Annotated in this window: 95 protein-coding genes, 2 tRNA genes, 1 other RNA gene and 1 other annotated feature (2 of these 99 running past the window's edge); of the genes, 30 read left to right on the forward strand and 68 right to left on the reverse strand. The window is 39.3% G+C overall.

Going from position 1 to position 115343, the window contains the following annotated elements; genetic code table 11:
• The 25 genes from ACSVI6_RS05765 to ACSVI6_RS05885 all read right to left on the reverse strand — a co-directional run.
• Positions 1 to 777, reverse strand: the 5' portion of a protein-coding gene (locus tag ACSVI6_RS05765) for an ATP-binding cassette domain-containing protein (RefSeq protein ID WP_491720621.1). 102 nt of this gene lie to the left of the window's left edge; the window shows 777 of its 879 coding nt (coding positions 1–777); its start codon is at positions 775 to 777; its stop codon lies off the left edge, out of view.
• Positions 764 to 1141, reverse strand: coding sequence for a GntR family transcriptional regulator (locus tag ACSVI6_RS05770; RefSeq protein WP_491716501.1), 378 nt, complete (start codon positions 1139 to 1141; stop codon positions 764 to 766). Before ACSVI6_RS05770 ends, ACSVI6_RS05765 begins: the two co-directional genes overlap by 14 nt.
• 128 nt (positions 1142 to 1269) lie before the next feature.
• Positions 1270 to 2094, reverse strand: a complete 825-nt coding sequence (locus tag ACSVI6_RS05775; protein WP_491720622.1) for a MetQ/NlpA family ABC transporter substrate-binding protein — start codon at positions 2092 to 2094, stop codon at positions 1270 to 1272.
• A 16-nt stretch (positions 2095 to 2110) separates the two neighbouring features.
• Positions 2111 to 2803 (reverse strand): methionine ABC transporter permease, encoded by a 693-nt coding sequence (locus tag ACSVI6_RS05780; RefSeq protein ID WP_491716503.1) that lies wholly within the window; start codon positions 2801 to 2803, stop codon positions 2111 to 2113.
• A complete protein-coding gene (locus ACSVI6_RS05785; protein WP_491720623.1) occupies positions 2796 to 3830 on the reverse strand; it encodes a methionine ABC transporter ATP-binding protein in 1035 nt (344 codons plus the stop codon). The genes ACSVI6_RS05780 and ACSVI6_RS05785 overlap by 8 nt, the downstream gene beginning before the upstream one ends.
• Before the next feature lie 313 nt (positions 3831 to 4143).
• Positions 4144 to 5277, reverse strand: a complete 1134-nt coding sequence (locus ACSVI6_RS05790) for an FtsW/RodA/SpoVE family cell cycle protein (RefSeq protein ID WP_491720951.1) — start codon at positions 5275 to 5277, stop codon at positions 4144 to 4146.
• Positions 5278 to 5392: 115 nt separating this feature from the next.
• Positions 5393 to 5614, reverse strand: a complete 222-nt coding sequence (locus ACSVI6_RS05795) for a DUF2969 family protein (protein WP_491716505.1) — start codon at positions 5612 to 5614, stop codon at positions 5393 to 5395.
• Positions 5615 to 5657: 43 nt separating this feature from the next.
• A complete protein-coding gene (gene yidD / locus ACSVI6_RS05800) occupies positions 5658 to 5933 on the reverse strand; it encodes a membrane protein insertion efficiency factor YidD (protein WP_491719639.1) in 276 nt (91 codons plus the stop codon).
• Between the two features lie 24 nt (positions 5934 to 5957).
• On the reverse strand, positions 5958 to 6953 hold the full coding sequence (locus ACSVI6_RS05805) for a rod shape-determining protein (RefSeq protein WP_491716507.1): 996 nt from the start codon (positions 6951 to 6953) through the stop codon (positions 5958 to 5960).
• Between the two features lie 119 nt (positions 6954 to 7072).
• Positions 7073 to 8386: a UDP-N-acetylglucosamine 1-carboxyvinyltransferase gene (murA, locus tag ACSVI6_RS05810; RefSeq protein WP_491720624.1), complete on the reverse strand. Its 1314-nt coding sequence runs from the start codon at positions 8384 to 8386 to the stop codon at positions 7073 to 7075.
• A gap of 14 nt (positions 8387 to 8400) precedes the next feature.
• Positions 8401 to 8640 (reverse strand): DUF1146 family protein, encoded by a 240-nt coding sequence (locus tag ACSVI6_RS05815; RefSeq protein WP_491716509.1) that lies wholly within the window; start codon positions 8638 to 8640, stop codon positions 8401 to 8403.
• A gap of 134 nt (positions 8641 to 8774) precedes the next feature.
• The gene (locus tag ACSVI6_RS05820) at positions 8775 to 9197 is read right to left on the reverse strand and encodes a F0F1 ATP synthase subunit epsilon (RefSeq protein ID WP_491716510.1); all 423 of its coding nucleotides are present in this window, start codon (positions 9195 to 9197) and stop codon (positions 8775 to 8777) included.
• Positions 9198 to 9209: 12 nt separating this feature from the next.
• Positions 9210 to 10625: a F0F1 ATP synthase subunit beta gene (gene atpD, locus ACSVI6_RS05825; protein WP_491716511.1), complete on the reverse strand. Its 1416-nt coding sequence runs from the start codon at positions 10623 to 10625 to the stop codon at positions 9210 to 9212.
• Between the two features lie 21 nt (positions 10626 to 10646).
• A complete protein-coding gene (locus ACSVI6_RS05830; RefSeq protein WP_491716512.1) occupies positions 10647 to 11537 on the reverse strand; it encodes a F0F1 ATP synthase subunit gamma in 891 nt (296 codons plus the stop codon).
• 20 nt (positions 11538 to 11557) lie between these two features.
• Positions 11558 to 13093, reverse strand: coding sequence for a F0F1 ATP synthase subunit alpha (atpA, locus tag ACSVI6_RS05835; protein ID WP_491716513.1), 1536 nt, complete (start codon positions 13091 to 13093; stop codon positions 11558 to 11560).
• 32 nt (positions 13094 to 13125) lie between these two features.
• The gene (atpH, locus tag ACSVI6_RS05840) at positions 13126 to 13671 is read right to left on the reverse strand and encodes an ATP synthase F1 subunit delta (RefSeq protein ID WP_491716514.1); all 546 of its coding nucleotides are present in this window, start codon (positions 13669 to 13671) and stop codon (positions 13126 to 13128) included.
• Entirely contained in the window at positions 13658 to 14176 is a 519-nt protein-coding gene (atpF, locus tag ACSVI6_RS05845; protein WP_491716515.1) for a F0F1 ATP synthase subunit B, read from the reverse strand. Before atpF ends, atpH begins: the two co-directional genes overlap by 14 nt.
• 43 nt (positions 14177 to 14219) lie before the next feature.
• Positions 14220 to 14432, reverse strand: a complete 213-nt coding sequence (gene atpE / locus ACSVI6_RS05850) for a F0F1 ATP synthase subunit C (RefSeq protein WP_491716516.1) — start codon at positions 14430 to 14432, stop codon at positions 14220 to 14222.
• A 40-nt stretch (positions 14433 to 14472) separates the two neighbouring features.
• Positions 14473 to 15189 (reverse strand): F0F1 ATP synthase subunit A, encoded by a 717-nt coding sequence (atpB, locus tag ACSVI6_RS05855; protein ID WP_491716517.1) that lies wholly within the window; start codon positions 15187 to 15189, stop codon positions 14473 to 14475.
• A 252-nt stretch (positions 15190 to 15441) separates the two neighbouring features.
• On the reverse strand, positions 15442 to 16074 hold the full coding sequence (upp, locus tag ACSVI6_RS05860) for a uracil phosphoribosyltransferase (protein ID WP_491716518.1): 633 nt from the start codon (positions 16072 to 16074) through the stop codon (positions 15442 to 15444).
• 17 nt (positions 16075 to 16091) lie between these two features.
• Entirely contained in the window at positions 16092 to 17336 is a 1245-nt protein-coding gene (gene glyA / locus ACSVI6_RS05865; protein WP_491716519.1) for a serine hydroxymethyltransferase, read from the reverse strand.
• 53 nt (positions 17337 to 17389) lie between these two features.
• Positions 17390 to 18412, reverse strand: coding sequence for an L-threonylcarbamoyladenylate synthase (locus ACSVI6_RS05870; RefSeq protein WP_491716520.1), 1023 nt, complete (start codon positions 18410 to 18412; stop codon positions 17390 to 17392).
• Between the two features lie 14 nt (positions 18413 to 18426).
• Positions 18427 to 19269, reverse strand: coding sequence for a peptide chain release factor N(5)-glutamine methyltransferase (prmC, locus tag ACSVI6_RS05875; protein WP_491719641.1), 843 nt, complete (start codon positions 19267 to 19269; stop codon positions 18427 to 18429).
• A complete protein-coding gene (prfA, locus tag ACSVI6_RS05880; RefSeq protein WP_491716522.1) occupies positions 19262 to 20356 on the reverse strand; it encodes a peptide chain release factor 1 in 1095 nt (364 codons plus the stop codon). The genes prmC and prfA overlap by 8 nt, the downstream gene beginning before the upstream one ends.
• A gap of 19 nt (positions 20357 to 20375) precedes the next feature.
• A complete protein-coding gene (locus ACSVI6_RS05885; protein WP_491716523.1) occupies positions 20376 to 20954 on the reverse strand; it encodes a thymidine kinase in 579 nt (192 codons plus the stop codon).
• 175 nt (positions 20955 to 21129) lie between these two features.
• Here ACSVI6_RS05885 and ACSVI6_RS05890 point away from each other — a divergent pair, with 175 nt between their 5' ends.
• The gene (locus ACSVI6_RS05890; RefSeq protein ID WP_491716524.1) at positions 21130 to 22485 is read left to right on the forward strand and encodes a MurT ligase domain-containing protein; all 1356 of its coding nucleotides are present in this window, start codon (positions 21130 to 21132) and stop codon (positions 22483 to 22485) included.
• On the forward strand, positions 22485 to 23192 hold the full coding sequence (locus tag ACSVI6_RS05895; RefSeq protein ID WP_491716525.1) for a type 1 glutamine amidotransferase: 708 nt from the start codon (positions 22485 to 22487) through the stop codon (positions 23190 to 23192). Before ACSVI6_RS05890 ends, ACSVI6_RS05895 begins: the two co-directional genes overlap by 1 nt.
• Before the next feature lie 34 nt (positions 23193 to 23226).
• Here ACSVI6_RS05895 and ACSVI6_RS05900 read toward each other — a convergent pair whose 3' ends face one another.
• The 5 genes from ACSVI6_RS05900 to ACSVI6_RS05920 form a co-directional block, all read right to left on the reverse strand.
• On the reverse strand, positions 23227 to 24219 hold the full coding sequence (locus ACSVI6_RS05900) for a serine hydrolase domain-containing protein (RefSeq protein WP_491720625.1): 993 nt from the start codon (positions 24217 to 24219) through the stop codon (positions 23227 to 23229).
• 12 nt (positions 24220 to 24231) lie between these two features.
• Positions 24232 to 25089: a VOC family protein gene (locus ACSVI6_RS05905; RefSeq protein WP_491719646.1), complete on the reverse strand. Its 858-nt coding sequence runs from the start codon at positions 25087 to 25089 to the stop codon at positions 24232 to 24234.
• 90 nt (positions 25090 to 25179) lie between these two features.
• A complete protein-coding gene (locus tag ACSVI6_RS05910) occupies positions 25180 to 27003 on the reverse strand; it encodes an ABC transporter ATP-binding protein (protein WP_491719647.1) in 1824 nt (607 codons plus the stop codon).
• Positions 26990 to 28732 (reverse strand): ABC transporter ATP-binding protein, encoded by a 1743-nt coding sequence (locus ACSVI6_RS05915; protein WP_491719648.1) that lies wholly within the window; start codon positions 28730 to 28732, stop codon positions 26990 to 26992. Before ACSVI6_RS05915 ends, ACSVI6_RS05910 begins: the two co-directional genes overlap by 14 nt.
• 195 nt (positions 28733 to 28927) lie before the next feature.
• Positions 28928 to 28999, reverse strand: a tRNA-Gln gene (locus ACSVI6_RS05920).
• A gap of 119 nt (positions 29000 to 29118) precedes the next feature.
• On the opposite strand from ACSVI6_RS05920, the gene ACSVI6_RS05925 reads away from it, so the two are divergent.
• The 5 genes from ACSVI6_RS05925 to ACSVI6_RS05945 all read left to right on the forward strand — a co-directional run bounded on the left by ACSVI6_RS05925 (position 29119) and on the right by ACSVI6_RS05945 (position 33221).
• Positions 29119 to 29192, forward strand: a tRNA-Glu gene (locus tag ACSVI6_RS05925).
• A gap of 151 nt (positions 29193 to 29343) precedes the next feature.
• A complete protein-coding gene (locus tag ACSVI6_RS05930) occupies positions 29344 to 29811 on the forward strand; it encodes a hypothetical protein (protein WP_491719649.1) in 468 nt (155 codons plus the stop codon).
• Between the two features lie 224 nt (positions 29812 to 30035).
• Positions 30036 to 30875 (forward strand): CAP domain-containing protein, encoded by an 840-nt coding sequence (locus ACSVI6_RS05935; RefSeq protein ID WP_491720626.1) that lies wholly within the window; start codon positions 30036 to 30038, stop codon positions 30873 to 30875.
• 286 nt (positions 30876 to 31161) lie between these two features.
• Positions 31162 to 31806 (forward strand): YoaK family protein, encoded by a 645-nt coding sequence (locus tag ACSVI6_RS05940; protein ID WP_491720627.1) that lies wholly within the window; start codon positions 31162 to 31164, stop codon positions 31804 to 31806.
• An 83-nt stretch (positions 31807 to 31889) separates the two neighbouring features.
• On the forward strand, positions 31890 to 33221 hold the full coding sequence (locus tag ACSVI6_RS05945; protein ID WP_491720628.1) for an MFS transporter: 1332 nt from the start codon (positions 31890 to 31892) through the stop codon (positions 33219 to 33221).
• Between the two features lie 77 nt (positions 33222 to 33298).
• Here the strand turns inward: ACSVI6_RS05945 and ACSVI6_RS05950 are convergent, their stop codons facing one another.
• Positions 33299 to 33991, reverse strand: coding sequence for a C39 family peptidase (locus tag ACSVI6_RS05950; RefSeq protein ID WP_491716534.1), 693 nt, complete (start codon positions 33989 to 33991; stop codon positions 33299 to 33301).
• A gap of 147 nt (positions 33992 to 34138) precedes the next feature.
• Between ACSVI6_RS05950 and ssrA the strand changes: the two genes are divergently transcribed.
• Positions 34139 to 34513: a transfer-messenger RNA gene (gene ssrA, locus ACSVI6_RS05955) on the forward strand.
• A 307-nt stretch (positions 34514 to 34820) separates the two neighbouring features.
• Here ssrA and ACSVI6_RS05960 read toward each other — a convergent pair.
• Positions 34821 to 35963 carry a restriction endonuclease subunit S gene (locus ACSVI6_RS05960; protein ID WP_491720629.1) on the reverse strand — a complete coding sequence of 381 codons (1143 nt, stop codon included), beginning with the start codon at positions 35961 to 35963 and terminating at the stop codon, positions 34821 to 34823.
• A 778-nt stretch (positions 35964 to 36741) separates the two neighbouring features.
• Between ACSVI6_RS05960 and ACSVI6_RS05965 the strand changes: the two genes are divergently transcribed.
• Positions 36742 to 37188, forward strand: coding sequence for a hypothetical protein (locus ACSVI6_RS05965; protein WP_491719653.1), 447 nt, complete (start codon positions 36742 to 36744; stop codon positions 37186 to 37188).
• 185 nt (positions 37189 to 37373) lie between these two features.
• Here the strand turns inward: ACSVI6_RS05965 and ACSVI6_RS05970 are convergent, their stop codons facing one another.
• Positions 37374 to 37949, reverse strand: a complete 576-nt coding sequence (locus tag ACSVI6_RS05970) for a hypothetical protein (protein ID WP_491719654.1) — start codon at positions 37947 to 37949, stop codon at positions 37374 to 37376.
• A 335-nt stretch (positions 37950 to 38284) separates the two neighbouring features.
• Here ACSVI6_RS05970 and ACSVI6_RS05975 point away from each other — a divergent pair, with 335 nt between their 5' ends.
• Positions 38285 to 38425, forward strand: coding sequence for a hypothetical protein (locus tag ACSVI6_RS05975; protein WP_491716537.1), 141 nt, complete (start codon positions 38285 to 38287; stop codon positions 38423 to 38425).
• A gap of 56 nt (positions 38426 to 38481) precedes the next feature.
• Here ACSVI6_RS05975 and ACSVI6_RS05980 read toward each other — a convergent pair whose 3' ends face one another.
• On the reverse strand, positions 38482 to 39453 hold the full coding sequence (locus tag ACSVI6_RS05980) for an Abi family protein (RefSeq protein ID WP_491719655.1): 972 nt from the start codon (positions 39451 to 39453) through the stop codon (positions 38482 to 38484).
• Between the two features lie 298 nt (positions 39454 to 39751).
• Here ACSVI6_RS05980 and ACSVI6_RS05985 point away from each other — a divergent pair, with 298 nt between their 5' ends.
• Both ACSVI6_RS05985 and ACSVI6_RS05990 read left to right on the forward strand, forming a co-directional pair.
• Complete coding sequence (locus ACSVI6_RS05985) at positions 39752 to 40324, forward strand: hypothetical protein (RefSeq protein ID WP_491720630.1); 573 nt, start codon at positions 39752 to 39754, stop codon at positions 40322 to 40324.
• A gap of 388 nt (positions 40325 to 40712) precedes the next feature.
• Entirely contained in the window at positions 40713 to 42200 is a 1488-nt protein-coding gene (locus tag ACSVI6_RS05990) for a reverse transcriptase/maturase family protein (protein ID WP_491720631.1), read from the forward strand.
• Between the two features lie 81 nt (positions 42201 to 42281).
• Here ACSVI6_RS05990 and ACSVI6_RS05995 read toward each other — a convergent pair whose 3' ends face one another.
• The 13 genes from ACSVI6_RS05995 to eno form a co-directional block, all read right to left on the reverse strand.
• Positions 42282 to 43922 carry a UvrD-helicase domain-containing protein gene (locus tag ACSVI6_RS05995; protein WP_491716541.1) on the reverse strand — a complete coding sequence of 547 codons (1641 nt, stop codon included), beginning with the start codon at positions 43920 to 43922 and terminating at the stop codon, positions 42282 to 42284.
• A 108-nt stretch (positions 43923 to 44030) separates the two neighbouring features.
• Positions 44031 to 45689 (reverse strand): hypothetical protein, encoded by a 1659-nt coding sequence (locus tag ACSVI6_RS06000; protein WP_491716542.1) that lies wholly within the window; start codon positions 45687 to 45689, stop codon positions 44031 to 44033.
• A complete protein-coding gene (locus ACSVI6_RS06005; protein ID WP_491720632.1) occupies positions 45679 to 47556 on the reverse strand; it encodes an McrB family protein in 1878 nt (625 codons plus the stop codon). Before ACSVI6_RS06005 ends, ACSVI6_RS06000 begins: the two co-directional genes overlap by 11 nt.
• 168 nt (positions 47557 to 47724) lie before the next feature.
• Positions 47725 to 48267 carry a hypothetical protein gene (locus ACSVI6_RS06010; protein ID WP_491716544.1) on the reverse strand — a complete coding sequence of 181 codons (543 nt, stop codon included), beginning with the start codon at positions 48265 to 48267 and terminating at the stop codon, positions 47725 to 47727.
• Between the two features lie 120 nt (positions 48268 to 48387).
• Positions 48388 to 48750 (reverse strand): hypothetical protein, encoded by a 363-nt coding sequence (locus tag ACSVI6_RS06015; RefSeq protein ID WP_491720633.1) that lies wholly within the window; start codon positions 48748 to 48750, stop codon positions 48388 to 48390.
• Positions 48751 to 48882: 132 nt separating this feature from the next.
• Positions 48883 to 49956, reverse strand: a complete 1074-nt coding sequence (locus tag ACSVI6_RS06020) for an ABC transporter ATP-binding protein (RefSeq protein WP_491720634.1) — start codon at positions 49954 to 49956, stop codon at positions 48883 to 48885.
• A 14-nt stretch (positions 49957 to 49970) separates the two neighbouring features.
• Complete coding sequence (locus ACSVI6_RS06025; RefSeq protein WP_491716547.1) at positions 49971 to 50789, reverse strand: carbohydrate ABC transporter permease; 819 nt, start codon at positions 50787 to 50789, stop codon at positions 49971 to 49973.
• Entirely contained in the window at positions 50779 to 51372 is a 594-nt protein-coding gene (locus ACSVI6_RS06030; protein WP_491716548.1) for a carbohydrate ABC transporter permease, read from the reverse strand. The genes ACSVI6_RS06025 and ACSVI6_RS06030 overlap by 11 nt, the downstream gene beginning before the upstream one ends.
• Before the next feature lie 376 nt (positions 51373 to 51748).
• A complete protein-coding gene (locus ACSVI6_RS06035; protein WP_491720635.1) occupies positions 51749 to 52594 on the reverse strand; it encodes a metallophosphoesterase family protein in 846 nt (281 codons plus the stop codon).
• A 22-nt stretch (positions 52595 to 52616) separates the two neighbouring features.
• Positions 52617 to 53909: an ABC transporter substrate-binding protein gene (locus ACSVI6_RS06040; protein ID WP_491716550.1), complete on the reverse strand. Its 1293-nt coding sequence runs from the start codon at positions 53907 to 53909 to the stop codon at positions 52617 to 52619.
• Between the two features lie 307 nt (positions 53910 to 54216).
• On the reverse strand, positions 54217 to 54507 hold the full coding sequence (locus ACSVI6_RS06045; protein ID WP_491716551.1) for a hypothetical protein: 291 nt from the start codon (positions 54505 to 54507) through the stop codon (positions 54217 to 54219).
• A 40-nt stretch (positions 54508 to 54547) separates the two neighbouring features.
• Entirely contained in the window at positions 54548 to 55840 is a 1293-nt protein-coding gene (locus ACSVI6_RS06050; RefSeq protein WP_491716552.1) for an MFS transporter, read from the reverse strand.
• A gap of 129 nt (positions 55841 to 55969) precedes the next feature.
• Positions 55970 to 57256, reverse strand: a complete 1287-nt coding sequence (gene eno, locus ACSVI6_RS06055) for a phosphopyruvate hydratase (RefSeq protein ID WP_491717307.1) — start codon at positions 57254 to 57256, stop codon at positions 55970 to 55972.
• 168 nt (positions 57257 to 57424) lie between these two features.
• On the opposite strand from eno, the gene ACSVI6_RS06060 reads away from it, so the two are divergent.
• Complete coding sequence (locus tag ACSVI6_RS06060) at positions 57425 to 58339, forward strand: DMT family transporter (RefSeq protein WP_491720636.1); 915 nt, start codon at positions 57425 to 57427, stop codon at positions 58337 to 58339.
• 2 nt (positions 58340 to 58341) lie between these two features.
• Here the strand turns inward: ACSVI6_RS06060 and ACSVI6_RS06065 are convergent, their stop codons facing one another.
• Positions 58342 to 58938, reverse strand: coding sequence for an NADPH-dependent FMN reductase (locus ACSVI6_RS06065; protein WP_491720637.1), 597 nt, complete (start codon positions 58936 to 58938; stop codon positions 58342 to 58344).
• A gap of 114 nt (positions 58939 to 59052) precedes the next feature.
• Between ACSVI6_RS06065 and ACSVI6_RS06070 the strand changes: the two genes are divergently transcribed.
• The 11 genes from ACSVI6_RS06070 to ACSVI6_RS06120 all read left to right on the forward strand — a co-directional run bounded on the left by ACSVI6_RS06070 (position 59053) and on the right by ACSVI6_RS06120 (position 65264).
• Positions 59053 to 59526: a MarR family winged helix-turn-helix transcriptional regulator gene (locus ACSVI6_RS06070; protein WP_491716555.1), complete on the forward strand. Its 474-nt coding sequence runs from the start codon at positions 59053 to 59055 to the stop codon at positions 59524 to 59526.
• 85 nt (positions 59527 to 59611) lie between these two features.
• Positions 59612 to 60571 carry an NAD(P)H-quinone oxidoreductase gene (locus ACSVI6_RS06075; protein ID WP_491716556.1) on the forward strand — a complete coding sequence of 320 codons (960 nt, stop codon included), beginning with the start codon at positions 59612 to 59614 and terminating at the stop codon, positions 60569 to 60571.
• An 88-nt stretch (positions 60572 to 60659) separates the two neighbouring features.
• Positions 60660 to 61004: a hypothetical protein gene (locus tag ACSVI6_RS06080; RefSeq protein WP_491720638.1), complete on the forward strand. Its 345-nt coding sequence runs from the start codon at positions 60660 to 60662 to the stop codon at positions 61002 to 61004.
• Between the two features lie 26 nt (positions 61005 to 61030).
• Positions 61031 to 61453 carry a hypothetical protein gene (locus tag ACSVI6_RS06085; protein WP_491716558.1) on the forward strand — a complete coding sequence of 141 codons (423 nt, stop codon included), beginning with the start codon at positions 61031 to 61033 and terminating at the stop codon, positions 61451 to 61453.
• Between the two features lie 176 nt (positions 61454 to 61629).
• Positions 61630 to 61881, forward strand: coding sequence for a hypothetical protein (locus ACSVI6_RS06090; RefSeq protein ID WP_491720639.1), 252 nt, complete (start codon positions 61630 to 61632; stop codon positions 61879 to 61881).
• Positions 61882 to 62166: 285 nt separating this feature from the next.
• Positions 62167 to 62637 carry a hypothetical protein gene (locus tag ACSVI6_RS06095; RefSeq protein WP_491720640.1) on the forward strand — a complete coding sequence of 157 codons (471 nt, stop codon included), beginning with the start codon at positions 62167 to 62169 and terminating at the stop codon, positions 62635 to 62637.
• Between the two features lie 20 nt (positions 62638 to 62657).
• Positions 62658 to 63164 carry a hypothetical protein gene (locus ACSVI6_RS06100; RefSeq protein WP_491720641.1) on the forward strand — a complete coding sequence of 169 codons (507 nt, stop codon included), beginning with the start codon at positions 62658 to 62660 and terminating at the stop codon, positions 63162 to 63164.
• A 33-nt stretch (positions 63165 to 63197) separates the two neighbouring features.
• Positions 63198 to 63695 carry a hypothetical protein gene (locus ACSVI6_RS06105; RefSeq protein WP_491720642.1) on the forward strand — a complete coding sequence of 166 codons (498 nt, stop codon included), beginning with the start codon at positions 63198 to 63200 and terminating at the stop codon, positions 63693 to 63695.
• A 14-nt stretch (positions 63696 to 63709) separates the two neighbouring features.
• Positions 63710 to 64213 carry a hypothetical protein gene (locus tag ACSVI6_RS06110; protein ID WP_491716563.1) on the forward strand — a complete coding sequence of 168 codons (504 nt, stop codon included), beginning with the start codon at positions 63710 to 63712 and terminating at the stop codon, positions 64211 to 64213.
• A 37-nt stretch (positions 64214 to 64250) separates the two neighbouring features.
• Complete coding sequence (locus tag ACSVI6_RS06115) at positions 64251 to 64754, forward strand: hypothetical protein (RefSeq protein ID WP_491720643.1); 504 nt, start codon at positions 64251 to 64253, stop codon at positions 64752 to 64754.
• Positions 64755 to 64760: 6 nt separating this feature from the next.
• Positions 64761 to 65264 (forward strand): hypothetical protein, encoded by a 504-nt coding sequence (locus ACSVI6_RS06120; RefSeq protein ID WP_491719676.1) that lies wholly within the window; start codon positions 64761 to 64763, stop codon positions 65262 to 65264.
• Positions 65265 to 65314: 50 nt separating this feature from the next.
• On the opposite strand, the gene ACSVI6_RS06125 is transcribed toward ACSVI6_RS06120, so the two are convergent.
• The 3 genes from ACSVI6_RS06125 to ACSVI6_RS06135 form a co-directional block, all read right to left on the reverse strand.
• The gene (locus tag ACSVI6_RS06125; RefSeq protein ID WP_491720644.1) at positions 65315 to 65755 is read right to left on the reverse strand and encodes a restriction endonuclease subunit S; all 441 of its coding nucleotides are present in this window, start codon (positions 65753 to 65755) and stop codon (positions 65315 to 65317) included.
• Positions 65756 to 65960: 205 nt separating this feature from the next.
• Entirely contained in the window at positions 65961 to 67574 is a 1614-nt protein-coding gene (locus ACSVI6_RS06130) for a type I restriction-modification system subunit M (RefSeq protein WP_491720645.1), read from the reverse strand.
• Between the two features lie 11 nt (positions 67575 to 67585).
• On the reverse strand, positions 67586 to 70699 hold the full coding sequence (locus ACSVI6_RS06135; protein WP_491720646.1) for a type I restriction endonuclease subunit R: 3114 nt from the start codon (positions 70697 to 70699) through the stop codon (positions 67586 to 67588).
• Between the two features lie 200 nt (positions 70700 to 70899).
• Here ACSVI6_RS06135 and pnuC point away from each other — a divergent pair, with 200 nt between their 5' ends.
• Positions 70900 to 71703, forward strand: a complete 804-nt coding sequence (gene pnuC / locus ACSVI6_RS06140; RefSeq protein WP_491720647.1) for a nicotinamide riboside transporter PnuC — start codon at positions 70900 to 70902, stop codon at positions 71701 to 71703.
• Between the two features lie 42 nt (positions 71704 to 71745).
• On the opposite strand, the gene ACSVI6_RS06145 is transcribed toward pnuC, so the two are convergent.
• The 10 genes from ACSVI6_RS06145 to ACSVI6_RS06190 form a co-directional block, all read right to left on the reverse strand.
• Positions 71746 to 72606 (reverse strand): metallophosphoesterase family protein, encoded by an 861-nt coding sequence (locus ACSVI6_RS06145; protein WP_491716571.1) that lies wholly within the window; start codon positions 72604 to 72606, stop codon positions 71746 to 71748.
• A 140-nt stretch (positions 72607 to 72746) separates the two neighbouring features.
• Entirely contained in the window at positions 72747 to 73925 is a 1179-nt protein-coding gene (locus ACSVI6_RS06150; protein WP_491720648.1) for a DUF3290 family protein, read from the reverse strand.
• 90 nt (positions 73926 to 74015) lie between these two features.
• Positions 74016 to 76949, reverse strand: coding sequence for a mucin-binding protein (locus ACSVI6_RS06155; RefSeq protein ID WP_491720649.1), 2934 nt, complete (start codon positions 76947 to 76949; stop codon positions 74016 to 74018).
• A gap of 176 nt (positions 76950 to 77125) precedes the next feature.
• On the reverse strand, positions 77126 to 81703 hold the full coding sequence (locus ACSVI6_RS06160; RefSeq protein WP_491720650.1) for a beta strand repeat-containing protein: 4578 nt from the start codon (positions 81701 to 81703) through the stop codon (positions 77126 to 77128).
• A gap of 150 nt (positions 81704 to 81853) precedes the next feature.
• The gene (locus ACSVI6_RS06165; protein ID WP_491720651.1) at positions 81854 to 83815 is read right to left on the reverse strand and encodes a collagen binding domain-containing protein; all 1962 of its coding nucleotides are present in this window, start codon (positions 83813 to 83815) and stop codon (positions 81854 to 81856) included.
• A 64-nt stretch (positions 83816 to 83879) separates the two neighbouring features.
• Entirely contained in the window at positions 83880 to 84728 is an 849-nt protein-coding gene (locus ACSVI6_RS06170; protein WP_491719685.1) for an aldo/keto reductase, read from the reverse strand.
• Positions 84729 to 84799: 71 nt separating this feature from the next.
• A complete protein-coding gene (locus ACSVI6_RS06175; RefSeq protein ID WP_491716577.1) occupies positions 84800 to 85159 on the reverse strand; it encodes a hypothetical protein in 360 nt (119 codons plus the stop codon).
• Between the two features lie 124 nt (positions 85160 to 85283).
• Positions 85284 to 85820 (reverse strand): 6-phospho-3-hexuloisomerase, encoded by a 537-nt coding sequence (gene hxlB, locus ACSVI6_RS06180; protein WP_491720652.1) that lies wholly within the window; start codon positions 85818 to 85820, stop codon positions 85284 to 85286.
• 1 nt (position 85821) lies between these two features.
• Positions 85822 to 86457, reverse strand: a complete 636-nt coding sequence (hxlA, locus tag ACSVI6_RS06185) for a 3-hexulose-6-phosphate synthase (protein ID WP_491720653.1) — start codon at positions 86455 to 86457, stop codon at positions 85822 to 85824.
• A gap of 86 nt (positions 86458 to 86543) precedes the next feature.
• Positions 86544 to 87005 (reverse strand): winged helix-turn-helix transcriptional regulator, encoded by a 462-nt coding sequence (locus tag ACSVI6_RS06190; RefSeq protein ID WP_491720654.1) that lies wholly within the window; start codon positions 87003 to 87005, stop codon positions 86544 to 86546.
• Between the two features lie 65 nt (positions 87006 to 87070).
• On the opposite strand from ACSVI6_RS06190, the gene ACSVI6_RS06195 reads away from it, so the two are divergent.
• The 3 genes from ACSVI6_RS06195 to brnQ all read left to right on the forward strand — a co-directional run bounded on the left by ACSVI6_RS06195 (position 87071) and on the right by brnQ (position 92090).
• Positions 87071 to 89335: an ATP-binding cassette domain-containing protein gene (locus ACSVI6_RS06195; protein WP_491720655.1), complete on the forward strand. Its 2265-nt coding sequence runs from the start codon at positions 87071 to 87073 to the stop codon at positions 89333 to 89335.
• A gap of 25 nt (positions 89336 to 89360) precedes the next feature.
• Positions 89361 to 90242, forward strand: a complete 882-nt coding sequence (locus tag ACSVI6_RS06200) for a GRP family sugar transporter (protein ID WP_491716582.1) — start codon at positions 89361 to 89363, stop codon at positions 90240 to 90242.
• 111 nt (positions 90243 to 90353) lie between these two features.
• Positions 90354 to 90582, forward strand: a binding site (T-box leader).
• Between the two features lie 128 nt (positions 90583 to 90710).
• Positions 90711 to 92090, forward strand: coding sequence for a branched-chain amino acid transport system II carrier protein (brnQ, locus tag ACSVI6_RS06205; RefSeq protein WP_491716583.1), 1380 nt, complete (start codon positions 90711 to 90713; stop codon positions 92088 to 92090).
• A gap of 312 nt (positions 92091 to 92402) precedes the next feature.
• On the opposite strand, the gene ACSVI6_RS06210 is transcribed toward brnQ, so the two are convergent.
• From ACSVI6_RS06210 to ACSVI6_RS06225, 4 genes are all read right to left on the reverse strand, one after another.
• The gene (locus tag ACSVI6_RS06210) at positions 92403 to 108476 is read right to left on the reverse strand and encodes a beta strand repeat-containing protein (RefSeq protein ID WP_491720656.1); all 16074 of its coding nucleotides are present in this window, start codon (positions 108474 to 108476) and stop codon (positions 92403 to 92405) included.
• 319 nt (positions 108477 to 108795) lie between these two features.
• On the reverse strand, positions 108796 to 109317 hold the full coding sequence (locus tag ACSVI6_RS06215) for an HdeD family acid-resistance protein (RefSeq protein ID WP_491719454.1): 522 nt from the start codon (positions 109315 to 109317) through the stop codon (positions 108796 to 108798).
• Between the two features lie 104 nt (positions 109318 to 109421).
• Entirely contained in the window at positions 109422 to 109655 is a 234-nt protein-coding gene (locus ACSVI6_RS06220; RefSeq protein ID WP_491716586.1) for a hypothetical protein, read from the reverse strand.
• Between the two features lie 44 nt (positions 109656 to 109699).
• Positions 109700 to 110416 carry a DUF1328 domain-containing protein gene (locus ACSVI6_RS06225; RefSeq protein WP_491720657.1) on the reverse strand — a complete coding sequence of 239 codons (717 nt, stop codon included), beginning with the start codon at positions 110414 to 110416 and terminating at the stop codon, positions 109700 to 109702.
• Positions 110417 to 110580: 164 nt separating this feature from the next.
• Between ACSVI6_RS06225 and ACSVI6_RS06230 the strand changes: the two genes are divergently transcribed.
• On the forward strand, positions 110581 to 111912 hold the full coding sequence (locus tag ACSVI6_RS06230; protein WP_491720658.1) for an MFS transporter: 1332 nt from the start codon (positions 110581 to 110583) through the stop codon (positions 111910 to 111912).
• Positions 111913 to 111947: 35 nt separating this feature from the next.
• On the opposite strand, the gene ACSVI6_RS06235 is transcribed toward ACSVI6_RS06230, so the two are convergent.
• The 3 genes from ACSVI6_RS06235 to ACSVI6_RS06245 form a co-directional block, all read right to left on the reverse strand.
• A complete protein-coding gene (locus tag ACSVI6_RS06235) occupies positions 111948 to 112589 on the reverse strand; it encodes an HAD family hydrolase (protein WP_491716589.1) in 642 nt (213 codons plus the stop codon).
• Between the two features lie 133 nt (positions 112590 to 112722).
• Entirely contained in the window at positions 112723 to 113508 is a 786-nt protein-coding gene (locus tag ACSVI6_RS06240; protein WP_491717308.1) for a glucose-1-dehydrogenase, read from the reverse strand.
• A gap of 66 nt (positions 113509 to 113574) precedes the next feature.
• Positions 113575 to 114678 (reverse strand): SLC13 family permease, encoded by a 1104-nt coding sequence (locus ACSVI6_RS06245; RefSeq protein ID WP_491720659.1) that lies wholly within the window; start codon positions 114676 to 114678, stop codon positions 113575 to 113577.
• 134 nt (positions 114679 to 114812) lie between these two features.
• Here ACSVI6_RS06245 and ACSVI6_RS06250 point away from each other — a divergent pair, with 134 nt between their 5' ends.
• On the forward strand, positions 114813 to 115343 hold the 5' portion of the coding sequence (locus ACSVI6_RS06250; RefSeq protein ID WP_491716591.1) for a KUP/HAK/KT family potassium transporter. 1515 nt of this gene lie beyond the right edge of the window; only the first 531 of its 2046 coding nucleotides appear in the window; its start codon is at positions 114813 to 114815; the stop codon falls past the right edge of the window.

Below are 115343 nucleotides of genomic sequence, written 5' to 3' on the forward strand. Positions count from 1 at the left end.
ATCATTGAGTGGTCCGTAAACGTAGTTCGTCTTTAAGTTCGCCAATTGCTTAGTACCGATAACGTTCAACCCGGCACAGTACTCGTCGAGCTCTTTTTCCGGTCCCGTGATCGTATGGGCGTTCTTTAAAACCGATTCGTTGTCCCCACTCACGATTACATCACCATGGTCAATAATGGCAACGTCACTAACGATGTTGGCCACTTCGTCGATCAAATGTGTCGAGATGATGAACGTCCGTGGATGGTCACTGTAGGATTGAATCAATTCGGAATAGAACAACTCACGGTGGTTAGCATCAAGGCCTAATGTCGGTTCATCGAGGATCACCACTTCGGCTGGCACACATAGTGCAATAATCAGCTTCACGATTGAATGGTACCCGGTCGATAACTTGCCGAACTTAGTCTTAACGTTCACATCGAACTTATGGATCAACTCGTCAGCTAAGCGTTGGTCAAAGCCGTCGTAAACCGCAGCAGTCGTCTTGATGATGGTTTTGACCTTCGTTGATTCTTGGTACAAATTATCCTGACTCATCATAAAGACCTTGGACAACGCATCGCCGTTATCGTGCATCACGGCCCCATCCAGCTTCACCTGCCCGGAATTAGCAAAGATACGGTCGGTAACGATGTTCAACAAGGTACTCTTCCCTGCTCCATTCCGCCCCAATAAGCCGTAAATTTGATTGGATTCAAACGTTAAGTTAATATCATTCAATACGCTTTGTTTGTGAAAATGCTTGTTTAAATGCTCAATTTTAATCGTGCTCATTTTGATACCCCCGTTGAATTAATTTCAAAACATCATCTTGATTTAGCTTTAATTTATCGGCCTCATTAATTAGGTCTAAGATAAAATCGTCATAGAACTTAGCCCGCCGTTTTTCAACCACCTTTTTTTGACCGTCAATGGTAACGAACGTCCCCATTCCACGCCGTTTTTCTAATAGTCCTTCACTCACCAATATGTTCATCCCCTTTAATACCGTCGCTGGATTAATATGAAACTGTTTTGATATTTCAGTCGTCGATGGAATCTGTTCATTCTCGGGAAACGCTCCCGTAAAGATAGCATCTTCAATCTGGTTAGCCACTTGTAAATAAATCGGCTCTGCACTATCAAAGTCAAACTGCATTGATTCTCACATCCTTCAAAACTTCACTGTTAATAATCAGTTAATTACTTATGTAACTAACTATACATATAGATATTAAAAAAGTCAAACAAAAAAGGACTGGAAAAAATTTCCAATCCTTTTGCGTATTAATACTTATGAGCAGGAACAACCCCACCCTTATAGTGATCATAAATCCATTTTTGAACTGGTTTGGATTCCAGCACCTTCATTAATTTCTTAATTTGTGGTTTATTCCGATCTTCTTTTCTGACTACGACGATGTTATTGTATGGCGAATGTGGATCACTCTTTTGAAGCGCGATCGCTTGTTTCTTAGGATTCAAACCACTTTGCACCGCGTAGTTAGCGTTGATTGCGACCGCATCACCTTCACCGTTTTCATAGATCTCGGGAAGTAGCTTTGGTTCATATCCAGTCTTGAAATTCAAGTGCTTGGGATTGCTTACGATATCTGAGAAGTTCGCTTGTTCGATGCTAACGCCAGGTTTGATTTTGATTAATCCCGCCTGTTGGAACAATTGTAAAATTCTTCCATAATCAGGAGCGTTATTACTTACCAAGATGGTAGCGTTATCCTTTAAGCCCTTCAGACTTTTGACCTTCTTAGAATAAATTCCCATTGGTTCCAAATGAACGGCCCCCACATCAACTAAGTCGCCATTATTTTGCTTATTCCATTGATCCAAAAATGGAATCGTTTGGAAGTAATTGGCATCTAGTTCACCAGAAGCAAGTGCCTTATTTGGCAATACGTAGTCTTGGAAAACTCGGATGTTCAAATGAATCCCCTCTTTTTCCAATTCTGGTTTAATGTGATTCAAAATTTGGGCGTGGGGCACATTTGAAGCCCCAATGGTCAATGAATTTTTAGAATGTGTTTCACCGGGTCCAATCACTAGCAACGCAATAAACGCAATAATTAAGGAAAGAAAGAAACCGACTTTTTTCATTGTTGTACCCCCTTAATTATAGTCCTCGTTTATCAGTGCCCTTAACGAATGCATCCCCAACGTATTGCACAATAAAGACAAAAATCAAAATAATGACAGTTGCCACTAAGGTAATACTATTATTGTTCGATTGGAATCCATCAAGGTAGGCTAGGTTTCCTAAACCACCAGCACCGATGGCTCCGGCCATGGCAGTGTATGAAATCAATGAAATCGTAGTCACGGTCGCACCGGCAATCAATGCAGGAGTACTTTCTGGAATCAATACCTTCCAGATAATTTCCCAGTTCGTGGCTCCCATTGACTTCACTGCTTCGATCACGCCATTGTCAATTTCACGGAAGTTAGATTCAACGATTCGCGCATAAAATGGTGCTGCTGAAATGACCAATGAAGGAATTGCAGCGGTGGGGCCAATAATCGTTCCCACGATGTTCTTTGTAATTGGTAATAACAACACGATCAAAATAATGTATGGAATCGATCTAAAGATATTGACCAATACTGAAACTACGATATTCAATACTCGATACCAAAATCCCTTTTTATCGCGTGTTTCAAACAAGATGAGCCCCAATACGATTCCGATTACCGCAACTAAAATCATTGCCACTAAAGTCATCCAAATCGTTTCCCAGGTTGCTGCCCACATATTTGGCCAATTAACGTTTTTAAATTGAAAATAAGAACTTAACCCTTGATTACCCACGGCTAATGACCTCCGTTTCTACTTTTAATTCTTTAAAGTCTTGTAATGCTTTTCTTTGTTCTTCTGAATCACCAAGTAATTGAATGACTAATACCCCAATCGTTCCATTTTGAGTTGGGTGTAAAGCCCCCTCAATAATGTTAATTTCTAGGTTTGGCCGTTGTTTAGCAACTTGTGATACCACTGGTGATTGCGAACGTTCACCACTGAAGATCAACTTAATGATCGATCCATTTGGATAACGGCTCACTAACTCATCCAATGCCATCATCGTGTCGCTACCATCAGGAGTATCATTCTCACTAACGAAGCGCTTGGTAATTGCTTGCTTGGGATGATTAAAGATTTCACTCACCGTCCCGCGTTCTACGATCTCACCATTTTCCATTACGGCCACGATTTTAGCAACCTTTCTAATCGCATGCATTTCATGCGTAATTAGAACAATTGAGATGCCGAGATCCTTATTGATCTTAATCAATAGGTCTAAGATTTCATCGGTGGTTTGGGGATCCAAAGCACTAGTTGCTTCATCAGAAATTAAAATCTTAGGATCGTTGGCCAACGCCCTAGCAATCCCAACTCTTTGCTTTTGACCACCTGATAATTCTGAAGGATAGTCTGATTCACGACCCTTTAAGCCCACTAATGCTAGTAGCTTTTTGGCCTTTTGTTCACGCGTTGCCTTATCCACATGGGCGAGTTCTAGGGGTAACGTCACGTTTTCAATGATCGTCCGTGACCATAGTAGGTTAAAGTGTTGGAAAATCATCCCAATTTGCTTTTGTTGTTCTCGCAAATCACGCCCACTTAGCTTGGCAATATCATGACCATTGATTTCAACAGACCCTGTGGTTGGAGTTTCCAAACCATTTAACATTCTCACTAACGTACTCTTCCCAGCTCCAGAATAACCAATAATTCCAAAGATATCACCGTCGTCAATCGTTAAATTAACGTCGTTGACCGCCATTAATTGGTTGTTCTTAAGCTGAAAGACCTTTGATACATCTTTAAACTTAATCAACTTAATTTCCTCCTCAAATAAAAAAACTCTTCATCCTAGGGAAAGGACGAAGAGTTTTCGTGGTACCACCTTTTATTTACCACTACTTCGCAGTAGCAGTCTTAACAAGTAATTTTACTTAACGATATAATGGTCGTTAATCATTGACGGCTAATCGATCGACTCACCGTAAACTATTTTGTAAAGACCATCTTCAATGAATGCAACGCTTTCTCACATCGACCGAAAGCTTTCTGACTGTTTGCTAACCATTTACTCATCTTTAACTTACTAATTTATAGTATACAAATTAACTAATCTAATGTCAATCTAGTTATGAAAAATTCTTAGGCCGTCGACTGAACATATAGCTTCTATTATGGTATTGCATCGACATTATCAATCCAATTCCCATCATGTTACCAATCAACGAAGATCCACCCTGACTAATGAACGGAAGTGGAATCCCAGTCAATGGTAATAGTCCGATACTCATTCCAATATTTTCGAAAACGTGGAATAAGATCATCATGATAACCCCAGTCGAAATATATGCATAAAAAACGTTTCTAGTATCGAAAGTAACTCGAATCATTTGATAAATTAAGAGGAAGTAAATAAAAATTAAAATACAACCCCCAATAAAACCAAAGTTCTCTCCGATGACTGAAAAGATCATATCTGATTCACGAACTGGAACGTATACCTTAGAAACATTAAATCCAGTTCCAGTAATCCCCCCTGAACCAACGGCTTTAATACTTTGCCATAGTTGATAACCTTGGTTAGTGGTATCAGCAGAAGGGTTCAACCAACTATCAATTCGTTGGAATTGATAGAGTTGAAAACCAAAATGGGTCAATAAATTACGTCCTGGAGTGGAGGTCACTAACCACAATGTAGCCAATCCGACAAGTGCTCCCGCCCCAAATAGTGGCGCTAAAAGCTTCCAAGTAATTTCAGAAACAACCATAAACCCAACAAAGATGGCAACGAACACCAAAATAGTCCCAAAGTCATTTTGTAACTTCATTAAAATAACAATTGGTAAGGTCCAAAGAACCATCCGCCATAATAAAAGTAAATCGTTTTTGGGGGTATGGGTGTATTTATCATTATGTTCAACGGTTACCTTTGCCAGCATCAGAATATATGCTGGCTTCATTACTTCCGATGGTTGAAAAGTAAAGGGCCCAATTGCAAACCAGTTTTTCGCCCCCGTCTGTGCAGCGTACGCTCGACTATAGAAGAAGAGCACTAACACCAATAACGCAATTCCGAACCAATAAGCTAATGGTGCTAATTTCCAAAGTTGTTCAGAATCAAATTGCATGATCACGACTACAGCTACCGCTCCAATTGCATACCACAGAACTTGCGGAATCAACTTACTAACTACACTCGAAGAATTATTATCGTGTGACACGGCAACATAAATCGAAGCGATCCCAATTACCGCTAGAAGCATTACACTTAAAATGATTCCCCAATCAATTCGATTATCTCTATCGTTTTTGCTATTTTCATCATCAGTCCGATCCAATGAAATCAAGCCTCCTCGACTATCATATTGACGTTAATTATTAATGGTGTAAATTATACTCACTAATTAACTTTTCAATTCCTTCATCAACTGATTTTACAGGAAAGGTTTTTTTATGACGATAATCAGCTACAATTCCAGTATCTGAGGTTGTAATCTCACCAATAACGTCTGAATTAATTTTTAACGTTTGAATTAAAAATCCCTTCGAATTAGTTTTTTCAGTAATATTAACTTCAATATTTTGTTTCTTTTTACTCATGATATCCCCCCTAAAAAGAAAAGTAGTCGGATCACATGAGCGACTACTTTAAATTCATTGAACGCCGATATTCATCACGTGCGCGCTTATTTCTAAAAATTGTAAAGTACTTTGGAACGGGATCGTAACCACCCTTAACAAAGGGATTGCACCTTAAAATACGTGCCATCCCCATGATGATTCCCTTAAGTGCCCCGTGTTCCTTAATTGCAGTAATCGTATATGCAGAGCATGTTGGTGAGTAGCGGCAACTAGGCGGCAATAACGGTGAAATAATTTTTTGATACCCGCGCACCATCATAATTAAAAGCCTACGCAAATAAACACCTACTCTCTAATATAATTATTTGCTTTCAGTTTTATCAATATGTTCAAGCAGTGCTCCAGCACCCCTTGCAACGTTATCAAGTGGTTTTTCAGAAATAACCACAGGTACCGTTAAAGCATCTGATATTCTTTGATCAATTTTACGTAATAATGCACCACCACCGGTGAGCATTACTCCACGATCAACAATATCCGAAGCCAATTCTGGTGGGATCACCTCTAAGACGTCCTTTGCACCACTTACAATGGTATCAACGGCATCTGAAAGTGCATCACAGATTTCATTACTATCAATTGTAATCGAGCGTGGCATTCCAGAGAGTGCATCCCGTCCCCGCACTTCCATAGTGCGAATTTCATCTTTTTTATCCTTAACAGCAGTCCCGATCTCGATCTTGATGCGTTCTGAAGTATGATCACCAATAATCAAACCATGATTATCCTTAATGTAGCTAACGATCATATTGTTCATCTTATCACCAGCAATCCGAATCGAATTACTTGCAACGATATCACCAAGTGAAATGACTGCGATATCACTAGTTCCACCACCCATATCGATTACCATGTTTCCAAATGGTTGGAAAATATCCATTCCAGCACCGATTGCAGCAACCTTTGGTTCTTCTTCTAGATAGACCTTACCGCCACCAGATTTTTCAGCGGCTTGGATGATTGCCTTTCTTTCAATGTTAGTGATATTAGTAGGCGCACAAATCATAATTTTTGGTTTGGACATAACGCCCTTTACGTTCAATTTATTAATAAAATAAGAAAGCATTTTTTCAGTAACGTCAAAGTCAGAAATAACCCCATCTTTTAGAGGTCTGATGGCCCGGATGTTACTAGGTGTCCGCCCCACCATCCGATAAGCTTCGCTTCCTACTGATAATACTTTTTCAGTTTTAACGTCCACAGCTACAACTGAGGGTTCGTTTAAAACAATTCCCTTACCAACAACATATATCAAAACGTTGGCAGTCCCTAAATCAATGCCGATGTCTTTTGCCATCTTGCAATTTCCTCCTGAAAAAAACTTTTAATGCAACTAATTAATTATAGCATAGTTTATATTAGTTAACATATACAAAAAGGAGTTCTAAAGAACTCCTTTACAATTCAAAACAATTATTATCTATTTTCCTTAGTCCCTTGTTTTAAAATGATTTTACCATCTTCACTAACATTAATTCGCTTAATCTTAGCACCAAGAGCAGCTAATTTACCATGGAAGTTATAGTATCCACGGTCCAAGTACTGTAGATGACCAACAGTTGTAATTCCTTTAGCAGCCAATCCAGCAATTACCAATGCCGCACCAGCTCTTAAATCAGTTGCAGAAACTTCAGCTCCGTTAAAATCAGTTGGACCCTGCATTACGACGGTCCGACCATTAATTGTATAATGAGCATTCATCCGCCGTAGTTCCTCTAAATGCATGAAACGATTTTCAAAAACCGTTTCAGTCATCGTACTGGTCCCATTGGCTAACAATTGCAAAATTGTCATTTGCGGTTGCATATCAGTCGGAAAACCAGGATAAGGCATCGTTTTAACATCGGTCGGCTTTAGCTGCTTAGGACCAATTACCTCAATTCCTTCATCTCTTTCGATGATCGTAACGCCCATTTCACGCATTTTAACGATCAATGGCTTATTGTGTTCAGCAATCGCATCCAGAACCAAAACGTCACCTTGGGTGGCTGCAGCCGCCACCATAAAAGTCCCAGCTTCAATCCGATCCTGTACAACACTGTGTTCAGCACCGTGCAACTCTTTAACACCTTCAATTTTAAGTGTTTCAGTCCCAGCACCAACCACTTTTGCACCCATTAAATTAAGGAGCATTGCCAGATCAACAATTTCTGGCTCACGGGCAACATTGCGAATGGTGGTCTTCCCCTTAGCAAGGGTAGCAGCCATCATAATGTTTTGAGTAGCACCAACACTTGGAAAATCAAGGTAAATATCACTACCGACAAGGCCGTCCTCAGCAAAAGCTTCGACATACCCGTCATGTTGTTCAATCCGAGCCCCTAATTTTTCAAACCCCTTTAAATGTAAATCAATTGGTCGCGATCCAATCGCACAACCACCTGGTAGGGCAATCTTTGCATGACCCAAGCGGGCTAATAATGGACCCATCACAACAATTGAAGCTCTCATTTTTGATACATATTCAAAAGGTGCTTCTGATGAAATATTCTTAGAAGCATCCAAAATAATTTGATTTTTATTTTTATTGAATTCAATTTTAATGTTTAAAAAACGAAGGACTTCGTTCATTGTATATACATCTGATAACAATGGAACGTTATCGAGGGTTACTCTATCTTTACTAGCGAGGATCGAAGCAGCTAACAAAGGCAAAACAGCATTTTTAGCACCTTCGATATGTACTTCACCAGTTAAACGATTGCCACCCTGCACAACAATCTTATCCAAAACAACAAAACCTCCTAGAGCAATTTAGTGAAAGCGGACAAGCCTAAAATCGCATTAATAATGTCGATAAAAAATGAACTACAGATGAATCCAACAACTACGGATAACATCACGATCATCATTTTTGCTTGTGGTTCATGCATCCTAATGTATCGCTCAATGTGAATATCTTGAATCCACCAAAAAGCAATTGAAATAAAAAACAAATGACTAACAATTGTTACAATTGAAATAATCAAACTAGAATGTACCATAAATCCGACCTTCCCTATTTCACTACTATATCACATTTTATACTAAATATCTTTTATATTCCTTAATTGTAACATAGCAAAAAAAGAGACCACAAAAGTTATTACTCTTTTGCGATCTCTTTTATTAAAATTTATTAATGACGAGCAACGTGAATCCGGTTGACGGCACGTTGTAAGGCAATTTGACTACGGGTAATAGTCTGATTGTCATGTTTACTTTGTGCTTCTTCCAGTCTTTGTTTAGCCCGATCACGTGCCCGTTCAGCACGTTCAACATCAATATCGCCTTGCTTTTCAGCACTATCGGCAATAATGGTTAAAACGTTATTGGAGAATTCAACAAAACCACCATTAACGGCAATTTCATCTTCTTTACCATTATCGTATTTAACTCGCGCTTCGTCTACTTCTAGAGAAGCGATAACAGGAAGATGGTCATGCATAATCCCAAGTTCACCAGTTTTGGTTTTAACAATTACTAGATAAGCTTGGTCATTTTGATAGACCATTCCATCAGGAGTAACGATACTAATGGTTAATACTGAGTTATCAGCCAATTAGAACCCTCCTTAGTTGTTAGCGTTTGCCTTCATCTTTTTAGCGTTTTCTTCAACGTCTTCGATTGGACCACAGTTTCTAAATGCATCTTCTGGGATGTCATCGTATTTACCATCTAAGATGGCTTTGAAACTGTCAACAGTCTTTTCGACAGGAACGTACTTACCAGGAAGACCAGTAAATTGTTCAGCAACACTAAAGCTTTGTGATAAGAAGAATTGAATCCGACGAGCACGGTTAACGATCGTCTTTTCTTCATCTGACAATTCATCCATCCCTAAGATAGAGATAATGTCTTGTAGTTCACGGTATCTTTGAAGTACTTGTTGAACTTCATTGGCAACTTCATAGTGCTTTTGACCAATAATAGCAGGGTCAAGTGCAGAAGAAGTAGATGCCAATGGATCCACGGCTGGATAAATCCCTTGTTGAGTTAATGAACGCGTCAAGTTAGTAGTGGCATCCAAGTGAGCAAAAGTAGTTGCTGGAGCAGGGTCGGTATAATCATCGGCAGGAACATAAACAGCTTGGATGGATGTAATGGCACCCTTCTTAGTTGATGTGATCCGTTCTTGTAATTGACCCATTTCAGTAGCTAACGTTGGTTGATAACCAACGGCTGATGGAATCCGTCCTAGCAAGGCAGAAACTTCCATTCCGGCTTGGGTAAATCTGAAGATGTTATCGATGAACAATAGCACGTCAGAACCCTTAGCATCACGGAAGTATTCAGCAATTGTTAAACCAGTCAAGGCAACCCGCATACGGGCACCAGGTGGCTCGTTCATTTGTCCATACACCATGGCAGTTTGCTTAAGAACACCCGAACCCTTCATTTCGAAGTACATATCGTTACCTTCACGAGTCCGTTCACCAACACCGGTGAAAACAGAAATTCCGTTGTGTCCTTGAGCAATATTATGGATTAATTCTTGAATTAAAACAGTCTTACCAACACCGGCACCACCGAAAAGTCCAACTTTACCACCACGAATGTATGGTGCTAATAAGTCGATAACCTTAATTCCGGTTTCAAGCACTTCAGTTGAAGTACTTAATTCGTCGTATGCTGGTGCGTCTCTATGAATTGGCCAACGTTCAGCGTCTGGACCGAATTCAGGGCCGTTATCGATTGTATCACCGAGAACGTTAAAGACCCGACCTAAAGTATCGTCACCAACAGGTACTGAAATTGGGGCTTCAGTATCTTCGACTTCCATTCCACGACGTAAACCATCGGTTCCGTCCATGGCAATGGTCCGAACAACACCGTTACCTAATTCCAACATAACTTCAGTAACTAAATCTTTATCATCATTACCACTCTTAATCTTAAGGGCAGTATTGATATCAGGTAATTTAACATCCGCAGGGAATTCAACGTCAATAACTGGTCCGATTACTTGGATAACTTTTCCAGTACTCATTATTCGTTAATTCCTCCCATATTAATGCTTCAAGGCTTCTTGACCACCTGTAATTTCAGTAATTTCAGTGGTAATTGCAGCTTGACGAGCTCTATTATATTGTAATTGTAACTTTCCAATTAAATCTTCCGCATTATCAGATGCAGCACTCATGGCAGTTGAACTAGAAGCATGTTCAGAAGTTTTGGCATCTAGGATCGCTCCAAAGATCAACCCTTCAGTGTATTGGGGAATTACAACCCGCAATACGGAACCTTCATCTGGTTCAACGTCATAAGTAGGACCGATTTCGGATGCTTTCACATCCCCACTCTTTCCAGTATTAATTGTTTCGTCATCCAATGGCAACATTTTTTCAGCCCGAAAGTTTGAAGTCATTCGGTTCACAAAATGACTATAACAAACGTAAAGTTCGCTAAAGACACCATCATTATACATCGAAGTTACCGTATCAACAATTTCCTTTACTTCTCTAAAAGTAGGAATATCAGAAACGCCCCGGTATTCATAAGCAACGTTTGCACCACGCTTCTTATAAAAATCAGCACCGTTTCCACCAACTGCTAATAATAGGTAATCGTCGTTGTTTGGTGTGTGCTCTTGAATAAATTCATTCGCACCGCGAATCACATTACTATTATAACTTCCAACCATTCCACGATCAGACGTAATAACTAGATAGGCAGTCTTACCCTTGGAGTTTGACTTACTTGAGGAATTAAAGTTATCTAATAAATGAGTCTTAGCTAAATGCAATACAACCGCTTTAACACGTGAAACATATTGTTCATAACTAACCGCATGCTTTTGGATTTGGGTCAACTTTGCAGTTTGCACCATTTCCATCGCAGTGGTAATTTGATGTGTTTTTTTAGTTGATTGAATGCGATGTTTAACATCATTCAAAGACATTGTTTCACCATCCCTTCAAGCTAGTTAGTTTGTTTATCGTCTTCTTGAGATTGACTTGGTTGGAAATTTTGAGCAAATTCCTTAACAGCACTACTAAATGTATCTTCATCTGGTAAGTTACCAGTTTTAACAATACTGTCTAAGATATCTTGATGGTTAGACTTGAAGAAGTCGATTACTTCTTCTTGATAACGTTGGATATCACCTAATTGAACCTTGTCCAAGAATCCACGAGTTAAACAGAAAAGTACAAGGACTTGTTGTTCAACTGGCATTGGATCATGAAGTGGTTGCTTAAGAACTTCAACGGTTCTAGCACCACGGTTCAACTTAGCTTGGGTTGCAGAATCCAAATCAGAACCAAATTGAGCAAATGATTCCAATTCACGATATGATGCAAGATCCAAACGAAGGGTCCCACCAACCTTCTTCATCGCTTTGATTTGGGCATCCCCACCAACACGGGAAACAGAAGTTCCGGCATCGATGGCTGGACGAATTCCAGAGTAGAATGAATCAGCGTTCAAGAAGATTTGACCATCAGTGATGGAAATAACGTTGGTTGGGATATATGCTGAAACGTCCCCTGCTTGAGTTTCAACGATTGGAAGTCCGGTAATTGAACCGCCACCTAACTTATCGTTCAACTTAGCACAACGTTCTAGTAAACGGGAGTGGGTGTAGAAGATATCACCAGGATAAGCTTCACGACCTGGAGGACGACGCAAGATCAATGAAAGTTCACGATAAGCATTAGCTTGCTTAGTAAGATCATCGTAGATAATCAAAACATGCTTACCCTTATTCATGAAGTATTCACCCATTGCAGTCCCAGCATAAGGTGCGATGTAAAGTAATGGAGCTGGTTCTGATGGACCAGCAGAAACAACGATCGTGTAATCCATTGCCCCAAACTTTTCAAGCGTATTCACTTGACTCCGCACAGTTGAATCCTTTTGTCCAATGGCAACGTAGATACAGATCATGTCTTGATCCTTTTGGTTCAAGATCGTATCAATTGCGATTGAAGTCTTACCAGTCTTACGGTCACCGATAATTAATTCACGTTGACCACGACCAATTGGAACTAATGCATCAATGGCTTTAATCCCAGTTTGTAATGGTTCTTCAACACTTTGACGGTCCATGATTCCAGGAGCTTTACGTTCAATTGGTAGGGTTCCATCGCTTTTAATGTCGCCTTTACCATCGATTGGTTGACCAAGGGCGTTAACGACCCGTCCAACCATTGATTCACCTACTGGAACTTCCATGATTCGGCCAGTCCGCTTAACGGAATCGCCTTCACGAATACCATCAAAATCACCTAAAACAACGATACCAACATCATTGCTTTCGAGGTTTTGAACCATTCCATAAACGCCATCTGAGAATTCAAGTAATTCACCAGATAGTGCATTATTTAGACCGTGAGCACGAGCAATCCCGTCACCAACGTAGGTAACGACACCAGTTTCTTCAACTGAGAGCTCGTCCTTGTATCCGGCTAATTGTTGCTTGATTAAAGCACTAATTTCCTCAGCCTTAATGCTCATAAAAGTTTTCACCTCTTCGATTTAGATATCGTTTACTTTAATAGGAGTTGCTTTACGCGATTAAGTTTTGACTTAACGCTCCCATCAAAGGTAACATCTGCTGATTTAATAATTAAACCACCAATAATACTTGGATCGACCTTGCTATCCAAAACAACCTTCTTGGCACCAGTGCGCTTAGCAAAGGCGTCCTTTAATTTAGATTGTTGTTCAGCGTCAAGAGCAACGGCACTGATTAGTTCAGCGTGAACAATATGGTTATATTCATCATAAATGTCAGTAAAGGCATCAATGGTCGCAACCATTTTATCCATATTATCACTACCAGCTAAAACCTGAATTAAGTTTTGAATGTATTTTGAACTAGCACTATCAATCATTGACTTAACTAATTTAGCTTTATCAGCTTCTGGAAAGCTAACGTTGCTCAATACCGGAGCAAAACTAGGGTTATCTTCAAAGACCGCCTTAATTGACTGTAAGTCTTCATAACCAGAATCTAGTTCATTATCAGCCTTTAGTAAGTCGAATAACGCTTTCGCGTAGCGTTTTGAAAATGTAACTTTATCTAGACTCATTTTGCTTCCCCAACCCTTCGATGTAAGAATCAATTAGCGCCTTCTGGTCGTTTGCGTTTAATTCTTTTTGAATGATCTTAGAAGCGATTTCAATAGATAAGTTTGCCACATCATTTTTGGTATTTGCTAAGACGTCTTGACGTTCTTGTTCAATACTCTTGTGAGCATTGTCCTTGATGGTTTGAGCATCGTTTTGTGCGTCAGAGACGATTTGTTCTTGTTGCTTTTGACCTGATTGCTTAGCGTTACTAATAATCGTACTTGCTTCATCATGTGACTTGTCAAGTTCTGCTTGACGTTGCTTAGCTAAACTATCGGCTTCTTGATTTTTTTGCTTTGCAGAATCAATATCGCTAACGATTTGTTGAGTCCGTTCGTTCAACATTTTGTTGATCGGTTTCCAAGCAAAAATTTTAATCAAGAATACTAGAACTAAGAACAAGATTAAGTAGTAAAGCATTGTTCCGTAAGCTAATTCAGCTCCGAATACCAACTGTGAAAGCATCTATTGACACCTCCTTACGTCAATGTAATGTTTGAGTTTTAAATTACTTACCCATAAGAATGAAACCAACAACGACAGCTAAGATAGGCATAGCTTCAACCAAACCAACACCAATAAACATGTTAGTAAATAACTTACCTTGCATTTCTGGTTGACGAACCATTCCTTCTAGTAACTTAGAAGCAACGATACCATCACCGATACCACCACCGATGGCAGCACCTGCTAAAGCAATACCAGCTCCGATTAATCCCATAACTATAGTCCTCCTTATTTATAGACAATTTAAAAAAATATTATTCAGCAGATATTTTTCCATTAATATATACTGAAGTTAAGGTTACAAACACGTAGGCTTGGATCGCACCTAGGAAAATTGAGAACGCTTGCCAGATTAGCTCAATTGGTGCTAACCCGATAATGGTGACAATTCCATCTGAGAATGCCAAACCACCGACAAGTTTCAAAAGAATTTCACCGGCATAAATAACCCCGAATAAACGAAGTCCTAAGGTTAGGAAATTCGAAAATTCTTCAAACAATGCGAGTGGGAACCAGAATACGAATGGTTCTAGATACGTATTCTTAAAGTACCCCCCAAACCCAAGCTTCTTAACACCTACGTAGTGAGATAGCGTAATTGTGAACAATGCTAATGTCATCGTAAACATTGGATCCGCAGTTGGACTCTTAATGTAAGTGACACCATTTACATCTACTTGAAGCATTAAACCTAATTGGTTTGACACAAAAATTAAGACAAATAAAACAAATCCATAGAGTTTAAAACTAGCAGCATCGTTATCGCTCATTGAACCACGCGTAGTCGTATTAGAAAAATCAATTAATGATTCTAACACCGCTTGTTTCTTACTAGTGGGACGCACTTGCAAATTACGCGACAACCAAACTACGATCACTAATACGATTGCTGCAGCAACTGTTGCCGCAACCATATTACCAATATTAAATGTTAATCCACCAAGGTGGAAAGTTGAAATTTTATCATTCAAGAATTTCACCTCTTTTCATGTAACCTATCCAACTATGATACACCTATTACAATTCAAATGTAATAAATATACAAGATTATTTATTCAAAAGTGAATTTGTATTTATCTTAATAAATACACTAGAAATATTACCACTGTTTTAAAATTATTTCAAAGCAAAAAGTAAATTTGCGTTAATTTACATTACAAACATCTTAAAGAATATCAAATAAAAAAGTATCGCCTAAAACTAGGCGATACTTTCCTTTATTTCTATTTCGTGCCAAATAAGCGGTCCCCTGCATCACCAAGTCCAGGAAAAATATACCCGTCTTCGAGGTGATCATCGAGGGCTGCTGCAATGATGTCGACATCTGGATGGGCATCTTGAAGCGCTTTGACTCCCTCTGGAGCAGCAACTAAGCAAATAAATTTAATGTTTTCGGGTTTAGCACCACGCTTTTTAAGCGCATCGATTGCCATATTTGCGGAACCACCAGTTGCAAGCATTGGATCCACAACAAAAATTTGCCGTTGGTCAATATCGGAAGGTAATTTCACAAAATATTCATGTGGTTCGAAAGTTTCTTCATCCCGATACATCCCAATATGGCCAACTTTAGCGGCTGGAATCAAATCAAGCATTCCATCGACCATTCCAATGCCGGCCCGTAAAATGGGCACCACGGCCAATTTTTTACCCGCTAATTGCTTTGAGGTCGTCTTCCCCATTGGGGTTTCAATCTCGACATTTTCAACGGGTAAATCACGCGATGCTTCAAAGGCTAGGAGCCGTGCAATCTCATTCGTCACCTCACGAAATTCACGCGTTCCACAATTTTTGTCCCTAATAATCGTTAATTTATGTTGAATCAATGGATGATTCATCACTTCAAGTTTACCCATTATAAATCTCCTTTAGCTTACCATTCGATTGGGTGAGCGTCAGTCAATCCTTGAACTCCAGCGCGAACTTCCTTCATTACTTGGTCATCGTCATGTCCATTAATCACGTCCAAGATTAATTCAGCAACCCGAGTGGCATCGGCTTCTTTAAATCCACGGGTCGTGATGGCAGGAGTCCCAATTCTAATTCCACTGGTTTCTGTTGGCTTGCGCTTATCATTTGGAAGCATTTCTTTATTGGTAGTAATCATAACTGATTCTAACATTTCTTGTAGTTGACGACCAGAAATATCAGTCTTACTTAAGTCTAAGTTTAACAAGTGGTTATCAGTTCCACCGGATACAACACTTACGTTATCGGAATCGTTGAATACCTTTGCCATTGCCTTGGCATTCTTGATGATTTGTTCACAATAAGTCTTGTATTCTGGTTGTAAGTCTTCGTAGAAGGTTTCAGCCTTAGCGGCGATCACGTGTTCTAGTGGACCCCCTTGAGTTCCTGGGAAGACTGCGGAATTGATCTTTTTAGCATACTTTTCTTGGGATAGAATTAAACCACCACGAGGTCCACGAAGAGTTTTATGGGTAGTAGTGGTAACAACATCGGCAATGCCAACTGGACTTGGGTGTAAACCAGTGGCAACTAATCCAGCGATGTGAGCCATATCTACCATTAAATATGCACCGACAGCATCAGCAATTTCTCTGAACTTCTTCCAGTCAATGATTCGGCTGTAAGCAGAAGCTCCGGCAACGATCATCTTAGGTTGAACTTCCTTAGCGGCTTCCATAATGGCGTCATAGTCCAATTCTTCACTGTTAGGGTCCAAACCGTAAGTGAAAGTGTCATAAATCTTTCCTGAGAAGTTAAACTTCGCACCGTGGCTCAAATGACCACCGGCGTTTAGGTCCATTCCTAAAATTCTGTCACCAGGCTTTAAGAAAGCAGCGTAAGCAGCTTGGTTGGCTTGGGAACCAGAATGGGGTTGAACATTGGCAAATTCGGCACCAAAAAGCTTCTTGGCACGATCAATGGCAAGTTGTTCAACAACGTCGATAAATTCACAACCACCGTAGTAACGCTTTTCAGGAAGCCCTTCTGCGTACTTGTTGGTCAAAACAGTCCCTTGGGCTGCCATAACGGCATCGGAAGTGATGTTTTCGGATGCGATCAATTCAATGTTATCTTGTTGGCGATTCTTTTCATTGTCAATTGCTGCCCATAGTTCTGGATCTGCTGCACGATAATCATATTTAATCATTATTAAAACCCCTCATGTTTTATATTCCAAAAATGATACTTGTAAACAACCAGTTATTTTTTAATCTCAAAATGCATTTGACCAGCTGATTTGTTCAACCGATTCATGTATGCTTCACCTAATCCATCCGCTTTGAACCCCTCAGTTAAAATCGCTTTAACGTCGGGTTCGTCATCAAAGTGCCGTAAACCCTTGAACAACAAGTGGCTGGCTGACTTTACATCAGCTCCTAAGCTAAATAGTTCAACGTTTGCGGGCCACTTTGCACTGTTCATTACTGCATCGGTAGTCATTACGCCGACCTTAGTAGGTTGAGCAGCGGCCCATTGACTAGCTTGTTGCCAATCAGCATCGTGATCAACGATGTAGACCTGTGCATTTGGTGCATAGTGTTTATACTTCATGCCCGGCGCTTTAGGCGCTTCGCTGCCAGACACACTATGTTTTTCGTCGTCAACGGTGCCCAGGACCGCACGTAGCTGTTCTGCAGTCACGCCCCCTGGCCTTAAAATGGCTGGCACGTCAGTTGACATGTCTAAAACGGTTGATTCGACCCCAATGTCAGTGGGGCCATCGTCAATGACCCCCGCAATCTTACCATTTAAATCATGATAAACATGCATTGCAGTGGTTGGACTAGGCTTGCCTGAAGTATTCGCAGATGGACCAACTAATGGTACGCCAGCGGTTTTAATCAAATCAATCGTAACTTGATTTTTAGGATTTCTAAACGCTGCAGTATCTAGACCACCAGTGACCGCTTTCGAAAGACTATCAGGCTTTAATTTAAAGATTATTGTTAAAGGGCCAGGCCAAAATGTCTTAATCAATTGCTTAGCAGGTTCGGAAAGTGGTTCTGCGTATTTTTCAACCGCCTCAATTCCAGAAACATGCACGATCAATGGATTATCACTTGGTCGTCCCTTTGCCGCATAAACTTTTTTTACCGCCGCTTCATTAGTTGCATCAGCGCCAAGTCCATAAACCGTCTCAGTCGGAAAGGCAACTAAATCACCGCGCTTAATATCTTCAGCAGCCTGTTTAATTTCATTAGGCTGATAAATGTGAGTTTCCAAACTCCAATCCCTCCTTAATATTTGATTCTAACCATTCTTTGATTACCATTAAAATCCCTTCTGGTCTCAATTTTAGCATCGGGAACTGCATGTTCAAAAATTGCAACTACTGCGGACTCCTGATGAAAACCAATTTCCAAAAAGATTTCACCATGCGGCTTGGCGACGGATCTAAAATGATCAGCAATACCTTGATAAAGCGCAAGACCGTTATTTTTAGCAAACAAAGCTAAATGTGGTTCAAAATTAATAACGCTCTCATCCATATATTTTACCTCATTTTCCGAAATATATGGGGGATTACTGACAATTAAATCGTATTTTTTATAAAAAATTGAAGAAAAAAGGTCGCTTTGCACGAATTTTATTGGTAATTTACGAACGTTCGCGTTTTGTTCAGCTACTTTTAAAGCTGATTCCGAAATATCTGATCCAGTAATCGACCATTTTTTTCGTTCCGCTTGCAAGGCGATTGCAATCGCACCGCTCCCAGTGCCAACATCTAAAACTGATATAGGTTCATCATCGTGCGTTTCTAAAATCCAGTCAACTAGCTCTTCAGTTTCTGGACGGGGAATCAAAACAGCTGGGTCAACATTGAGCGTGTGCCCATAAAAATCAGCAGTTCCAATAATGTATTGAGGGGGTTGTCCGTCTAGATAACGGTTAATATCTTCTTGATACTGGGCTAATTGACTTTCAGACATGAAATCACGATAGTGTAATAATAAATCCGTGTCAGACCACTTCAATCGATGAATCAATAGGTAGTTAGCTACCGATTCATCCATGTTATGGTCCTTAATACACAAAGAAGCCCTTTTCTGGGCTTCAAAAAAAGTAATTGAATTAACCATTGCTCAATTGCTCCAACTTATGGGCTTGATCAGAAATAATCAAAGCATCGATAATTTCTTCCAAATCACCGTTCATGATCTTATCCAACTTATTTAGTGTCAGACCAATCCGATGATCAGTGACCCGATTTTGTGGGTAGTTATAGGTCCTAATCCGTTCGGAACGATCACCAGTTCCGACAGCGTTTTTTCTTTGTTCATCATACGCTGCGGTTTCTTTTTGTTGGTAATAATCATAAACCCGCGCCCGTAGGATTTGCATTGCTTTAGCACGGTTTTGTTGTTGGGAACGTTGATCTTGCATCGTTACCACGATTCCAGTGGGCAAATGCGTCATCCGCACAGCCGATGAAGTCTTATTAATATGTTGACCACCAGCTCCAGAAGAACGGTAAACATCCACTCTGATATCCTTTGGATCAATATCGATATCGACGTCTTCTGCTTCAGGCATGACCCCAACTGTAGCAGTGGAGGTATGAATTCGACCAGCTGATTCGGTTGAAGGAATTCTTTGCACCCGATGGGCTCCGTTTTCAAACTTCAGTTTAGAATAGACCTTACTTCCTGTGATCATCAGGGTGATTTCCTTAAATCCACCAACTTCAGTTTCATTTTTATCAATCACTTCAGTGGTCCATCCCTGCTTTTCAGCATACTTGGAATACATATTGAATAAATCAGCAGCAAAAAGGCTTCCTTCGTCACCACCAGCGGCTCCGTGAATTTCCATAATGATATTTTTATCATCATTCGGATCTTGTGGTAGTAACATGATCTTGATCTTTTCTTCGATCTCTTCATCCTGTTGGGTCAGATCATTTAATTCATCCTTGACCATTTCGGTCATATCATCATCTAAATTATCATTTAACATTGCCTTATCTTCAGCAATCGCATCCGTGATCTGTTTGTACTTATTATATGCAGCAACTAGATCACGCAAACTCCCCTCTTCCTTAGAGAGCTTCATAAACCGTGGTGTGTCAGCAATCACTTCTGGGTCACTGATTAATTCGTTCAACTCGTCATAACGGTCAACTGCGGCTTGCAGTTTATCAAAAATCTTCTCAAAATCGCTACTCATTAATGGTGCGCCTCACTTTCTATATTTTATCTAACGGTGGATTAAAGTAATGCTTACGGCAAACTGGATAGTATGATTCATTACCACCTACTTGAATTTGTTCACCCTCATAAACTGGATGATGATCTTGAAAGCGCAATGGCATCGTGGCCTTGCGATCGCAGAACCAACAAACGGTTTTCATCTCTTCGATCTTATCAGCAAAGATCAACAATGCCTCAGAACCCTCGAACAAATGGTTCTGAAAGTCATTTTTGAGGCCGAATGCCATTACCGGAATCCCTAATTCATCAACGATCCGCGTTAGTTGTAAAACATGGTCCCGTTTTAAGAACTGGGCTTCATCAACTAATACACAGTTAGCATCTGGATTCGTTTGCTTAACGTATTCAAACACGTTCGTATCGTCCATGATTGGCACGGCCTTGCGTTTCAACCCGATCCGCGATGCCACCATGCCAAAACCATCCCGTGTGTCTAAGCCGCTCGTCATAATTATGACCGATTTACCCTCTTCTTCATAATTATGGGCCACCTTAATAATTTCAATTGTTTTACCACTATTCATTGCACCATAGCGGAAATAAAGCTGGGCCATTTAAAAATCCCTCTCTCATATAAATAAACTACTATCCTATTATAGCTGATTTATAAATGAATTTCGATAGCTATGTATTTTTGATTTTCCGTAAAATTAGTCCCTTTTTAGTGGGTTTCAATTTAAAATATGTTAAAATTATCATTTGATTAAATCAATTGGAGGAATGGCGCAGATGTCATTAAGAAGTGAAATTGCTACTTTAGTCGGTAAATCTTCATACTGGTTCTTACACACCTTTTTAAAGGGTGGAAGTTCACTCCCAGGTAAGATTACCACCAAGATCGACCCCGAAGTGTTAAAATCAATGGGTCAAAATTACGATGTAATCATCATTACTGGTACGAACGGTAAGACTTTGACAACCGCTCTAACGGTGCAGGTCCTTAAACAAAAGTATCAAAATGTATTAACAAACCCATCTGGTTCTAACATGGAACAGGGAATCGTGACGACGTTCTTAAGAGCCAAGAATACTAAGGATGCTAAACCAGTCGCCGTCTTAGAAGTCGATGAAGCCAATGTAATCAAGGTTACTAAGTATATCAAACCAAAGGCCATGGTCTTTACCAATATTTTCCGTGACCAAATGGATCGCTACGGTGAAATTTATACTACCTATCAAAAGATTTTAGATGGTGCTAAGTTAGCTCCTGACGCTACAATCATCGCTAATGGCGATGCGCCAATCTTTAATTCTGATGATTTACCAAATAAGCGGCTGTTCTATGGATTCAACGATCACCCAGAACTAGCTGAAAATGATATTAAAGCCAAACCCAATACCGATGGAGTGCTCTGCCCTAAGTGCGAGAACATCCTCCACTACCATTCAATTACTTACAGTAATTTAGGCAATTACTTTTGTCCTAATTGTGGTTATAAGCGCCCCCACCTTGATTTTCAACTAACCAAGATCAATGAATTATTACCGACATCATCTCAATTTGACATTGAAGGTGACCATTTCCAAATTGATATTGGTGGAATCTATAATATTTATAACGCCCTTGCTGCTTACTCAGTCGGACGCATCATGGGGGTTAAACCAGAAAAAATTGCAAAAGCCTTCCATAATAATGAACACATTTTTGGTCGCCAAGAAATCATTAAAGTTGGTGATAAGGAAGTTACGTTAATTTTAGTGAAAAACCCAGTTGGGCTTAATCAAGTCATTGATATGATTTCTACCGATCGAGATCCATTCTCATTCATTGGGTTATTGAACGCTAACTATGCGGATGGGATTGACACCAGTTGGATCTGGGACGGTGATTTTGAACGGTTGCCTCACATGAACATCAAAAAATTTATTACTGGTGGAGAACGGTATAAAGACATTACCTTCCGACTTAAAATTGCTGGGGTGCCAGATGACAAACACGAAGTCCAACCCAACCTAGAAAAAATCGTTGCTGAAATTCCTAACCTCCCGACTAAGAAGGTCTACATCCTTGCTACCTACACTGCAATGATTCAGATTCGCAATGATTTTGCAACCAAGGGTTACATCAAAAGGGGGATTGAATAATGGCTAAATACGAATTAAGAATCGCCCACCTTTATGGTGATTTAATGAATACCTATGGTGATTATGGCAATATTTTAGCGCTCAAATACTATGGTAAACAAATGGGCGTCCAAGTCGACTCAGATGTCGTGAGTTTAGACACCAATTTTAAGGCTGATGATTACGATCTTGCTGTCTTTGGTGGTGGCCAGGATTTTGAACAATCAATCGTCTCCAAGGACCTTCAAAAGAAAAAGGCAGAATTGATCAAATACATCGAAGCAGGCAAGCCAATGGTCGCAATTTGCGGTGGTTTCCAAATGCTTGGTAAATACTACGTTAATGCTAACGGTGATAAAATCCCTGGAATCGGGGCATTAAACCACCACACTGAACAACAACATGATAATCGCTTCATTGGTAACATCTCGATCCATAATGGTGAAAATGGTGATACCTACAAGGGCTTTGAAAATCACCAAGGAGTTACCTATTTAGGTGCGGGTGAAAAACCACTTGGTAAGATCATCAAAGGGTATGGTAATAATGGAAAGGACCAATCAGAAGGTGCCATTTATAAGAATGTTTATTGCACTTACTTTCATGGACCGATCCTAGCTCGAAATGGTCAATTAGCAAAGCGGATGCTGCTAACGGCCCTGCATAATAAATATCCAGACCAAGATTTCAGTAAACAAGCTGCAATTGAAGTTCCAGAATCATACTAATAAAAGACCGTTCGGCAATTGTCGAACGGTCTTTTTAGTTAAGGTTTAAAAATGAATCAATAATCTGATTGCGCTTAGCAATAAATGGTTCATTCGGCGCATTGGGATGAATGCGGTTGGTTAATAAGATCAATGCTTGATCGTTCACCGCATCAATAACCATGGCGGTGCCAGTATAGCCAGTTTGCCAAATATAATCAGTCTTAAAATGATCAACAGCCCAACCATATGAACGACCCAATTTTCCATTAATCGTATGGTCACTATACAGACTATTAATCGTTGTTGGGCTTAAAATGCGGCCAGTCGGATGTAGCATCTCATCAGTAAATTTAATCAAATCCCCCATCGTAGTGAACAATCCTGCTGAACCACAATCAGCCCCTAACACGCTTGCCTTAGGATCATCGACTCGTCCTTGCAGCACCACATCGTTAGCTAGCACTTCGGTTGCAACGCATTCAGACGGTGTGGGGGTAAACGTAGAATGTTTCATCGCTAATGGTTTAAAAACCCGATCGACAGCTAATTGCTGAATTGGCGCTCCTAGGATTCGACTTGCAATCCAACCTAAAAAGATAAAGTTAACATCAGCATAGACCATTTTATGATTTAAATTAGGTCCAACGTGTAACTGACTTAACAATGCATTAGTCAATTCCGCTTTATTTAATTGATTGCGATTTGGAATATAACCCTCAATTCCAGAAGTATGCGTCAATAAATTAAAAATCTTAACTTCAGGAAATTGCCACTCGGGCAAATAGGCGCTAACTGAATCTTGTAGTCCCAAGCGATCTTCTTCTATCAACTGTAAAATTACGGGAAGCGTTGCTACCACCTTGGTTAATGAAGCAACATCATATGTTAACCCCCGCTTTAGTTGAATCGACTTAGGAATCCATTGACGATCGCCATAGACAGCATCGCACCATTTATGACCATCATAAAATGCGTATGCTGCCCCTGGAACCGTACGATCATCGACTAATTTATGGATAAGGGCAACCGTTGAATCAAATTTCATCAACGTCACCTTCTACCAAACAGAAAAAGTTAAATTAATTTGGTTTGGATCGTTAATAAATAGTAGATGATCAACTTGGTCATAGTGAACCCCACCATCAATCGACTCGATCTGGTGGTAGAGGCCATCAACATCATTGCTACGAATCATCTTAAAGCTAATGTAGTCGATTCCTAAACCTTCGTAATCATGGTCAGCAACATCAGGTTTTTCAGTTAAAACGATTTGTTGAGAATGATCATTGGGGAGGACCAACGTCTTAGTATCCTTTCGATCGGTAGGTAAGATATCCATTCCGACCGATGCTTGATAAAAAGCTAGCGCCTTTTCAATACTACTAATCCCTAGCTCAATCCAAGATAGTTCGGCATCATCTGGAATGCGTTTGAGACGGGTATCTTCATCACGCAAAAAGCGATTCACTGGAATCGTATCTTCTTCTTCATGATGCCATTGAATCGAATGGTCATCAACCAAGGTCACCCCATTAATTTCAGCGTATAAAATAATGTGATTTCCTTCTGGGTCTGTTAATTCAATCCATTCAAAGTTATGGTTATATTGAATTGGCGATAACTTCACTCCCAAGTTTTTAACGTGTAATAGCAATTGCTTCAAGCTCTTGCTAGAGGGAAATTTAAATGCAAATCGATCAACATTTGCGGCATTATGTTCCTTAACTGGATTATCAACCTTCCTAAGAGTCAACGAAACCTGGTGTTCATTGGTTCCTAAATAGGCAATATTTTCAGTTCTTTTAACTGATGTTAATCCGACGATTTGAGTATAAAAATCAATCATCGAATCCAAATCACTCACACGAAGTGCAATCAATTTGATTTTAGATCCTGCAGGCAATTGATATTTCATTATGTAATCCACCATCCCTTTTTTACTATTATAACGATTTTGCACACATAAATAAAAAAGAACGACCATAAGTCATTCTTTCTTTAATAATTATTCAACTTTAAGATCATTGCCAGAGAATTGAGCGTTATATAAATCAGCGTAAAAACCGCCAGCTGCCAATAATTGGTCATGATTACCAGTTTCGATAATGTGTCCATGTGCCATGACCACGATCTTATCAGAATTTTGAATCGTAGAAAGTCGATGGGCAACCACAAAACTAGTCCGCCCCTTGATCAACTTATCCATTGCATGTTGAATTAACATTTCAGTTCTAGTATCAACTGAACTGGTTGCTTCATCCAGAATCAATATTTCTGGATTAGCAATGAATGCTCGCGCAATCGTTATTAACTGGCGTTGCCCTTGTGAAATATTAGAAGCACTTTCGTTCAAAATCGTATCATAGCCATCAGGTAATTTACGAATAAATTCATCGGCATGGGCTTCGCGTGAAGCTTTATAGACATCTGCGTCAGTGGCATTTGCATTTCCATATTTAATATTATCAAAAATCGTTCCTGTAAATAACCACGTATCTTGAAGTACCATCGCAATGTGAGAACGCAATGACGGCCGCGGCATCCGTTGGGTATCCAAGCCATCCATTCTAATGGCCCCACCATCAACATCATAAAAACGTTCTAATAGGTTAATGATGGTCGTTTTACCAGCCCCGGTCGGTCCTACAATCGCAACACTAGAACCCTTCGGCACATCTAAATTAAAACCTTCAATTAACGGAACGTTAGGATCATAACTAAAATCAACATCTGAAAATTGAATCTTATCCCCATTATCAACTTTATTCTGGTGTTTTGTATCTGAGGGTTTCATTTCAGATTCATCTAGCACCTCAAAAATCCGTTCAGCAGAAGCAATGGTCGATTGAATCGTATTGGTAATATTGGCTAATGATGTAATCGGTTGGGAAAACATATCGGTATATTGTAAAAACGCCTGAACGTTCCCAATCGTAACGGAACCAGAGATCACTTGAACTGCACCGATAATCGCAACAAAAACGTAGTCTAAGTTCTTGATGAAGTTCATCATTGGAAACATAAAACTAGAGATGAATTGCGCCTTCCAAGCAGATTTATAGTAGGCCTCATTTTGTTCTTCAAAGTTTTGAATCGCCTCGTCTTCACGATTAAACGTTTTAACAACGTTGTGACCAGCAAAGTTTTCTTCTACCTGGCCATTCACTAACCCCAAGTGTTTTTGTTGAGCACTAAAGTAGCGTTGTGAACGTGGCGCTAAGAAGCCCACGGAAAGTAAACTTAATGGCACCGTGATCAACGCACCCAGCGTCAACTGCCAACTAATCGTTAGCATCATCACAACTACCCCAATGATCATCACAATGCTGTTGATCAATTGACTTAAGTTCGATTGCAGCATCGTTGAGATATTATCCATATCATTCACAGCCCGCGACATGATATCACCATGCGAGTGTTGATCATAGTAGGATACTGGTAATCTTTTCATCTTTGCTTTGAGGTCTTTTCTTAGCTTGTAAACTACTTTTTGTGAAATTGAGGCCATGATGCGTTGGACCCCAACGTTTAAAATTCCAGAAACTAGGAATAAAGTCCCAGTTAAAATTAAGATTTTAACGATTGCACCAAAATTGATGGCCAACAAGCCATTACTGGTCTTAATCCCCTTTGCAACCCCATTAAAGATGATGGTAGTAGCTTCACCTAATAATTTAGGAGTAATGATATCCAAAAGAACGAACAAAATCGTCATTATAAAAACACCAATTAGACTAATTCGCCATGGCTTAAGATATTTAATTAATCTGAAGGTCGACTGCCAAAAGTTCTGGGCCTTACGAGGTTTCTTAAAATTATTTCTTGGCATTCGATTCACCTCCTGACTTAATCTGAGAACTTACAATTGATTGATAAGTATCATTATTAGCTAACAATTGCTTATGGGTACCTTGGCCAACCACCTTACCGTCATCTAGGACAATGATTTCATCGGCATTCGCAATCGTTGAAACCCGTTGGGCAACAATGACTGAAATTGCATTCTGGATTTGTGAATCCGTCTTCAACCCTGCTCTTAAATTAGCATCGGTCTTAAAATCTAAGGCGGAGAAAGAATCATCGAACACATAAATCTGCGCTTTTTTGATAATGGTTCTAGCAATCGCTAAACGTTGCTTTTGCCCACCAGAGAAATTCTCACCATTTTGTTCTACCTTGGTATCAAGCCCATCTTCAGCCTTGATGAAATCAGATGCTTGAGCAACATCTAACGCATGCCAAATTTCATCATCGCTAGCATGTTCATTACCGAACTGCATGTTGCTTCTAACGGTCCCCTTAAATAAAACCGCCTTTTGTTGCGTAATTGAAACTAACTTGTGCAATTCATGTTGCGTCATTTTATTAATGGCTAATCCATCAATCTTAATGGTCCCCTTTTCAGGTTCGATCAGGCGCGGAATTAAATTGACTAAGGTGGATTTACCAGAACCAGTCCCCCCAATGATCGCTAACGTCTGTCCAGAATGGACCTTAAATGAAACTCCAGATAATGCACACTCTTCAGCATGTTCATAACGATAACTCACATCATCAAATTCTAAAGTTGCTTGACCACTTTCATTTGGTTGAATCGGCTGAGCAGGATCAGTGATTGTATTTTCCTGCTCCAATACTTCATTAATCCGAGCTGCTGAAGCAGATGCCCTTGGTAAAAAGACAAAGACAAATGATAGCATGGTGAAACTGATTAAAATTTGTGTCGAATAGCTCATGAACGCTACTAGGTTTCCAACTGCAAAGGATTGACCAGCAATCAATTGACTACCGAACCAAATAATTCCAATGTTCGTAAAATTCAATATCACGGTAAGAAGCGGAAACAACATTGCGGTTAAACGATAAACCTTTAACCCCGTATTCATATAATTATGATTATAGTGATCAAAACGCTCTTGTTCATAATCATCGCGGTTAAACGCCCGAATTACCCGCACTCCCGTCAAGCCCTCGCGAAAAGCAAGGTTCAAATCATCAGTCTTATCTTGAATACTCTTAAATAATGGAATTGCTTGATGCATAATTAAGTAAATAACAACCACCAAAATAATCAACGAGATTAGAAAAATGATCGTTAACTTAGGGCTCATTGTAAATGCCAAAATAATGGCCGTGATCAACATAAGCGGTGACATGATCATCATTCTAAGCATATTGACCATTACGTTTTGAATTTGCACCACGTCATTAGTGGCCCGCGTAATTAATGAAGAATCACCAAAACGACCCAGGTCTTGTTCAGAAAAATAAATTACCTTCCGATAAATTGCAGAACGAATTTTTTTACCCATCAATTGCGATTGGGTAGCTGCAAAATAAATATTACCAGCTGCCGCAGCTACGGATAAGATCGAAAGGAAAAACATTATGGTCCCTTGACCAATAATGTAATTTATATCATGTTTTGCGATTCCTTGGTTAATTATCCCAGCGGTCAAAGTAGGTAAATATAAGAAGGTTATTACTTGAACAACCATAAATAAAACAGCCCCGAGGGCTGCCCACTTGTTTAAAAAGCGCTTTGCAAGCTTTATCATTTCATCACTACTTTCTAATAATATATAAACATAGGATTATAAGAGACATCAAAATAATAATTATAGATGGTTTACTTTCAAAAGGAAAGTAAATTGACACAAAATATAATAGAGCAATTGTCAATCCTTCAAAAGCAACTATTAAAAAGCAAAATAAGCCGCTGCATCCTATAAATACAGCGACTTAATAACCGATTGGGTATACTGGAATCGAACCAGTAAATTAAGGATTCAGAGTCCTCTGCCTTACCGTTTGGCGAATACCCAATAATTGTTACCTAACTATAATAACGGTTTTTAAAAAATCTGTCAAACCAAAATCTAGCTAACAATACTTAATTGACAAGTTTTAGGGATTAATCTATACTAATTGGTGTTCTAGTTTTTGCCCGCTGGTCAAACTGGTTTAAGACGTCGCCCTCTCAAGGCGGAGTTACGGGTTCGATTCCCGTGCGGGTGATATGCAAAGCCACTTCTGATCAGAAGTGGCTTTTTTGATTTCATTTCACTATGTTTTTATTAAATCACCATGATTAGAATTGACATTCAAATCTAAAACCAATATTCTGAAAATTAATGAATTATCGTTTTAGTTAAGGGAGATTTTAATAATGAAAAAAGGACTATTGATAGGAGTCGCCTCACTGACTTTACTATTAGCTGCTTGTGGGAAAGCTTCCGATCAGTCAGGGTCAACAATGGTAAAATATTCACACATTGATACCACTCAATATAAACCAATTAACAAAAGTATCTCAGTTAAAAAATTAAAGGCATTAAAACCGAACAACACCATTTACTTCCACAAAAAATACTCAATTAAGGGTGAAATTGTGAAGGTCGGTAAGAAATTCCAAGGCAGCGCTACGTTTGTCATTAAAGATTCCAAAACTAACTTGACCTATGCTTCCGTCACTAGTGGTACCAAGACTTTTGATGGATTTAAAGTCGGGGATAAAGCAACGTTTGCAATTAATGGGTTAACTAGAATCGCAAAGACAAATAACTTAAATGGCATTACCACTAAGGAAAACCCGAGTCGGCTAAGTACCGTGACGATTAAGATTGGTAAATACTAGTTCCAAGCTAAAATTGAATATTAAATAGCGTTTGAAAGACTGAGATCAATATAATGTGAGCTCAGTTTTTTATTTCAACCCTTTTTAATTAAATCGTTCAATTAATGCTATAATATTCATGGTTACATAATTCAAAAAAATCAGATGGGAATGAACTTATTATTAACTTTAAGACAAAATCAATCGCAATTATAACCGTAGTCATTACCATATTCACTTTTGGTATGACTGAAGCCGGCGTTCATGCTGATAATAATCCGTTAGCAGGCCAATCATCGGACACTATTAACCTCGTATTAAATGATTTTAATGCTAACGTTACAGATCGTTATAAAGTATTTGATCCCAATCCATATCTAAGTAATTCTAACTATCCTAACGGGACCAAGGTGATTTATCAATTTGCCAGTACTAATTTGCAATTTACCCAATTCCCCACTGGTGAGACATCAACTGATTATGGTGTCCAAAAAGTTAAAGATATGACCAAGGGAACCATCGTTGATGGACAAATGAGTGACTGGGGCATTAAATACTATCTGGTCAAATTTAAAAAGGCCAAGTTATTATACTGGGTCTTAGCTGCTGATTTAATGTTGCAAAAGCCCAGCGGAAGCATCCAGAGAACGTTCAATACTGATAGTAATCAAAACGTGGCTTTAAACTATGTTAATTATTTGAGATATCAAAATGGCAAAGATCCCCTAACTTGGAATAGCCACCTTTATACATTAGCTAAGAAGCGTAACAACGAGTTACACAACGAATACGTCAAAAATGGTGAAATTACCCACTATAATTCAGACGGTACTTGGAAAGTTGACTCGCTGCGCGAAAAACTAGGCTGGTCAGATTACATCCTTGGAGAAAATATTCAAATATTAAGCTCAACGGATAGTCCAGCAACCACCACGATTAATCTAATTAATGAATATATGTACAATGATGCTGTTGGTGAAAAATGGGGCCACCGCAAAAACATCTTAAATAGTAACGCAACGCAAATGGCGATGGCTACCAAGTATATTCATGGTAATTACTACAACACGATGTTATTTGAATAATGTTCAAATTGCTAAATAGCGATGCCATTTGCAATCGATGGAATAACTAGGGTTGCTAAGGATAACAACAGTTCTTCCTTGCATTTAATAACAATTTCTTTTAAGAATAAAAGCGGTTTCCGATAGACCCGTTAACGTCTAGTGAATGAATTTTTTATTTCATTCGGGTTTGCACCGCGGGGAAGATCGTCCAAATTATAATCTATTTGGGCGGTCTTTTTTTATTCAGGGAAAGTAATTTGTTAAGCGATTTAATCTAACATTAGTTCCAAACGGAGGGCAAAATATGAAAAATTATAAAAGTTATGAAGGGCTACTAATTGGCATGCTCTTAGCAATGGTTAGCGGTAGTATCGATAGCTATACGTTTTTAGACCACGGCGGTGTGTTTGCAGGATTACAAACTGGGAATAATATTTTATTGGGGATTAGTTTAAGCCAACTTCAATTTGGTAAATCCTTGCAATATATTATCTCAATTCTGTTCTTTGCCCTAGGCATATTGATCGTTAAATTAATTCAACACCAAATTGAACAGGAAAGTACCCGCAAGCGAGTGATCATCATTTATGAAATGATGATCTTATTAATTTCAGGCAGCTTGGCGAAGCTGCTCCCCGACATGCTTATCGTTGGCCTACTAGCCATCGCAGCCTCAGCTCAATTACAAGAGTTTAAAATATTAAAGGGCAATAGCTTTAATCCACTAATGATGACGGGCAACGTTAGCAAAACAATGAATAACCTATACGAAACTTTAAAGAATAAAGATCCAAAGCCCCGCGGCATTTTATTCGATACGTTAATAATCATGTTCAGTTTTATTCTGGGAGCGCTATTAATGGGCGTGGTTAATAACTTTGCGAATGTTTTTTCAATTTTAGCCGCAATCCTACCATTATTAGTTGTTTTGTTTTCGATCAAGGAATAGGGCTGAATTCTCCAGAACATTTGACTTACAGCTAACTATAAGTTTTATCATAATCCTAATAATTAATTAGGGGTTGAATAATTTTGAAAACAATTAAAAGTTTTGGCATTATCTTACCAATTGTTTTGATTAGCTACTTTATAATCATACTAGATATTTCCGTTGTCTTTACTAGCACCGTCAATATATCTAGAGAGCTTCACATGAATTCACAATCTGTAACTTGGATTACTAACATCTACTCGTTGATGTTTGGTAGCCTGCTTCTTTTAGGCGGGCGCCTCGGCGATATTTATGGTAGAAAACGCATTTTTTTAACAGGTCTAACCATATTTAGCACTAGTTCATTTTTAGTGGGAATATCAACAACTAGTGGAATATTAATCACCATGAGAGCATTTCAGGGAATTGGTGCCGCAATATTAGCTCCCACGTCACTTGCGTTGATCCTTGATAACTACAACGGCGATAAGCAGGCCAAAGCAATTGCCTATTATGGAATTACAGCAGGATTGGGAACCAGTGTAGGCCTAGTAATTGGTGGAATTATTGCCACATTCACCTCTTGGCGTCTGGGCTTTTTTATTAACGTGCCAATCGGCATCATTCTCTTCATCATTACCATTTTATTTGTTCCTAGCAAAGCCCCCAATTCAAGGGGAAAATTAGATTACTTAGGCTCAGTATTATCATTTTTAGGCTTTTTAGCAATCGTATATAGTATTGATGGTAGTAATTACCAACTACCTTCTGGAATTATTGGCGTATTGCTCATCGTTATTTTTATAATCAGGGAATTCAAAACCAACCACCCCATTATGCCGCTCAAACTATTTCAAGATCCAGAAAGAGTTTCCGCATATATATCCAGATTTTTCTACATTGGTGTAATGATTTGTTATTTCTTCATCATTCCACGAGTAATGCAGTTTTACTATGGATATACACCATTAATTGCTGCATTTTGCTACATGCCAGAAACAATCGCTCAGTTTATTTTTGGATCAGTGCAATCTAAAATGGCAAGTCGATTTAAGAATTCTACGATTTTATTTTTAGGGATGTTCGTCACGTTTACCGGGGTTTTATTAACCGCATTAATTAATTTAAAATATGGCTATTGGATTAGCGTTGGTTTCCCAATGATTGTTATTGGAATTGGTCAAGGACTATCCTTTGGTCCACTAACCACGGCTGGAGTTGCTAACACTAGCCCCAACATTGCTGGAGCAGCTTCAGGAACCCTCAATGTTTTTCATCAAATTGGTAGCTCCGTTATTCTATCAGTCGTGATTTCGGTCACTGCTAGCTACCGTCCCATTTTAAATGCATATCAACACCAAACCATTTTAATGAGTATTCTAATGGTCATTCCGTTGATAATGGTTTGGAATATTTATCGAATCCATAAGTAGGAACCTCGTTTAAAAATTAAAAGCTTCTCCGATCTTAATTAATCGAAGAAGCTTCTAATTGTTTCATAAACATTATTTTAGTAACTAATCGCCAGATAGCCAGCCGCTTTCCAACGTTTAACTAGTGCTTTTTTCGTCATGGTGTGCACCCCACCCGTTCGCGGATCAATATAGAAAAATAACTTTTTATTAAAGCCCGTCAACAAAATTGCCGAATTGTCAGCATTTTTACTTCCTGACACCCATAATATAATGGGCCGTTCCCGACGCAGATGATTCCGCAACCGCCGTAATTTTTTATTAGATAAATTTTTAAAGGACCCTGTGCGTTCAACAATAATCGTAAAAAGGTCTGATGGCATTGGATAATCCATTTGAGAATTACTAAATAAACTATCCAATTCATCGACGCTAAAATCACTACCTGAGTATTGAAACAACATTAAAACGGCCGCTAAGTAACTATCTTGAATCGTATCAGATTTTTGTTCAACCGCAGTAACTGCTAACCGCCGATAATTCTCGCGAACACTCTTTAGCGGTAACCATCCTGAGACAGAATCGTTACTAAAAAAGTACCAAGCATGCTTATTGAAATAGCCAAACCTGGTTACCTTAAACTCATTCTTCAAAGAATGCTTAGGTAGCTTTACTTTATTAACCTTAACTTGATGTTCTAATTCGGGAACGAACCAGTCTGCCATTGGCGAACGCTTTAATTTAATATAAAAAGCATGCGTCTTCTCGCTGGCAATCGTAGTCGATTTCAATTACTTCACCCCATTAAAATTTTGACGCCTAGTATTTTTATTATATCGTAATTTCAGATTTAAGTGGGACATTTTATAATTTGATAATAAAAGCTTATCATTTTGACATTGTTATAAATTATGCTAAGATATTATGAGTACTATATCGGGGTCGTTATGGATTCGACGGGTATAGGTTGAGCCTGAATTGCGCTCCGTGGCATCGACCACGTTAAAAACGCTCAGTTTTCTATTATAACTGCAAACAATAATACAAACAACTACGCCGTAGCTGCCTAAACAGTATGCTCAGCGTGATCCGTCTAGCCTCGTCCATGGGTTAGTGCCGGGTCCTAAATTAAGTGGACTTACGCTAATTGCTCACACCTGAAGTAATTAGAAGAGACTAATCAGGTTAGCTAGCCATGTCTGCCTTGGAATGCGGCGTTTTGACTAGTGAACGCGCAAATAGTATCCCTATGAACGTAGATATTCGGGTGGCAATATGCTCGGACGCGGGTTCGACTCCCGCCGACTCCATTTGTCATTAAAGGCCTGTTATAATAGCGTAAGATAAACGTTATTATAGCGGGCTTTTTGCTTGGTTTGGTATCTATACGTTACATTTAAATAAGACGTTTTGGTAGTCATTTTGGTAGTCATTGGTAGTCATTTTGGTAGTCAAAACAATTAAACAGTATTCGGGATTAGGGGGGGATGTAAAGGCCATTCAGTAAAATGAATGGTCTTTTATTGTGGTCACTCACACGCTGTCAGCAGTCAAGTTCATTTAAATAGGTAGATAATTGGTAATAAAAAGACACCTAGCATTAACTGGGTGTCTTAGTCGTTATATAAACATCTTTTGTAGATAGCCTACCTTTAGTTGCTTAAGTTTTGTTAGCTTGGCTGCTTGTAGTTCAATTTGATGATCTAAGGTGCTGAATAGCTGCCCTATCTTTTGTTGCTCTTGGATACTGGGGATTTTTATTTTAGTGTTTTGTACCACTGAAATATAGTGTCTTGCGTGTCCTTCCTGTATTAAAGGTGTGTTTCTTAGCAGTTCATAATCAAATGATAAAACAGAATCTTTAGATTGTAATATCTTTATAGCTGAAGACTTAACCATAAATTTAAATTTAACTAGCTTACTATCTAATGTAAAATCATCAAAAATAATGCAATTTTCATCATGAGTATTTTTTTCGTTGGTATATCCTAAAATAAAAGACTTGTTAGCAGTTAAAACTGGCGTTCCACTATCTAAATACTTATCACTTTTTACAGTGTATTTTGTTGGTTGCTGATAACTAAAAATATCCTTAAAAGTACAATTTTTCCATTCATCCCGAAAACCCTTAAATCTAAGTTCTGGTATGCTATTGCCCTGCTTAGTAAATAACTTTTGTAAATAGCCCTTTTTAAGCTGTTTAAGGTGGTTTACTTTATCAGTTTGCAAGTTAATTAGCTGATCTAACTTAGTGAAGAATTGGCCTATTTTTTGTTGTTCTTTTAATTTAGGTTTTAAAAAAATTATTTTATTAATATCATTATTAGAAATATTTCTTTGTGCACCCCTAGTTTTTATTGAAGATATTAAATTACTAATTTGAGAACTATTGACTAAACTAAAGATAAAATAATTATCATTATTATGATTAGTTTGAAAATATCCTATTCTTTGGTTTTGATAGTATTTTTTGTTATCTTTAATAATTGCTACTTTACCAGATGACATTCCAGAAAGTGTAATTAAGATGCTGTTCTTTAACAAAACAAAATCATTAAATTTAATATTTTCGCATACATACACAAATTCACCACCAATTACTTTTGACTGAAGAACATTTAAAACTTTAACCAAAGGAATCCCGCAAGAAATTATTTCATCACTTTTAAATGCATAACCGTTTCTTACAGGTGCAGTATTTTTAAAATTGCTTTCCTGCCACTCATCCCCGAACTCCCTAAATCTCAACTTAGGCACTACCATACTCCATCACTCCTAATTTTATGTATAGGTTAATTCTAACTGGTTTACGCCACTTAATAAAGTAGTTTCTAGGAATGCACCTAACTTACAAGCCCCCCTTATTGATCTAGCTCAATAATTGCCACGGTCATAATAAAATAGTAACCGTTCACGGCTACTCTTTGAGTTGTTTTTCACGTTGTAAGATTAAATGTTTTAAGCAAGCTAAATCAGCTAGGTTAGCATATTTAATAATGTAAACTTTAGCACGGGAACGGTAATTAATTTTTTTTCAGCTTTCGAATAAAATTAAGCAAACCAATACCAGAATGACAACAACCAAATGGCTATTCTGGCAACAATCTTTTATGAATTTTCCGAATGCTTATGATGAAATTCAAATGGCTGGAATTTAAAAAGTTTTTGGATAATTTTAGCATTTAGAACTTAGCCACTGTTAAACAAAAATTCATGTTGCATCACAAAACACTAACGATTGATCCAAAATTTGAAGGCAATCTACTTAGTGAGTGCCAAGGAATTGAAGCGACGGCGGAGTATCGTTCTAATATCCCTATCATCCATTACCTTCAACGTTGATGATAACAAATGCAAGTCCAAACATAGAAACCCACTTCCACCATCAACATTAATCCTAATTAATTTATCAACAAAAAATAATTAATTAATACAACTATTCAAATATCAAAACTAGGTTAAATTTATAGTATTATAAACTATAAATTGTTATAATTAATTTTGGAAATAGATTTACAAAATTTACATAGGAGTGATTTTAATGAATTTAAAAAAGTTATTATTAACATCATTAGTTTTCGTAACTTTTGGAAGCGTAACTTCAGCTACAGTAAATGCTGATTCATGGAAAAGTGGAACTCCAAGCGAATTTAAAGGAACTTGGGTTGCATCTAAACATAACGCTGTTGATAAAAGCGAAGCTAAGTACGGTAAGTACTACCGTACTTCATTTACCATTAGTAAGGATAATTTTACTATTGGAAACCTTTACTATGGGGCAAACAAAAAGTATAAGACTTCCCAATCTGTAACAGGTGCTGATCCAAAATATAAAGTAACCAATGGGACCTACTACATTGAAGCAAACTATAATAACTCCAAGGAAGAGGTCTTTACTTTTAAGAAGCAAGGATCAGGTATTAAAGCAAAGGGATTTGGTACTTTTTACCTATCTAAGTCAACTCCAAAAACTTTGAACGCAAAATAGCATTTAATATTATCAATTTTAAAATAGTCTTCGATAACTAAATTGTATTTATCGAAGGCTATTTTTTATTTCTAAAATAACTTACCAATCTAAACAGCTTTAAATTTATCATTCCACAAAAAAAGATTGCTAAATTAGCAATCTTTTTCACTTTATATAAAAGTATATGCCACTACAAATTAAAATTAACTGAAGGATTTGTTTAACCGTTTAATTAGTTCTTGATAGGTTAATGGGTCTGGATGATCATCGAAGTCCAGATTAATAACTTGTTGCTTATCATAAATGATGTCAGAATTTTGACTATTCAGTATCCCTTCGACGGCCTTCATCGCATTATCTAATTTCTTAATCTCTGGATTAGTTTCAAATTGATCATAATCATCAATTCGTTGATCATAACCATAGTCAGGACATTCTGACATTGATTTTAAAGTGCCATTCAACGTTTTATACATACTAACATTTTGGTAGTACCTAAAAACCGAAGTCGCAGCAACTGAAACCACCCGACTCGTTCTAAATCCTGGTATAACATCGATCTGGTTCAAAATGCGATTCCAGATTTTGTTATTATCCAAATAATTATCAGGTACCGTATAATCATCGGAAATTTCAGAATATAAAACCATTGCACTGGGGTGTTCCTCAGCATTCTTAGATATTAAAGTAAGGGCCTTGAGAAAACTAAACTTATCGTCGAAACTACCGTCCATCATAAAGATGTTTCTTTGCAACTGAGCTGCGCATAATTTTTCCATACCTTTACTTCCCTTCAATTATTAATTTGTGGTGCAAGGGCTAATGAGCGAATCGAACGCTCACGAGTTCACCAGAATTAGCTAACTGGATATAAAAAACCAGATATTCGATCGACTATCTGGTTACTGAATTGATATTTCTGAAAAGACAGGAACATAATTCTACCCCTAAACAAATAAAGTGTCAATGGCCCCCATAAAATCGATAAAAACAAGCTTAAATCAGGTTCCTAGAGACACAAAAAATTATCTGTCTCTAATGGGGCTTATTTAACAATCTACTATTTCTTTATGATAAAATGAACTTGGTCAAAAAATAATAGGGGTGTGTCATTATGAATGATAGAAAAAATTTAAATGCTGTTAACAACAATCAAGAAGAGAATGGCCTTGATGATTTTGAAAAAATCATCAAAGCGACTAAAATAGAATTATATTTAGATTCGATTAAAAATCAAGCAGGAATTGGGATTTAATCATCATTAAAAAAATAATAGTAACTGATTTCGATCTTCAATCGAGATCAGTTTTTTTATTGGGGAAGTGTATCTTGTTCTTGCCAATTTGGTGGAAATCCTAACGAATCTAAAATACAATTAATATCAATTGAATCCAGCTTATTAGATAGGGTTCTAAAGCGCTTCCTAATCGTATTATTCAGCGTTGCATATTCCACCCTACTTAAGAAACACTGCATACTAATAAAGGTCGAAAAAGTCTTTCTTCTTTGCATATCCTTTGTAATTCCGTATTGATTATGTAAGAAGGGAAAATAAACAGAATCGGAACGACAGGTAAACCCAATCAAACGGTTATTGTGTGCACAAACATTTCTAATTTCATGAATATTTTTGATAAAGGAGAGCATACATTTGGGTGTAAATTGATCATTAAAATCATGATTGTTCGTAAGAATAAAATCACTTAAATCCAGCGCAATCTTATTTTGCATATTTTTGTTCAAACCCTTGATCAGATTATATAACGTTCCAAAATCCAAAAATTCAACTAACACCCATGTAGGGACATCGTCATATGCATGAACATAATGATAGATTGCATTATTTTTATACCTGGCGTTATTACTGATCACACGAGTTAGTCTGGAAAGTGTATATCCCATTTCCAAAGTTTGGGCGTGATCATAAAAATTAATGTTCAAATAGGGGTACCTAATTTTCTGGTGTTCTTCAGAGAATCGATATGAAAAAATTGATCTTAAATGATGTTCAACGTTAATAATACTGTTAAATAAAGTTTGTTTGATTTTCTTATCAAAAAAGTAAAGATTACACACTTCATCGAACGTAGCATTCGATAAATAAAGATCATCATGTGAGCTCGGATCCTTTTGAAAATACTTGCTATAGCCATTAATAATGTCATAGTAATTATTAGTCAATAAATATTTAAAGGCCCGTTCCTCATCATTAATCACTAGCCCACGACTTTTAAGCAACTCAATTTGTTCATCAATCGCTAGAAAATATTTGTGATTTGCCAATCTTACCCACCCCTTAAACAAAAAAGCCCCTTCATCAAGAAGATGAAAGGACTTTTAGCGTAATAGGCTCCGTAGAGTATCTACCACTCATTCTTGACTACAATTATATCCGTTTTTTTATAAATGTCAATCAATTGCTTATCTCAGATATTTATTCCTATATCTTTAATAATACTATAAAATAAATATTATGCAATTTTAGTTATTTTATAATCACATCCAAATAATCTATCTATTTAAATTAATATTATTATTATGGTATAATTATGATATAAAAATCGTTATTGGAGATGGTTAAATGAAAAAGCAAATTTTGTCCTTATCAGCTTTAATTACATTAACATTTGGTGGATTCGTGGCAGTAAATAGCTTTAATCTTGTGCCCAACGAAATTACCGTGCATGCCGAACATGCAGGACTACCATTGCAAGGAGCTCATGGTGTCGTTTCATTTAAATATACCCCCGGTTATGGATACAATGATCCCAAAGCAGGGCAAACCGTAAAGTTTTCGTCTCAAGCCCAGGTCAACAAAGCACTCAATTCGGCCCCCGCTCGCAATGAATCTGATCCAAGCAAGAACATCGGATTTAACATTGATTCTAATAATTTTATTTGGTATCGTAACTACTCCACTAATGAGGATAAGGATACGATTGCCCATTCATTCCAAGAGTTCTTCACGCTTTTCAATAAGGAAAAAACCGATCCCAAGTTAATCAAATATGATAATGAATCCAAAAAACTATTCAAACAAATCCAACGCTTAAAAAAGCAAAAGGCAAGTAAAACTAAAATCAATAAATTACAAAATAAGCTCAACAAGTTATATTCTCAACTTGAAAAATACGTTCAATCAATCGAAAATTAATTAAAATATTGCAACAAATTAGGATGCTTGATTTCGATTTCAATTAGCTGTATATTAAACATACTTAACGCAATGGCATTTTCCAGCAATGCTAGTTTACTACCAAGTATGAAGCGTTAAACTCAGACAATTCGTAAGTTCGTTATGTCGATGTCTATCTATAATGAAAACTAATTTAGAACGGAGGGAATCTTTCCTTCCCGGGTAGCTTAATTGATTATCGGAGCTCTCCTTGCTGGAATTATAATTAAATCGTTGATTATATTTGTGACAGAGCGTTAGACACAGTTAACTGCTTATTACGATTCTATCCGTCGTATGTTAACTGATGATTTCCGGTGGACCCGCATTTTGTGGGTCTTTTTTTATTTGCTAGGAGTGAAATGATATGGATGAAGAAAAAGTACTTAGTAACGTCATCAACAAGCGCTATAAACACTTTGATCGTAATTTAAGTCCTAAAAACGCTAAACGGTTCTTCGATTCCGTTGTAACCAACAAAGACAAAATTGCTAGTTATCGATTCCACCCCTTGATTTTAAAATATAAGGAAAGCAAGATTTATCATCGGGCCAAACATCAATTCAAGGGGTACGTAAAATCTAAGAAACGCCCTATTTCATTGGTTGCTCACCACGATGAGCTAGTTTATTCATACTACGCTAATGAACTAAGTGCAAAGTACGAAGATTACATTAATGATTTAGGGCTATTCAAAGTTCCGACTGCATATCGTAAATTCCTTAAGGGATCTAATATCACTGCTGCCAAGGAAGTTTTTGATGAAGTCATCACATTAAAAGATTGTTGGATCATTAAGGGTGATTTTAAAAGCTTCTTTAACAATATTAGACATAAAAAATTAGCCACGGCCCTTTGTAAGGTGCTAAAAGTCAATGCTTTACCATCTGACTGGAAACGAGTTTTTAAATCGATCACTGCATATCGATACGTAAATGAATCTGAAATCAGCCCCGCGCTTAAGCGACTTGGGTTAAATCGTAATCAAGCTCCATATTACACAAAAAGCCACCGTGAACTTGGTAATTTGATTCATTCGGGTCAATTAAAAGTCAATGGCCCCAATTCAGTGGGCATCCCTCAAGGAACTGCAATCAGTGCCATCCTCGCAAATGTATACATGATTGAATTTGATAAGCAAATAAATCAATTAGTTGCCAAAAACAACGGTATGTATCGCAGATACTCAGATGATTTCGTAATTGTTATCCCTAAGTTAGCAGACCAAAAAGAAGTTGATATTCATGATTTTATCAATTTGGTTAAGTCTATTTGTACTACTGAAACAAAGTTAACGATCGAAACGAACAAGACGAAGGTCTTTAATTATGATGCCGTTGATGGGACTAAGCGATTATTCAATAACGAATTCCATCAAGCATGGTTTGACTACCTTGGCTTTTTATTTAACGGTAAAGTGGTTACAATGAGGCCTAAATCAGTTTATAAATTCCATTATAAAAGTAAGAAAATGTTGCGTCATATCCGTAGATTGCAGGTTGATAAGTATAAATTTGATAACCATAAAAGTTTTTATTGGAATATTAACTATCGGATGGTCTGGGATCAAAATGAACGGGTAATCCGCTCAAAATCTGATTTTCATAAGCAACTAACTAGTGAGCATATCAACCAAAATAAACAAAAATTAGCACATTGCATCCCACAAAAGAAAATCGCCACTAAAATGTACCTCACCCACAAAAGATATGGTGAAAAGTACTCAATGGCTGGCTACGCTAAAAGAGCCCAACGGATCATGATCCGTAATAACAATCAGTATCAAGTGAAAATATGGCAACCCATTAGTGATCAAATCACTAAAAATCAAAATTATCGAAAAGATAACTTTTAGCAAAAATCCTAGTTCCAGCAATTAAGCGGAACTAGGATTTTTAGATTGATTCGAAATTATCAATAATTGAGTGCAATTTCATTAAATGAATCGAATGGAACCATCTGAACAAATATCTTGCAATAAATTAGCAGTTTTTGGATTTTTATAAACTAACATTAGAATTTTTTCAGCTCTGGTAATTGAAACATACTGTTGAGCATAAAAAATATTGGCTTCCTCATCGTTCATTAAATCATAGTTAACGGTTCCATCAGAATCGACAATTTCTTCACGGTTAATATCGGCATCCATAGAATCAAAACAATAAACAATAACATTTGGGAATTGCAATCCCTTTATCCTTTTCATGGATAAAACAAAAACTTTATTATTACCATTGTCTTCATCATAAGAACTGCTGTATGATATGAACTTTCCATCCAGTAGTTCGATTATTTTTTTACGATCATCCTTACTGCGATACGTTATCAATATATTTTCGTCATTTTTTAAAGCCATTTTAACCATTCTAATCACCATTTCGTCGTCATCATTCACAGCAAATACTGGATGACCATTTTGATTAGAGGATAAATCTGGTTCGATGAATGCTGAATCAGTTTCCCGATATGAATCGGATTCAACATCAAAAGAGTAGTACAACTTACAATAATCTAGTAAGTCTTTTCCAACCTTTGAAATCTGATACGTGTTCCGATAATTATGCTTGATGCGATGACTATTACCACGGTTAATTTGAAGTCCCAAGCTCTTCCATGACATCCGTCGACCGTAAATGTTTTGGGAAAGGTCTCCCAGTAATGTAAAGTAAGTGTGCCCATTAGTTTTCCGCAAATAACTTAATGCATCGAACATCGCTGGTGAAAGGTCTTGCACCTCATCAACAATGATATAATCATATTTTTGACTTTCGGGAATCTGAATATACTTTACTAACCGATAAACATCGGAATAGCTAAATATCCTAGATTCACCATTCGAATTACGATAAGCATCACGTTTTTGATAGTATTTGTGGTAAATATCATATACTAATTTTCGTTGATTACCACCTTTTTTACCAAGGTTAAAAGAGCTCCGCCCTACCCTACTTACTTGTAAGTAACTTTCTTCATCATTGTATGCAATTTCATTATCCTGCATCCATTTGATTTCATCTTTAATCGCCTTTTTAACATCATCTAGGCTTAGGTTATCTTTTTTCCAAATGTTATTATCAGGATTATCAAGATAGGCTTCATTTACAAGGCCATTAATAATCTTATTATTTATTGTTTCCGCAATTGCAGTTGCTTTGCGACTAACATCATGATTGGCGGCACATTGATTATCAGCGTAGTATCGATTAGCGGACACTAAATAGTCATACTCATGCTTATTTAATAACTTTAATTCTTCTTTCGGAGAACAACTATTTACGATATCCCTAAAGTATGTATAGACCGTATTAACATCAATATTATCTTCACCATTAGCAATCTGATTAATATTATTCTTGATAAATGAATGGATTGCATTATTAAAAGTTAAGATCAGGACTTTTTGTTTGTCAAAAAATAAACTGTCAATATCGGCTAAGAGGTCAACTGCACGATATATAGCAATCACCGTTTTACCACCACCAGCGACCCCTAATATAATTTGATCTTGATTTTTATTAGAAGCTAATGCTTCAATTTGTTCTGAATGTAATTGTTCCCTGGCGGGTAGTTGCCCCATTAAAAACACCCCTCTTAATTAATAATTTTCCGAAAATATTTATAGTAATTATACATCATTAATAAATTAATAATCAACGATATCTAAGTACACTACTTAACCAACTAATTACCTGTTTAATAAGGATAATCCAATTATTAAGGTGTTGATTTGCGTCTCGATAAATGAGCGTAAATTTTGATTGTCGTCACCAGGAATTGTTAAAACTGGTTCAATTCCATTCAACATACTAGTGGTCTCTGCAACGGGATTGATTATCCCAACTTTACTAATAATCCTAAATAGATTTATTGGTAAATTTTTTGGATATCGATCCGATTTAAAAATAACCGAACTATTAACCTTGTAATAATAATCTAGTAACTGTTCGCGAACACCTTTATTATCTTGGGCGTATTTATCGTTTTTATCATATTTTAAGATGTTTTCCATTGCTCGATATTTAGTATCCATAATAAAGCTACCTACAAAAACATTATCCACGTCAAAAAGATCCACTCTAATGTCGGGTTTGTAGTGGATACTATCAATCCAAATATATTTACTAGAAACTTTATTATATTTTTGCTTCTTTTTGTTAAATGGACTAAGCATTACATCGTTGTAAACAACTACAGCGGTAATATCAAATGACTGACCTGCCAACTGAATTGTTTTAGCCATTTTAACCTGGGTTTCTTTCGGCAAACCTAGTCGAATGTTCTTAATTTTTGTTAGCTGATCAGCTAAGCTCCACCCCGAGACATCCCGAAACCCTAGTTGGTTCAGTGCCAATAATGTTCTGATGTAGCCCCAATATTCATATAGATCATAGCTACTCCTTTTTGCTAGTGCAAAATGATTAGACTTAGCGGCTAATGTAATTTGGGATTGGCTTAGTTCGATCAACTGATTTAAAAAATTACTAATAAAGCGATAGCTATAGTTAATCTGATGTGGTTGCCCATTAATTTGAACATCACTAACGGAACTCATCCATGAGTTGCTCAAAAAGTCATTAATCAAATCGCAGTAACCACTAATCAAAGTGTAAGTGTTCTTATTAAAGTGTTCATTTAAAATCATACATATCTGTCGTAAATTCGCCTTCAAGGCTTGATTAGTGCGATTATTGAAGTTAACGGTGTTGTTTTGAATAAAATAATTTTGATTTCCGTGGCGATTCATCATCCTTAAGGACCGATTATCCAGACGCCCCCGTAATGAATGGCTCCAATTATATTGACGTAATAGATCAATATGCGGATGTTTGCGTAAATCAACCAATACATTTTGAAAAATAGCGAAATTTTGATCTAAAAATCGGGCTAAATCATCCAATGCAGTTATATATCTAACCCGTGATTTGCGATCGATCGCCGTTTTAGATAAATCCTTAAAAGCCCGCTCAATATCAATCACCATTTGATTGTATCGTTTGTCAGCATCAAAAAACTTACTATCTATTTTTAACCAAGCGTAGCCAATTTGTTCCCCATTAGTAACCATCATCTTATAGTAGCCTTTTAAATAAGCATCCTTATTCAATTTATTATCATAAAGTGGGATTTCCAGGTCTTGATCAATATAGTAACGCCCGTTTTTGGCGCGTTTTTTATCAATTCCATCGATATTTTCAAGGCCTTCTAAATAAAAGCGTTCGTCTTTGCCAATCTTTACGCTTAGGTAGGTATAGGTATTCTCCTTGGCTATCACCACGTTATCACCCGCAGGGGTAAATCCTATCAAATCACCATGGCCTGGCTTTAAGACAACCCTAGTTTGCAAATCCAATCACCTTTATCTCTCTTAATTTTTGTGTTAATTGCTGTTTCGTTACACTAAAATCTGAAATATCTGCGTATTTATTAAATAGGTTGATCAGATTATTATTATCCAACAATGGTGCTAACATCTGTCTATTCCCACGAATCTTAGGTAAGATTCTTTGGGCGATTTGATAGTCAAATGCAACCCTGGTATCAAAACCGTAGTTATCATTATTGTATGCATTAACATTCGACATAAATACCCTGATGTTATTAATGGTTCGCCAGCTAAACCCGACCGTAGGCATTGCTTTATTAATTGCATCGTATAGTTCATCAAAAAAATTCAAGTAGTTCATTTCAAATGTAAATTGATCATTATGAATCATCTTTTGATAAGTATCAAAAGAGATTTCTTCAGTTCGAACTGCTTTTTTAGCTGGTAAGTTATCCAATTCTGTAAATGGAACCCTTGATAACTTAATTAAGTTAGCCCGATCTAAGACCTTATCTGACAATTCAAAGGTCGATTCATCAATATTAATGGTTCCAATAAACCGAACGTTATCTGAAATAAAGACTTCATGAGGATACACATCACTATTGGTAATCATCGATTGTTCATTAGAATTATAGAGCTTAATTTTACGCTCATTAGGATCTCTTTCTATGGCTGATAGAAACTGTGCAAAGTAATGTTCAACCTTGGAAAGGTTCATTTCATCCAACACGATCAAATATATTTTGTTGGGGTTTCTATTCGCTGCAATTAAGGTATCCGCAATTCCTGAAGCACTCGGTCTATAAATATTTTTAACAACATCAACATAGCCAAGTAGGTCTGAATCACTCTGCCATTCTGGAATTACTGAAACCAAATTAAATTGATCATCATTTTTAATCCCCATTGCATCAGCATATGCCGTTGCAATCTTAGATTTTCCAGAGCCACTAAGACCAGCTAAGATGGTTAATGGAAAGCTTTTAACGGAGTTATGAAAGTTAGCGATATCTTGCTCATTAAATAAAAACGAATATTTATGGTCTAAAACGTCTACAAAGTGGGCTAAGATCGCATCACCCTTAGTGTTCAATAGTTCTTGATTATATTCATTATTGACTACTGCGGATTGATCAATTGTTTTTTGAGCAACTTGATGTTGATAACTATTACTAGGGACGAAAAAGGCATCACATGAATTGTTTAGTGAAGAAAATAAGCCATCCGAAATAGGCGTAGCTTGATAATTAGCATTTGAATCTAAATCATATAGTTCATAATTATCATTAATTTTAAATTGCCCGTTAATCGAAAAGTAGTTATTACCATCACGCCAAATTAACCCATCAACGTTTACTTGATCATCAATCTTTAAATATGAATCGATTTTAATTGGTTTACGGGCGTTAAGTAAACTTAAGAGATTATTAACGTCATTAATGTCTTTAACAGAATTAGGGTTTAACACTAACGATGCAGCATTGAAATCAAGCTTCCCATTATCATTAATAACCGCAATCAAAGAATTATTAGAATTAAAATCATTGATCCCATTACTAAAATCCATATCAATAATGAAAGCTTTACCACTACACCTACTTATCAATTCGTTTTCAAATTTATGTGATTTTTTCTTATCACTAAAATAATCGTTATTAAAAATTTTGCGTTCTTTAAGTAATGCATTTAAATTGAGTCCGCCTACCTTAGTATCAAGATCTTTAATTGAAGTAAACTTTAAATATATATACGGCTTCAATTTACTATGGTACTGCTTATCAAGCATTCCCTTATAGACTAATCTAATTACTGTCTCAACATTACTACTAGTAGGTATATAATTAATAAAAACATTTTCTACTTTCGCAACTGCTTCATGTGCCATTATCATTCTCTCCCTAATAGTTGTTTGAATTTTTTATGTAAACAAGTATTTTTAATAATCATATTATAATGTTAATATCTAATCAATTGATTTTATATTTATTAATCATTTCAAAATTAACATTAAAAAGAGGGTTACTTGGAAAAAATCCAAGTAACCCCCTATTTTTTACATCAATACGTTTGAATTCGCTGATTTTTGATTTGAATACTTCTTAGCTAACTGTTTAGTTTGATAGTATGTTCCTGAATCAACGTTCGATTGCATCGATCTGATTGATAACGTCTTATGCTTATTGACAGTTTGAACCTTAAAATAGCTGCCTGAGCCATATTGTTGATCCCAATCATAAGTCTCTAGCCAGCCACCAGTTTGCCAGGCATAAATCCAATTTTCCTGATCCTTGGTAACCTTTTTAGCATCATGTTGTTTATAAGCATGTAATGTAATCTTAGCATTCGTTTTGCCGTTATTCGTTACGGTCAGTTGATTCTTAGTCAGTTTTACAGCCGTATAACCAGTCTTTTTATTGTATGAATACCAAGTCGTCTGCATTGCCTTTGGAAAAGTCTTTACGTACTTTTTAGTTTCTGCAGTCGTATTGGTCGTGGATGAAGAATTTGAAGTTGCAGCATTTACCGCAGTAACACCAGTGCCCAACAATAACAAACTAGCTGATAAAGTAGTAAACACCATTTTTCTTAATTTCATAATCTATCTCCTTTAGTTTCAAGCTAAATGTTAGTTTACACGAATTCAACGCTAAAGCAACAATATGATATCAATCCTTAATCATTAATTTCCAAACAGCAATCAAATAAAGGGACGAATTTAGTCAACGAACCCCTTTGATTTTACGGTGAAATAATACCGCTGCCCGCCACTAATCGCAAAGTTATCATCCTCATTATCGCTTAAATAAATATCATAATTTTCAATAAATCGATGTGCTAAAGTTGCAATTGCTTCGTTAGTAGCGACCCCAAATAAGTCTTTATCCTCTTCAAATGGTTGATTGACCACATCATCGTGACGATATTTCTTTCCAAGATAAACACTAGCTAAACCCTGGTAAAAAGCAGCAGATAGCAAATCTTCTTGACTAGTGGCAAAGCTAGTTAAATGCCCGTCAAAGCGTTTTAGGTCAATCAAATAATATTTATATGCATCAGCAGTGACTTTCTGTAAATTCATTTGCATCCCCCCATGGTTTTAAAACAAGCATAGGTGAATTTAGTAATTGAATCAATCAATAGTATCCTTGCCAATCTAAAAAGCCCATTAATCCACCCTAGGATAGACTAATGAGCTTTTATTAATGGTCAACTAAATTCTTTCACCAGTTTCTTTATCAAAAACAATTATTTTCTGATTATTAAATGAAACGCTAACTTCTTTATTACTGCCATCCCAATCGCTTACGTTCGCTTTAAACGTTGTTCCATTCTTAGTTTCAAGGGTTAGCTCGTAATACTTTCCATAATCGACTACATATTTAACGTTCGCCTTAATTCCAGAATCTGAATTATTAACTAAAACATTTTCGGATCTGATCCCTAAAACATAACTTTTACTATTATCTAATTTAATCTTATCAGGTAATATTTTTGCCAATGAATATTCATTTTCAAGGTATGGAGTCGCATTTTGGAATGTAATATCAAAAAGATTAATCCTTGGCGTTCCAATAAACTTAGCAACAAACAGATTAGCGGGTTCTTCATAAATCTTCTTAGGACTATCGATCATTTGAATTTTACCGTCATTGATTACAGCGATTCGATCACCCAAAGCCATTGCTTCCATTTGATCATGGGTAACGTAAATAATCGTCTGTTCACTATCGTTATGAAGCCGAATGATTTCATCCCGTGCCTTTTCACGTAATTGAACATCAATATTGGATAACGGTTCATCAAGTAAAAAGATCCGACTCTTCTTAGCCATCCCCCTGCCAAGGGCCACCCGTTGCTTTTGTCCCCCTGACAACTGAGCAGGATATTTCTTCTGGTGGTCAACTAAGTCGAGTGACTCAAGAATCTTTTCAACCCGATTCTTGATTTCTGTTTTACTAACCTTGTGAACCTTAAGTGCGTATTCGATATTTTGTCTAACCGTCATATTTGGATAGAGCGCATAATCTTGAAATACCATGGCAATGTTTCTTTCACCACTTGCGGTATTCTTAACATCCTTACCATCAAAAAGGATTTCACCATCGCTTGGTGTTTCAAGTCCCGCAATCATTCTTAAGGTAGTAGACTTTCCGCATCCTGAAGGCCCTAGTAGAACCAAGAATTCACTGGGGTTAATCTTTAAATTCATATCTTTGATTACTGAACTATTTTTAAAGTTTTTAGAAACATCTTTTAATTCAACGCTTGATCCTGAAGTACTCATTTAAAATCCCTCTCTTATTTTAGTCCCGCACTACTGATATTGTTCAAAATGTATCTTTGAAGCGCAATATAAATCAATAGTGGTGGAATAATCATAATTGTTGCGACAGCCATTGCCAGTGGGAAGTTAGTTCCCCCTTCGCTGGAGATATAGTTCTGTAATGCTAATGGCAGTGTAAAGCTACCAGTATTCTTCAAAATCAAGGTTGGCCATACATACTCATTCCATGAATTAATGAAGAACAACGCACCCATACTGATGATACTTGGTCTCAATAATGGTAGAACGATATTTCTAAAAATCCTAAAATCACCCACATTATCGATCTTAGCAGACTCAATCAAACTATATGGAATCTTACCCATTGATTTAACAAATAACATGATCCCAGAAGCATCACATAGTTGTGGTAAAACGACCCCGATAATTGTATTCAAAAGGTGCGCTCTCGAAATAACTAAGTAGTTCGGAATCATTGTCATTGTAAATGGAACAAACATCGTTGCCATAAATACAAAGTAAATCCATTTCTTACCCTTAAAAGCATGGTACTTAAAGGCATAGGCTGCTAATAATCCTGTAAATACCTTTCCCAAGGTTACCAAACTAGCCATAAAAAAGGTGTTCCAGATCAATTGAATGATATTTAATTGTTTCGCAAGGGTAATATAATTAGCTAACGAAGGGTGACTAGGGATAAATTGCAGTGGAGTTTGATACGATTCTTGGACCGTTTTAAATGAATTCCCAATCATAAAGATAACGGGTAAAATTGCAACTAAACATACGATAATTAAAATCACGTGCCAAGCGGTGTATTTATTAACCTTCATTGCCAAAAATCTCCTTTCCTTCAACAAATTTAATTTCTAAGAATAAAAAGATGAGGAAAATAATAAAAGTAAAGATTGCCATTGCAGCGGAATCACCGGTCTTATATAAAACAAAGGCGTTTAAATAAGTGTGATAAATCACATTGGATGATCCATAATTAGGACCCCCTTGAGTAATTACACTAATTGGGGTAAATACATATTGCAGCCCCTGCACGACGGTCAAAATCAACACGTACATACTAATGCTTTTGTTCATTGGCATAACAATGTCTTTCACCATCCGCCATTTAGGAATTGCATCCATCTTAGCTGCATTTAAAATATTCTCAGGAATTGCTCCCAATCCAGTTAAGAGCAAAATAAAGTTATAACCGAACACCTTCCAGTTAGCAATCAAACAAAGCACCGTAACTGCCATCCCACCAGAATTGGTCCATTGCGGTAGTTTGACTCCAATCGTGTGAAAGAGCTCAGCAACTGGTCCAGCCACCGGATTCAATAACCAAGAAAATAGCATTGCACCAACCACTAATGAAAATAAACTTGGAATGAAAAAGATGATCTTATAAATTCCCTTCATTTTGGAAATAAAATACTGAACGATAATTGAAATGAAATAAGGAACAATAAAGTTCAAAATTAATAGGAAAATAATATAAACAACCGTATTAAGGATTACTTTTAAATTAGTTGGGTCTGTAAATAATGAAATATAGTTTTTTAGCCCGACAAAGTTTTTATCTGGTGAGATCAAATTCCAATCGCAGAAACTTAAATAAATAGTATACAAAATTGGTATGATCAGAAAAATTAACATTATCAGTCCGGCTGGGGTTAAGTATAGAAAAGATTTCCAACTCCCCTTTTTATTATTAGTCATTTAACCGCTCCCGTTTTATTAAATACTTTCATTAACAACGCGACCTCCTAAATAATTAGGAGGTCAGTTCGTTGCACTATTTAAATTTACCTTTATCTAAAAATTCAATGTCCTCAACTTTAATGTGTCCATTAATATTGCTAGGGCCATGGCCATCGCTTAATAGCTGAACCAAAGTCGTCCCGATATTATTATCGTCAATATCAATGACATTATAGCTAGTTGCGTCACAATAAACGTGATCGTATGGGTCTCGACAATCGATATGGTAGGCAGTCGAATCACCGATTACATTAAAGATGCCGTTATAGTTATAACTCGTTGGAAAATGAACATGTCCCGAGAATACTCCAATAACGTTTTTACCATTAATGATGTCGTAAAATTCATCACCATTTTGTAAAATACTATACTTCATGTACTTTAATGGTGCCCCATAGGCTGGGTGGTGCATAAAGATAATTGAACTCTTGTCTGATTTGCTTAACTCATTAGATAACCAATCTAATTGATCACTGCTTAGATATCCCTGTTCAATATTGCCATGCTTAGTATCTAAAAAGTAATAATCATAATCAGGTGAGGAAACTTTATAGTAGTACTTATCCTTAGCTTCTTGATTTAAATATCCCTTATAGAAATCAGCAGTGCGATCATGATTACCTAACGTTACGTAAATCGGCATTCCTATCTTTTCACTTTGTTGATCAAGATAACGTCTCAACATTTTGTAGTCCGTCTGATTGCCTTCGTGAATAAGGTCACCAGTAATCACAATAAACTCAGCTTTTGAATTATTTTTTTCAATATCATCAAACACTAGTTGTAGTTTATCATTTGGGCTAAATTGTTGTTTCATTTGCTTAGCACCAGTGGTGTTTTTTAAATGAGTGTCTGTTATCTGAATTATCTGATGAAGCATCTTTAAACCCCCATTTAAACTATTATTGTTGAGAATTAATCTTATCTTGAGCTTCCTTTAGTGCTGAAGAAACATTGCTACCTGCAAGAATCTTACTTTTAGCATCGATCAATGTTTGTTCTGCTTGTAAACCATTCTTAGGGAATGAAGTCCAAGGAACAGCGTTGCCCAATTCTGAGTTAGCAGCCTTTAGTAATGGCATCTTAGTAAAGTATTGCTTAAATTCAGTTGAGTTAGCGGCATCCTTAGTTGGTGGTAAATAACCAGTTGCCTTAGTCCAATCAACAAGTGATGAGTTCTTGTAAAGGAACTTTTCAAATGTCCAAGCAGCCTTTTGCTTAGCTGAATCTTGGGAAGTAATTGCAAGCATTGACCCACCAACTGGAACCTTCAATTCGTGACCAGAGAAGGTAGGTGCAGTTTGAGAAGTTACATCGAACTTAGCACCACTCTTAATGTGAGAAGCTTGGGCAACGGTCGTGAACATCATTGCAACCTTACCAGTGATAAAGTCATCAATTCCTTGATCCCATTGAGTATGCAATGCAGATTTGTCCTTATTAACCATGTCTTGGTAGAATTGCATAGCCTTGATTCCTTGGGAACTAGCAAATGTTGCCTTTCCATTTTCTTGGATATTAGCACCATTACTTAACATCATTGCTTGTTGAGCCCAAGTGTCACTAGGTTCTTGAATGTATACCCCGTAGGTATTACCACTACTTGCTGATTTAATCTTATTAGCAGCGGTTCTAACCCCTTCCCAAGTACTTAAACTACTGGACTTAATGCCATACTTTTTAAGTAGGTCATTGTTCACATATAGGATAGGAGTACTTAATGAATAAGGTAATCCAACTAATTTACCATCACTGTTCTTTGCGAATGATAAAGTCTTGGATGAGAAATTATTGTTAATAAAGTTACTTCCTGAATCAAATTTGCTTTGTGCATCGGTTGGTGTCATATATTTAAATGTCTTAGAGAAGTAGTTGGAATATGACCATCCAACTTGTACAATATCTGGAACCGTTCCAGATGCTTGTGCAGATTGCAGGTTTTGCATTAATCCTTGGTACATATTAGGATTATACTTTGCGGTCACCTTAATGTTCTTATGTGTATCGTTAAATTCCTTAACTAATTTGTTAACAGTTTGTCCACCCATTGTCTGGGCGTTAACATGCCAATAAGTAATATTTGTTACCTTATCTGAATCTGATGATTTACTTGAGCTACACGCAGCAAGCGTAGCCCCTAAAGTCAAAACTGATAAAACTCCTGCCAAAAATTTTAAAGCTTTATTAGCTCTCATAATTATATCTCCTCGCTTTCAAGAACAATATTATCAAATGAAATTAAACTTAAAGTAAATTTAATGTATTAAGTTTGTAAAGATTATAATTTAATATTGTAAATAAATTAGAATCATAAAAGATATATATGAAGATAAAATATGCAAAAAAAGATCCTAGCCCCGTTAAATCAACGATGCTAGGATCATATTTTTGAAAATATTATTTTAAATTCAACCGATTGTCCTTTAATTCATTTAATTTAACGGCTTTATAGCCATCCTATCTCAATAATAAAAGGGGTGCCCCAATCGGACACCCCCCTTATTATTTAAAGCTAATTTCGAACTTTTTGTCAGCCCATTCAAAATTAATTTTAGTTTCAAAAACCTGGCTCATATAAAATTCAGTGGTACTGATTTCATCATCACCAGCAGTAATTAAAAATCTTAATTCATCATCATCGTTAGGATCCTTAATTAACTCTTCGTTGGTTTTGTTAATTCCAGATAGGTCGATCGTGAGCCCTTCTAAATCATCAACCCCGGTAAATACTTCATCTGGCTTAAACTTACCCCTACGTAAACACATTAAAAATGGCATTTGTAATCTTTTCAAAATAATTCAACTCCTATTTAATAGTACTTATATCATATCATTATTTAACACGTTTTAAGAGAAATTCGTCATCTCGTTTTATATCACGTACAAAAATTGACGTGCTAAGGGTTGCATAGATTACTAATAAAATTCCACTAACGATCAAGACGTAACTGCCATGCTTAAAAATATCGAACAGCAGCGTATAAACCAACGTCCCCACTGGCATGATTGCAAAACTAGCGGTATAAAGCGTCGCACTAACCCGACCTAAAATATGGGTATGCACGGTACTTTGTAGTCTAATCTCAATTGCAAGATCGAAGATGGCAAATGCAAAGTCCATTAATAGTGCTAATAATAATCCAAAAATGCCCACCATCAAAGGGCTCGGCTTTATTGCAAATAACGTTCCTAGGCCTAGTAACGACAGTCCATTCAATATCAATGCTGCAATCACCTTCTCGGCAAAATGACGCTGGTTTTTAGTGAACGTCATCAATAGACTCCCCAGTAGATAGCCGATCGAATAACCCATTTCAACGAACACCACGGTTTGATTGCTCATATGCAATTCGTTCACAATGATGAATGGACTCCCCGTCACAACAGCGGTAAAGAAGAAATTGACTACGATTTCTGAAATAATCGTATCCCTAATAAACGGTCGTTTCTTCATGTAATGCAACGTTTCTGTGAATTGTTGCAGCTGTGAAGCCCCCTGTGCTGTTTTTTCACTGGGTTCTGCCTTATAAAAATGAAGTGACATCATAATCAGAAGTGCAATTACAGTTGCAACCATTTCCAGGATTATCAATCCTTCAATACTGATCAATGAATATAAAAGGACCCCAAACACTGGTGATAAAATCCGCGAAGCCGATGCACAGGCAGTGGTCAAAGAACTCAGTTTAGCAATTTGACTTCGGTTCACCAATTGCTTAATCGATGCTGAATAGGCAGTGTTTCTGACGTTAACTAGTAACGAATCAATTGCGATGAATAACCCTACTGGAATCAATAATCCCATTCCGTGAAAGTGTGGCAATGCAATTGCTAATAACCCAAACCCAAATAAGCGTAATAAAAATCCCCAAAAGATGATTCGTTTATGATCATGAGTATCCACAAAGTTACCAATTGGAATAAAAAAGATCAAACTCATTAAGGGGGCCACTACCAATCCCATTCCAAAGCTCAGTGGCGAGTTAGTGGCATGCAGTAACATAAAGCTGATTCCATAATCGAAAATCCCAAAACTAAATGCCCCTAATCCATTACTAGCAATCGCCTTTAAAATCTGTAAGTTAGATTCCTTATCAGTTAACGCTAGTCCTCCTTGGTTATCCATTATTAAACACCTCCTCATAAAGGATTTAATAACTATTCTAAAATTTTACAGAATAAAAGACAACTAAATTGGAATCAAAAAACTCCTGAATGCCAAAACACTCAGGAGCCCTAATAATCATTTTGAAGGTTAATCTAAATCAACATCATTTGGATAGTGAGCAACGGGGGTTAAATCATGCATTGCTTCTTCAATCCTTAAAATATCATTGTATTTTTCAACCCGTTCTGAACGAGCCATTGCTCCAGCCTTCAATTCGCCACCATTAACGGCAACGGCAAAGTCTGCAACGAATGTATCACCAGTTTCACCAGAGCGGTGACTGATCATCGTTCTAAAGTTGTTCTTCCGCGCTAATCGAACTGCTTCTAGGGTTTCAGAAACCGTTCCAATTTGGTTCAATTTAATCAAGAGGGTGTTACCAGCACCCAATTTAATTGCCTTACGGATAAACTTAGGGTTCGTAACAATCAAGTCATCATCAACGATTTGAACTCTGTCACCCAAACGCTTAGTAGCGGTAACAAAGTCATCCCATGAGTTTTCATCCATTGGATCTTCAACTGACATAATTGCGGGGTACTTATCAACTAAATCACTAACGTAGTCAATGAACTGTTCAGGCGTATAAGTCTTGCCTTCAAAGTTATAGTTACCACTATCTTTGTCGTAGAAAGAGGATGCTGCAAAGTCCATCGCAATTCCGATGTCTTCACCTGGAACGTAACCAGCTTGCTTGATTGCCTTGTAAAGGGCTTCCACGGCTTCTTCAGTGTGCTTCATGTTTGGTGCGAATCCACCTTCATCACCAACACCAGTTTCAAAGCCTTCAGCTTCTAAGACCTTCTTTAAGGTGTGATAAACATCAGCGATTTTATTGATTCCATCACGGAAAGAAGTCTTTTTAAGTGGTGTAATCATGAATTCTTGTGCATCAATATCGTTATCGGCATGTTCACCACCGTTAATAACGTTGTGGAATGACTGTGGTAATTCAATGTCAACCCCACCAAGGTAGCGATACAATGGTTCGTTAAAGTATTCAGCAGCAGCACGAGCAGTTGCCATTGAGACTCCTAAGATTGCATTGGCCCCTAACTTAGCCTTATTAGGCGTCCCGTCTAATTCGATCATGATTTGGTCGACTTGGCGTTGATCAAATGGGCTGACTCCATGAAGAGCGTTACTAATTTCGTTGTTAATATGACCAACGGCCTTGGTAACCCCCTTACCCATTAAACGTTTGCCACCATCACGAAGTTCAATCGCTTCGTTTTCACCAGTTGAAGCTCCAGATGGTACTTCGGCTCTTCCCAACGTACCGTCAGTTAAAATAACGTCGGCTTCAACCGTAGGATTACCACGAGAATCAAAAACTTCCCGTCCCTTAACTCTTTCAATATAAACTTCGTTCAAATGCATAACACCAAATCCTCTCGTTTTTTATTTTTAACTTTAGATTCAATTCAATCACTATATTAAAACAGCCGATTTTAAAACACAAAAATAATGGCTCTAATATTAAGTAAGTTTAAAGCTAAAATAGTAAAATAAAAGTAATACTAAATTAAGGAGATTTTATTTTTGACATTTTTAATTGGAATCATCGCTGGGCTGGTGTTGCCTATTCAAACATCAATTAACACCAAATTAAAAAACACCATGCAAGGTTCCCCCTTTTTAGCATCAATGACATCATTTACAATTGGAACGATCACGCTATTGATCGCTAATCTAGTCTTAGGTGGCTCACTACTGGTCCCTGGGAACCTCTTTGTTAACCAACCTGCTTGGATCTGGCTAGGCGGAGCACTCGGGGTAATCGGATTGACTGCCAACATCATTATTTTTCCTTATTTAGGCGCGGTCCAAACGGTGGTCATGCCAATTTTAGGTCAAATACTGATGGGAATGATCATCGATAATTTCGGGCTATTCAAAGCCCCCGTTCATCCATTCACCATCATTCGCCTCATTGGAATCATCATTTTACTAAGTGGTATTTTTATGATCGTCATTAAAAAAGATGAGGAAAACGATGTTAAACATGGTAAACACGTTTGGCAATTCATCGGGCTAATCGCTGGAATGTTTCAAGCATCCCAAACCCCAATCAACGGACACTTGGGAATAGTGCTTGGTTCTTCAATCCATGCAGCGCTCGTTTCATTTTTAGTGGGAACGGTGATTCTATTCATCATTGCCGTATTTACAGATCATGGCTACCGAAAAGTTGGTAATGCTTTTGGTACTGGTCATCATTGGTGGATCTGGATCGGTGGAGTCCTCGGAGCTTTTTACGTCCTAGCCAATGCATACCTCAGCCCAATTATCGGGGCTGGAACCGCAGTCATATTGACGCTGTTAGGGAATTTATTTGGTGGGGTCATTTTTGACCGATTCGGAATCATGGGAGCAACCAAGAAGCATATTACCATCATTCAATATGCGGGGATTATAATCATGTTAGCGGGGGTCATCATTATCAAACTGTTCTAAGCCTACTTAAATGGATGGGCTTTCAATAAGTCCGTGTAAAATGCAATCTTTCTGGCTGTTTGTAACAATTTCTTTCCATAGTAATCACCAGATGGCGCATCGGGTAACAAGGATCCATCGGCTGCAAAGTTATTTTGAACACTGCCGATTAATACTTGTGGTGGTAACACTAATGCCCCTAACCTCGTTAATACGGGACCCAATTCGAGTCCCCCAAACTGACCGCCCCGACCATTATTAGAATAAGAAACGATCATTGTCGGCTTATTATTGATCTCACCTGCCAAATAATCAATCGCATTTTTTAACACCGCGGGAAACGAATGGTTGTATTCAGGCGTTAAGAAGATGTATCCATCGGCAGCTTGCATGTCGTCTAACCATTGTTGTTCGTTCGTTTTCAAATGACGAGCTGGGTTATTCAACGGTGGTAACGCTTCATAGAAGAATGGTAATTGATAGCTCCCCACCTCTAATAATCTAAATTGGTCGCCAGTTGCTTTTTCATATTCGGTTTGATGATTTTTAAAATAGTTAATTAGATTTTTACCCAAGGCGGTTTCACGCGAACTGCCTAAAATAACATTAATTTTGTTCATAATTATTCCTTCATCCATTTTCAATTTGTATTCATATGAATACATTTTCAGTATATCATTAAATAATTTAAAAGCAATTTTTATTCATGCGAATAAAACAGAAAGGAGTCGCAAATGAGTTCATCAGAACAGGTAATGAGCATCATCAGTCAAATGCTCGCGCAAGATTCAAAGGACGATAATGAAAAACAATGGTTAAAAAAACATGCACCAAGTAAAGATATCGCTGATGCAATTAATAATCTCACTACTCGTGATATGCACGTAATCGCAGCGGTTGGTAAGTTGCAAAGCGCATATGCCAAACAGCTGCCTGAAATCCTGCACCTATCGCAACCCACTATTTCTAGGGCTATCAAAAAATTATGTGACCATCAGATTCTGCTTCGCTATTCAACGCCCCAAAATAGTAAGGATATTATAGTGAAGTTAACCCCAAGCGGAATGGAAATTGCCAAGGTCCAGGTCCAATTAAGAAAGCGCATCAATGATAAATTAGCCAATATTATGAATCGATTATCAAAAGCAGAGGCCCAGCAATTCATTACCACCCTAACCCAGATCAAGAACATAGACATCTTTAATTAGTTTTATACCAATCATTTGACAATCAGCTCCTAAAAAGCTAATGTATTTTAAAAGTAAAATAATATTTAGTAAGGGAGCTAACACCATGAAAGCAGTAACAATTCATAGTTTAAAGCAGGCCAATCCCATCGTTGACGTACCAATGCCCGCTGTACCTAGTGGCAATGTTTTAATTAAGGTGCATGCGACTGGCGTTAATCATGTTGACCTGGCATGGGCCAATGGCCACCGTAAGGATGATGACACCATTTTTGGCCTGGAAGTTGCCGGTGAAGTTGTTGAATCAAATTCAGCAGCTGTTAAGGTGGGCCAACGAGTCGCTGCACTAGTTGATGAAGGCGGCTATGCAGAATTTGTTTCAGTCTCTGCCAACCGAATTATCCCCATTCCAGATGACTTCAGTTACTCGCAGGGAGCTAGTTTGCCCGAAAGCTATATTACCGCATACCAAACCCTCTTTTGGATCGGTAACTTACAGGCTAATCAAACCGTCTTGATCCATGCAGGTGCTAGTGGCGTCGGTACTGCTGCTATTCAATTAGCCAAAGCGCTGAAAAATGCAACCGTTATCACGACTTCCAGCACTGCTAAGACTGCCATCTGCAAGCAAAACGGTGCTGATTACGCAATCGATTATCAAACGCAAGATTTCGAAACTGAAGTAGATAAGATTACTGACCATAAGGGCGTTGACCTAATCCTCGACTTTATCGGAGCAGATTACTTTCAACATAATTTGAACGCAGTTGCTACTGATGGTCACATTGTTTTGATTGGTGATTTAAGCGGTAGTATCGTTAATGACGTTAACCTTCGCTACATCATGATTAAACGGGTTAGCATCACTGGAACGCTCCTCTCCACTCGATCAGCAGAATACAAGGCGCAATTAATTACCGACTTTGTTGATAAGACCAGTAAATTATTCGAAAGTGGTAAAATAAAGCCATTGGTCAGTGATGCCTTTGATTTACAGGACGCTAAAGCCGCCCAAGAATACATGTTAGATAAGAAGAATATTGGTAAGATCGTTATCAAAGTATAATTTAAGAGTCCATAGTGCTAATTTTTTGAGCATTATGGGCTTTTATTAATTTGATAATGAGTTATTATTAGGGAAAGGAGGGATTTATATGAAATTGAAATCCTTGATTGTCATTTTAGGGACAGTATCATTTGGGCTATTTACATACCATAACGTGGCAAGTGCATCTGGTTATGATTATGCTAATACGGCCACCCATAGTGTCAAAACCACCAAAACGGTCAAGGTATATCGAGTCACAGTTGGTAAAGATGAGGCCGACAATCAATTCCACAATGCTGGTAAAATTAAAAAGGGCACTCATTTATCAGTTAGTGATTGGGTCATGAGTACTGGAGGCGGTTACGTTGTTACTGGTAAACATAAATGGAAAGCAACAAGTAAAACGTTCTACTTTGTTCTTGACGAAAAACAAACCAAATGGTTTAAGTAAAAATAAATTACATAGGAGCTGATAATATGAAAAACAATAAATTTTTAAAGGGATTAATCTTTATTATTGCACTATTTACAGTCGGAGTATCAACAAATTACGTTGCTAATGCTGCAACGTGGCATAAGGGAACCCCTTCTGCATTACACGGAACCTGGGAAACGACGCGAATTAAAAAGGACGGCTATCAATCAAGTAATGGTCGCACCGTAATTAAGAAGAACAGTATTTATTCGACCCATCGCTTTGCGCCGATAAACCCTGATTCTGTAGATGCATTGAGCTATAAAAAAACAGGATCTAATTCATACACTGTTAAGGGGACTTACCATAATAATGGTGTTGGTAGCACTCAGTATCAATTTAAGATCTATAGTAAAGATAAAATCTACTTTAGTGGTAACAGAAGTGGTAAGTTTGGGGACGCCGCTACTTACTACCGTAAATAACATTTAATTTAACAGCATTCAGTGAATGAAATAGCTCACTGAATGCTGTTTTTTTATAACTTTACAACAATTAAATCATTTTTTTACATTAAAATTACATAAGTGTGGTATCATTTAATTGTAATTAAATTCTAATTACATAATTATCGAATTCTGAATGAATTGGAGGTTTTATTATGACAAAAATTAATTTTTTCAAGAATTTGAAGAAGGCATTTTCTTTAATGGTAATGACTGCTTCAGTTGCCACCGTTGGCGGATTTGCTACTCAGTCATTTTATGAAGCTAACGCAGCTTCACAGAATTATACTGAAAATCATAAATCTCAAAAGACAACTAATTCTAATGAAAATCCTAATTATTCGAATAAAAAACGTTCCTCCGAGTCAGAAAAAAGCAAAACCCCTGCATCTGACTTCTCAAAATAAATATTTATTTCATTCAGAATGATAGATAATTATCCTTCATAAGGATTTTATTCCCTCATTGATATACATTTCACTAAAAAGTGGTTGCATTGTCCCCCCTTTGCAGCCACTTTTATATATATAAATCCCCATTCAAAAGTTTGACTTAGATCGAAATCTAACTGCCAAACTTTTTAATTTATATAAAATAAACATCAACAGTTCTCGCAAATTGACATTATTTTGCTGAATCAATACAATTAAGTTATCTTTTCACATTAAATTAAGGGAACTGAGGTTATTTAAATGGAATTTAACGATAACAATTTAAAGAAAGTCATTGTCGAACTCAAAAACAATCTTTTACCAGGTTATCAATACGTTCAGGATAATAAAAGTGCGTCTTTATTACCTGGACACATAATTGAATTAGAGCAAAGTACGTTCCCATTCGATGCCAAAGCAGATAACTACGTTAAAACTAATATTTTTTTATCCCATAAGCGTTCAAGTTTAGTAACCATCACTGATTCCAACTCCATCAAGCCAGACGTTGAAAACACCTATGATTTTATTTCAGGTAATGTTAAACCCATGTCAGTTGATGAGTTTAAAGCGCTTTGTGAAAGAACCGTCCCAATTGATAGTAATAAATATCAAATTGATGATAACGGCGGATTAAGTATCACCGTTCCATTTGAAGATAGCGTTATGCTAGTTGATAACATTAATCGATTGCTTAGCTTAAGAACACTATTGATTACCGCTGTAATCTAGAAAGAAGGGACTCCTAATTCATGTTTGTTAATCCAGAACAACTAAACTTTATTAATCAGCGATTAGATGTAGATACCATCATGGGATATACATATAGGGGCTGTGAACAAGTCAAACTGAAAGCTGATGAGAATCAAACTGTCGAAACGTTGATCTTTCACTTTTCCCAATCATTGAAGCCCTATTTTAAAGATAATCGTAAAAACGATTCCATTAGTGCAGACATTGCCCTATATCCACTGGGCGGCCAATATGCAATTTCGGAAATTGCAGTTCAACCAGGAGCGATCACTTGCTTACAATTTCTACAGTCCCTCCCTGAATTCCAAAATAACCCCATTCAATTACCGGGATTAATGGCTTCAATCCCATCTATTTTAGACGATCGTTTCTTCTTCAACGAAAGATCAGAAACGTTCAATTTACAATCAGATAAGTATCTAAAATCATTTATTTATGGAATTAATGCATTATTAGGCGCTAGAGCCATTATTTTAACGATGGGCACAAAGTTGACCCAACAGTAAGTTTGCGTAAAAACAATATAAGAGGTGCACAAAATGAAATTAAATAACTCAAGCGTTGACCCAATAATTGAATGTTTAGAAAAGTTTATCCTACCTGGGTATCAATTTTCAGATTGTTTAGTCCGAAATGCTGAATTAGGGGAAGATGCCGTTGAATACTTTATGCTCATTGAACAAAAAATGAATCAATTCAATGAAATAAATGATGAGAATGTGATGCTAGGCATTATTCTTACTAACGACAGTACTTCCAATGCTGTTATCATCAATGAGGCCACCCCTAGTCCTGCTGAATACGGATTAAATAATGCATATAGTTTGATTTGTAATCTTTTAGGCAATCAAATCAGCGACGATCAGTTTAATCAACTATGTAACCAAATTGAACCCATGGATAGTTATAAATATTTCATTGATCAACATGGCTGTCTAACGACGATGGCAGATGAAATCAATCCGATCAAAGTAGTCAGTGGAATTAACATTCTTTTAAGTCTAAGAAGTAATTTGATTACTTCGATATTTGAATAAGGAGGTTCTTAATTATGGACTTTTTTAACGACCAAGTGATTAGTGAAATACGCAGCTTTGCCGAAAATGATTTAATTGCTGGTTACACATACCAGGATTTAAAAACCATCGATTTAAATGTGGAAGATCAAAAGACTCCTGCCATTGCGATTGAATTAAAACAACCATTGTTTCCATTCTTTAATGATGAACGCCAAAATTACTTTGTGAATGCGGAACTTATCATTTTTGTTTCCCCAAATAATGGTGCTTTTATTTACGAAGGTTCATATTTTAACGATTCACTTACAGCCTTCAACCTTTTGAATTCATTACCAGAATATATCGATAACCCAGTTAATCATGAATATTTTGATAACTTAATTCCGAATGTCGTTGACAATCGAATTGGTTTTAATCGGCTGCAAAATACACTATTCGTTCCTTCAAACGTCAGTCTCCCAGAAATTATTTTAAACATTAATGTCCTTTTAGGAGCTCGTAATGCCATGTTAACCTTTGGCATTCTAAGCCACTAGTGCCACTGATTCCAGAATCAAATTTTACAGAATGGATGTGAATATAACGAAATTTAATGATCAAGATATTATTAACGCCCTTGATGAGATCAAGGAAAATATTATTCCAGGATATGAATACACAATCTGTTCAGAGACTGAGTGTGAATATAATGGAAATAAAATTCCAGGATATTTAATCGAACTCGAACAAAAAACATATCCATTTGATGCTCGGAAAAATCATTATCATCATTTAGGTATTTTTTTAGCCCAAATTAATCCCAATTATGTTACATTTATGAATACTAGTTCCAACCGCTATCAGTTTGATAGTACATACCAAACCATCTGTAAGATGCTAAATAAAACAATTGATATCAATGCATTTCGCGAAATGTGTGATGCCATCGCGCCCATTAGTAATAAATATATGGTTAATAATAATGGCGATTTAATTACCCAGGCCCAATTAATCGATAATTCTAGTTTAGTTGATGGTATTAACATCATTCTTGGGCTTCGTACTGCTTTAATGGCATCAGCGTTAAAAAGGAAGTGAGCTAGATTGTTTATAGATAATGAGCAATATGATTTTATTAATAAAAAATTGCAAAATTGCACGATTCCTGGTTATGAGTACCAAGGTTGTGGGATTTTTCCAATGAATGTCGATAACAATACACAGATGCAAACGGTCATATATCAATTTAGTCAGCGGCTTACCCCGTTTTTTAATGATGATCGAAAAAATAAGTATACTAATGTTGAAATTGTGCTGTATCTTTTAAATCGTCAATTTTTTGTTTCAGAAGTTGATTACCATAGTGATGCTTCATCCACAGTTCGCTTTTTAAATTCATTAGTTGAATATCAACAAAACATGTTTAACATGACTGAGTTTAAAGCCTCCCTGCCAAATGCATTAGACGATAGATTCTACTTTAATGAAGTGACCAATACGTTAAACCTCAAAGTGAATAATAATTTAAATTCAATCGTCTATGGAATCAATGATTTATTAGGGGCGCGGGAGATTATATTGACGATTGGGACGAAGTTGCAGGGATAAAAAATAATTAAAATGGAACTCACCTTTTGAAGGCGGGTTCCATTTTTTAATTATATAAACATATTTTGAAGATAGCCTTTTTTAAGCCGTTCTAGGTGATCGAGTTTGGATTGTTGGAGTTCGATTTGGTGGTCAAGATTTTCAAATATTTTACTAATCTGCTTTTGTTCATCTAAGTTTGGAATACTAATAATCATCTTTGATAATTGATTAAACGAAAGAGTATCTATGACTCCACCTTCAGATAATCTTTTCCTTTGTCTATTAAAGGAATCTGTTTTAAACCAATTTAAAAAGTACTTTGAATCTAACTTATCATTCGTTTTAAAAGAAACATATAAAGGTGAAACAACTGAAGTATCTCCATCATCTTTATATGCTATTGATCCAACATTTATTCTGGAAGGATTGTAAGCAAAGTAACCCCTTTTTATAACATAGTAATTAGATAGGTCTTTACTTGCAACTGAATAGTTATTGAATTGATCCATTTGGTTTATAAAACCGTGTTTATTTGAAACGCTTTCCACATGGTCATATTTTAAATGAATATTCTTACAACCATTTTTTATTAATAAATCATATAAATGGTAGTTCCTATTAAATAGGCTAATTGATGGCACGGTTTCTCCAAAACATGTTCATCTAAAAAAGGCGTGCCCTCAATATCTGAGAGCACGCCTTTACTGGTTATTTTTACTTATCCTGTTGATCCGTCCAAACTAAGTCAGCCTTCATCTTATTAAATTCCGCTTCAACCTTTTGGTATTCAGCATCAATTTCAGCAATCTTTTGTTCCTCAGCCTCAATATCAATTTCAGGTTCTGGTTCAAAAGTATCTACATATCGTGGAATGTTTAGGTTAAAGTCATTTTCTTCAATTTCTTGGGGCGTTGCAACGTGGGCATACTTATCAACGTCCTTACGATTCCTGTAAGTTTCAACAATCTTATCCAGGTCTTCTGGCCGTAAAATATTTTGATTCTTGCCCTTTTCAAAATCATTGCTAGCATCAATAAATAGCACGTCACGGTTATCCCGTTGCTTTTTCAAAACAATTACCACAGTTGGGATTGATGTAGAATAGAATAACTTTTCAGGTAACCCAATTACTGCATCAATTTGATTCTTATTTAGGAGTCCTTCCCGAATTTTGCCTTCCTTTGCGCCTCGGAATAGCACCCCGTGTGGTAGGACGATGGCCATAGAACCAGTTGGTTTCAAATGGTATAACCCATGAAGCAAGAAGGCATAGTCAGCCTTACTCTTTGGTGGCAACGCACCGTATTCCTTGAAACGCGGATCCTTTAATTTTCCTTCATTGTTGTCCCAGTGAGCAGAGTAGGGAGGGTTTTCCACAACTGCATCTACGAAACGGGGGTGTTCGATCCCGTTTTCATCGATTCCGTCAGGCCAATCGCCCTCGAGAGTATCACCGTTTCGTAACTGCATGTTTTGATAACCAATTCCATGCATCATTAGGTTCATCCGCGCCAAGTTGTAGGTCGTGGTATTCAGCTCTTGACCATGGAAACGAACCTTCCCCTTCTTTTGGCCGTTTGGCACTTCGCCTTGAACCGTTAGTAGTAATGAACCAGAACCCATTGCTGGATCCAATACATCAAATGGTTCATCGTTATCTGGTAACCCAATTGTAACCAACTTAGCCAGTACTTCAGAAACTTCATGGGGAGTGTAGAATTCCCCAGCCTTCTTCCCAGAGTTAGAAGCAAATTGAGCAATTAGATATTCGTAGACATCCCCTAAGATATCATGACCATCTTCATCATTATAGTTAAATTTATCAACCAAGTTGACGATCTTACTCAATGCCTTGGCCCGATCGTTCGTGTTGCTTCCCAATCGACTGTTACCAAGGTTAATATCCGCAAACACACCTCGGAAATCCTTTTCAGCACCGTGGTTCAAAGAAGCATTTTCATTAAAGTGATCAAACATGTTTTGGTAGTCTTCAGGAACAACGGTCCCGTTTTCCACCTTATTGACGATACTTTCCCACGTGTCTTCCGGCCGAATTGCGTAACCATCACGTTCCGCAATTGCTTCTAGATAGTCCTCTACGCCATCTTCCTTAGCTGCTTCAGCGTAGGCATCATTAATATCTTGGCCTGGTTTAACTTCAAAGAAGTCTTGGGACTTCAAGAATAATTCTTGGTGTTCTGATAGGTATCGGTAGAACATGAATCCTAAAATATAAGTTTGAAAATCGACCGCATCCATGTTTCCACGTAATTCGTTAGCCATATTCCATAATTGACCAGTAATGTCTTGTGCCTTGTTTTCTGCCATTATTAACACTCCTAAATTTGTTTTTTAATTCTATCGGCGAGTTTTTTAAATGCCTCTTTCATCTTATTATAATACCTGATTTTACTTAACTTTCTGACGGCTTCATCATTAGCATCCTGCTTATATGCGGATTTACCACGGTTGATCACCGTTTCCAGCTTATCAGAATGTTGCAAATCATCCTTTTCAACGTGGTGCTGGCTAATTAAATCTTCAATTAACTTCTGCACATCCGCGTTTTCCAGCCCCCATTGGTTAATAAAGTTTTTGATTTCAGTTTGTGACCAACTCTGGCCGCTACTTTTAATTAATTCCTCAATTTGGTCTGGTTGCAATGGATACTTAACTTCAGTTCTAAAGTCCTTATCCATCAAAGTACGGACCTGCCGTGAGTACTTTTGATCGGTTTGATCAAGTGAATCGAGCATCTTTAAAATTTCGTTCCTTAACTTATCTAATTCCGCATCGCTCACGTCTTGATTATGAACGTGATTAGCATATTCAGCAATTAACTGGTGAAGGTAATCGTAATTAACAGTAACTTCTTTGACGTGTTCCATTTTCATTTCGAGTTCGATTGGATCAAGGTGTTCCCGTTCAGCAATATCTTTTTTAACATCATATGCAATTGCCCCAGTCAATCGGGCTTCATCATCTGGTGTCATCCCAACAGATTTGAGAACCTGTTCGCCACCCTCATCAACGAACTCATCGTATTGCTTGAGTTTTGATAAGATTCGGTTGTACTTATTTAGTTGATTATAAGTTTCATTCTGCTTATCTTCACTCTTCGGCGCTGCTCTAAAATGATCAGTTAGGTTAGCTAACTCAGCTACCGTTTGCCTTAATTCTTCTTTAACATCATTGTATTTTTTGGCTAATACAGTATCATCATCAGGCAAAATGACACCATTTGAGTCAGCTGAATCCGGATTAGAGTAGACTGCTAATGCTTGACGCATCAATTTCTCGCTATTAAATGGCCACCGATAATTAACGATATGTCCATATGGCTTATGAAGCATGTTTTGGATTCGATTGGTTCTAGAGTATGCTTGAATCAAGTTAGCACCCTTTAGCGTCCGATCAACATAGAGCGTGTTTAAATATGGCGCATCAAATCCGGTTAATAGTTGATTAATCACAATCACTAAGTCCAAGTAATTTTTATCGTTAGCAGTACGGTTCAGTCGACTACATACGTCTTCAAAGTACTCGCTAACAGTCTTACTATCAAACTTAGTGTTAAATTTTTGGTTATATTCATCCATCAGCATTGATAATCCACGATTATTTTCCAGTTGGTTATCATCATTAGAAGTGTTTTGGCTAAAGGTAACCGCAATCTTTAGGTGTTTACCAGTTGCCGCCATTTGCTTTTTAAATTCATTATAATAGGCAATGGCCATTGGCGAAGAAGCCACTCTTCCACCCATGTTGGTTGTAAACATTGCGTTGTAGCGACCGTTGACAGAACGGCTATCCCAATACTTCAAAATGTCACTAACCACTTCGGTAATGTGGGCCGGTTGCATATCGTAAACACTACTGCCAAGCGCATCATCCATATCCTCATCGGTTAATGAATTAATTCGATGATGAATATCGGTATTGGACCATTCAGGATACTTATCGTGGAAATATTTTGGTAGATATTTTTCCTTAAGCTCATCGTAAGGCAGCGTAGTTTGAAAATCGACCTTAAAGCCTAATACATTCTTGTCGGCAATGGCATCGCTAATTACGTAGCGATGGAGCGGTTCCCCAAACACCTGTTGAGTCGTGGGGCCATTCTTAGGGTCAAAGTTAGGAGTTCCCGTATAACCAATCCAAGCAGACTTTTTAAACGCCTCCCTGATTTCATTTAGCATATCACCACTGGCTGAACGGTGGGCTTCATCAACAATAAAAACGGTTCTTTTATCATCAGAAGTAAAATCATCCCTGCTGACCAATCGATACATTTTCTGGGTAGAAGTAACCACAATGTCAGTCTTATTTTTAGACTTAAGCTTGCGTTTCAAATCATAAACATTGGCAGTATCAGACACGATACCACCCTTATTATCTGCGTTCGCATTCGGATCGTATGCTTTATACTCTTCAGCAGTTTGATTCGTTAGTGCGATTCTATCAACCAAGAACACTACCTTATCAACATTAGGAAGTCGAGATGCCAAAAAAGCGGCCTTAAAAGAACTAATCGTTTTACCAGAACCAGTAGTATGCCAAATATACCCAACTTTTTTATTATCATTATTTTGATCACTAAAATCATGCTTTTTCAATTCCTGAATAATGGTTTGAGTAGCATAAACTTGATAATAACGCATTACCTTAATCGATTGGCGATTAGGTGTATTATCTAAAATCATGTAGTTGGTTGCCATTCGATGGGCCATTGGAATCGATAGGAATTGATCAGCAAATTCCTTCCAGTCTTGAATTGGTAATTGATTACCACCATTTTGTTTCCACCGAAATGCAAAGTCAGTATTAAAGTCTTCGGAAGTGGTGTTTGCCATGTAACGAACATCATGCGGGGTCATGGCAATTAAAATTTGTACCGTTGAAAAAATGTCAGAATATTGATTTTCATCAATATATTGATGCATTTGATTTAACGCTTCTTTTGCACTTCTCCCATCCGCCTTCTCCTCAATCTGAATAATCGGCAGACCGTTAATCAACAGCGTCGTATCAAAACGACGATCTCGTTTTCCGCTAATGACGTTCTTTCTTTGCACCTGGCGCACAATTTGGTACACCGTGTTTCCGGCACCAATTTCATCTTGATCAAACAGCGTTAAATAAACATGCTTGCCATCGTCTCGGTCAATTTCCACCTGCGACTTTCCGCCAACACCATATAAAAATACCCCAGCATAATAAGGTGTCTTAGTCTGGCTGATCAACTCTGCTTTAACTTGGTTAAATTCTGCATCGCTCAAAGGCTGCATGAGCTTATCCTGATTCAATTGGTAAACAATCTTACGGAAGTTTGACCAAAGATCATCAGTAGTTTTAATTGAATCAACTTGTTGCCATTGCTTAGTCCCACCTAGGTTAGCCAAGTAATCATATATTTTTTGTTCAAATTGCAATTCGTCTTTTTCTACAGCCATGTGCTTCTCCTGTTTTATGTAAAATTATTAATATATTTATTTTATCATTGATTTAATGGTGATTGTTAAAATCAATAAATATAAACCTGATTTTCATACCATAACAACAATGGCTAAAGCATTCACATTTTTTATTGACATTGCTATCAAAGCAGGCATAAAATTATTTTAAACTCAATATTAATTAGGAAGTGTTGGTAATGGTAGAAAATTCCAAGTGGCAGATTTTTAAATCTGGATGGCAATTGGCTAGCCACCCTACCAAATTAGCCTCAGCAGTACAAAACATGCGTAAACCATTGTTAATTGAATTAGTAGTCCTACTAATTCTACAGGTCTGCTCGTGGTTCTTACTGTTTAATAATAATCACTTTTCAATTGCCCCTGATTTAACGATTATCGGGTTAGTCAGCTTATTTTCCGGTGTCACGAACATCATGAGTGTCGTATTAGACTCAGATGGTAACATGACGAATTTTTTCTGGGGAATGCTTAGCAACATCACTTACATCTACGTTTCATTCAAAGCACATCTATACGGTGAAGTTTATCTATATACATACTTCTTTATTTCTCAATTTGTTGGGATCTATGCATGGAACAAGCGTAATATTGAACATCCCGTGGGGGATAACAATGAAGTTCAGGTCAAGGAACTGTCTGTGCGGGGCTGGTTGTTCCTAACAGTTGCCGTACTCGTTGGCTGGGTCATCTTGGGAATGTTTTTACAACGGGTCCCATTGATCACACCGACTTTAGATCCCCATCCTTGGATTGATTCAATGAGCACGGTCGTCCAGGTCTTTGCTCAAATCCTGCTTATTTGTCGCTTCAGCAGTAGCCAATTCATTCTTTGGATCATTGGAAATTCATTGGAAATCGTTCTTTGGACGGTTAGTTTCAACCCCATCATGATTATGTTGTTCATTGCCTGCAACGTGAACTCATTCTTTGGTTGGTACGTTTGGAATCAAAAATTAAAACAACAAGCTCAGGTTGAATAATGATAATAAAAGGGATTCTACTATAAAGTGGAATCCCTTTTACTATGACTCGGTAAAGACATCTTTATCTACAAAGTCAGTACTCCCAATTTTCATATGGCCATTAACATTATCAACGAATTTATTGTCACTAACCAAATAGACGCTGCGTACCCCGATATTATCGCCATCAATGTCTACGATGTTATAGCTAGTTGAATCTTTATAAACATGATCATGGGCATTACGACAATCAATGTGATATGCAGTAGAATCACCAATCACATTCATTACGCCCTCCCGATAAAAGATTGCTGGAAAATGAACATGCCCAGTAAACATCCCTAGCACGTTATATCCGCGAATAATATCGTACAATTCATCACTATTTTGTAAAATACTAAAATTCATGTTACCCATTGGAACGCCTGCCGAAGGATGGTGCATAAACATTAAAGAATGGGGATTACTGGATTTTAACAATTCGGCCTTTAACCAAGTTAGTTGCTTCGCATCTAAATAGCCTTGCGACATATTTTTAAACTTAGTATCTAAAAAGTAAAGGTCATAATCATCAATCTCAATTTTATAATAATAATGATCTTTTGCTGGTTCATTTAAATACCCACTAAAAAATTCACTAGTGCGATCATGATTCCCTAAAGTAACGAAAATTGGCACCCCAATTCGATCACTTTGCTGATTTAGGTATTTTCTTAAGTTCTTATAGTCTAACTTATTCCCCTCGTGAATCAAATCACCAGTAATCGCAATCAACGAGGCATCATAATCATTGCGATGCTTAAAGATGTCATCAAATACCAATTGCAGCTTATCGTTCGGACTATACTGCTGTAGCATTTCCTTGACTCCGTTAGTATTGTGTAAATGAGTATCAGTGATCTGAATTATCCTGTATGCCAATAACGCCACGCTTCCTTCGTAATTAATAAGTTCCTCATTAAAAGATTATCATTTTAAATTATAAATTAAGTAAATTATTTGTATTTTTTTCGTAATAACCAAAAAGAGCAGTTGCCCAAATATGAGCAGCTGCTCTTTAATTATTTACGCTTAGTTAATACATCCCTTAAATGAATAATCTCATTTGGTAAGAACTTCATCAATGGAGTTCCCTGCTTAGGATAAAGCGTCAATACTAAATCACCGTTAATAATTTGTCCTAAATAAACATCCTTAATGTCATGATGTTGTTTGGCTAACAGTTGCATTAGCCAATCTTGATTTTTCTGAATATGATCTAAAACGTCCTCATTAACGTTCCCATCGGTAATAATCGGTAAATTAGTTGTCGTATCATGGTAATTATTAATATTCAATTCACCATTTTGTTCCAAGGTGACCTTGCTAACTTGTTGTAAATCATTCACCCCAGAATTATTTAATTTGAACACTAGATCACTTGCAGAAACCCCACTTTTAAGTGCTGTCGCAACATCAATCCGCCCCTTATTAATTAATACCTTCGGGCTTCCGTTCATCAAGTTTTTAAAGAAATCGCTTTCGTTGATCAAGACCTTGCTACTAAAAATAATCATTGTCCATATCAGAACGATGACAATAAATTCCAAAATCGAAATGCTAAGGTTAAAAACGGTTCCCCCAACAATTCCACCTAAGACGTAGTTTTGCAACTCATCAACTGCATTGGCTGGATCCAAGTTCCCCTTACCAGAAAGGTTAATCTGGAATACTAACATTAAAAAACCAATCAATAGTTTTCCAGCAATGTTTAGATATTGACTGCCACTAACGCTTAAGTTTAAACCACCCTTTTTTACATACTCGATTTTATTCGCAAACGGATGCACCCGCTTAGTTGAGTAAACATCAGTCGTCGAATTAATATCGACCTCATAGTATTTATCGTTAACCTTCATGACTAGTTGCTTGCTAATCGTCGGGGAACTGGAGTAGATATTATTAAGCGAAACATGTTGATCCTGACTTACTTTTTGCATAATTCTAGCAATTTGAATCGCATCACTTTGTGTAGATGCCTGATTTTGCAGCTTGCCAACCTCCAAGCAAATCACTGCCGCCGCAAATGCGAACATTACAATTAGGATATTGCGAAATTTTAAATTAGTTCGATCCTTAGAATATTTAATTCCAATCACGATAATCATTAAACTAATTAACAAGCCCAAACCAATAAACAAGTAATCTAATAGGTGTGAATTATGAGTTAAATATTGATATGAATAAAATTTGATAGCCAATCACTTCTTACGTTCTGATTTATTTTAATATTCAAACAAAAAGGATGCCAAAATCATAACGGCATCCCTCTCTTGTTGATTAAAAATTAATTAATTTCTTTTTCTGATATATAGGCCACCAAAGATGCCCGCAAATGAAAGCATGATCAATCCTAACAATACTTCTGCTTGAACGTCATTCTCTTCACCTGTTTGTGGTAGCTTACTCTTCTTGCTACTATTCTTTGCGCTAGTGCCATTGGTACCCGCACTCTTGGTACTGGTTGAACTAGTTTTATCAGTAGTGGAACCATCGGCACTGTTAGTGTCATCAGTACCATCATCTGAACTCAAGGTAGTATTATCATCCTTAACATCAGTGCTTCCATCGCTAGCGCTATTATCATCACTAGTGGTGTCATCATCTGCACTTGAAGTTGTTGATGAGTCAGAATCACTCGTATCGTCATCTGCAGTTGAATCACTGGTACTAGTGTCAGTAGCAGTCGATGAATCAGTAGTACTAGTAGCCGTTGAATCACTAGCACTTGAAGTAGCTGATGAACTAGCACTAGAAGCATCACTAGTGGTTGAACTAGTTGCAGAACTACTTGAAGTCGATGAACTGGAACTAGAAGCACTTGATGAAGAAGATGATGCAGATGAACTAGTATCGGAGCTAGAACTACTAGTGCTTGTACTATCATTAGCATGGGTAACTGACTTGTATGCAAATAATGATCCATTATTGCTAGTCAAGTCATTAACAACACTCTGCCAATTACTTAAAACATCAAGACTGTAGTCGCTACCAAATGCACTGAGCAATGCGCTTTGGGTAACTGAATTACTATTCGTAAACCATTCATTTCCATTGTTACCAGTAGCATCAACAGCTGTTTGGGCATTTGCGACCCCACTCTTATCTAGTGAGTAACCTGTAAAAGTCCCATTTTTATAAACAGCTGAACGATAGTAAGTTACTGGAACTGAGACCTGTTTAATAATTTGACCACTGTTATTATAAAGGCTAAATGACTTGTTAAACGTCCGCGTTAAGTCAGAAGCATTTAAGCCAGATGGTAAATTAGTCGAATTATAACTGTAAATAGCATACGAATCAGCACTGGACGATGCGGATGAAGAGCCACTGGCACTCGAAGATGCCGTAGAACTAGCGGATGAGGTCGAACTGCTGGTACTAGATGATGAAGCAGAACTGCCCGTTCCATAAGTCACGGTAATATTATCTTGACTGTACTTATAATCTGCTGGAACATCAACAGCAGCAACTGAACTTTGTGAAGGTGTCAAGCTTGCAACCGATGGTGATGTAACAGCGGCAAAACTGCTAGCACTCCCAGTTACCTGCCAATTAGTATAAGTGATCACTTTAGTAACATAATCATAAGTTGCAGAACGAGTGTAAGATACAACCTGTGTTACTGGATTAGCAACTTGCTTACCATTAGCATCAACGTAGTTAATCGTTCTAGTAAAGGTCTTAGCTAAGTTATCCTTAGTAACCCCATTTGAAAAACTACTATCTGCAGCGGTATAAGATGCTGTACTGTGGGTAAAATCAAATTCATAGTTATTGTTATCAGCATTTAAAATAATTTGATCTGATGATGGCACCTTGCTTGCATCAGTGATCAGCTTGTAACCAATATTTTCCAAACTTTGCACTGCACTTGAAACAGAGTATTTAACCGCTCCACCGATTACACCACTATAATTGACCCCACCAATTACCGCATTACTATTCGCTGTATCGATTAATTTAACACTTCCGCTAACGGTGGCTGAATTTGAACTGCCCGATGCATTACTACCTGCAGAGCTAGTATTGCTTGATGCACTACTGGTCGCAGCGGTCTTATTATAGTAAACAGTAATCGTAGGACTAGTAGCATAATTACTATAGGTAATTCCAGAATTTATAACGGTGTTCCCTGAAGCAAAAATCGATTTACTAACGTTATTCGTAGCACTAGAATAAGTGTACCCACTAGGAGTATCAACATTAACCGAGTATGAATTACCAACATATAGGTTATCAGCAGTTACATATGCGCTCGAAAAGATACTGCCACCTTCTACATAATTAACAACGATTGGAGTGGGTTGAACTTTAGAAACCCCAACGGTGGGTTGAATTGGTCCAACATTCGCACTACTGAAGGCGGTATTACTTTGAACATCGAACGTCCACCATGATTTATCGCCATCATAATAATAGCCGTTAGCACTAGTTACTAGTGGGCCCTGACTAATCGTTACAATTGTGTAGGTTGAACCTGGTGCAGTCGTAGTGGAAGCACTATAGTTAATGGAAACATAGCTACTTGCATCAACGGAAGAAGAAGTTTCTGTTCCATTAATCAATTGGTGTTGAACTAGGTTAGCAATTCCCTTAACTGGAGAAACTCCGTTACTATTAGCGTAAACCAGGTTGTCAGACCCATTCGCTACAGCTGCATGGTAAACAGCAGAATTAGTGCCACTAACGGAAAATCCCAATGAAACGCTACTGCCAGATAAAGAATAGAATGCAGATGGTGCTAACTGGTTTGAAGCTGCTGGCGCACTAGATACCAGCGAAACATTCGTTACAGCTGATCCAGTAGGTCTATCTGTCGAACTAGCGGTGTCTTCGACCCCTAAACGATATGATAGTAAGTCATCAGCAGATGATTGAGATGCTGAATCGGAACTGGAGCTCGTCTGGGCACTGCTACTAGATTCACTTTGTGCTGATGAACTAGCAGAAGCCACACTTGAAGCACTTGTTGAACTATTGGTATCACTACTAGTGGCTGATGATGCCGAAGAAGCAGTGCTACTTCCCGCACTTGAATCATTCGCTGAATCGACAGCGCTACTATTAGCTTGACTACTGGAAACGTTTGCTGAAGTATCAGCATGAACAACTTCAGGAGCAGCTCCTGCCGCCATCAATGCCAATGCTGCAGTCCCTACGACGACCCATTGTTTCTTTACTTTATGTAATACTTTTTTGTTATTAACTTTGCGATATTTCATTTTATTAATCACTTTAATCACAGTCCTTTCCTACATAATATGTTATATACAATTTTATATTATTTGTAAATGAAAAGACACCAAAAAGCACCCATCAATATAAATTATCGATGGGTGCTTTTGGTAATCAAAATTAACATAAATTAGAACTTAAGTTATCGTTGCTAATAATTAGATTATTTCTCAGCAGCGTACAACTTAGCAACCTTAGTGTATTTCTTTTCGGCCTTGGCTAATTTAACCTTAGCAGTCTTCTTAGCCTTAGCTGTTTTAGCCTTTGCTAATTTTGCCTTAGCCTTCTTAACTGCGTTTTTAGCCTTGGTAACTTCTTCCTTAGTCGTGCCCGTGCCCCGCTTAAATTCAGATGCTTTTGATAATGAATCATTTTTAACTTTTTCCATATATTGTGGAAAATCAGTTGATGGGACAAAACCAACGGCAGATGATGAGCTATCATTCGATGATGAAGCATTAGTTGTCGAAGTAGCGCTAGCTGATGAATAATTGCTATCAGTCACAAAACTACCATTCAATGATGAGATCACAAAAGCTCCAGACAATCTACCAACGCTATTAGCATAAGATACATAGCCATCATCGGATGATGAAGACTGGGTGGCACTCGTAGATGATGCCGCCGGATTCTTAGAATAGGTAACATCAACACTAGATGTAAAGTCGGCACCATTAGGATTAACTGTTGATACTGGTGCTGATGATACTACTTGATAACCGCTAATTGAAGGAGCGACTGCGGCAAAAGAAGAGCTTTCTGGACTCCAACTAGTATAGCTAGATTGCTTAGTAACGTAATCGTAAACGCCTTCACGAGTAAACGTTACCGTCTCCGTTGTTGCTGGCTGCAATGAATTATTAGTCCCAGAAACCAAGTAATTAACCGTTCTCGTGTAAGTTTGTGTAAAGTCACCAGCAGAAAAGCTAGTTCCACTAAAGTTAGTATCACCAGCAGAGAACGTCTTGGTCTTGTGAGCTAACGAAACTGCATATGATCCTGCAGAGGTGCCAAACGTTAAACTATCTAAAGATTTAGCTACTCCTGAAGCTAATTCATAGTTTTCAGGAACGGAATCAGTAATCGTTTTTACATCAACCACACTGGATGGATAACCAGAAACGGTAACTGTTGATCCAACGACACTATTGCCATCGTAGTAGTTAAAGGTATCAGCAACTGAATTCTCTGAATAAAGCACCGCTGTTGATACTGCAGTATTAGAATCATTTGCTGAAACCGTTTGTGCAGCTGCGGATGAAGTAACCGTGTATCCAGCTACTGAAGTATCAACTGATGAGAAAGATGCACTAGATGGAGACCAATCTGAATAAGCAGTGGACTTAGTTACGTAGTTATAAGTTCCACCACGCGTGAACGTTACTGAAGATGATGTTGCTGATTGTACTGGAGTATTAGTGCCAGCAACCAAGTAGCTAACCGTTTGGGTAACGGTCTTTGAAAAGTCACCTGCGGAAAGGGTGGTACCACTAAAGTCACTATCACCTGCTGAGAATGATTGGGTCTTATCAGCCAATGAAACCGTGTATGTGGAACCACTGGATCCGAATGTCAAGTCAGCAAAGGAAGTATTGGCACCTGATGCAAAGACATAGTTTGATGGTGCTGAACTCAACAGGCTATTGGTGTCAACAATACTAGATGGGTATCCAGAAACGCTAACTGAGGCAACCACGCTGTTGTTTGAATCTACATAGTTAAAGGTATCAACAACTGAATTCTCTGAATAAAGCACCGCTGTTGATACTGCAGTATCAGAGTCGTTTGCCAAAACCGTTTGTGCAGCTGCGGATGAAGTAACCGTGTATCCAGCTACTGAAGTATCAACTGATGAGAAAGATGCACTAGATGGAGACCAATCTGAATAAGCAGTGGACTTAGTTACGTAGTTATAAGTTCCACCACGCGTGAACGTTACTGAAGATGATGTTGCTGATTGTACTGGAGTATTAGTACCAGAAACCAAGTAACTGACCGTTTGGGTAACGGTCTTTGAAAAGTCACCTGCGGAAAGGTTGGTGCCACTAAAGTCACTATCACCTGCTGAGAATGATTGCGTCTTATCGGCCAATGAAACCGTGTATGTGGAACCATTGGATCCGAATGTCAAGCCAGAAAAGGAAGTATTCGCACCGGATGCAAAGACGTAGTTTGATGGTGCTGAACTCAACAGACTAGTGGTGTTAACGCTACTAGCTGGGTATCCTGAAACGCTAACTGAGGCAACCACGCTGTTGTTAGAATCTACATAGTTAAAGGTATCAACAACTGAATTCTCTGAATAAAGCACCGCTGTTGATACTGCAGTATTAGAATCGTTTGCCAAAACCGTTTGTGCAGCTGCGGATGAAGTAACCGTGTATCCAGCTACTGAAGTATCAACTGATGAGAAAGATGCACTAGATGGAGACCAATCAGAATAAGCAGTGGACTTAGTTACGTAGTTATAAGTTCCACCACGCGTGAACGTTACTGAAGATGACGTTGCTGATTGCACTGGAGTATTAGTACCAGAAACCAAGTAACTTACCGTTTGGGTAACGGTCTTTGAAAAGTCACCTGCGGAAAGGTTGGTGCCACTAAAGTCACTGTCACCTGCTGAGAATGATTGGGTCTTATCAGCCAATGAAACCGTGTATGTGGAACCGCTGGTTCCGAATTTCAAGCCAGAAAAGGAGGTATTGGCACCTGATGCAAAGACATAGTTTGATGGTGCTGAACTCAACAGGCTAGTAGTGTCAACATATTTATCCGGGTATCCTGAAACGCTAACCGAGGCGACCACGCTGTTGTTTGAATCTACATAGTTAAAGGTATCAGCAACTGAGTTTTCTGAATAAACAACATTCACGGAGAATGCAGATTCATTATCGTTTAAAGTAACGTTTTGTTCAGGAGCAGAGCTTGTTAACGTGTATCCCGTAATCGAATCTGAAACCGCTGGAAATACTAATGAGCCCGGTGTCCAATCACCATAAGCAGTTACTTGCTTGGTAACTGCATCATAAGAAGTTGCAGTCTGGGTAAATGCAGAAGTGAAAGTCGATGCGGCTCTAATTGCACTACCATTATTGTCTACGTAGTTAACGGTTCTAGTATATGCTTGTGATTTAGTAGCATCCGCAACCCCACTTACTCCAGCAGAATAAGACAGGATCTGGTGTTTCAAATAAACCGAATAAGTAGCGTTAGAAGTCCCGAAGGTCAAGCCATTTAAAGAATTGTTATCAGCATTGGAGCCTAATTCATACCCAGCTGGTAATGCTAAACTACCGACTGCAGATGAATAATCACCACTTACCGTTACCGAAGAAGCGCTTGGCAATGCTGCATTCGAATTATTTTCATCATAGAAATTAAAGGTATCTGAAACCGTAACTGGATTATAGTATAAAGAAACCAACTGCATATAGCCAATCGTTCCAGTGACGTAACTAGATCCAGATGCATCTGCGGACGCACTAACGTTACCCACGTTAGCAGCTGCGCTAGTGAACGTGTAGCCAGCAATAGATGGCACGGCTACTGAGAAGCTATTACCAGAATAAATATAACTACCAGTTAAGTACTGAGTGGAAGGAAGCCCATTAGCGGATGAATTACCTGCAAAGTGATAATCGAAGGTTGCAACTGAACCAACATCTTGATTAAATGAAGCACCACCACCAACTGGGCTAATAGTAGGATCAGAATGGTTATTAGTATTACGATCATTAGCTGCTCTTGAATTATAATCGGAATTCAATCCAGCACTGTGGTCAAAAGTAATCGACCAGCCAGCCGTTTCACCTAGCTTCAAATCAATATTGCTATTAAAGTCGGAAGGCATGCTAAATAACAACACCGACGCTGTACTATTAGATGAGAAATCAGCATTTGAATAAATAAACGTAAAGTAACTTCCCATTTGATCACTAGGGATTGCCGAACTACTAATAACGCTATTTGCACTATCAGCGTAGTAAACACTCAAATTAGAAAATGCACTGGCAGCACCACTGGTAAAGAATGGATTGCCACTTGCATCGTTAGCAAATACAATCGCTTCATTGTATGAATAAGTTTGTCCATTGATGGTTTTACTTGCTGGTTGAAGAGTCATTTTAGCGTTATAAACACTAGCAGCCCCACTAAGAGCATGCTGCATGAAAAAACTATAGGTCGTACTGGAATTATTTCCAGTATATGAGTATCCAGAACCAACATAAAATGCTTTTTCAATTGATGGCGCACTATCCACCAATGAAGCATTACTTACAACATTGGAATCAGGCGTGCTGGCAGCATCTACTCCCTCTAACCGATATTCCAACAATCCGTCTTCAGCAGGCGTTGATGATGGTGCGCTTACTTGAAAGTCGTTACTAGTTACAGCAGTGCTGCTGGTGGTTACACTAGCGCTACTGCTAGTAGCATTGCTATCAGTTGATGAATTTGCGCTACTACCTGTGGATGCACTACTAGTTGAAGTACTGCCACTTGATGATTCAGCAGCGCTACTCTTAGTCGTCTCCGCCGAAGATCCCTCATCCCCACTGCTAGTCTGATTGTTAGTTAGGTTCGAGCTAACGTTAGCATCCGCATTCACTACTTCTGGCGAACCAGCTCCTGCAGCTAAAATCGTTAAGGCTGCTGTCCCTAAAACAACCCATTGTTTCTTTACTTTATGTAAAACCTTTTTTTCTTTGGTTTTCCGATATTTTAACTTATTAACTAACATTTATATCACACCCTTTTCTTAATACAATTTTAATCTATTTAAAATAAAATGCAAAATATAATACACCAAAAATGGATATTAAAAATTGTTATTTATAATAAAAACCGTCAGCCATTTAATTTAATAGCTGACGATCCTTTATAAAATTAATTATTTATTTTTAAATGTCTTTCTAATCAATAATGCAGCGAGTCCTAGAATAAAAATTCCTAATAGATAAACGTAAAGATTATTCGTATCGCCAGTTTGTGGGAGCCGATTAATGTTTGGTTTTGATCGATTAGATGAATTATTACTTGAAGACCCATGCACTACGGATGCTGAACTACTAGAATCACTTGAACCGACAGGTGTACTAGAGTCACTTTGTGAATTAGTAGTGCTTGAGGATGAATCACTATTACTGGATGAGCTATCACTACTCATTGAATCGCTACTACTATTGGTGGTACTTGAACTTGATTGACTTGAACTAGTTGAACTGCTATTGGAACTAGATGCACTAGAACTACTCGTGGAACTACTACTTAAAGCACTGCTACTAGAAGAAGTATTGTTAGAACTTTGTGAACTAGCTGAACTGGAGCTACTGTTCGTAGAACTAGTCGAGCTTTGTGAACTAGTTGTACTAGAGCTACTGTTCGTAGAACTAGTCGAACTTTGCGAACTAGTTGAACTAGAGCCGCTGTTAGTAGAACTAGCAGTTGAACTACCAGAAGTATTGTTTGAACTTCCCGTACTGTCAGTTGAACTAGAACTACCAGTAGAATCAGTGCTGCTAGCATTATTGCTAGAACTAGTTGAGCCACCAGAACTTCCTGAATCACTGCCAGTAGATGCAGAACTACTTGCACTATATGAATTAATAATATCCATGTCACTACCGCTACTAGAATAGCTAGTAACGTAGTTAGGAACACTATTTTCATTAACTGCGTATTTGTACGCTTTACCACTCTTATCATAAACTGGTAAATCATTAAAACTATAACGCCAATTATTATCCGCTGAAATCGTTTGGCTTAGGAACTGTATATCGTTTCTAAATAAGTACACTACGATTGAAGATGGTCTAACCTTATATTGATTATTATTATCCTGCCAGATCTTATTACCAGTTTCGTTGAATAAATTATTCAATGTTCCAGAGCCGGTCTGAATTTCAGCCGTTGTTGATTTCGTTTGACTAGAAATATTACTACCACTTAGGACCCCGGTATTCGCATAATCTTTAGCTTTACCATCATCATTAACTCGCGTGTCATAAGTAACCACATATAAGCTATTAATATTCCCCAATTGAACGTTAAAACCGCCGTTGCCTTCAGTAATGGCACTGGCGTCAACCGTTGAAATCGGTTTATATGGTAAGCCGTCCCAATTAGCGTCCGGATCGAAAGTCACCTTTGTAACATTTTCAGAACCAGGAATGAGTTGTTGACCATCACCTAGCGTGTCAGTATAAACGGCATTATCCACTTGTGCTTGAGCATAATTAACTCTAACCACCCAGTGAATTAAGTACGGATCAGATGTATCTGCATATCCATACTTAAATACTTTTTCACTACTGTCAGGAGTCCCAGCCCCTGCAACGTTATATGAAACATTCCCTGTGACTGGCCAATTAATGGTGATCGTCTGCGGAAAAGTGGATTCTTTAGATACCCAATTCACCCCGACTGTAAAGGAACCCGTAACATCTGAGTTCAGATTATCAACGTTGGAGTTAAAAGTAATGGTAATTTTATTATTATATGCATCAACAGCTGCATTTGCATACGTTTTGCCATCTTTACCAACGATATCAAAATTATAGTCACTTTGCACCCTCAGCTGTGGGGGGATCGTAACGGTAATTTGATCACCGTTCTTGGCCTTACCAGCTGGAATATTGAAACCCCAAGTGGCGTTGACTCCCTTATAGTAGTCGTAGTTTCCAGAACTATCCTTATTTCCAGAAATGCTGGCTCCAGTTACAAACGAATCTTGCAACATAGCATTGGTATTATCAGCATGCGTTTGCGTTCCTAAAAACAAACTAAATAACGCAATAAAACCTAATGATAAAAACATTAAAAAACTCTTTTTTAAAATTGACTGTTTTTTCAAAATTACACCTCCTTATCCGTAAAAAAGTATATATTAAAGCGATTGCTATTACAATCATCGTACATTAAATAATATCCAACGATTTTTTACTGGTTGGCTTTGGAAATGCCTGGTCCAACAATGCTAGATCATCACTACTCAATGCAATGTCTGCGGCCGCAAGATTGGATCGCATATGGTCTTCATCACTGGTTTGTGGAATCGCCAGGGTTTGGCCATCGCGGATCGCCCAGGCCAACATGATCTGAAATTCAGTCGCGTTATGCCGCCGTGCCACTTCCACCAATGCTTGTTGCCTAGTAATCTTAGCCCCGCGGCGATCAGCCTGATCGATCGGTGCATAGGCAATCAACGGTACTTTATGATCGCGTTGCCAAGGCAGTAAGTCATAATCGATCCCCCGTGAACCAATGTTATAAAGGTCTTCATTTGCCATTACCTCCTGACCATGTGGGACCGCCCAAAGCTCTTGCATATCACTAAGGTCAAAATTCGAGACCCCCCAGTGCTTGATCTTGCCACTTTGTTTCATGGCCACCATGTTATCCACAACTTCGGCTAACGGCGTGCTCCCTGGCCAGTGGTAGAGGTATAGATCCAAGTAGTCAGTCCCAAGCCGTTGTAAACTATCATCTAGTGCTTTTTGCATTTGCTTACGCTGCGCATGGAATGGGTAGAATTTGGAGATGATGAATAACGAATCCCGATCAAAATCTTTGATGACATCCCCCACTAACCGTTCTGAATCACCATTCCCATATTGTTCAGCGGTATCGATGACGGTCGCACCATGTGTGATCCCGAATTGTAAGGTCGTTTTTTGTTGCGCATAATTAGCTTCTGTGCTCCCCATGTGCCAAGTGCCCATGCCAATTGCTGGTAGTGAAACGCCATTAAAATTAATTTTTTTCATTTAAAAGCCTCCTGATTAGATACAAAAAAGGACCGCTCAAAGCGATCCCACGAATCATCAATATTAGTTCACTATTCACCCTTATCGAACTTAAGCGTTCCATACAGAGCTTCCCCATATTGGGTCAACATTAAATTATTATTATCAGCCTTTTGGGCAAAATCAGGAACTACATATCCATATTCTTCAACATTAATTGCAAAATTAAAAATCCCCTTCGGGTGGTTACAATCTAACTTCACAAGTTCTGCAACATATTCGTCCCGACTAATGTCATCTTCGTATTCAGCATGAATACTTTTGGCGAGATTAATAAATTCTTCATTTGCTAGTGTAACTGAAACCCGACTATCCGTGTTGGGCTTTTGTTGATTATAAAACTTATCCATAAAATCTTCTTCAATTTTTTCAATTACTTTTTCTTTGTACATTAATAATCATTCCTTTACTTGTAACTAAATTATAACAAGGAATGATTGTGAAATGCTGAAATATGCTCACTCTTTACTTTTTAATAACAAAATCGGTTGATTTCACAATCAACCGATTCAAAGATTATTCTAAATTGGCATGGTTGAGTTGCATCGCATGCTCAGTGATTTGGTACTGATGCATGTATTCTAAGGTAACGGAATCTCCGAACAGCCACACCGCTTGTTCGAAAAGTGCGCCCATCGGTTGGACCGTATCCTTATTAGTTGTGAACTTACCCTTGCCAGGTAAAACGGTAACGTGATCAACGAAATGCGCTAACTCACTGTCCCTTGTCGCCGTCAGTAGCCAGACTTGACCGCCCAACTGCTGCGCTCTTTGCACCAGTGCAACGATCGATGGCGTCTTAGCCGAACCGCTAGCTACAATTAATAAGTCGGCATTCGTAAACGCTGGGGCCGTCGTTTCCCCCACCACGGTGACTGGTTTACCGAGCTGACCGATCCGCATTGCAAATGCACTGCTGGCCAACCCAGAACGTCCCGCCCCAGCAACGAAAATCCGCTCAGCAGAATGGATCAAGGTCAGCGCAGCGTCATCAACTTCTACATCCGCAGTATTTAATTCTGCTAAGATCGTTTTCCATGAACTAGTTGGCAATTTATTCACCCGTTTCGATCATGGTCTTAATTTCACGCGCCGCCTTTGCTGGGTCATCGGCAGTCGCGATTCCACCACCAACGATCAATAGGTCTGGTTGTTCGGCAATGATCTTAGCGGCTGTATCAAGCTTAATCCCACCAGCCACGGCGGTTTTCGTGTTCTTCACGTTTGCCTTGACCGTGTTAAACGTTTCGAATGGGGTTTGGCCTAATGCTTGTAAGTCATAACCAGTATGGGTGGCGATGTAATCAGCCCCCATTGCATCGATCTCACGCGCCCGCGTTGCCACGTCTTCGATGCCGATCATGTCAACGAGCAGTTCCTTGCCATCTTTATGGGCCTCTTCCACGGCATCCTTGATCGATTGATCTTCTGCGGCGGCTAAGATGGTGGTAATGTCTGCGCCGTACTTGACTGCTTGGCCAACTTCGTAAGCTGCCACATCCATGATCTTAACATCAGCTAGTAATGTGATGTCTGGGAACGTGTCGCGAATCTTCTTAAATCCTTCTAGACCAAAGTTGATCACTAACGGGGTCCCGTATTCAAAGACATCGACACTGTCCTTGGTCTTTTTGATCAATTCGATTGCGCCATCCACGTCTTCTAAATCGATTGCTAATTGTAACTTCATATAATAATTCCTCCATTAATTTATGATTTAATAGTAGGATATCAGAGACGTTACTTACTAACAATTAGTTACTTTTAGGTAACTACCTAGACGTTCGGATGAAAATTCTTGGTCTGATAGATTGGATCCAGCTTTAATTGATCGATCCTTTTTTCGCCCCATTCATACATCATCGTCAATATCGGCAGCAGACTCTTCCCGATCGCGGTCAATTGATAGCTGGCCCGTTTGACCTTGCCCTCGTTGTAATCGTGTTTTTCAACGATGCTATCTTGGATCAATTCGTTGAGTTGATTGGTCAATACCTTGCGGCTAACGTTTGGAATAATTCTGGTAAATTGGTTAAAGTGAATCGCATCCCCATGCCGCAGTTCCCATAAAATATACATTTTATGCTTTCCGCTGAACATCGAAAGCGTTAGTTCCTTGGCACAATCAAAATTACCAGACTGCAACTTGTTGCGCACGTCTTGGCGAATATCAGTTTCCATGAAATCTTCATCTCCCTTTGAACTATCTATTTTACGCTCAATTGCCTTTGAGTTCATTATCTTTGCCCAACCCCTGCATTAATTATAAGATTAGGATAATAATTAATTGAGGAGGAAGTTTTATGTCCGAAAGTCAATTCATCGTTGTTCATAATGCACATCAGAACAACCTAAAAGACATTAGTTTAAAGATTCATAAGCACGCAATTACCGTTTTTACCGGTTTGTCTGGGGCTGGAAAATCATCACTGGTTTTTGATACAATCGCCGCTAACTCACGGCGGGAATTGAACGAAACGTTCCCTAGTTTTACCCAGCAATACCTACCTAAGTATGGTCAACCCCACGTTGATAAGATCGATAACCTCCCCGTTGCGATCGTGATTCAACAAAAAAAGATTGGCAAGAACCCGCGTTCGACACTTGCTACATACACTGGAATCTATTCATTGATGCGCCTGTTGTTCTCACGGGACGGTAAGCCCTGGGTCGGGTATTCAGATACGTTCTCATTTAATTTGCCCCAGGGGATGTGTCCGAACTGCCAAGGACTGGGCTATGTTGATGATATCAATCCCGACAAAATTTTAGATTACAATAAATCATTAAATGAAGGGGCAATCACCTTCGTTAGTTTCGGTCCGCACACGTGGCGGTGGAACCGCTATGCCCACACGGGATTATTCGATAACGATAAACCGATCAAGGACTACACAAAGCACGAATTAGATCTATTGTTGTACGCTCCCCAACAAAAGCTAACGGATGCCCCAAAGATTTGGCGGAAGAGCATCTTATATGAAGGATTAATCCCGCGGATCAAACGTTCGATCATCAACAGTGCCGAGGGTAAACACCACCAAAAGGCGATCCAAGAAATCGTTGACCACCACGCCTGTCCAGTTTGTCATGGTACCAAGCTCAGAAAGCCGGTCTTGGGTTGTAAGATCAACGGCAAGAACATTGCTGATGTCTTACAGATGGATCTAATTCACGGTCTCGCATTTTTAAAGACCATCAAGACCCCGTTGGTCCAAGGAATTATCCGCGAACTATCGACCAAGATTGCATCACTGATCGACTTGGGGCTGGGCTATCTGACTTTGGATCGGACGACCGAAACGCTTTCTGGCGGTGAGACCCAGCGGATCAAGATCGCAAAGTTCATGAACAGCTCGCTAGTCGATATGGTCTACATCCTAGACGAACCCAGTGTCGGTCTGCATCCCAAGGACATCCAGTTGATCAAACACGCCCTGACCAAGTTGCGCGATAATGGCAATACGGTCTTGATCGTCGAACACAATCCAGAATTGATTCCGATTGCCCAATACGTCGTTGAGATCGGCCCTAAAGCGGGAGCGGAAGGTGGCCACATTACCTTTGACGGTACCTATGATGAACTCTTAAAATCAGACACGTTGACGGGTAAATGCCTGCGCGCTAAATTAAAATTTAATGAACACCCCCGTAAAGCTACCCAGACGCTCGATTTAAAAAACGTCTCAGTCCACAACCTAAAAGACGTCAGCGTCCAAATTCCCCTCGGTGTTGAGACCGTCATTTCTGGGGTCGCTGGTTCAGGAAAGAGCTCGTTGATGCAAGCCATCAAGGACCACCTGACCGAACCTTACATCGACCTATCACAAGACGCAGTCGGTGCAAATATTCGCGCCACTCCTGCCACCTACCTCGATATTTTAAATGAGATCCGCAAGTTGTTCGGCGATGCCAACCATGTTTCACGGACCCTCTTTAGCTACAACGGAAAGGGAAAGTGTCCCGTCTGTAAGGGGAAGGGTGTCGTGATCACCAACATGGCGTTCATGGACCCAGTTATTCAGACCTGTGAGGCATGTAACGGGAAACGCTACAACGACGAAGCCCTCAAATATCAATACCAGGGTAAAGACATCAGCCAAGTCTTGAACATGTCGATTGCCCAGGCAATTCCGTTTTTCAAGCAAACCGCCAAAATCGAAAAACCATTAATCAATATGCAAAGGGTCGGTTTGGACTACCTTTCACTCGGTCAATCATTAGATACCCTATCTGGCGGGGAGTTACAACGCCTAAAGCTTGCCTTGCAATTGAATCAAACGGGTAAAATCTACCTTTTGGATGAACCGACCGCTGGATTGCACATGTTCAATGTTGGCACGATCATTAAGTTATTCAAGGAACTCGTGGCTGCTAATAACACATTGATCATCGTAGAACATAACATTGAAGTGATCAGTTCCGCCGATTGGCTAATCGATGTCGGCCCAGCAGCGGGGCGCTACGGTGGTGAAATCCTTTATTCGGGAACGCCAATTGATTCGATTAAATCTAAAAAATCGGTTACTGGCCAAGCCATGTTGGAGTATAATAGACTGCGTAGCTAATTTTTTATAGATAGAAGGAAAGATTTTGGATATTCTAATTGGATTAATTCCCGCATTGCTTTGGGGAATCACCCCGTTGTGGGTCCACTTCATGGGTGGTAAGCCGATCCAACAACTATTGGGAACGACTTATGGAGCCCTCGTTGTTGGAATCCTAGTGTGGTTGATCAAAAAGCCAACCATCACCGTAGATGATGTATTCTGGTGTGTCTTGGGTGGGGCCTGCTGGTCGCTTGGACAGTTGACTCAGTACAATGCATTCCGTAAGCTAGGGGTTTCGACCACCACCCCAATCGTTACTGGCCTTCAATTAGTCGGGGTTAACATCATTGGAGTCCTCTTCTTTGGTAGTTGGGAATCTGGCTTTGCAAAGGGTATCGGTTTTACCGCCGTGATCCTAGTGGTTATCGGGGTCGTATTAACCACTAGAACCGGTAATGGTGGCCATGAAAATTCGATCAGCAAGCGTGAGTTTACCAAGAGCTTGATCGAATTGATCGTCGGTTCTGGAATTGGGTACACTGCCTGTTCAACCTTCCCTAAGATTACTGGTTCTGACGGTTGGTCGACGTTCCCACCCCAATCGTTAGGGATGTTTATTGGTGCGATTATCTTTTCGCTTTTGATCAAGGATTTTCGCGAACAAAAGCCCCTGTTTCAAAAGGCCACCTTCAAAAACATCCTGACCGGATTTAACTCAGGGATTGGGACGGCTGGATACTTAATCTCGATTACCTTAAACGGGGTTTCAACTGGATTCACCCTTTCCCAAATGTGCGTGGTGGTTTCCACGTTCGGTGGGCTGGTCATTCTTCGTGAACACAAGACTGGCAAGGCACTAGTTTATACAGTTGGTGGTGTCGCCATGGTGTTAATTGGTGGGATTATGACTAGTTTTATTAGATAATATTAAAAAAAGTTGGGCAAGCGTCCAACTTTTTTAATTTTATTTTAATTTTTTTATTAAAAAAAGGTTGACTTATAATCATTTTACCGATATGATTGTTATAAATAAAAGAGACATGCTTTGAGAAAGAAAAGTAATCATGATGGCGAATTCAGCGAGCTCCGTTAGGTGAGAGGGAGTATTCATATTCATGACGAACAATCACTTTCGAGCAATGTGACGAAATCAGTAATCTACATTGGGTACGCCCATTACAGCGTTAGCGTATGTTAGTACGTATTTAGCGACGAGTGTTTTTGTGCTCGTAATTAAGGTGGTACCGTGTGTGAGCACCCTTATTCTTTTGGATAAGGGTGCTTTTTTTATTGCAATTTAAGGGGGTGGTTTCATTGGAAAGCGACATTAGTCCGATTCAGATTATTAATTCACAGTTAGGTTTCAAAAAATATATTACGGAGGCATCATTTTATGCAAGATACAGATTTAAATCCCAATCCATTGACTTGGAAACAATATTTAACCGTCAGTTCGTTACTATTCGCGCTTTTCTTTGGAGCCGGTAACCTCATTTTCCCAATTCACTTGGGGCAAATGTCAGGTGCAAACTGGGTGGTCGCCACCCTCGGCTTCCTTTGTACGGGGGTCGTATTACCCCTCCTTTCGGTCCTTGCGATCAGCATTACTCGTTCTGAAGGAGTTTATGACATCGGTAAACCCCTCGGCCCTGCCTTTGCCGTCACGTTCATGGTTTTGATTCATGCGACCATCGGACCATTATTCGGAACCCCCAGAACTGCATCGGTTCCATTCACCGTTGGGGTGGCACCATTTTTACCAGCTAAGTACGACACGGTTGGATTGTTAGTCTTTTCCGCCCTATTCTTCGGGTTCGCATATTTCATTTCATATCGTGAATCGTCCATCATGGATAAGGTCGGCAAGGTTTTAAATCCGCTCTTCTTATTAATGCTATTCGCAATTTTCCTATTCGCTTTCGCTTCACCAATGGGGAAAGCCAACTTACAAGCAGTAACCGCTCCATACCAACACAACGGATTTTTGAACGGGTTCTTAGAAGGTTATAACACCATGGATGCCCTTGCTGGTTTAGCATTTGGGGTTACAGTAGTCCAAGCCGTCCGCCAACTCGGGAAGACCAAGGCTACTAGCAATGCCAAGGTCACTGCAAAAGCTGGGGTCCTCTCTGTAAGCGTGGAAGGCCTGATCTATGTTGTTTTGATCTGGCTCGGTGCAACTAGTCTGAACGATTACAAGCTCGGTCCAGATGGTGGGGGCACATTCTCCCAGATTATGACTCACTACTTTGGTAGTGCCGGGCAAGCTGCATTAGCCGCATTGATCACGTTAACTTGTTTAACCACTGCCGTTGGACTAGTAGCTGCATTTGCTCAAGATTTCCACAAGCACTTCCCAGTGTTTAGTTACCATGCTTGGTTAACATTCATCTGTTTAGCATCGTTCTTAACTGCTAACTTAGGATTAGACCAAATCATCTTATGGTCCACTCCAATGCTAATGTTCCTCTATCCATTCTCAATGGTACTGATCTTATTATCAGTTACCTCCCCACTATTCAAGCGCGACCCAGTCGTATACGGAATGGTCGTATTGTTCACAGCGGTTCCCGCCCTGTTCGATATGTTCGCAGCATTCCCACCAGTCGTTAGCCAAAGCGGTTTCGCATTGGCACTCGCTAAGTTCCAACAAGGCTTCTTCCCATTTGCCAGTGTCGGAATGGATTGGGTCGTTCCAGCACTGCTCGGTGCAGTCTTAGGACTAGCTTGGCACCTTGTTAGAGTAAGAAAAGGTGTCTTTGCCAACGCATAATCAATTTCCCACATAGCTTCACGACATAGTTTCACCACATAATTACAACTGCATTTAATATCATAGTTTCATATATCATAGCTTTAATCACATATTAATCCATCAAATCAATAATTAAATCTTTAAATACAGGCGTCAATAATTACTCAATTGTGATTATTGACGCCTTTTAATTAGCATTATTTCGATTGTAAAGTCGTCCTAACAATAAGATCTTAGTACAATGGACCGCCTTTAGTAGCCATCATCGACCAATTAAGCCCAAATTAAAAAGCCTTCAAAACGAATTGATCAGTTTTGAAGGCTTTTTAATTATTTCCGTCTCTTCCGCTTATATGCGGCGAAGAAGAATCCAGATAATCCTAATGCAAGTGCTCCCAACAAACTATAACGAACCGTTGTTTGACTTTCGCCAGTTTGTGGTAACTTACCCTGCTTATTATTAGAAGCTACGTTGGAATCATGACTAGCATGTAATCCATGTTTAGATTCATAATATCCACTTGAATTAGGTCTAGATGGACCAATTGCAGTACTTCCATGATGGTTAGTGGTTCCAGCACTATTTGCTGAAGAGTGCGCATTCGAAGCATGACTATGGCTATGACTAGCATGACTAGCATGGCTACTGTGTTTTGATCCACTCGCAGCACTACTTGCCGCGGAATGGTTGCTAGCTGCAGCGGATGAATGTGCAGATGCAGACGCACTCGCTGATGCAGATGCACTTGCCGAGGCCGACGCACTTGCTGATGCTGATGCACTTGCTGATGCTGATGCACTTGCCGAGGCCGATGCACTTGCCGAGGCCGAAGCACTTGCTGATGCGGACGCACTTGCCGAGGCGGATGCACTTGCTGATGCGGACTGTGAATCAGCAGTTGAGGCACTGGAAGCAGTGCTGCTAGCACTATCAGCAACCGAACTAGCTGATTTAACTAGCTTAGCCAATGATGAAATTGCAGCTGAAGCGGAACTAGCAACTGAAGCAGCAGAAGAAACAACGATCGATTCACTACTTGCCTCACTAGCAATTGATTCAGCAATCGAAGCCTCGCTAACGGCTTTTGAAACATCATGCGCAGCAGATGCTGACGATGCTGCAGCACTAGCACTAGCAGTGAGCTTAGCATAACTACTCATTGCTTGATTTGCAGAACTAAGAACGCTTGCAGCACTCTTAGCAATTTCTGCATTACTGTTCATGTTGCTTGCCAATGAATGGTTATAAGCAGCGGCTGAACTAGCATCAGCAGCAGCCTTAGTAATGGCTGAGTTACTTGCATCCATGTTAGCAGTAGCTGCCGTTTCACTAGCAATCTTATCAGTATTGCTAATTTCAGAACTAGCAGTATTGATGGCCGTACTATTTGTAATTACGGCTGCACTTGCCTCATTAGCATGTGAACTAGCGGTCGCTGAATCGTGATCAACGTTAGAATTAGCGGAACTAGCCCGTCCACTAGCAAGACTATCATTATAAGAAATGGCTTGACTAGCGGCTTGACTAGCAGTTGATGCTGCATTTGAAGCAGCTGTAGAAGCGCTGGCTACCTCAGAGCTCAAGTTATTAGTTGCACTCTGGGCACTATTGGCAACGCTAGCATCACTGGCGCTGCTGACAACGTTCTTGGCACTACTAATGGCATTATTAGCACTACTAATAAATGCAGAAGCGGAGTCAACCGTACTGTTAGCAGAACTAGTAACACTGGCATAGCTGGATACCACGCTGTTGTTAGAAGCCGAAGTAACTGAATCTGCTGCAGATTTAGCTGACTGAGTTGCACTGGCAGCTTCACTAGCAGCAGCACTAGCCTGACTGATGGCAATTGAGTCGGCAATGATCTTCGCACGATCATATTGCACTTGGGCGTCGTTTGCATCTTGGCTTGCGATGTTGGCATCACTTTGCGCCCGACTAGCGGCACTCGATGCAGATGCATTTTCGGATTGCACCGCACTGGAGTGAGCAGAAGCGCTGGCAGCAGAAGCACTGGCTGCGGAAGCGGCACTCGCCGCAATGCTGGCCTTTTCGACAGCCAACGGTGCGTTACTTGCTTGCGCAGCTGAACTAGCGGCAGATGATGCTGAATTAGCTAGTGATGCGTCGTTCGATGCATCATTTGAATAACTATTGGCAGCAGCGGCATCACTCTTGGCGGCGCTCATAATGCTGTTAGCATCACTCTTAGCAATGATCACATCGGCTGACTTAACAACTGCATCAGAAGCATCTAATGATGCTTGTGATTTAGCACTCTCAATTGCAGAATCGCTGGTGGTAATCGTTTGGGCATGTTGATTAGCAGATTGCGCATCAACCGCCTTAGATGAAGTTACTACCGCATTCGATTCCGCACTATCATTAGCAGCAATTGCATACGAAGGATTAGCACTGGCAGCAGGAGCTGCGATCGAATTAGCACTCGCCGCCTGACTGCTTGCACTGTTGGCAACCGCTTCGGCACTAGCAATCACGGAAGCAACAATACTGGATGCCGCACTGGCCGCAGTCGAAGCAGCAGTCACGTTCGCACTCGCGGTTTGTGAAGCACTGGTCGTTGAATCGTTCAAGCTATCTAATTGAGCCTTGAGGGATGTAATCGCAGCGGAGGCAGATTGGACAGCTGCATTTTCATTTGAAGCAGCAATGGATGCCGTTTGAGCACTGCTTAATTCACTGGCAGCACCACTAGCATCCCCTGCCGTTGATGCATAGCTAGATGCGGCAATGTAAGCTGATTTGGCGGCACTACTATTAGCAGCAGCACTGGCGGCATTTTGGCTCGCAACGCCAGAAAGGGATGCAATTTGACTTTCAATCCCACTGGCTGCAGATACAGCTGAACTAGCGACCGAACTAGCATTACTGAACGCTGCTTTGGCACTACTCATCGCGCTCATTTGACTACTGATGTAGGTGCTATTGAAGTTGTTGAGACTGTTGACCAATGAATCAGCACTACTCAAAGCTGGTGATTGGCTATTGATAGCCGTTGAAGAATTATTGATCTGATCAGCAGTCGAGCTAGCAACGATGGACGTTGATCCGATAATAATACTAGCAATCCCAGCGGATTTAGCATTATCACTAGCTGAGCTAGCAACAGCATCAGCGGAATCGGCATCACTATTAGCTACTGCCGCATTGCTGATGGCAACACTGGCACTTTTAACGGTAGCATTAGCACTGTTGACCACGCTAGCAGCGGAAACGGCAACTAAACTAGCTGAACTAGCCTTAGCTGCAGCAATCGATGCATTATCGGCTTGAGTAGCAGCAGCGGTGCTGGCAGCAGCAGCAATTGATGCCATTGAATTAGCATTACTGCGCAGCGATGCCGTTTCAGCACTAGTAACCCCAGCTGAATTGGCGCTGCTGAGGTCTGCGCTAGCTTGTGCGGAGGCAGAACTAGCAATCGATGCTTGATGACTGGCTTCCAAAGAGGCACTATCAGCAGCGGATTGAGCAGAACTAGCATCTGAACTAGCACTGTTCAATACGGACGTAGCATTAGTAGCATTTAAAAATGCAACGCTAGCAACAGAGCTCTGAATTGAATTGTAGCTACCAACTCTAGTGTCAACGTAGCTACCTGCCTGGCTATCAGCAGCGCTGTTAGTTGATGAATTCGTTACTGAAACGCTCGAATTAGCGGTTGATAATGAATTAACCCCGCTGTTAAAACTATGGGCAACACTGGTGCTTGAGTTCACTAATGAAGTGCTGCTATCAGTTCCACTATTAGCAACGCTAGCATGGTATGAATTAACCACAATATGGGCACGATCATTGTTGATAACGGCATCGTTGGCTAGCGAACTAGCTACTAGTGAATCATCAGTGGCATTGCTTTGTGCCTGTTGGGCAGTGGAAGTGGCAACAACCGCTTGGCTACTAGCTACTGAAGCAGCATTAACAGCTGAAGCCGCTTGACTTTCGGCAGCAACTATCACACTGATCAATGACGTGATGTTTGGAGCCTTACTGTTAGCAATAGCATTGGATACCGCAGCGGAAGCAGATGCGACCGTGGAACGTGCAGAAGACACGACCACTGCAGCTGAGCTAGTTGCAATAACGGCACTCGATGCAGTTGCAAAGGCACTCGATGCTAATGAATCCTGGTTAGCAGCATTGGAAAGCGCACTGGAAGCACTCGCGTTGTCGTTGCTAGTGGTGCTATTAAGGGATGCTAACGCACTACTGATTGGTGCATTTGAATATTGACTAGCAACCGTCTGCGTATCGGCGTTGGCTGATGATGCAACGGATGCACTAGAACTAGTAGTGGAGTGCAATGAACTAGTGGCCACACTAGCAACGGATGCGGAACGGTCATCGGCTTGAGCAGCTGAATAGTTGTTCACTGAAACCGTAGCGTTTGAAATAATAGAGCCTGCAGAAGAAGCCACCGAACTAGCCACCGCTGCACTCGCACTATCGGCAACCGAACTAGCTGATTGAATCAACGCGGTGAACGAAGAAATTGCAGATGATGCAGAACTAGCAGCAGCTGAGGCACTCGAAACAATTGCCGATTCAGAACTAGCTTGGCTAGCATATGATTCGGCCGCAGAGGCAGCACTAACCGCTGCTGAAACATTTCCAGCGGTAGATGCTGATGAAGCAGCGGCACTTTCACTAGCTGCTTGACTTGCATAACTGCCCATGGCCTGGTTGGCAGCACTAAGCGTTCCAGCAGCACTTACCGCAGCACTAGATTGAATCGTAACCTGGCTCGATAACGATTGGTTAGTAGCTGCAGCTGAGCTAGCGTCTGCTGCAGCCTTAGAAACCACGGCATTGCTAGGATCATTGCTTGCGGTAATCGCAGTTTCACTCGCCACGGTGGCGGTATTGTTAGTTGCGGATGAAACGAATGCACTCGATGATGTATTCGATGAAACATCAGCACTAGCGGTACTGTTAGCAGCGCTGGCGACACTGGCATTACTATCAGCAGCACTAGTAGCAACGCTGGCCCGCTGACTAGCATCGGAATCGTTGTAAGAAACAGCGGCACTAGCGGCTGAACTTGCGGTCGCAGCAGCACTTGAAATGGAAGCTGCCATGCTAGATACCAAAGAGGTCAGACTAGCAGTTTGTTGTTGAGCAGCACTAGCGGTACTTGCATCTGCAGGATTACTGTTTGTCGCTCCACTAGTGACCGACTTTGCAGAAGCAATCGCACTTTGCGCTGAGTTGATTGATGAAGTGATTGAGGCAATCGTACTGTTAGCTGAACTAACGGTTGAAGCCTGGGTCGAAACAAAACTATTGTTCGATGCTGAGACGACCGAGTTAACTGAACTAGCAGCTTGATTAGCAGCCGTAGAACTATTAGCAGCATCTGAACTGGCTTGGCTAATCGCAACTGAATTCGAAGTCGTTGCAGCATGGGCCGAAGCAATCGTTGCCCCATCAGCATCGGCACTCGTAATCTGTGCATCGGAACTGGCTAATGAGGATAGACTATTGGCCGATTTGAGATTATCGCTTGCAGCAGTGGAATATGAACTAGCTAGCGAAGCAAATGAGCTAGCGGATACCGCTGCTGTTGATGCTAAACTAGCGTTACTTTGAGCCGTTGGCCCGTCGCTTTTATCTGCAACCGCGCTGTTCGTGTTGTTCAAATACGAACTGGCTAGCGAAGCCTCAGATGCAGCTTGGGAAGCTGCAGTACTGGCAGCCGCAGCGTTACTATTAGCACTGCTTACAAAGTTGACTGCGTTACTTGCTGCGGAACTAGCTTCAGCGGTCTTTGAGACTGCATCAGAAGCGTATGAAGAAGCACTTGCCTTCGCACTGGCAATTTCAGAATTACTGCCAGCCGAAATGGTTTGAGCATGGCTGTTCGTAGCAACTGCATTTGAAGCCCGACTCGATGCTAAACTAGCTGATGATGATGCCGAAACTTGGGCGTCACTGGTGCTATTTGCATCCGTGTTGGCACCCTTCGCATCTGAATCAGCACTAGTGGCGCTGGATGCTGCAGAATGACTGGCAGCACTAGCAGTTGAACTAGCTGATGAAACAACAGAACTCACATAACTAGTTGCCAAACTAGCAGCGGAGCTAGCTTTAGAAGCTTGTTGGCTAGCATCGGTCATGGCCGTTTGGGCGGCTGAGTTTGCGGATGCTAACTGGTCCGTCAAGGATTGTACAGCGGAAGCGTGGGCACTAGCGGAACTAGCTTGATCACTTACCCCACTGGCTGGAGAAATGGTGTTATTGTTGGCAGTCGAAGCAGCGTTAGAATCACCACTCTGGGCTGCGGCAGCGGATGCAGAGGTTGCAGCAGATTGGACACTGCTATTGAATGATTCCGCACTGGTAACGTTCGAGGTAGTTGAAGCGGAAAGCTGTGCAATCTGAGCCGTAATAGAATTGGCTAAGCTAGCAGCTGAACTAGCAGTGCTGACATCCTTACTGTAGGCGGAATTAGCGCTACTTACTGCGCTTGCGGCACTAGAAACGTCAGAATAACTACTATTATTAGAATTTAGAGTTGCTATTACTGACACTGCATTTGAAACCGATGCAGATTGACCCTGGACCGCAGCAGAAGCATTACTAATGCTATCTGAATCAGTATTGGCAGTTGCAGAGTTCGTGCTAATAGCACTTGAATCAGATTGTGCTTGAGCTACGTTTGAATTAGCGGTCGATGCCGTAGTGGAAGCATCATCGGCATAGCTATTGGCAATGATGGCGTTGCTAATGGCAGCGTTGGCGCTGGTAAGCGTCACGTTAGCATCTGAAATCTTTTGTTTATCAGTATTAACTGCCATTGAAGCCGCCTTGGCACTATCAAAAGCCGCACTCGCAGCACTCGCAGCACTAGATGCCGTTGCTTGGGCAGATTGGGCAGCCGATGCCAACGAACTAGCACTTTCCTTCAATGCAATTGCGGACGCACTAGTGATCGATGGTGAATTAGCAGCGCTTAAAGCAGCAGCAGCATTTGATGATGCCACACTAGCGGTTGATTCCGCAACGCTGGCGGTAGTCGAAGCTGCGTTAGCATTGCTAAGAGCAGTCGAAGCACTAGCGCTTTGTTGAGTCGCATCCGCGATGGCGTTGCTATTTTCAGCGGCAGCACTAGCAGCAATGGATAGTTGATTAGCATTGTAGCTGCTGATCCGCGGTGCGGAACTCCCTGCTGCTTGACTGGCTTGACTAAAGATGGATTGATTAGATTGAGCAATCCCACTTGCCGTAGTGTAACTGGAATCTAAACTGTCCTTCGTGTTCCCAGTATCAACCGCATTCGAACTTGCGGAACTTGAGGAAACCACCGTCGCACTGTGGGCCACGCTAGTGTTGTATGAATCCACGGTAACGTTGGCCCGAGCGTTGTTGATCACGGCATCGTTAGCCTTAGCACTAGCGGTGGTGCTGTCGTTCAATGCATTATTTTGATAAGACTTAGCCAATGAATTGTTCTGGTTAGCAATCGATGCTTGAAGCGATGAATCACTCGCAGCCTTTGATGCAATCGACTGTTGCTCAACAACGGCTGAAGCAGCCGAGCTAGCCAATGGCCCGTTGTGTTCTGATTGGGCGATCACAATTTCAGCACTAGCGGAAGCCAACGCACTATTGGCATTGGAAAGGGCAACCGAATCATTATTGATTGCAGAAACCGCATTGGATGCCGCATTATAAGCAGAGTTAGCACTGGAAAGTTGGACCCCAGCATCACTAAATGCATTAGAAGCAATTGAATTATCAACACTAGTGCTTGAAGCAAATGCTGATAATTGGCTCCCAATGGTGGAATTGCTAGCATACGCACTGGCTAGTGAAGCCGTCTCACTGTGCGCTGAACTAGTGGTGCTCGAGTTGCTAGAAACCGCTGGGTAAACGGAATTAACAACACTAGAAGCCATCGCAGCTGGATCGTCATTAGCTGAAGTAATTTGATAACCCTTCGCTTCGTTCGATAAACTGTTGGTAAACGAACTACCACTAGCAATTGTGGATGACACAATTGAGGATGCTGCCGATGCCGCTTGACTAGCCATCGAATTTGCCTGAGAGAGCTGGAAGTTTTGCGAAGAAATCTCGGCTTGGTAACTAATCAACTGGCTATTAACGGCACTCGCGGTGGAGTTCGCACTGACCGCCGTGGAATTAGCAGCACTGGCAATTGATAGCTGAGCGCTCGCCTCGGAAGCAAAAATGGAGGCTGAGCTAGGATCAACGAACGGAACCGATGAGCCATTAACCGCTACTGAAGAATTAGCGTACAATGATGCTTCACTAGCGTAAGAAGCAGCTTTAGATGAGGCAATCGAAGCCGCATTGGTAGCAGAACTAGCCGCCGTCACGGCGCTAGAATAACTACTCATATCGCTAGTGACCGCACTGTTGATACTGCTAATTAACGTACTTGCAGAACTAGCAGCAGAACTAGCAGAACTCATTGACGCCATTTGCGAACCAAACGATGGCAGTCCAGAGTTGTAGCTAGCCAGGCTATTCACGTAGCTAGCCATTGATGAAACCGCCGTACTATAACTATTGGCAGAAGCGGTAGAATCAGCAATTGCGGAACTGGTACTAGTTATGGATGGGTTCGTATTGATTACCGATTGGTTGTTAGCGGAAGCCGATGCACTATCGGCATCTGCAGACTTAGCAGCGTTAGAGGCGTTATCAGCATAGCTGTTTGCAGCAATTGCATTGCTAATGAACGTAGATGCAGACTGCGTATATGAATTGGCAGATCCCGCAAAGTACCAATCTCGACCAGCCCGAGTGGCTTGTTCGCTTGCAATTACTGACTGGGCAGCGGCCACTACCGAAGCCGATGAAGCTAGGACAGCTGTACTGGAAGCCACACTGGCCACGGAACTAGCTAGGCTAGGATCTCCATTAGCCGATGCGCTCGTGGCAGCCGCACTCTCACTAGCTGCATCCGCACTCAGGGACTGGGCAACGCTATTGGCAGATGAAGCCACAACGGCCGCTGAATTAGCGATCGACTTAGCAATTTCCGCATCACTGGTTGCACTCCCGGCTACCCAAGTCGCACCACCAGCAGATGCAGCGATGCTCTTGACTGCTTCTGAAGCTCTGGTGTCAGGATAGGTGCTAGACCAGTACTGGGCACCACCATTGTAACTATTGGCACTATCATTATTAATAGAGGTGTTATAAGTCATGCCACTAGTTAAACTAGCTGCACTGGAAGTAAGCGAATTATTTGCACTAATATCTGCTACATCAGAATTAGTGTTCGAAATCTGAGTCCCCGCTTCTTGAGAATACAGGTTAGCCAATGCCATGCTGGCGTTGACTTTAGCCTGGGAGGCCGCAGCTGATGCAGCATTGCTAGCACTAATTGCGGTACTCTTAGCAATAGAAGCGGTCACGCGTTCCCCACTTACCAGCGCTGAATCGGATAGCGCAGCGCTGTTGTAGGAACTGGCTAGTAAAGCCGCTTTAGAAGCAGCTTCAGCATTACTCATGGCACTCGGGGCATTACTATTATCGCTATTGTCTGAATTAGTAGCACTCCATAAACTATTGGCAATCGACTCCTGCACTGCTGCTTCGGAAGCTTCGTTGGAAGCGTTGATTGCATGTGAACTAGCAAGCGAGTTGACCGTGCTTGCGGTAATGGTAGCTGAAGAAGCAATACCACTATTGTTATTGGCATCACTATAGTTAGAATTAGCCGCAGAAACATACTTAACTAGGTCGCTATTGTTATAGTAATTAAAATTCATTGCACTAGCGGAACTAGCAACTGAGTTAGCGTCATCCCGACTACTCCCCGCACTACTGGTCGAACTAGAAAGCCCTGAATTGGCGGAGGCGGTAACGCTGTTGTAATTTTGCACAATTGCAGAATCACTCTGGGCGCCAGAATTAGCCGCACTAGCCTGTGAACTAGCAGAACTAGCGGTACTACTTGCTGAACTAGCGGTGGAAGAAGCGCTGCTCATTTCACTAGTAACATAGCTCACCGCAAAACTAGTGGCGGAACTAGCAGCAACGGAGGCGGTGGTGGCATTTGAATTGGCCACACTTAAGACAACTGCTTGTGAATTCGCATCAACCGAATAACTATTCGCCGATGCTGAAGCAGTGGTTGCAACAGCAGATTCAGAATTAGCAATCGAAGCAGTCGTTGAAGCTTGAAGATAAGCGGAACTGGCAAAACTAGATGCCTGTGATCCAGATAGACTGCCGTTCAAATTCGTTGCATATGAAGATGCCAAGTTATAGTAACTATTAGCAAGTGAGGCGTTCAAACTCGCAACTGAATTAGCACTACTTGCGATGCTAGCCTGGGTACTAGCCCCAGTGCTGTCATTGCTAAGCGCAGCAGTTGCAGAACTTGCAGCGGAACTTGCAGAACTCAATACGGATGCGGCAGAGTTAACCGTATCACTCCAGCCGGCAACTGAAGAGTCAACGTGGTTATGAATGTTTAAATTCTGGAACGTTGCGACATTTGCATCGACTCCATTTGAAGCCGTGGTGATGGCGCTAGCGGAATTGCTACCCGCCGTTGACAAGCTATTGACCGCACTGTTAATACTGCCGGCCACACTGTTAGCTTGGGAAGTGGTTTTTGCATCGTTGCTGGCCGTATTAGCAGAAGTAGAAGCTGAATTAGCAGATTGGTGTGCTTGGTGGAATTCAGAAGCTGCCGAGTAGTTCGATTCAGCAATCGAATCCATACTATTCCCAGTCGAAGCAGCTAAACTATTCCGATTGCTATCACTTTGCGCAGATGATAAAGCAATCCGTGAAACGTTACTGTTCATGGCTGCGACGGAAGAAGCAGCGAAGTTAACGGAAGCAGCAAAGCTCCCAGCACTCCGATCAGATGTGGCTGACGCACTTTGCGCAACGCTATTAGCAGAGATCGCAGTTGAGTTTTGAATTGAGATTGCACTCGCCGTACTATTAGCGCTCACATATGCAATACTTGCATTATTAGATGCGGCTTGGGCATTGGACAGCGCTAAACTAGCAAGCGAAGCTGCCGAGCTCGCCTGACTAACGGCACTAGAGATCCAGGAGCTCCCCCGATCATTATTACCACCCTGGTTGTTGTAAATATCCTGAGCACTTTGTAATGCAGCGGAAGCACTGGCATAAACGGCACTTAAGCTGTTAACGGTCGAAGTTGCGGCAGAACTAATGGCTTGAGTGGACTTAACGACTCCCTGGGCACTAGTTGAAGCAGCAGCAACCTGTGAGGCATTGGAAGAAGCCTGTAATGAGTATAGGTTCGTAACCGCCCGATTCCCTTCAACGATGGCATTGGAATTAGCAGTAGTTGCAACGCTGGTGTAGCTACTTGCGGAATTAGAAGCCGTTTGGGCTAAAGCAGCATAACTAGCTGCTGCTGAATTGGCACTATCTAGAATTGAACGTTCAACCACTGCCACACTGGCATCGTTGGACGTATTAGTAGCGTTGCTTTGCGCCAATCCTGGGTTTGGATCACCACCATTAATTCCAGTGACGGTACTAGCTTGGGATGCATTCGAAGTGGCATCGTTACGGTAGTAGGTTAAAAGAGCTTCGGCATTCTTAGCAGCAACGGCAGCAGAACTAGCTAACAGGTTGTAGCTATTTGCATCGCTAGCCGCTGACATGGCAGCCGATGCGTTCGATGAAGCTACAGTGGAGTAACTAGTTGCGGCAGAGGCTTCACTGCTGACTTGATTACCCCAGACCCCACTTTCAGAATTAGCGGCACTGTTGATATCAGCAATTGCAGAATCAACCGAATATTTAGTATTGGAAGCAACGATCGCATTTGAATTGGCAGAACTTAGTGCGTTTTGAGCAGCACTTGAGGCATCGGTGGCACTGGAAGCAGAAATCGTCCCCGTATTGGCCGTGCTAGCATTAGCAGAAGCCACGCGGTAAGCGGATTCGGCAACTCCAGCATCCACTGCAACACTGGCATTGTAGGTAATCCCATTTTTCAGCGAACCCATCGCATCAGCATAACTTTGGACCGCATTGCTGGCACTATCAGCAATACTTTGCTGAGTAAGTGCACTATCAGTCGCCAGACTGGTTAGTGATTGATAACTATCGGCTGTATGGGTATCATCCCAGGTACTATTGATCCACTTTTGCACTCCTTCACTGTCATTAGCTTTAGAGGCTTGTTCAAACATTGAAATATCCCTAGCAACGTTTGCATTAGCCGAACTAGTCAGGGCCGCATAACTAACTGCACTATCTCTGTAGTACTCAGCTTGAGACTTAGCACTGACGGCATCGCTACTGGCTTGGTTTGCAGCAGTAGCATACGACTGGGCACTAGATAGGATGACGCTATTCGCAGACACTTCTGCCGAAATTTTAATATTATCTGGATATAACGATGACTGCGCAATCGCCACGGAATTAGCACTACTAATTAAGACCGCATTACTGCTCATATTAATATTAATGTTATCCCCAATGGTGCTACTGTCCCAACCGGTCTTGTTGGCAGCCGAGATGGCAACGGCACTATTGGCAATGGCTTGACTGGCAGCATTGGAAGCAACGATACTCCCCCGATCACCAAACCCACCGGAAGAACCAGCTAGTGATGCCACCCGACTTAGTGCATCACTGGCGGCGGAACTGGAAATATTCCGAGAATCATTAGCAACTGCAGAGTAACTACTGATGGTTGCATTCAAGCTCTCAAGTGCTGAACTAGCAGATGAAACCGCAGAATTAGCACTGCTAAGAATTGCTGCATAAGAGCTTACCGAAGAAAGAGCTGCACTAGCAGATGCAATGTATTGGTTAGCACTGCTATTTTCACCCATGCTTGCGAGACTCATTGCAGTGGCTGAAGCTGAATAGGCAATCGCATTATAACTATTAATGTCACTAAATAAAGTCGTTGCTTGATTTGAGTATGAAGTAGCATCGGCACTGGCCTGATTAGCATAGTTATGAACACTTCCGATGATGCTGTTAGCCTCTGAAGCCTTTTGGTTAGCACTGGAGGCAACGCTCACATCACTTCTAATGTCAGCATTATCAGGATTAATGCTGCTAGCCCAAGTTGCCTTATCAACCCCACTGGAAGCAACAACGGCATTTGAAGAAGCGATATCAGAAGCAATGGCATCATTTGATGAGTTGGAATTAGTCCCACTGGAGTTCTTACCGATCCAGTAATTATTATTCCCCGCATTGGCAGCTAGACTACCTGAGCTCCCAGTAATCGCATTGGCCGTGGATTGTGCAGCAGCAACTGAACTAATTTCACTGGTAATGTTAGCACTGGCAGTATTAATGGTGGATAATGCAGAACTAGCAACTGAATTAGCACTATTTGCAATTGATAGGTAGTTGCTGATTTTGCTAGCCGCTTGGTTAGCCGCATTGGAGAAACTTTGCGCACTAACGGTTGCAGAACTAGCTAAAATGGCCATTTGTGATGCACTAGCGGCATAAGAAGATGCCAGAGCACTGTTTTGGGCGACCGACTCAGTTTCAGTTTGGCTTTGGTAACTATTGACCATTGCTGTATATGAATTCGCAAGGGAGGCTGCAGAAGAGGCAGCCGAGATGTTGATCGTAACTTGGCTACTTTGGAACTGGGCGTTGCTACTAGCACTAAGTCCAGCAACATTGGCAGCGCTCGCAGCTGAATTTGCAGAATTTGCAACGGAAGCATTACTATTAATGACCTTGTTGGCTGAATTATTAAAGCTGTTTAGGGTAACCGTGTTATTAATCGAATTGACGGTACTAGCAAGCGAACCAGTACTTTGCGTCACTGAAGAAACCGCACTAATTCCATTATTAGCGGAACTTTGGGCGGATTGAGCGCCACTGAGGGCACTATTAGCGACTGAATTAGCACTGGATGCACTATTGCTGGCGTTAGCAGCCACGCTACTAGCACTATCGGTATCAGATCTGATCACGCTACTTGCTAGTGAAGCTGCCACACTAGCTGACTGTGCCAAACTGGCAATGTTAGACTGATCAGCACTCGCAGTCGAATTAGCACCACTAGCAACCGATTCAGCGGAACTGACGATTGCAGCAAACGAATTCGCAACGGACGCAGCAGAACTTGCACTGGCGGCATAGGAGGCAGCAGCTGAAACGGCAGAAGCCGTTTGTGAAGCTGGACCATGGTTAGCCGTGACCGAGTTAATGAACGCACTCAAACTAGCTACATTGGCAGAATATGATTGAGCTAGGCTCGCAGCTGAATTAGCAGAAGCCGCATTGCTAGCAACCACTGTATTGGCACTATTAGCAGTACTTTGGTTTTGATTTAAGTCAAAATCAGCATTGGAAACCTGGGTTGCCATTGAAAAAATGGCTGATGAGGCACTCGAAACTGCTGAATTTTGAAAGTTGTAAAAATTCAAGCTATTAACAAGGCTACCTGCATTTGATAGATCAGTGCCGTTAACGATGGCAGCTGATGAATAAGAACCGATGTTGCTGACAAAACTACCAGTGGCAACACTATTACTATTGGCGGCACTATTTGATGCACTCATACTATCAATTGAACTATTGTTACTACTTGTGACTGAGTCCATTGCTGCAGAATTGCTTTGGTTGACATTGTCATTAGCACTCATTAAATCAGCACTGACGGTACTAGATTGGGAGCCAATGTAAGCCGTACTTGATTGAACGGCGTTATCATAAGTTGCATATGATTGGTTCGCATCACTTACCAATGAATCATAATTATTTGCATTACTAGCAGCGGTATTTGCTGACGAAGCTGCACTAACCGCACTACTGGCATTACTAAAGGCGGTCTTAAAGTCGTTCGCATTAGCTGCACTAGCAACGGCGACGCTGGCAGCACTGGCAGAAGCTGCATTGGAAGTTGCTTGTGATAAAAATTGGTCAATGAAGTTTTTAATCTTTACAATTCCATTTGCTAAATCGGTCGAAGAAATGGAGTTAGTAATAGCATCCCCCAACGCACTACTAGCCGCTTGGTATGCACTATTAGCAGCCGCAAGCGAACTAGCAACATCGCTATTATTAGGATTGCTACTTGCTAGTGAACTTAATGAAGCTAAGGCGCTACTCGTGCTGGATAACGAGTTAGTGGCTGCACTTACTAATGCAGCAGTTGCAGTGCTACTAGCAATGATAGATTGATTAGCGGCACTTGCTAACTGAGCGTAACTAGCAATTGATGAAACCGCAGCATTAGCAGAACTCACAGCATTTGAAGCGATACTATTAACAATTGATGATTCATTGACAATCGCAGTACTAGCCAGACTATTAGAAACGCTTACGTTGGTTTCTAATTGGCTTTGGTTACTAGATAATACTGATAAAGAGGCATTAAAACTATCGTTAATCACAGATAACTGAGTATTAAGCGAGTTAAACGAGCCCTCAGCAACGCTAGCCTGGCTACTTGCCGTTTGTACCACTGAACTGGCACTTTGGGCCGAGCTGACCTGGGTCGCAGAAATCGAACCAGAAGCAATACTACTTACTACTGATGATTGTTGACTAGCCACTGAAGAAGCACTTCCAATGGCTGTTGAATTAGACCCCATTATGGTTTGAATAGAACTAGCAGAATCAGCAGAGCTGGATAACTGCGTAACAATTGCATTAATATTTTGCATTTCAGTTTGCGCAGCAGAAGAAGCCGCATTTAACGAACTAAATGCACTCGTTAGACTAGCATTGTTAGAGTCTAAAGCAGCTAAACTACTCAAGACCTGTTGATCACTAGTAATTGAACTTAATTTCTTACTGAGGCTATCAGCAGTTTGACTATTCGTTGTATTTTGGGTGGCAAAGCTACTGTTCATACTTTGAGCACTACTCATTGCTACCGTAGCTGAAGAACTAGCTGTGGAGATTGCTTCAGAAACTTTACTAATGTTATCAGAAATTGATTGCACTGCTGATTTTTGTGATGCTGCAACGGAAGCACTTGCAGATGCAATGGCACTAGACGTGGTACTGTCGTTGCCTCCTGATCCATTATCGTCACCAGACTTGTAATCTAAGTCGGATTGGTCAAGCGTATCACTAACGTTCGTTGATAAATTAGCACTATTGCTATTGACATCGGAAGCGTTATTACTACTACCAGCTGAAGAAGCAGAATTAGCACTACTGCTATTGGCAGCGGAAGCATTATTACTGCTCCCTGATGAAGAAGCAGCATTAGCACTACCACTACTATCGGTATTCGCACTGGATGTAAGCGCTTGACTGCTAACATTAGAATCGGCCTTAACTTCGATTTGCTTAGAACTAACAGCGTTAGCTCCTACCATTCCAAAGAATGCAATCGAAACCACTACCCATTGTTTTTTTACTTTTCTAAGTAATTTTTTCTCTTTTAATTTTTTAAATTTATTTGTTTTCCCAAACATAATAAGGACACCCCAATCATGATCATATTTTTCACTAAATATGTAACTTTTTTAATTTAAGTATTCCGTAATTTTGCTTTTTCCCCGAGACTATATCCACTATCAATACTATATTTTACTAAGTATAAAATCAATTATTTTAGCGAAAATTTATAATAGTAGTTTAAAAAATAGGCAGCAGCTTGGCTATCCATTTCCAAGCTACTGTCTATTGATGAACATGATCATGATTATCTGTAATATCACTCATTATTTTCCATTAGTCAGAAATACCAGACCAGCCTTAAAAGGCCCTGATACAGGTTTCAAATTGATCTAACTAGACAGAACGAATGATTTTGATCACTCCGTAAAACATCAAGAAAAATGAAATCGTAAATAAAAGTACAGATATTGCTAAATAAGGATTGAAAAGAATGATAACTCCTGCAATGACCCCTAATCCACCTAAAATGACGTTAAACCAATAACCACCGTCGCGGCTCTCAAACGCATTTTGATTGAGCCAAAGCTCCAATCCAGAATTAAAAATAACCGATACGGCAAATAAGAACCAAATCAAAACCACTCCTACCCAAGGAGCGAAGAACATTACGATTCCTAAAAAGATATCATAACCAGCTCCAACATATAACCATGTTTTATTATAAGTGCGAATTGATTTAATATCACTCCAGCGGGAAAAGCCATCTATGATTAATAAAATCGCAATCATATAAATCAATGAAAAGGTTGAACTAAGGGGATTCTTAATAACAATCAATGCTAAAACAATCGATAAAATCCCAACCAACAATGAGAATGGATTGAATCGTCTTCTTTCTCCAAACATTAAAGTCACTTCTTTCAATTAAAATTATTATCATCTAATAGTCTATCATTTTAAGTAACAATTAGCATTTAAAAACAAAAAGCACCGCTAAATTAGCCATGCTTATTCTAATCCTATTTAGCTGAATCGTCATCATCTTTAGCAATTGTATTTGCGATTAAATCAGCAATCTTATCTGGTTCAACACGGTCACCAGTCTTAACAAAGTATTCGTCAACAAATTTTTGATTCAATTCATTCATTGCCTTATTTAAATCGGCAACATCTCCGTGATCTTCAAAGTTATTCATCAATTCTTCATTCTTTACATAGTAGTCCTTAAATAATTCAATTACTTCTCGACTCATTTATAACACCTCTCAATAGTAGTTATGAACTGATTATATCATTATTATTCTAAATAATTAAACCGATTATTACTAGTATTTGCAATCTCTTTCCCCTTATGGTCTTTAATAATAACATTAGTTTTCACATGATGTAAGTATGCAATCCGTTTTATCCCACTCCAAACGGTAAAGGCATTGTGTTGGTTTTCACGTCGATTCCCCATGGTTAGGTCACTAGAAATCGTAACCACCGTTTTATCATTACCATCGTAAGTCACTTTTTCAACTACGTGTGATGATTGGTCTGGAACCCCGCTAATCTGTTTTTCATAACCCTTTTTATCAGTACCGCGTTTAGCAAGCATCTGTTCTTGACGACGGTTTGCCATATCACGATTGCGTCTGTCACGTGATTCAAAATTTTTCTCACTTTGATTCTGCTTCATTTGACTTACGCTCGAAGATTCAGATGCCTTTTTTTGAGAATCGCTTTTACTTGAATCATTCGCTGAACTACTAGTCGATTCTGACGAGTTGGAACTATCATTCTTTGCACTAGAACTATTATTAATAGCTTGTGATTCATTTGAATTAGAATGGTTAGAGGCGCTAACCCCCCAAAAACTCCCCACTGAAAAAATTGCCATTACCAATGCAAATAATCCCCAGGTTTTACTAGACTTATTCTTAATTCTAATTCCCTGAATTAAAGCGATTAATAGTGTAATTACAAATAACACTAAAAATATAATCAATAAAATTTTAAAAACAGCGTTCATTTTTAAATTCTCCTTTTGTTAATTAACTATAGTAATTTTAACACACTATCAAATAATAATATTACCATTGTTTCCTACCCTTATAATATTCTTAGTGTTATCATGAATAAGTTATAAATATAGGAAAGAAGGCTTTCATCATTAATCGAAAATTAGCATTATTAATGGCCTCTAGCTTATTCATGCAAATTATGGATTCGACAATCGTTACAACTGCCCTTCCTAAAATGAGTAAGAATCTAGCAGTTAGTTCAGCTACGATTTCACTAGTGGTTAGTGTATATCTAATTACAATGGCAATTTTTATCCCGTTAAGTGGTTGGATTGCAAATCGCTACGGTCAAAAAACCGCTTGGCTAGTTGCGGTACTATTATTCACCGTTAGTTCATTTACAAATGCAATTGCTCCTGGATTTACATTTGTTTTAATCAGTCGTTTTTGCCAGGGAGTAGCAGCATCGCTAATGGTTCCAACTTCCCGATTGATCGTTCTTCAAAAAGCCCCTGCTGATAAACTACTAGAAATCACTACCTACTTAGTCTGGCCAGCATTGATTGCACCATCAATCGCACCAGTAATCGGTGGATTGATCGTTAATTATTTATCGTGGCGATGGATCTTTTTGATCAACATTCCAATTGGCTTAATTAGCATTTTATTTGGAATCAAATTAATTCCCCACAATGAAACCCATCCAGAAGCGCAATTCGATTTATTAGGATTTATTGAAATTGCAATTGCCTCAGGATTAATTTTAATTGGAGCTGAAATTGCTACCCACGGGCAAAGTGAATGGGGATTCGCCGGCATTCTGGTTTTAATTGGAATTGTAATTACCGTTATTGCAGGTTTGCACCTAGTTCATTCTACCCATCCACTATTTTCCATCAAGTCATTACGAGTAACGTCATTTCGCATCTTTCAAACTGGTGGATCATTTCTATGGGTCTCGATAGGATCAATGCCATATCTATTAACGATTTACCTGCAGACAATTCTTCATTACTCACCAATCAAGGCATCATTTTACGTGATTTTTATCTTTTTAGGCAACATTGTTGCTAAAACTTTTGCTAATCAGTTCGTTAAAACAATTCACTTTCGCCCTGCAATCTTAACGGCCGTAATGATCATCTTAATTTCATCATTTGGATTTGCATTCGTACAAGTCAACTCACCCGCCGGATTAGTAATGATTTTAGGATTTATCAACGGGGTGGGACGCTCACTGGCCTTGACTGCATATAACGCCCTGTCGTTTGCTGATATCAGTTTTAAGGATCGCACCAGTGCAAATACTTTGAATGCGGTAACCCAAACATTATCACAAGGGCTCGGGGTCTCATTGATAACGGTGGTCGTCAGCATGGTTGCAACTATCACTAGTAGTAGCAATGCTTATCACTTCGGATTTATATTCCTCGCTGCATTAATGATTTATCCATTCATCGAAACACTACTCATTCCAAAGAACATCGGTAATAACGCAATCTAATAAAAAGCTTGGCCACGGAAAATCCGTTGCCAAGCTTATTTAATATCCAATAGTTCTGGAACCCGTTCTAATAAGTAATCTGGGTGTACCATCTCAAGTGCTTTAACATCATGCGCACCCCAGACGACCCCAGCAGTATGGACACCAGCGTTTTTACCCATTTCAAGATCAAAAGTTGCATCACCGATCATTATCGTTTCATTCTTATCTAGATTATGATCAGCAACGATTTTAAGCACCGTATCAGGCGCTGGCTTGGCATGTTCGACCATATCGAATCCGACAATCTCGGTGAAATAATCATAAATACCAAGCGCCTTTGTGTTTCTAATAACGACTTCGCTGCGGTTACTAGTGGCAACGAATAGTTGTTTTCCTTCTGAACTTAACTTCGCGAGCGTTTCTTTAATTCCTGGGAATAATTTTAAATTTCCAGGCTCTAGTTTTTCATACTCTTTTACAAATACATTCATTAATTTTTGTAATTCAGGACGACTAATGTTTTCTGGTGCCATCTTGGGAAATGATTTTTCAATCGGAATTCCCGTATAGTAACTAACTTCCTCAGCAGTCGGTTTTGGAAATCCCATTTTATCAAAAGCAGATTGAGTGGAGAGAACGTTCACCCGCCCAGAATCAATTAATGTTAAATCAAAGTCAAAAATATAGTTCTGCATTTTTTTCACTACTTTCCTTCAGCGATTAGTAAAGCTCAAACGCAATCATATTATAGCAATATCAATCACCAAAAACAAAGGAGCCGCAACCACGTGCGACTCCCTTAATATCATTTCGGGTAATTAAATTATTTTAACCCTTGCCACTTTCAAAATCAGGGTATAGTGTCATCCCACCATCAACGTAGATGGTATCACCAGTAACATAACCGGATTCTGTAGATGCTAACCAAGCAGCGGTAGCAGAAACTTCTTCTGGCTTTCCGATTCGATCCATTGGCACTAATTGCTTAGTGGCATCCAATTGTTCAGGATCAGCAAACTTTTCAGCATTGATTGGTGTATTAATCGCTCCAGGAGCAATTGCATTTACCCGAATGCCACTTTTTGCGTATTCCAAAGCAATCGTTTCAGTGAACATCTTCACCCCACCCTTAGAGGCAGCATAATGTGAAAATGTAGGCCAAGGAATTTGATCATGAACTGATGACATGTTAATGATGTTGCCAGGTTTATTGTTTTCAACCCAGTATCTAAGTGCTGCACGCGCCCCTAAGAATGTCCCAGTCAAGTTAACCCCAATGACCTTGTTCCAGTCCTTAAGTGACATTTCATGCGTATGGGCTTTGTTTTCAAGTCCAGCATTATTGATCCATAAGTCTAATCCACCAAAATTATCAATGGCGGCATCTAACATTTTTTGCACATCTTCTTCAGTAGCAACGTTAGCTTGAACCGCAACTGCATCCCCACCGTTTTTCTTGATCAATTCAACAGTGTCTTCAGCACCCTTAGCATCGGAATTGTAGTTCACAACTAACTTCATGTGTTCCTTAGCAAGTCTCTTTGCAATTGCCTTACCGATTCCTTTAGAACCACCAGTAATTACAGCAACTTTTCCTTTTAAATCATCGTACATTTTGTTCACGACCCCTTCGATTAAGGATATTATTTTATTTATTATCTCACATCAAAAATAACAATATCAAATTATAAGCATTGTCCAACCGATAATTCCGATAATAATCAACAAAATGACGTTAATAATCGTAAATACCTTAATAAAGCGCAATGCAATCGTTTTATCGAATGCGACCACTTGTTTCAATGCTAATAGGTTAGCCAATGAAGCTACTAACGTTCCTAATCCACCAACATTGGTCCCTAATAACAAGGCTTCCCCATCATGCGTAAAGTGAGCTAATAGTACAGCTGCGGGAACATTACTAATGAATTGACTAGCACCAATTGCGGTCAGATAAGTGCTGGTGGTGCTGTGCATCAGCCAATCTAAACTCGTGTTAATAAATTGATTGCGACTTAAAATTCCAGAAATTAAAAAGAAGCAAGCAAAGGTCAGTAATAAGGAATAATCGACCCGCCAAAGTTGCCGTTTATCAATTAACAACGTTACTAAAATTGATAATCCTACGGCTAACGGGATTGGCACCAAATTAAAAACTGCTGCTAACACAACGATTGCTAACCCCAAAGTAGAAAATAAAGCCCTCCGATTTCCGACCTTAGAAACAGCCACTTGATTTTGAAACGGTGCTTTTTTTATCAAAAGGGTCCCTAACATCAAAACAACCAGACTCATCAACACGATTGGAACTGTAATTGCAAAAAAAATACTGGCAGGCAGCTGATAGTAATTAAATAAAAATAAATTTTGGGGATTCCCGAACGGCGTTAAAACGCTACCTAAATTTGCGGCCACGGTAATCAATACCGCCGGAACAATAATTGGCAGATCGTATTTTTGAGCGGTAAATAAATATAGTGGTAAAATCGAGATGATTGCTACGTCATTAGTCATTATCATTGCACCACAAAATGCAATCAAAATCATTAATTGGGCAAATTGGCGACTATTTTTAACAATTTTAATTAACCGATCGCTAACGTTAATTAAAATATTTAATTCGTTTAGCAACTGAATCACTAACATTAATGAAAATAGCGTCCCAATTGTGCCCCAATCAATATCAGCGAACCTAATCCTACCAAGGATGTTAACAACTAATAAGACTCCAAAAGAAATAATTAAGAGCTTATCAGTAAAAATTTTCTTTAATTGAATAAACAAAAGTATAAATTTTCCTTTCAAAAATCATCGATTAGTGATAATCTTTTCATATTCTTTAAAAAAGCTTGTTCATAATCAGTTAATTATTTTAACTGATTTAGAGCTAAATAACCAAATTTTATGGAGGCTTAGTCATGAAGGCTAACTTAAATAAACTGACGTTGGCGGGAACTTTAATCGCCATCGGAATTGTTTATGGTGATATAGGTACATCGCCACTTTATGTAATGAATGCGATTATTGGTGACCAGGGAAAGATGGCTGATGCCACACCTGATTATATCATTGGAGCCATTTCATTGATATTCTGGACTTTAATGATTATCACCACCGTTAAATACGTAATTATTACGATGCGCGCCGATAATAACCACGAAGGTGGAATATTTGCGTTATATGCATTAGTTAGAAAAAGAGCGAAATGGTTAGTTTGGCCCGCCTTAATTGGTGGGGCCGCCCTGCTAGCGGATGGGACGTTGACCCCTGCAGTGACCGTTACCTCTTCGATCGAAGGATTGAAAAACCAAACGATTGCTGGGCTACATTTTAGCAATTCTCAATCGGACGTGTTGGTAATTACAACCTGTGTCCTCTTGGGGCTGTTTTTGATTCAGCGGTTCGGGACCGGGACGATCGGTAAATCATTTGGTCCCATCATGATTGTG

The organism is Nicoliella sp. ESL1106, assembly GCF_058509965.1.

Bases quoted from the DNA above. Each gene is read 5' to 3' on its own strand.
- ACSVI6_RS05770 (WP_491716501.1), bottom strand. From the start codon at position 1,141: ATGCAGTTTGACTTTGATAGTGCAGAGCCGATTTATTTACAAGTGGCT.
- ACSVI6_RS05775 (WP_491720622.1), bottom strand. From the start codon at position 2,094: ATGAAAAAAGTCGGTTTCTTTCTTTCCTTAATTATTGCGTTTATTGCG.
- ACSVI6_RS05790 (WP_491720951.1), bottom strand. From the start codon at position 5,277: ATGCTTCTAGCGGTAATTGGGATCGCTTCGATTTATGTTGCCGTGTCA.
- ACSVI6_RS05795 (WP_491716505.1), bottom strand. From the start codon at position 5,614: ATGAGTAAAAAGAAACAAAATATTGAAGTTAATATTACTGAAAAAACT.
- ACSVI6_RS05805 (WP_491716507.1), bottom strand. From the start codon at position 6,953: ATGGCAAAAGACATCGGCATTGATTTAGGGACTGCCAACGTTTTGATA.
- ACSVI6_RS05815 (WP_491716509.1), bottom strand. From the start codon at position 8,640: ATGGTACATTCTAGTTTGATTATTTCAATTGTAACAATTGTTAGTCAT.
- atpD (WP_491716511.1), bottom strand. From the start codon at position 10,625: ATGAGTACTGGAAAAGTTATCCAAGTAATCGGACCAGTTATTGACGTT.
- ACSVI6_RS05830 (WP_491716512.1), bottom strand. From the start codon at position 11,537: ATGTCTTTGAATGATGTTAAACATCGCATTCAATCAACTAAAAAAACA.
- atpA (WP_491716513.1), bottom strand. From the start codon at position 13,093: ATGAGCATTAAGGCTGAGGAAATTAGTGCTTTAATCAAGCAACAATTA.
- atpH (WP_491716514.1), bottom strand. From the start codon at position 13,671: ATGAGTCTAGATAAAGTTACATTTTCAAAACGCTACGCGAAAGCGTTA.
- atpF (WP_491716515.1), bottom strand. From the start codon at position 14,176: ATGCTTTCACAGTTGGTATTCGGAGCTGAATTAGCTTACGGAACAATG.
- atpE (WP_491716516.1), bottom strand. From the start codon at position 14,432: ATGGGATTAATCGGAGCTGGTATTGCTTTAGCAGGTGCTGCCATCGGT.
- upp (WP_491716518.1), bottom strand. From the start codon at position 16,074: ATGGGTAAACTTGAAGTGATGAATCATCCATTGATTCAACATAAATTA.
- glyA (WP_491716519.1), bottom strand. From the start codon at position 17,336: ATGATTAAATATGATTATCGTGCAGCAGATCCAGAACTATGGGCAGCA.
- prmC (WP_491719641.1), bottom strand. From the start codon at position 19,269: ATGGTTAATTCAATTACTTTTTTTGAAGCCCAGAAAAGGGCTTCTTTG.
- prfA (WP_491716522.1), bottom strand. From the start codon at position 20,356: ATGAGTAGCGATTTTGAGAAGATTTTTGATAAACTGCAAGCCGCAGTT.
- ACSVI6_RS05885 (WP_491716523.1), bottom strand. From the start codon at position 20,954: ATGGCCCAGCTTTATTTCCGCTATGGTGCAATGAATAGTGGTAAAACA.
- ACSVI6_RS05890 (WP_491716524.1), top strand. From the start codon at position 21,130: ATGTCATTAAGAAGTGAAATTGCTACTTTAGTCGGTAAATCTTCATAC.
- ACSVI6_RS05895 (WP_491716525.1), top strand. From the start codon at position 22,485: ATGGCTAAATACGAATTAAGAATCGCCCACCTTTATGGTGATTTAATG.
- ACSVI6_RS05900 (WP_491720625.1), bottom strand. From the start codon at position 24,219: ATGAAATTTGATTCAACGGTTGCCCTTATCCATAAATTAGTCGATGAT.
- ACSVI6_RS05905 (WP_491719646.1), bottom strand. From the start codon at position 25,089: ATGAAATATCAATTGCCTGCAGGATCTAAAATCAAATTGATTGCACTT.
- ACSVI6_RS05910 (WP_491719647.1), bottom strand. From the start codon at position 27,003: ATGCCAAGAAATAATTTTAAGAAACCTCGTAAGGCCCAGAACTTTTGG.
- ACSVI6_RS05915 (WP_491719648.1), bottom strand. From the start codon at position 28,732: ATGATAAAGCTTGCAAAGCGCTTTTTAAACAAGTGGGCAGCCCTCGGG.
- ACSVI6_RS05930 (WP_491719649.1), top strand. From the start codon at position 29,344: ATGAAAAAAGGACTATTGATAGGAGTCGCCTCACTGACTTTACTATTA.
- ACSVI6_RS05935 (WP_491720626.1), top strand. From the start codon at position 30,036: ATGACTGAAGCCGGCGTTCATGCTGATAATAATCCGTTAGCAGGCCAA.
- ACSVI6_RS05940 (WP_491720627.1), top strand. From the start codon at position 31,162: ATGAAAAATTATAAAAGTTATGAAGGGCTACTAATTGGCATGCTCTTA.
- ACSVI6_RS05960 (WP_491720629.1), bottom strand. From the start codon at position 35,963: ATGGTAGTGCCTAAGTTGAGATTTAGGGAGTTCGGGGATGAGTGGCAG.
- ACSVI6_RS05965 (WP_491719653.1), top strand. From the start codon at position 36,742: ATGAATTTAAAAAAGTTATTATTAACATCATTAGTTTTCGTAACTTTT.
- ACSVI6_RS05970 (WP_491719654.1), bottom strand. From the start codon at position 37,949: ATGGAAAAATTATGCGCAGCTCAGTTGCAAAGAAACATCTTTATGATG.
- ACSVI6_RS05975 (WP_491716537.1), top strand. From the start codon at position 38,285: ATGAATGATAGAAAAAATTTAAATGCTGTTAACAACAATCAAGAAGAG.
- ACSVI6_RS05985 (WP_491720630.1), top strand. From the start codon at position 39,752: ATGAAAAAGCAAATTTTGTCCTTATCAGCTTTAATTACATTAACATTT.
- ACSVI6_RS05990 (WP_491720631.1), top strand. From the start codon at position 40,713: ATGGATGAAGAAAAAGTACTTAGTAACGTCATCAACAAGCGCTATAAA.
- ACSVI6_RS05995 (WP_491716541.1), bottom strand. From the start codon at position 43,922: ATGGGGCAACTACCCGCCAGGGAACAATTACATTCAGAACAAATTGAA.
- ACSVI6_RS06005 (WP_491720632.1), bottom strand. From the start codon at position 47,556: ATGGCACATGAAGCAGTTGCGAAAGTAGAAAATGTTTTTATTAATTAT.
- ACSVI6_RS06010 (WP_491716544.1), bottom strand. From the start codon at position 48,267: ATGAAATTAAGAAAAATGGTGTTTACTACTTTATCAGCTAGTTTGTTA.
- ACSVI6_RS06015 (WP_491720633.1), bottom strand. From the start codon at position 48,750: ATGAATTTACAGAAAGTCACTGCTGATGCATATAAATATTATTTGATT.
- ACSVI6_RS06020 (WP_491720634.1), bottom strand. From the start codon at position 49,956: ATGAGTACTTCAGGATCAAGCGTTGAATTAAAAGATGTTTCTAAAAAC.
- ACSVI6_RS06025 (WP_491716547.1), bottom strand. From the start codon at position 50,789: ATGAAGGTTAATAAATACACCGCTTGGCACGTGATTTTAATTATCGTA.
- ACSVI6_RS06030 (WP_491716548.1), bottom strand. From the start codon at position 51,372: ATGAAGGGAATTTATAAGATCATCTTTTTCATTCCAAGTTTATTTTCA.
- ACSVI6_RS06035 (WP_491720635.1), bottom strand. From the start codon at position 52,594: ATGCTTCATCAGATAATTCAGATAACAGACACTCATTTAAAAAACACC.
- ACSVI6_RS06040 (WP_491716550.1), bottom strand. From the start codon at position 53,909: ATGAGAGCTAATAAAGCTTTAAAATTTTTGGCAGGAGTTTTATCAGTT.
- ACSVI6_RS06050 (WP_491716552.1), bottom strand. From the start codon at position 55,840: ATGGATAACCAAGGAGGACTAGCGTTAACTGATAAGGAATCTAACTTA.
- ACSVI6_RS06065 (WP_491720637.1), bottom strand. From the start codon at position 58,938: ATGAACAAAATTAATGTTATTTTAGGCAGTTCGCGTGAAACCGCCTTG.
- ACSVI6_RS06070 (WP_491716555.1), top strand. From the start codon at position 59,053: ATGAGTTCATCAGAACAGGTAATGAGCATCATCAGTCAAATGCTCGCG.
- ACSVI6_RS06075 (WP_491716556.1), top strand. From the start codon at position 59,612: ATGAAAGCAGTAACAATTCATAGTTTAAAGCAGGCCAATCCCATCGTT.
- ACSVI6_RS06080 (WP_491720638.1), top strand. From the start codon at position 60,660: ATGAAATTGAAATCCTTGATTGTCATTTTAGGGACAGTATCATTTGGG.
- ACSVI6_RS06085 (WP_491716558.1), top strand. From the start codon at position 61,031: ATGAAAAACAATAAATTTTTAAAGGGATTAATCTTTATTATTGCACTA.
- ACSVI6_RS06090 (WP_491720639.1), top strand. From the start codon at position 61,630: ATGACAAAAATTAATTTTTTCAAGAATTTGAAGAAGGCATTTTCTTTA.
- ACSVI6_RS06095 (WP_491720640.1), top strand. From the start codon at position 62,167: ATGGAATTTAACGATAACAATTTAAAGAAAGTCATTGTCGAACTCAAA.
- ACSVI6_RS06100 (WP_491720641.1), top strand. From the start codon at position 62,658: ATGTTTGTTAATCCAGAACAACTAAACTTTATTAATCAGCGATTAGAT.
- ACSVI6_RS06105 (WP_491720642.1), top strand. From the start codon at position 63,198: ATGAAATTAAATAACTCAAGCGTTGACCCAATAATTGAATGTTTAGAA.
- ACSVI6_RS06110 (WP_491716563.1), top strand. From the start codon at position 63,710: ATGGACTTTTTTAACGACCAAGTGATTAGTGAAATACGCAGCTTTGCC.
- ACSVI6_RS06125 (WP_491720644.1), bottom strand. From the start codon at position 65,755: ATGGATCAATTCAATAACTATTCAGTTGCAAGTAAAGACCTATCTAAT.
- ACSVI6_RS06130 (WP_491720645.1), bottom strand. From the start codon at position 67,574: ATGGCAGAAAACAAGGCACAAGACATTACTGGTCAATTATGGAATATG.
- ACSVI6_RS06135 (WP_491720646.1), bottom strand. From the start codon at position 70,699: ATGGCTGTAGAAAAAGACGAATTGCAATTTGAACAAAAAATATATGAT.
- pnuC (WP_491720647.1), top strand. From the start codon at position 70,900: ATGGTAGAAAATTCCAAGTGGCAGATTTTTAAATCTGGATGGCAATTG.
- ACSVI6_RS06155 (WP_491720649.1), bottom strand. From the start codon at position 76,949: ATGAAATATCGCAAAGTTAATAACAAAAAAGTATTACATAAAGTAAAG.
- ACSVI6_RS06160 (WP_491720650.1), bottom strand. From the start codon at position 81,703: ATGTTAGTTAATAAGTTAAAATATCGGAAAACCAAAGAAAAAAAGGTT.
- ACSVI6_RS06170 (WP_491719685.1), bottom strand. From the start codon at position 84,728: ATGAAAAAAATTAATTTTAATGGCGTTTCACTACCAGCAATTGGCATG.
- ACSVI6_RS06175 (WP_491716577.1), bottom strand. From the start codon at position 85,159: ATGTACAAAGAAAAAGTAATTGAAAAAATTGAAGAAGATTTTATGGAT.
- hxlA (WP_491720653.1), bottom strand. From the start codon at position 86,457: ATGAAGTTACAATTAGCAATCGATTTAGAAGACGTGGATGGCGCAATC.
- ACSVI6_RS06190 (WP_491720654.1), bottom strand. From the start codon at position 87,005: ATGAACTCAAAGGCAATTGAGCGTAAAATAGATAGTTCAAAGGGAGAT.
- ACSVI6_RS06195 (WP_491720655.1), top strand. From the start codon at position 87,071: ATGTCCGAAAGTCAATTCATCGTTGTTCATAATGCACATCAGAACAAC.
- brnQ (WP_491716583.1), top strand. From the start codon at position 90,711: ATGCAAGATACAGATTTAAATCCCAATCCATTGACTTGGAAACAATAT.
- ACSVI6_RS06210 (WP_491720656.1), bottom strand. From the start codon at position 108,476: ATGTTTGGGAAAACAAATAAATTTAAAAAATTAAAAGAGAAAAAATTA.
- ACSVI6_RS06220 (WP_491716586.1), bottom strand. From the start codon at position 109,655: ATGAGTCGAGAAGTAATTGAATTATTTAAGGACTACTATGTAAAGAAT.
- ACSVI6_RS06225 (WP_491720657.1), bottom strand. From the start codon at position 110,416: ATGAACGCTGTTTTTAAAATTTTATTGATTATATTTTTAGTGTTATTT.
- ACSVI6_RS06230 (WP_491720658.1), top strand. From the start codon at position 110,581: ATGGCCTCTAGCTTATTCATGCAAATTATGGATTCGACAATCGTTACA.
- ACSVI6_RS06235 (WP_491716589.1), bottom strand. From the start codon at position 112,589: ATGCAGAACTATATTTTTGACTTTGATTTAACATTAATTGATTCTGGG.
- ACSVI6_RS06240 (WP_491717308.1), bottom strand. From the start codon at position 113,508: ATGTACGATGATTTAAAAGGAAAAGTTGCTGTAATTACTGGTGGTTCT.